The organism is Corynebacterium argentoratense, from assembly GCF_021491455.1.
In the GTDB taxonomy this organism is placed as follows: Bacteria; Actinomycetota; Actinomycetes; order Mycobacteriales; family Mycobacteriaceae; genus Corynebacterium; species Corynebacterium argentoratense_A.
The window spans coordinates 112,832-227,241 of record NZ_JAKETN010000003.1 but is presented as its reverse complement, the minus strand read 5'-3'; the positions used below and the strand labels follow the sequence as shown (position 1 = coordinate 227,241).

The window sequence follows — 114,410 nt, the reverse complement described above, 5'->3', positions numbered from 1 at the left end:
CCTGGCTGTCACAACCAGGGTACGCCTTTCGAAGTCCGCATGAGTACGACAGCCACTTGATCCACTACAGCCACCGAGACAACCACAACCAATCCCCCGCCTGTTTTTAGCAAGCGGATCATAGGAAAGGACCTGCAGGAGAAACAGCCATCGAGGTCGAGGTTAACGCCAGCGACTCCCCTATTTACGACGAAGTCGCAGCAGAGCTATCCTTCACCGCCGATGACTCAACGGCTGAGGATTTGCCCGATACCGCGAGCGACGACGCCTAAACATCCCTCCTCGAATACCAAAAAGGTTGGTCGGGGCCACACAATGAGGTGGCCCCGACCAACCTTTTGCATATTGCTAGAAACAGGCCGTTTTAGGCATGTGTCGCAACAAACACCTGCCCGCTGCCCTCGAGCACAACCTGTGCGTTTCCAGCTGGAATCCACGCGGCCTGACCGGCACGTAGGTCCAGAACCGTCGCGGCGTCATCAGCCTTCACAGTGCCCTCGGTGCACACGATGATCGTCGGGGTACCCGTAGGCACCTCCCAGCGACCATCCAACTCGACACGTGTCAGCGCAAACTCATCAATCGGAACCGGGTAGCGGACGATACGGGCACCCCCCACCACGGACTCTTCACCCGCCAAACGGGCGTCCTCCAAGGTGTCGAAGTTCAGCACCTTCACCAACTCCGGCACATCCACGTGCTTGGACGTCAACCCGCCGCGCAACACGTTGTCCGAATTCGCCATGATCTCCACGCCCAAGCCCCGCACGTACGCATGCAGGTTCCCGGCATCCAAATACAGAGCCTCGCCGGGCTGCAAGGTCAACTTGTTCAGCAGCAACGCACCCAAAACACCCACGTCTCCGGGGTACATCTCGTTGAGCTCAACAATGTTGCTCAAGGCTTCACGCATCCACTGCGGAATTTCACGCGCAGAATCATCCAGCACCGCACGCGCACTAGCCACCACCGCGTTGATCAGCTCGACACGAGCCGCAGGGGGGATGGTGATCCAGGTGGTAAACAACGCCCGAACGTTATCGCTAGAATCCTGCGCTACCGAATCTGTGGGGGTATCCGGCAGCAGGGAACGATAGCGCTCAAGCTCGGGGCACGCCAGCACATCAAACAGTTCGTTAGTCAACGGCACCGGGCGGAACCCTGCCATGGCCTCGAACTCGCTTAGAGCGACGATCAACTCAGGCTTGTGGTTGTCGTCTTTGTAGTTACGGTGCGGTGCGTTGAGGGCAATTCCCGCTTCGTTTTCACGGGCATAGCCCTCTTTCGCCTGCTCCCGGGAGGGGTGTGCCTGCAAAGACAACACCTCATCGGCAGCGAGCAGCTTGAGCAAAAAAGGCAGCCCCTGGCCTTGATCGGCCATGTCCCCCAGGCTATGGGTGGGGTCCTCAGCGATGACGTCGATCAGCGTGCGCTCCCCCACCAATGAGGGAGCAAGGGGATGCGCCCCGAACCACATTTCTGCTTCGGGGTGGTCAGTGGGTTCTGCCCCACGCAAGCGTGCCAAAGCTGTGCGGGAGCCCCACGGGTAGTTGCGGACAATACCAGTGAGCAACTGCATGTGTGTCTTAACCTTTATGGTGTATTTAGGCGCGGATGATGCCCAGAATCTCTTCGACGAGAGCATCAACCTGCTCAGGTGTTTCGCCTTCAACATTGAGGCGCAGCAGCGGCTCGGTGTTGGAGGCACGAATGTTGAACCAAGCGGGAGTGCCCTTGAGGTCCACCGTGACGCCGTCGAGCGTGTCTGTGGACTCGATGCGGTCGGCGAACGCATCAAGCACGGCCTGGGTGCGCTCCACCCCAGCCTCTGCGCTGGCCAGGCGAGAATTAAGCTCGCCGGATGCGACGTAGCGTTCGTAGTCTTTCATCATGACGCTCAGCGGTTGCTCCTGGCTACCCAAGGCAGCCAGGACGTGCAGAGCGGCCAGCATGCCGGAATCCGCGTTGAAGAACTCACTGAAGTAATAGTGGGCGGAGTGCTCGCCGCCAAACACTGCGCCGGTTTCGGCCATCTGCGCCTTGATAAAGGAGTGGCCGACGCGAGTGCGCACAGCGGTGCCGCCCTTTTCGGCGATCAGCTCGGGCACGGCCTTCGAGGTGATCAGATTGTGGATGATGGTGGCACCGGGGTTGTCGGCCAAGTAGCGTTCGGCGACGATGGCGCACACAGCAGAGGGGCTGACGGCCTCGCCGCGTTCATCGACGACGAAGCAACGGTCGGCGTCACCATCGAAGGCGAGGCCGATGTCTGCTTTTTGCTCGACGACAAAGCGCTGAAGATCAACCAGGTTGGAGGGCTCCAACGGGTTGGCCTCGTGGTTGGGGAAGTTGCCGTCGAGTTCAAAGTACAGGTCGACGATCTCGATGGGCAGGCCCTTGAAGACCTCCGGAACAGTTAAGCCCGCCATGCCGTTGCCTGCATCCACGGCGACCTTCAACGGGCGAATGTTGCGCAGATCGACCAGCTCGCGCAGGTATTCAGCGTAGCTGCCGAGCATGTCGCGGTCTTCGATGGTGCCTGGGGTGGACTCGTAGGGCTCCACGCCCTGGACTAGGTCGTCGATGATGGTCTTCAAGCCGCTGTCTTGGCCAACGGGGCGGGCACCTGAGCGGCACATTTTGATGCCGTTGTATTTCGCGGGGTTGTGGCTAGCGGTGAACATGGCGCCGGGGCACTCCAGCACACCGCTGGCGTAGTAGAGCTCGTCGGTGGATGTAAGACCGAGGGCAATAACGTCTAGCCCTTGGCTTGCTACGCCCTCGCCGAAGGCTGCGGACAGCTTGGGCGAGGAATCGCGCATGTCGTGGCCCACCGCTACGACGCGGGCACCTTCGTTTCGCATGAGACGGCCGAAAGCCGCTCCGGTTTCACGCATGAAGTCGGCGTCAAAACCATCTTCGCCGACGACACCACGGACGTCGTAAGCCTTAATGACGGCCTCGACGGATTCGCGAGTGCGCATTATTCTCCTCAAATATGGGACGATTGACCACACTAGCCTAGTAGGTTGTGGCTAGGTTGTTTAATCCTCGTCCGAGGACACCAGGCGAAGATGGCCGCGTTCGCCCTTGCCGGAGCGTGTGCTCGGGTCTTTGGTGGCGTTGCGATCTGTGCTTTGTTTCGCGTTGTGTGCGGGGTGGCTACTGCGGTACTCGGTTGCGGGGCTGTCGGCGACCAAACCACTGGGGTGACGTACAGCTTCGCGCACTGCCTTTGCTAGCGCCGTGAGGTCATCGTCATCGTCGTCGATGGTGATGTCGTCTACTCGGAGGAGCTCCCATCCAAGGGGGGCTGTAATTTTTTCGGCGTGGTGCTCGCAAAGGTCCCAGCTATGGGGTTCACTTGTCGCAGCCAGGGGGCCGACCACTGCTGTGGATTCGGCATAGGCGTAGGTGAGCGTCGCTACGGCGGGTTTGCCGCAGCCGGGGCGGGAACAACGTCGGAATTGACTCACGTCCACCAAGTCTAGACCTGAAGTTGAGAGTCTACATTCGGCGCGCCGAACACTGCCCCGACCGGTTGCCGGTTTAACCTTGAGCCCATGAGAAATCGCCATGGTGTCCGGGGGCCAGTTCTGCCCCAAACCGTGCCGATATATAAAAGCCGAAGCGATCTTTTTGACGCCGCGGTGCTGGAGGCTTACGGCCCGATCGCTCGGAAATTTCCGCAACAGCTGGAATCTATTGACGTCGCGGTGGATATGATCCCCCGCATGCGCTTCATGGAGATCTATCCCGAGGAGGTAATCTCTGATGGCCCTGTGCCATTGGGGCGCGTTATCCCTGCGGGTGTCGACCATCGCGGTAAACCCACGCGTGCGCGTTTGGTTGTCTTCCGGCAGCCCATAGAGCAGCGGTGCACCGACTCAAAAGAGCGAGCCGAGTTGTTAACCTACGTGCTGACGTCCCTCGCAGCGACATATCTTAACGTTGACCCCAGCGTCATCGACCCCGATTTTGAACGCTTCTAGCCCCACCGGGCAGACCCACCCCCTGGTAAAGACATAGAAAAACCCGCAGTGGCTGCGGGTTTAATTTTAGGAAATCTGCTTTTTCAAACGGCGGCGTTCACGCTCAGAGAGTCCGCCCCAGATTCCGAAGCGCTCATCATTAAGTAGTGCGTATTCGAGGCATTCGTCGCGGACCGAGCAGGCTTGGCAAATGCGCTTGGCCTCGCGGGTGGAGCCGCCTTTTTCTGGGAAGAAAGCTTCTGGGTCTGTTTGCGCACAGAGTGCGTATTCCTGCCACTCTTGCTCGACAGCCTGGAACAATGCGTCCATTCTGGCCGCACCTCCAGTAGTGCGTGCACTACGGAGAGATTCGTCGTTTGCAAAGTCTTCCACGAACGCTCCTCGCTCCTAGTCGGGAAACCCAGTCTCTACCGAATCCTTTGATCACATGCCGATCGGGCGGGCGGTCAATATCAGCGATAGGTTTATCAACATCTAGTGGAGCCAGTCTACATATAAACCAGCTCTGTTACACAAATGTGATTACACACCCCCAGGGGGCGACGCGTCAAGGAAAAAAGACAACCTTCCCCAAAACCTGGGGGAATGCCACCGCGTCGAGTTCACAGCAGTCACACAAGCCCCAAGAGAAACTTTTTTGCACTTTCCCTGAAGGGTAGCGTCGCCACCCGGGGGTAAAAGCAGGGGCACTACATATAGTGGTGCCCCTGAATAAAAAATCAAGATACAGATGCTAGCAATTTATCCGATCTTTTAGGGAAGCCATCGGCAAGCCGACAGCATCACGCAAGAAAGACCGCAGGGCGCGACAAGCCAGCACCCAGGTTTAAGCGTCCGTGCTGAAGCGAATACCTGCGTCCGGAATGACAACCCCGGGCCACACGCGCATCCCGTTGCGCAACTCGCAACGCGCACCAATCTGCGCGCCTTCACCGATCACGGCGTCAACAATTCGCGCGTTAGCGCCAATGTGCACGCCAGAAGAAATAATCGAATCCTTGATGTAGGCTCCGGGCTCAACCGTCACGCCGTCAAAAATGACAGAGTCATCAATACGGCAACCCGCACCGATCTCCGTGCCACGGCCAACCGTCGTACCACCCAGAAGCCAAACGCCATCCTTCACACCGGCAGCCGCATCCACAAGGCACTCCCCCGTGCGGCCCTCCAACAGAGGAGACGGCGCAATACCGCGAACCAGATCAGAGCTACCCCGGACGAAATCCTCCGGCGTACCCATGTCACGCCAGTAAGCGTTATCGACATAGCCAAATACGCGGGCGTCTTCTTCCAACAGACGCGGGAACACTTCGCGTTCCACGCTCACCACGCGGCGCGCAGGAATCTGCTCAATGACAGAACGGCGGAACACATAGCAGCCGGCATTAATCTGATCGGTCGGCGGATCCATCGTCTTTTCCAAAAACTCAAGAACACGGCCATCACAATCAGTCGGCACGCAACCAAACGCGCGCGCATCAGGCACCCGGACCAAATGCAAGGTCACATCCGCCTGCTTTTCCTCATGGGTAGCGAGCACCTTCGACAGATCAGTACCCCCAAGCACATCACCGTTAAAGACCATCACATTGTCGTAACGCAAACGGTCATAAACATTACGGATCGCCCCGCCCGTGCCCAGCGCTGTTCCCTCAACGACATACTCGATCTCGAGGCCGAGCTCGGAACCATCGCCAAAGTACTCTTCGAAAACCTCGGCACGATAGGAGGTACCCAGCACAACGTGGGTAATCCCCGCAGCTTTAATGCGGCCAAGCAGGTGCTTGAGAAAAGGTGCGTTAGCGACCGGGAGCATCGGCTTCGGAGTCGACACGGTCAACGGACGCAGCCGCGTGCCCTTCCCGCCGGCCAAAATGACAGCGTCGGTACGCGATGCAATATCCATCTCAATTTCTCCTTAAAGTCCTGCGAAGCCGTGCAGAGGCAACAGCCAAGGTTGCGCGGCACTTCAAACCCAACCACAACGCGGCCCTCAAGGGAAAGTGCCACACGGCTGGGTAGCGGTCCGCCTGAAAACGATACGCGCTCTCATGGTGCGCCGGCAGCATCAACTCCGGATGCTCACCAGCCACATGTCCCTTTGCATGCTCGATAACAGAGGAAGGAACAAACACATTCGACCAGCCCGCGCGGCCGAAACGATCCCCCAAATCGACATCCTCCATGTACATGAAGTAGCGCTCGTCGAAACCACCAATCGCCTCAAAGGCATCCCAGCGCACCAACAAGCAGGAACCCGACAGCCATCCGGCCTCATGCTCCACAGTCATATCCTGGTCGGCCTTGTACGCCCGAGTCCACGGATTCGATGGCCACACCCCAGACAACAACGCATGCCCAATACCATTGCCCAACGTCGGCACCGCGCGCGCCGAAGGATACGCGCTGCCGTCCTCTTCCTTAATATATGGGCCGAAAGACGCGGCGCCCGGGTGCCTCGACGCGGCGTCAATAAGCGCATCAATGCTTCCGGGGGAAAAGAGCACATCCGGGTTTGAAATGAGGAAAAACTCACCGTCAACCTCACCACGCTCGACCCGAGGCTTCAAAGAACGCACCGCACAGTTAATGGCCGCACCGTAACCAATGTTGCTGCCCGTCGGCAGAAACTCAGCCCACTGGTAGCGACGCTCGGCAGCCTCCGGGGAACCATCCACCGAACCATTGTCAGCCATCACGAGCAACACATCCCGCGCGGTCGCCTCGGGAATAGAGGAGGCGAAGGCATCCAGGTACTCACCCGGAGAATAGGTGACGGTCACGACCGCCAAAGGTGCTTTCGAAGGGTTATTCACCCTTCACAGCGTATAGACTCCCGCGGCGATGTTTAAGCTAACCCGGCCTAAACCGGCCTGCACTGTATACTCCATGTGTCAACCGCACCGCCCTAGCCGCGGTAGCAGAACACAGCACGACCTGGAGACTTTCACCGTGAGTGACGACCGCCCCACCTCCCAACGCCGGACACGCGCCATCCAAGCGCCACCGTCCGTCGACGCTGCGGTGCGACAAACCGGCCCGAAAGGCGTGCGCGCTGTCCTCGCATTCCTCGCCGTCGTCGTACTTGCACTATCCGGTTTCGGCTACTCCGTTTTCGGATCGGTCACCAACACCGCCCACGACCTCAGCCTCGGCGGGGGCAAGGGCTCAAAGTTCGGCCACGCAGCAGACGGCGCCTTGGACATCTTGCTCGTCGGCATCGACTCCCGCACCGACGCTCAAGGCAACCCCCTGTCACCGCAAGAAATCGAAATGCTGCGCGCGGGCGACGAGGAAAACGAAAACACCGACACCCTCATGGTCATCCGCGTACCCAACGATGGCTCCTCCGCCACCGCGATCTCCATCCCCCGCGACACCTATATTCACGACGACGAGTTCGGCAACATGAAAATCAACGGTGTCTACGGGGCACACAAGTCGGATAAAAAAGCAGAGCTCTTTGATTCCGGCCTCACCGACGAAACCAAGCTGGAAAACCAATCCAAGCAGGCCGGCCGCCAGGCATTGATCAGCGCAATCAGCGATCTGACGGGCGTCACGGTCGACCGCTATGCCGAAGTTGGTTTGCTGGGGTTCGTGCTACTCACCGATGCTGTTGGCGGCGTTGAAGTCTGTTTGAACGAGGCCGTCAACGACGAATTCTCTGGCGCGAATTTCCCCGCCGGCCGCCAGCGACTCAACGGCCCGGACGCCTTGTCTTTCGTTCGCCAGCGCCACGGCCTTCCGCGCGGTGACCTCGACCGCATCGTCCGCCAGCAGGTCTACATGGCATCGCTGGTCAATTCCGTACTGTCGGCAAACACGCTGTCTAATCCCTCGAAGCTCAACGAGCTTGGTGACGCGGCGCGCCGTTCGCTGACCATCGACTCTGACTGGGACATCATGGGCCTGGCCACCCAATTGTCGAACCTCGCCGGCGGCAATGTTCAGTTCAACACCATCCCGGTGACCAGTATCGATGGTGTTGGCGACTATGGCGAGAGTGTCGTCACCGTGGATTCTGACCAGGTGCACGAGTTCTTCCGCGATCTGCTCGGCCCCAAGGAGGAGGCAGAGCAGACAAACGACAAGAACAACAAGGCAGATAAGGAGGACGCCCCCGCCGACCCGATCCTGGGCTTGGATGTGCACGTCCTTAACGCTTCCACCACCACGGGAATGGCCTCGCGCATCGGCACCGCGCTGCAGAAGAAGGGCTACCAGATCGGGGATATTGGAAACGCCCCCGCTGGGTTGTATACCGAAACACAAGTGCTCACCGCCGACGCGGACGATCCCCTGGTCAAAGACCTCGCCCGCGCGCTGGGTAACGTACCGATCGTCGTCACTGGCTCGCTGGAAAAGGGCGAGGCTGTGGTTGTCGCGGCAGCTGACTACGACGGCCCCATTGCCAACGACCACAAGGTCGCAAGCTCTGAAGAGTTCCAGGCTGTCGACGATTCCGCCACTAATGGCAGCGCCGGTAGCGGGACGGTTGCTGGCATTCCGGGCACAGAGGAAGAGATTGTCTCTCCCACCATCAGCGCTGGTGGCGACGGCCCACGCTGCGTGAACTAGCCCTGCATGTAGTCCGGCGGGGCATGGGGACGCCCCGCAACTAAGCTGTGATGCATGAGTTTCCTCAGCCATCTAGATGACCTCAGTACGCCTCGCCTGACGGTGTATAACGAAGTTGACGGCAGCCGCCTGGATTTTTCCGGCGCCACCCTGGACAACTGGGCCTCCAAAGTGGCGAACATGCTGCGCGACGAATACGACCTCGAACCGGGCGATAGCGTCGGGATGCTGCTGCCCAACAGCTGGGCCTATGCCGTGGTCGCCCTTGGTGCGCTGAAGGCGGGCATGCGCATTGTTGATCAGCCCCAGGCACTGACGTTTATCAGCGCCCAGGAGGTTGACACGTTTTCTAGTGATGACGCCGAGATGGTCGCCGTGGTCAGCGATCATCCGCTGGGCTTAGGGGTCACCGAAACTGGCGGTTCGCTGCCCCAGTGGGCCGAGGATTTCTTCCCCCTCGTGCGTACGTATCCCGACCACTACCCGCATGAGTGCCAACCGTTACCTGATCTTGTCAGGACGACGAGCGACCGCGTTGGGCAGCGCGTGCTGTCCTGTGGATGGTCGGACGCGGCGACATTCCGCGACGTCATTATCCTTCCGATTGCTGCGGGTGGTTCAGCGGTGAGCGTGCTTAGTGATGGTGAGGTCAGCGAGCAACGCCTGCGCCACATCCGCGAAGCTGAAAAGTGTTGATACTCTAAAGCACATGGCTGAAGTGCGCTTCGACAATGTCACCATCCGTTACCCCGGGGCGGACTCCCCCACCGTTGAGGGGCTTAATCTGTCGATACCCGATGGGGAGTTTCTGGTGTTGGTGGGCCCATCCGGCTGCGGAAAGTCCACCTCACTGAGAGCTATCGCGGGTTTGGAAGAAGTGGAATCCGGCGCGATCTACATCGATGGTGAAGACGTCACCGGGTGGGAACCTGCCCAGCGGGACATCGCCATGGTGTTCCAAAACTATGCCTTGTATCCACACATGACTGTGGCTGGAAACATGGCCTTCGCCCTCAAACTCGCGGGTGAAGACAAGGCCGTGATTGAACGCAAGGTCGCGGAAGCCGCAGAGCTCCTGGGCTTGTCCCCCTATCTCGACCGCAGGCCTAAGGATTTGTCCGGTGGGCAGCGGCAGCGTGTCGCCATGGGACGCGCAATCGTGCGTAATCCCAAAGTGTTTTTGATGGACGAGCCCCTGAGTAACTTGGATGCGCAGCTACGCGTGCAGACCCGCACCGAGCTGGCTGCATTGCAGCGCCGCCTGGGCACCACCACCATTTATGTCACCCACGATCAGGTTGAGGCCATGACGATGGGTGATCGTGTGGCTGTGCTCAAGGACGGAGAGCTTCAGCAAGTAGCGCCGCCGCGTGAACTCTACGATCGCCCGGCCAATGCTTTTGTGGCGTCTTTTATTGGCTCGCCGTCGATGTCGTTGATGCCCTCCGAGCATCCCTCTCTTGGCCGCGTCATCATGGGTGTGCGCCCGGAGCATGTGCGCGTGGTGGATCCCAGCGCTGCTGGCGCACCTGCCGCCTCTGCCGGCGACGGGTCTGATGTGGTTTCCCTCGACGTCGTTGTCGATATTGTGGAGGAGCTAGGTTCCGAAAGCTACGTCTATGCCCACCCATCCGGGGGTGCGGACGTCACTATCGTGGCGAAGCTGCATTCTGGCCCCTCACCTGCGCCGGGCACTGAGCTGCAGTTTAAGTTCGATCGTGCACACGCACACTTCTTTAACCCCGAAACCGGTGTCCGGGTCGACGCCTGAAGCTAAGCTTGCTCACAAGCATCCATTTAGCGGCGCCTAGGTCACACGACCATGGTTGCCGCGCGTCGAGTGGGAAGAAGAACCTATGAAGACCAACCGCAAGATGTTCCGCGCCGTCGCAGCCACCACCCTCGTGGGTGGACTGTTCCTCGCTGGTTGCTCCAGCGAGGACAGCAGCTCTGCTCCCGCAACGGACAGCAAGGCATCCGAAGGCACTGCGGACCGCGGCCCCATCACCTTCGCGATGGGTAAGAACGACACTGACAAGATCATCCCGATCATTGAAAAGTGGAACGCAGAACACCCTGACGAAAAGGTTGAGCTCAAGGAGCTCGCCGGCGAGGCTGACGCCCAGCGCGAAACCCTTGTCCAGTCCCTACAGGCTAAGAAGGACGACTACGACGTCATGGCACTCGACGTCGTCTGGACCGCAGAGTTCGCCGCTAACCGGTGGATCGCTCCCCTGACCGGCGACCTCGAGGTAGACACCAGCGATCTGCTGCAGCCGACTGTTGACTCCGCCACCTACAAGGACACCCTCTACGCCCTGCCGCAGAACACCAACGGCCAGTTGCTGTTCCGCAACACTGAGCTAGCCCCCAACGCTCCGGAAAAGTGGCAGGACCTGGTCGATGCTTGTGGCGAGGTTAAGGACAAGGACTGCCTGCTGCTCCAGCTCAAACAGTACGAGGGCCTGACCGTCAACGCCACCGACTTCATGGAAGGCTGGGGCGGCAGCGTCCTCGATGGTGAAGAAATCACCGTCGATTCGCCTGATTCCCAGGCTGGCCTCCAGGCTCTGGTCGATGGCTACAAGGATGGAGTCATCGCCAAGTCCGCCACCGCCACCACCGAGGAAGAAACCAACCTTGCGTTTGTGGCCGGCGATACTGCCTTCGCCATCAACTGGCCCTACATGTACGACAACGCTGTCGAGTCTGAGGCCACCAATGGCAAGTTCGAAGTCCAGCCGCTGGTCGGTAAGGACGGTGTTGGTACCTCCACCCTGGGCGGTTACAACAACGCCATCAACGTCAACTCCAAGCACAAGGCAACCGCTCTGGACTTCATGAAGTTCATCGTGAACAAGGAAAACCAGACTTCCTTCGCCGAGGCTGCTTTCCCGCCGGTGTTGGCAAGCATCTACGACGACAATGCTCTGGTTGAGAAGTTCCCCTACTTGCCTGCCCTGAAGACCTCCCTGGAAAACGCTGCACCGCGCCCGGTGTCTCCGTTCTACCCGGCGATCTCCAAGGCTATTCAGGACAACGCTTACGCCGCTATCACTGGTGACAAGAGCGTTGACGACGCCACCAAGGATATGAAGGCTGCGATCGAGAACGCATCCAAGTAGCGTCTCGCACGCAACCTTAAGCTTTTTAGCCCTGCTCCACTGTTCGGAGCAGGGCTTTTAGCTTGCTATAGAGGGAATGTTGTTACCCGGGTTACGGCTGGCCGCGCGGTAGGGTGGAGGGCATGAAACAGTCGCGTTCAGCTGCGCTGCTCATCGCCCCCACGCTGCTTGTGCTGGCGGTGGTGATTGGCTACCCGATCACCCGGGCCATGTGGTTGTCCTTCCACGATGATAAGGCCCTTGATCCTGTCACTGGGATCTTTACCGAGGGTGGTTTTGCGGGCTTTGATCATTATATTTACTGGTTGACTCAGCGGTGTATGACCGCCAGCGGCGAGGTCGGCACCTGTCCGTCGGGTGTGATCGCTTCTGATTTTTGGCCGGCGGTCCGGATCACTATTTTCTTCGCGGTTGTGACTGTCGCGTTGGAAACGGTGTTGGGTTTTTGGATGGCGACGGTAATGAACAAAGAGTTCCGCGGGCGCGGTTTGTTGAGGGCTGCGGTGTTGGTGCCGTGGGCTATCCCGACTGCTGTGACGGCGAAGCTGTGGCAGTTCATTTTCGCGCCCCGTGGCATCGTGAATGCTCTACTGGGTACGAACATTGGGTGGACGACGGACCCGTGGGCTGCTCGTACTGCTGTGATTGTGGCGGATGTGTGGAAGACCACCCCCTTTATGGCTTTGCTTATTTTGGCTGGTTTGCAGATGATTCCGCGGGGTGTGTACGAAGCAGCTCGGGTCGATGGAGCGTCGACGTGGCAAATGTTCCGGTCGATTACTTTGCCTTTGGTGAAGCCTGCGCTGATGGTGGCTGTGTTGTTCCGCACGTTGGATGCTTTGCGTATGTATGACTTGCCGGTGATTTTGGTGTCGGCTAGTTCGAATGCGCCCACTGCGACTATTAGCCAGTTGGTGGTTGAGGATATGCGCCAGGGGCATTTTAATTCGGCTTCTGCGCTGTCGACGTTGGTGTTTTTGTTCATCTTTGCCGTGGCGTTCGTCATGGTGAAGTTTTTGGGTGCTGACGTCGCGGGGGCTGCGCGCCGCACGTCGACTGCGCGTCCACAGGTGAAGCATTCGTTGCCGTCTGGCCCGAGTGTCGTTGAGCTTAAGGGTTAAAGGTGTTGGGTGATGTCTAAAGTGTCTTCTTCTACTCGGCGGCGTCGTGGGGGGCGTGCGTCGATGGTGCGCACATATGTGGGCGTTGTGGCTATTTTGGTGTGGGGTTTAGCGCCTTTTTATTGGATGTTGGTGACAGCTTTTAGGGATAAGTCGCATACCTTTGATACGACTCCGTGGCCCACGCACGTCACGTTGCAGAATTTTGCTGATGCTCTGTCAACGGATAAGGGTAATGATTTTTTGAGAGCTATCGGCAACTCTTTGTTGGTCGGTGGTGTTACTACCGTTCTTGCGGTATTGGTGGGTGTTTTTGCTGGCTATGCTTTGGCCCGTTTGAACTTTAGGGGCAAGGGTATTGTGACGGGCATTGTGCTCGCGGCGTCAATGTTTCCCGGCATCGCATTGGTTACTCCCCTGTTTCAGTTGTTTAGTGACATTGGGTGGATTGGTTCGTACCAGGCGCTGATTATTCCGAATATTTCTTTTGCACTGCCGCTAACGATTTACACCTTGATTAGCTTTTTTAAGCAGTTGCCGTGGGAGTTGGAAGAGGCCGCCCGTGTGGATGGCGCTAGCCGTTTCCAGGCATTTCGTTTGGTGTTGTTGCCTTTGGCTGCGCCGGCGTTGTTCACTACCGCAATTTTGGCCTTCATCGCTTCGTGGAACGAGTTCATGTTGGCCAAGCAGTTGTCCAGCGATGCAACTGAGCCGGTGACTGTGGCGATTGCGCGCTTCTCGGGCCCGAGTTCTTTCGAGTTCCCCTATGCCGCAACGATGGCGGCGGGTGCGCTGGTCACGGTTCCTTTGGTGATTATGGTGCTGGTGTTCCAGCGCCGGATCGTCGCGGGGCTTACTGCTGGTGGTGTGAAGAGCTAGTCTTGCCCACCGGTGAGTCGACGGCGGAGTGCTTCGTCTTTGCGTAGCACTTCGTCGTTCATTTTTTGTTGGTAGTTTTTCATCTGCTGCAACAGTTCGGGGTTGGCTGCGGCAAGGATTCGTGCTGCCAGGAGGCCTGCGTTTTTCGCTCCGCCGATGGATACTGTGGCGACGGGTACTCCTGCGGGCATTTGGACGATGGACAGCAGGGAGTCCATGCCGTCGAGGTCTTTGAGCGCCCGGGGGATTCCGATGACGGGCAGGGGTGTTGCTGCCGCGACCATGCCGGGCAGGTGTGCTGCTCCGCCCGCGCAAGCGATGATGACTTTGAGCCCGCGGTCGGCTGCTTGTTCTGCGTAGGCGAGCATGCGCGCAGGGGTGCGGTGGGCAGAGATGACCCCTACTTCGAAGGGGATGCCAAATTCTGCGAGGATTTCGGCGGCGGGTTGGACGGTGTCCCAATCGGAGTCGGAGCCCATGATGAGGCCGACGAGGGGGGTGGGATTATTCATGTTTAGTTCCTTCCTTGGGCGTCGTTGATGCCGTTAACGACGATTGCTGCTGCTTCGGTGGCACGCTGGAGGGTGGCGTCGGGGTCGGTGCCGCAGAGGTTGACGTGCCCGACTTTGCGGCCGGGGCGCGCTTGCTTGCCGTACACGTGCACTTTGACGTCTGGGTAAAGCTTCATGACGTCGCGGGCGCCTTGGGTGTCGCCGAGGGTATTTGCCATCACGACTGTGGGGGCGAGGAGTGCTGTGTCGCCCAGTGGCCATCCGAGGACTGCGCGGAGGTGTTGCTCGAATTGGGATGTGACGGATCCGTCTTGGGTCCAGTGGCCAGTGTTGTGGGGCCGCATGGCTAGTTCGTTGACGAGGACTCGTCCGTCTTTTTCTTGGAAGAGTTCTACCGCGAGCACGCCGGTGACGTCCAGGCTGGTGGCGATGTATTCGGCCAGTTCGGTGAGTGCTTCCAGCCCTGTTCCTGCGGGGGCGTCACTGCCCAGGCGTTCGGAGATCCAGGGTTGGGGTAGGGCTGCTGCGGGGGCTTGGGCTGTGTAGCAGACACCGTCTTTTTGGACGGAGTCCGCGACGGGCCATGAGCGTACCTCACCGGTGGCGCTGCGGGCACAGAGTGCGGACAGTTCGCGCGCTAGGTCGACTTTGCGTTCGGCCATCAGTGGGGTACCGGCGTCCAGGAGTTCGCCTACGAGGGCCACGATGTCTGCGCCTTCGGGGAACCACACTCCTTTGCCGTCGTAGCCTCCGCGCCGTGCTTTGAGGCAGACCTGGCCGCCAACCTGGGTGGAAAAGGCTAGGGCATCGTCGATGCTGTTGATTGCGGCGAATTCTGGAACAGGCGCGCCTAGCTCGCGGAGGCGTTCGCGCATAAGCAGTTTGTCTTGGGCGTAGATCAGTGCTTCTGGCCCGGGGTGGACGTTTATCCCCGCGGATTGGAGGGCGCGCAGGTGTTCGGTGGGGACGTGCTCATGGTCGAAGGTGATGGCGTCGGAGCCTTCGGCGGCGCGTTGGAGGTCTTCGAGGCTTGTGTAGTCTCCGGGAATGACCTCCGGGATTACCTGGGCTGCGGATGCGTCTGGGGAACCTGCCAGGACGCGCAGAGTGAGGCCCAGTTCGATGGCTGCCGGTTGCATCATGCGGGCGAGTTGGCCGTCGCCGATCACTGTCACATTAGTCACGTATTGCGACTTTAGCCGGTGTAGATTCCCAGCAGTTCATTGATGCGGCGGACGACGGCGCGGTTTTTGGGCACTTTGTGGATAATGTAGGGCCGTCCGTGGTCGATTCGGTGGAGGATGAGTGCCCCGCGGCCCCGTTCGGCGTGGTCGATGTCGTCGAGGGGGATGTCGAGTTCTTCGGCGAACCATCCTGCGCTGCGGTGGTAAACGCGGTAGTCAGTGACGATGATGCGGCGTCGGCGCGTGGTGATGGCCGGGAGTATGAGGCGCCAGAGGATCACGAGTGCCCAGAGCGCTACGAGTGCGTTGTGCGCGCGTGGGTCGATGTTGTGGGCGTCGATGTAGCCGATCGCCATCCATGCCAACCCCGTGGCTGCGATTACCTCCATTAGGGGGTAGAGCAGGGAGGTCATGGGGCTTGTTAAGTCGACGAAGGTGTTTTCGTCGTCGTAAGGCGCAAACATCTGGTGGTCCGGTTGTTTGCTTTTAGGAGTAGGAACCGTTGCGCAGCCGGACGTGTTCGACGTCGCCTACGGATAATTCATGGATGACGCCGCGCGGGTCTTCGACCAGCAGTTGTCCGCTGTCCGCGATGTCGGTGACGGTGCCGCTGAGGCTGGTGTCTCCTGGTAGCAGGACGCGCACGTCGGCCCCGATGGTGGCGCATGCGTGTCGGTAGTCGCGCAGCAGGGGTTGGATGTCTCCGCGGGCCCAGGCTGACAGCCGGGTGTGAAGTGCGTTGAGCACGCGCGCGGCGATGTCTGTGCGGTTGAGTGTGTCTGCGCGGGAGGGGTCGGCGAGGGCCAAGGAGATGGCGTGGGGTACGGGTAGTTCCTCTTCGGTGAGCGAGATGTTTAAGCCTAGGCCGATGACGAAGGCTGGCTCCTGGCCGAGGGAGACAGCTTCGGCGAGGATGCCGCAGAGTTTGCGGCCGCCCAGTAGGACGTCGTTGGGCCATTTGAGTGCGGCGTCGTATCCGAGTTCTTTGATCGCGTCGATGATGGCGAGTCCGGTGACCAGCGGCATGGTGCCGAGGTTGTCTATAGCGTCGGCGCCCGGGCGGATGAGGACAGAGAGGATGAGCTGGCTGTTTTCGGGCGCTGTCCATGCGCGTCCCCCACGTCCGTGGCCTGCGGTTTGGTAGTCGGTGAGGGTTGCGGTCCAGGCGGGGGCACCGTTGTTGGCGGCTGCAACAAGTTCGGTGTTGGTGGACCCCATGGTGGGTGCGTAGTCGATGCGTGCGTAGTGCGGAAGGCTGCGGCGAAGTGCGTCGATATCTAGGGGTTCCCGGCTTGTCATGAGAGCTAGTATAACCCGCCCAAAATATGAGGGATTGCTCACATTTAGGGCATTTTCGGGGCGTTTTTGTGGCCGGAAACTAATCAAGCTTCTATAGTTCCAAAACATGACAATTTCCTCACCTTTCCGCATTGATGAACTCGGAGACCCCACCACAGCCACCACGGCGTCAAAAATCGCAGACCTGAAAGCTCGGCGCGCCGAGGCCACCTTCCCCATGGGCTTGCGCGCAGTCGACAAAGTTCACGAGGCCGATCGGCTCACCGCCCGCGAACGGCTGGACTACCTACTCGACGAAGGCTCCTTCATCGAAACCGACCAATTAGCGCGCCACCGCACCCACGCCTTCGGGATGTTCTCCAAGCGCCCCACTGGCGACGGCATCGTCACGGGTTGGGGCACCATCGACGGCCGTGAGGTGTGCATCTTCAGCCAAGACGGCACCGTATTCGGTGGCGCACTGGGCGAGGTCTACGGCGAAAAGATGATCAAAATCCAGCAACTCGCTGTCGACACCGGCCGTCCCCTCATCGGCCTCTACGAAGGCGCCGGTGCCCGCATCCAAGATGGCGCTGTCTCCCTCGACCTCATTGCCCAGACCTTTTACCACAACGTCCGCGCATCCGGCGTCGTACCGCAGATCAGCGTGATCATGGGTGCCTGCGCCGGCGGTAACGCCTACTCCCCCGCGCTCACCGATTTTGTGGTCATGGTCGACAAAACATCCAAGATGTTTGTCACCGGCCCCGACGTCATCAAGACGGTCACGGGTGAAGACATCACCCAAGAGGAACTCGGCGGCGCCAGCACACACATGGAACTCGCCGGCAACACCCACTACACCGCCAGCAGCGACGAGGAAGCACTCGACTGGGTACACGATCTTGTCAGCTACCTCCCCAGCAACAACCGCACCCACGCCCCGATCGAAGATTATGACGCCGAGGAAGGTTCCATTGCAGACAACCTCACCGCCGATGATCTAGCCCTCGACGAAATCATCCCGGACTCGCCCAGCGTGCCTTACGATGTCCGCGACGTCATTGAAAAAATCACTGATGATGGCGAATACCTCGAAATTCAGGAAGACCGCGCAGCCAACGTAGTTATCGCTTTAGGCCGCGTCGAAGGACAATCTGTCGGCTTCGTCGCCAACCAGCCCACCCAATACGCGGGCTGCCTAGACATTGACGCCTCCGAAAAGGCAGCGCGTTTCGTGCGTACCTGCGACGCCTTCAACATCCCCATCGTTATGCTCGTGGACGTCCCCGGATTCCTCCCCGGAGCTGGCCAAGAATACGGCGGTATCCTGCGCCGCGGCGCCAAACTGCTCTACGCCTACGGGGAAGCAACCGTTCCGAAAATCACCGTCACCATGCGCAAAGCCTACGGCGGAGCCTACTGCGTGATGGGCTCCAAGGGCCTGGGCGCAGACCTCAACTTGGCTTGGCCCACCGCGCAGATCGCCGTCATGGGCGCAGCCGGAGCCGTCGGCTTCCTCCACCGCAAAGACATCGCCGCAGCCAAAGAACGCGGCCTGAATGCAGCAGAGATCGCCGAACTGGTCGCCAGTTTCGAGCGCGACTACGACGACTACATGCTCACCCCCTACCTCGCTGCGGAACGGGGCTTGATTGACGCCGTGATCCTACCCAGCGAAACACGCGGACAAATCGCCCGAAACCTGCGCCTGCTGCGCGACAAGAATGTGGCTCGCCCGGCGCGCAAGCACGGCAACATTCCGCTCTAAAAACCCTTGCGATCGCGGCCCAGAGCGGCCGCAGACTCAGTGCGCTGCAGCCGCACGTGCAGCATCATGCTTGGCTGCCATGTTGCCCATCACGATCGCCACCCACACGCTAAACAGCAAGGGCAGCATGGTGAGGTTGAGGTTGTCCGGGTTCAACACCCCATCAAAGACCACTTTGATGCCGTCAATCTGGTGAACCTTGTCTGCTGCATGGGTGAGCTCGTTAAACACCAACTGATAGACGCTCAAATAAATGGTTGACCATTGGATGAAATACTCCTCCAACTGCAAGTGCGCGGCGGAGCGCTTCAACCACGGGATCCTGCATGCAAGCTTGCGGTGTCCCCATGCAGCGCTGATGCCCGTCATGCATAAAACAATGAGCACCGGCACCATCAGGTGCTCAGTCGAGACACTAAAAGAGGTATAAATAGCGCTTTCGTCCACAGACGGGCCAAGTGCTGCGATCAGGTACACAAGCGCACTCGCACTCAGGAGAAACAGCACAAACGCGAAGATGCACTCAACTGCGGTGAGCGCCAGTGAACCCATCACCTTGGCGATCAACCACACCCCGTCGCGCCCACGCTCCGGTCGAATAACATGACCGGCGGCGACCACGATCAGCGCAATACCGGCTAGTTGTAAAGCAAGATGCATCGTCGTGCCCTCACTGTCCGGCAAGCGCTCGGCCCGAAGCAAGGAACACGGTGTAGGCGTGGCTTATCGTTGAGTCAGCATGATCGGGTTTCGAACCAACGAACCCATCATCAATAGTGACGTCGGATAACCCTGCTGACTCAAGCGCCTCGACAAAACCATCACGATTGAAACCGTCGATGGGTCTATCCAGGTGCGCGTGGAAAAACTCCTGTCCCTCATCAAGGTCCGCGACGAACAACCAGCCACCCGGACGCAACAGTGCCGCACATGAGGCAAGTGCCCCCGCGACGTCATCAATGTGATGGAAAGCCATGGAGCTGACGATCACATCGACCGGGGCGAACTGCTGGGCGGCTTCGAGGCTATCGACCACAACCAACCCGCGTTCGCTAGCGCGCTCTCGCATCTGGGCGGAAGGGTCGACCCCCACCAGGGTCACGGAACAATCCCCACCGCGCGCGTCGACAAGCCCGCGAGCAAACGACGAGCCGAGGACCCCAGTGCCGCAGCCCAAGTCGACAACGGTGACACCATCAGGCCCGCCAGGCAGAGGTGACATCTGAGAGAGCATCTGTGCGGCGAGGGCGCGGGTGCGCTCCAGGCGAATAGGAGTGTCCCACTGGGGTGCTTCCTCATCGAAGTTCGTCATGCCCGCCAGCTTAGGAGCACAGCACGACAAGCACCCCCTCGACGCAGCAATGAGTATCTCATTACCCCCACATTAGTGGGGCAAGCCACGTTTTCGGGAAATTTTTTTCCGTTCAGCCCCCTAAACGCCACCATGAGCCTCTAAACTAAGTCGCATGACCGCTGCACAGATTAACGACGCTTCCGACAAGCCCGACCTCACGACCACCGCTGGTAAGCTCGCCAACCTGCGTTCTCGAATCGCAGAAGCCCATGCCCCCATGGGTCAGGCAGCCATCGACAAGTCCCACGAGGCCGGCAAGAAGACCGCCCGCGAGCGCATCGAATACCTTCTCGACGAAGGCTCCTTCATTGAGGTCGACGCCCTCGCCCGCCACCGCTCCAAGAACTTCGGCCTCGACGCCAAGCGCCCCATCACCGACGGCGTCGTCACTGGCTACGGCACCATCGACGGCCGCAAGGTCTGCGTGTTCTCTCAGGACGGCGCCGTCTTCGGTGGTGCACTGGGTGAGGTGTACGGCGAGAAGATCGTCAAGATCATGGACCTAGCCATCAAGACTGGTGTCCCGCTCATCGGTATTAACGAAGGCGCCGGCGCCCGCATCCAAGAGGGCGTTGTCTCCCTGGGCCTGTACTCCCAGATCTTCTTCCGCAACACCCAAGCCTCCGGCGTGATCCCACAGATCTCCCTCATCATGGGCGCATGTGCAGGTGGCCACGTCTACTCCCCCGCACTCACCGACTTCATCATCATGGTCGACAAGACCTCCAAGATGTTCATCACCGGCCCCGACGTCATCAAGACCGTCACCGGCGAAGAAGTCACCCAGGAAGAACTCGGTGGTGCCTCCACCCACATGAGCATGTCCGGCACTTCCCACTACACCGCAGCCGACGATGCAGACGCCCTGGACTGGGTGCGCGAACTGTGCAGCTACCTGCCCAGCAACAACCGCGCTGAAACCCCGCGCATGGAGGCCGACATCATGGTTGGCTCCATCCAGGAGAACATCAACGACTCCGACCTCGAGCTCGACACTCTCATCCCGGATTCCCCGAACCAGCCGTACGACATGAAGGACGTCATCACCCGCGTCGCTGACGACGGTGAGTTCTTCGAAATCCAAGAGGGCTACGCCGAGAACATCATCATCGGTTTCGCCCGCGTCGAAGGCCGCTCCGTCGGCATCGTGGCCAACCAGCCGATGCAGTTCGCTGGCTGCCTGGACATCAAGGCCTCCGAAAAGGCCGCCCGCTTCGTCCGCACCTGTGACGCCTTCAACATCCCGATCATCGAGTTCGTCGACGTTCCCGGCTTCCTCCCCGGCACCACACAGGAATACGACGGCATCATCCGCCGCGGCGCCAAGCTGCTGTACGCCTACGCAGAGGCCACCGTCGGCAAGATCACCGTCATCACCCGCAAGTCCTACGGTGGCGCACACTGCGTGATGGGCTCCAAGGACATGGGCGCCGACATTGTGCTGGCATGGCCGACCGCCCAGATCGCCGTCATGGGCGCATCCGGCGCCGTGGGCTTCATCTACCGCAAGGAGCTCAAGGCCGCTGCCGCTGAAGGCAAGGACGTTGCTGCGTTGATGAAGGAATACGAGAAGGAATACGAAGAGACCCTCGTCAACCCCTACATGGCTGCAGAGCGCGGCTTCGTCGACGCAGTCATCCCGCCGTCCGAGACCCGTGGCCAGATCATCGAAGGGCTCCGCCTGCTGGATCGCAAGGTTGTCAGCGTTCCGGCTAAGAAGCACGGTAATATTCCGCTGTAAAGGAGCGTGAAAGTGTCTGAAAACCCCGAAAACACAAGCGATAGCGGCGACAAAGACGCCACCACCGCACCCGCAAAGCCATTCCTGCAAGTCATTAATGGCAACCCGGATGCAACCCAAGTTGCGGCCGTCACCACCTTATTCGCGGTGATGGCAAGCAATGCGGCAGCACAAGATGCCGCGGAGAAAGACCGCAACCGTTGGGGCGATGTGGAAGAGCGCCTGCGCAAGCCAGTGACCTACAACCCCAACGCTTTCAGGAATGTAACCTTCTACTGATCACCAACAAGCACTAGGCTTGCAGTATGAAGATCGTTCTCGCATCAGGCTCCGCTTCCCGGCTCAGCATTCTTCGCAATGCCGGGGTGGAGCCTTTTGTCGACCCACCCAACGTCGACGAACAGGCCATCATCACGTCACTTAATGACGCCGAGCCCGCCGACGTACTCACCAGCCTCGCCGCCGCAAAAGCCGCAGCGATCGCCGGCAAGCACCCCGACGACGTCATCATTGCAGCGGATTCCATGCTGCTGCTCGACGGTGAGCTTCAAGGCAAACCCCACACGGTGGAGGCCACCATTGAGCGTTGGAAAAACCAGCGCGGCAAGACTGCGCACCTCATGACCGGCCACTGCATCATTTCCCCCGGCGGGCGTGCAGTGTACGAGCACGTCGCCTCCACGACGGTGACATTCGGTATCCCCTCTGACTACGACATCGAACGCTACGCGGCGTCTGGCGAGCCACTGCCCTGCGCCGGAGCCTTCACATTGGAAGCCCTCGGCGGGTGGTTCATCGACCGGATCGAGGGGGATCCCTCCAACGTCATCGGTTTGTCCCTGCCGGTCGTTCGGGCGGCCCTGTACAGTTTTGGTCTGCATGTTTCCCAGTTCTGGAAGTAGTATCGACCTATGACTTTTTCTATTCACCGACGTCGCCTAGCCGCCGCAGCGTCCATCGTGTCCATCGTTGCGGCGGCTGCTTCCTTAAGCGCGTGCGGTGATAACGCACCGGGCCACCATTCAGCTTCTGGGGACCTCCGTTGCGATTACAGCACCACTCCGTCCCAGGCCAAGCCCGGTACCACCGTCCCCTCCGGGGATCCGGCGACCGAGGATGTCACGCTGACGCTGGAAACGAACCGTGGCGAAATCCCCATCGAGCTGCATGCCGACAAAGCGCCCTGCACGGTCGCAACAATCAGCCATCTGGCACGGGAGGGCTACTACGACAACACCATCTGCCACCGCCTGACCACCAGCGGTTTGTTCGTCCTGCAGTGTGGTGACCCCACGGGCACCGGCAGTGGCAACCCGGGTTTTAAATTCGCTGATGAGTGGCCGGTGGGCGAAAGCCACAAGGGCAACCTCTACCATGCAGGCAGCGTGGCGATGGCAAACTCTGGCCCTAACACCAACGGTTCGCAATTTTTCATCAACTACGAGGATTCCCCCCTGCAGCCGGACTACACCATCTTTGGTGAGGTCACCGGTAACGGTTTGGACGTAGTGCGGGCTATTGCCGAAAAGGGCACCGTCGACGACGTTCCTTCCGGCCCGCCAGCGGAAAGTGTTGAGATCATCAAGGCGCGGGTGAACTAAGTGGATAAGCTGCTACTCATCATCCTGATCATCGTGGGGCTGGCTGCCCCAACGGTTGCAGGCGTGCCCCCGCAACAGCTTCCCCAACAGTTGCAGTCCGGTATCAATGGTGCCGTTGCTGCTTTCACCCACCACCCACTAGTTCAGCGCCTGCTGCCTGGCATTGAGCAGCGTGTGCCGAATTCCAGCAGCGAAGTCCCCACACCTGAACCTCTGGTCGCACAAACCGGTAGCGATATCTTCGTCAACAACATCTATATTGGTCAGACGTTTTTCGAGGTCCGCAACGCTCACCCGGATTTTCCCGCAGCCGGCGTGATCGAATCCTCCCCCACGGGCGAAAACAATAATGTGATCGATTACAAGGGTGCACGCTACTTCTTTGAACGTAATGCCCTGGTTGGCATTTCGGTACCCCGCACCCCCGAATTGCTGCACACTGGCATGCCGCTGGAAACAGCCCGCATCCGCTACGGAGAGCCCGTCCGCGGCTTCGGCCTAGGCGACGGTAGAACTTTTGCGGTGTTCCCCGCGCTGCCCAACCGCGATCTTGCGTGGGTGATGCAATACAACGACATGACGATCACCCAGATCCATCTGCGGCCGGGTTTAGCTAGTTACATCGCCGACGGCAAGTAGACAACCGCTGGTAGGTTGGGCGGCATGAGATTTTCTGCTGCATCTGCATTGTTAGTCACCCCCCTTGTGCTCTTGGGCGCTGTGACTGCTTGTTCGAACGACACTACCGAGGATTCCCCCGCGGCCACTGATAGTTCCAGCAGCACGGCAGCCGACTCCCCTGCCAAGGCTTCGGACAAGCCAGAGGACTCACAGCACCCGAAACTCAGCGCCACCGGGTTGGGCGACATTGCGCTGGGCGACAAGGCCCGCGACGTCATTAAGAAACATGACCTGAAGGAGCCCAAGCCTGCCAAAAAGCCCGTGTGCGCGGACGAGCTATGCCCACCGGAGGGCACGCTAACGTCCACGACTTTCGGCGGTTTCACGCTGTTTTTCGTTGATGACGCCCTGGTGCGCATCGAGGCAGACAGTGATGACGCCGCGACGGATTCTGGGATCCACATCGGTTCCCCGCTCAGCGAGGTTGACGCGGCGCTACCTGATCCGAGCTGGACGCTGATTTTGGATCAACCGACCCGGTTGTACGCCAACGACAACTCGACGCTGTTGGTGCAGACCAATGAGGATTCGGTAACGGGTATCGCCCTGATCCCGACATTTTTGAAGGCTGAGGGTAACAATAATCCGCCGACGCTCTTCCAGCCGGAGACCCTGGGTGGGGGCTCATACGTGAATGTGTCGGATATGCCGGTCGCTCAGCCGGGTGCTGTGTCCAAGCTTGCGCAGCAGGCTGATGGTCAGGAAGAAGGCCACCGGACGTTTTTCTACACGGTGACACCGTTTAATCGTGCAGGTCAGGTGTCGACGGATTGGTCCCTAACGTCCGCGATGGAGTCCACACCTGTGGTCTGCAGCCGCAATACGGGTATTTCCGGTGTGCCGGCGGACATGTTGGTGTGTGGCCAGAAGAATAACCCGGCGTCCAACATGGCGTGCGTGGATAATGCCCCGAATGCGGTGACATGCATTAAAAACGCTGCGACCGGCGAGCTTCAGCAGCTGCCGTTCAGTGGGGAGTTTATCGATTCCACAGCACCCAACCCCGGCCCCTTTGATCCTTACCAGCTGGCCAGCAAGGTTGATGGCCGCTGGGTCGGGGTCAACTCTGCCTCGGGTGGCAAGCTGAAGTGGTTGGATAGCCGCGGTTACCCGGCGGTCAATAAGGTCGGCGCCACCTGGACGTTGCCCGTCGAAGGTGGCGCCGACTTGCCGATCGACCGCGCAGTGTGGGTTGAGTGGGCGGAGTAGACCGGGTCTAAGTTTTAGGCCTTTGTCTTCGCGGTGAGCGCCTTGCAGACGTCTTCTAGCAGGCGTGGTAGGTCATCGCGTTCCATCATCACTTCGAGCAGCACGAGCTTGTCGCGTGCGGCATCAGCTTTAGCGAGTGCCGCGCGGAATTCCCGCGGGGTGCGCGCACGAAGGCTCAGTGAATTGTCTGGGGTGAGGTTCATGTCGAAGCCTGCGGTGGTGTTGTCGGTGAATTCGACACCGATCAGCACCAGACGGTCCGCTTCCTCCACTACGGCTTTAGGCTCGGGGCGGGATGCGGCACCGGCGTAGACACCGGCGAAGCGATCGGAACGCTCATCGACCAGGGTTTTACCCCAGGTGAGGGTTGCGTAGGGCAGCTCGCAGGAGTCAATGAGTTGCTCGAACTGCTTCCATGCGCCCAGGCGGTGGACGAGCAGGTCGGCCAAGATGGTGGCGCTGTGGCCATCGAGGAACTCCTCAGCGGCCTTCTCGAACGCGCGTACTGCGGCGGAGGAGGTGACGCTGTGCTGGCCTTGTGCGATGGTGTCGTCGGGACGGTAGATCGGTGCACGGGTCACCTATACTTTCAAGCTATGAAGGATTTTCTTGCTCCCCCGCCCGTGAAGTTGCCCGTTGATCCTGCTGCGTCTGTGCTTGATGACGCCGCGCCGGTCGCTGTTGCCCGCACGCACCCGACGTCATCATTGGTGTGGGCGCGTTTGGCGGAGCAGGCTCGTGCTGAGGGCGAGGACATTCAGGCCTATGCTTTTGCTCGTACGGGGTACCACCGGGGGCTGGATGCTTTGCGCGCTAATGGGTGGAAGGGTTTTGGCTCGGTGCCGTGGTCGCATGAGCCTAACCGTGGGGTGTTGTTGGCGATTGCCCAGTTGGCGTTGTGTGCTCAGGCGATTGGTGAGGATTCGGAGTATGACCGTTGCCGGGCGTTGTTGTCGGATTGCGATCCTGCGTGCGTAGAGACGTTGCTGGCGTAGCGCCGGTATTGTGGTCAGCATGGCACTTCCACCTTTAAGTACTGGCAGAGCGGTTGTTACTGGCGCGTCGCAGGGCATTGGCATGGCGATGGCGCGGGATTTGGCCCATTTGGGTTATGACGTCACGTTGGTCGCTCGCCGACGTAACGTGCTGGAGGAGTTCGCGGCTGAACTGCCGGGTTCGCCGGAGGTCTTCCCTTGTGATTTGTCGGATGCGGCCCAGCGTGAGCAGTTCAATGAGTACCTGCGCACTACTGATGTGGCTGTGTTGGTTAATTCTGCTGGTATTGCTAGCTTTGGTCCTTTCATGAAGCAGGACTGGCGGTATGAAACCCAGCAGTTCGAGCTCAATGCTTCGGCGGTGTTTGAGGCTACGCGTGCTGTTCTGCCTCAGATGCTTGAGCGGGGGAAGGGGGCTATCTGCAATGTTGGTTCGGCTGCTGGTGATGTGGTGATTCCAAACAATGCCACCTACATTTTTACGAAGGCCGGTGTGAATGCGTTCACGGAGGCTTTGCACTACGAGCTGCAGGGCACGGGTGTGCATTGCACTTTGCTGGCGCCTGGGCCGGTGCGTGAAGCGCACATTCCAGAGGAGCAGCAGTCGATCGTCGACAAGGTTGTTCCGGACTTTTTGTGGACGACGTATGAGTCTTGTTCACAGGAGACTCTGCGGGCGATGTCTGCCAATAAGCGCCGTGTCGTTCCTGGCCCGCTATCGAAGTTCGGCAGCCTTGTTGGACGTGCGTTACCGACGGCGATCAGTGCGCCGTTGATTGGTTCCTTCTACGCGAAAATGGGTGAATAGCAGCGATGGATAACAACCGTCTTGTGTGGGTTGATCTGGAGATGACCGGGCTGGATACCTCCCGCCATGTGATTGTGGAGGTTGCCGCCATCGTTACCGATGGCGATCTCAACCCCCTGGGGGAAGGCATCGATCTTGTCGTGCACGCTACTGACGAGCAGTTGGCGGAGATGGACGACTTTGTGACCAACATGCACACCTCTAGTGGTTTGGTTGATGAGATCCGCGCGTCCACCACGACGCTCGAGCAAGCAGAGGACGCAGTGTTGGCACTTATTGAGCAGCATTGCTCTGGTGCTGCTCCCTTGGCTGGGAATTCTATTGCTACGGACCGGTCGTTTATCCGCGCCTTTATGCCCCGCTTGGATGAGGCGTTGCATTACCGCATGGTGGATGTCTCCAGCATCAAGGAGTTGGCGCGCCGCTGGTACCCGCAGGTGTACTACTCTCAACCGGCTAAAGGGATGACCCACCGTGCGCTGCAGGATATTCAAGAATCAATTAAAGAGCTTGAGTACTATCGCGCGGCTGTGTTTGTGCCGCAGCCGGGTCCTTCTAAGGAGTATGCGGAGCGCATAGCCAGCGGTTTTGTTAAAAGTGCAGAACCCAACTAGTATGTAAAACCGCTGCTTGAAAAAGCTAGCGATGGTGGCTGTAGTTCAGCTGGTAGAGCACCAGGTTGTGATCCTGGGTGTCGCGGGTTCGAGCCCCGTCAGCCACCCCGATTGAAATGCCCCGTGTTGGTTTTCCAACACGGGGCATTGTTGTGTGTGAACAGAACCCCACCCCACGAAAACGATGCCAAAAACCAGGGCTAAAACTATGATTTTCGACACATACAAAAAATCCCCTAACCGGGAATATTTCCTGGTCAGGGGATAAAAGTGGGCTATCAGGGACTCGAACCCCGAACCCGCTGATTAAGAGTCAGCTGCTCTGCCAATTGAGCTAATAGCCCTCAAGCAATTTCTTGCTTTCAGTCGCTGCCGTGCTGGCAACGAAGAGATATATTACGCACCTTTATCGATCTTGCAAAATCGGCAGGTCAAAACATGTTTTAGCACTCAGTCAAGCCGCACTTATAGCTCCTGCGGCATGCCGTTATGTTTTCGCGATCATTTCGGAACAGCATTGTGTCCAACTACAGGCCTGTTGGGGTCCATGCTTGTAGCAAGTCCGGTGTAGAGTCGAAATCTGATGTTTTTCATTCTCAACAGGGAAGTTCAGCGAGTGAAGTTTTTTAATCGATCACGTCCAGCAATCGCAGCCGCGTTTACGTGCGCGATGCTCGTGTTGGCTGGATGCACCATCGATCGGGGGGCTCAGGAAGAGGCTGCTGCGACCTCTACTGAAAAGAAGCTCCCCCCTGTTGCGTCCGTCGACAATGGTGAAACCAACGTCAATCCGGCAGAGCCTGTCACCGTTAAAGCATTGTCGGGCACGTTGTCGGATGTCACCATGACCAACCAGGATGGCAAGGCCGTTGAGTCGAAGCTGAGTGCGGACAAGAAGAGCTGGACGACGGATGAGCCTTTGGGGTTCTACCGCACGTACACGATCGTCGCGCATGATACTGAGGGCGGCACCTCCACCATCGAGTTTTCCACGACGGAGCCGGCGGCTGTCGCTGATGCCTACCTGTCCCCCCTTGCTGACTCCACGGTGGGCATTGGTCAGGTCATCAGCATTCACTTCACCCAGTCCATTGTTGATCGTAAGGCCGCGCAAGACACAGTCAGCATCACCACCAATCCGCCGGTAGAGGGGGCTTTCTACTGGTTGAACAATCAGGAGCTGCGCTGGCGCCCGAAGGACTTTTGGACTCCCGGTACCACGGTGGATGTTGATGTGAAGGCCTATGGCGCGAACTTGGGCGGCGGCATCTACGGTGACGGCGACAATCACACCAATTTCACGATTGGTGACGCAGTCATCGCAACCGCTGACGACAACACGAAGCAGATTACGGTCACCCGCAACGGTGAAGTCATCAAGACGATGCCCACGTCTATGGGTTCGGCGAAGTTCCCCACCCCCAATGGGACCTATGTTGTTGGCGACCGTAATGCGGATCTGATCATGGACTCCTCCACCTACGGCTTGGCCATCGACGCTCCGGATGGGTACCGCACGGATGTGAAGTTTGCGACCCAGATGTCGTGGTCCGGTATCTACGTCCATGCGGCACCGTGGTCGGTGTGGGCTCAGGGTAGCCAGAACACCTCGCACGGCTGCCTCAATGTGTCTACGGATAATGCGCAGTGGTTCTTCAACAACATGAAGCGTGGTGATCCTGTGATCGTCAAGAACACCATTGGTGGCACCCTGTCTGGCTACGACGGTTTGGGAGATTGGAATATCCCGTGGGCGGAGTGGAGTGCCGGTAACGCCGACGACTAGCAGGCATGTAAAAACCCCTTGGTTGTGAACCAAGGGGTTTTTACGTGGCCGTGTGCAGGGCGTTTTACTTGCGCTCTTCCAGGTACTTCTTGATGGCCTTGAGTTCTTTGTTGCGCTTGCGGCTGCGGGAGACGCTGAATGCGATGCCTGCGACCACAACAGCGGTCAGGCCTGCGACGATGGCCTGAACCTTGGGGTCCTTGAGTTTTTCAGCTGCGGTGGTTTTTGCGTCGTCAACCAGGTTGGCGGGCTTGCCGCGTTCGGCGAGTTGGTCGAGGGTGCTGGCCAGCTGATTGCGGGTGCGTTCGATGTCGCGTTGGATGTCGTTAATGTCGCGTGCCATTGGTGCAGTGCTCCTTTTGTTAACTGTTAACGCACCCATCCTAACAGCCAGGTACAGTAGTGGGCATGTCTGAACGTTTGGCCATTGGTGATGTTGCCCCCGCGTTTACCCTGCCTGCCGATGATGGTTCGCAGGTGAGCCTGTCTGATTTCGGGCGCGTGCTTGTTTATTTCTATCCGAAGGCATCCACTCCTGGGTGCACGAAGGAAGCGTGCGATTTCCGCGACGCGTTGTCTCAGCTTAATGACGCCGCGGTGGATGTTGTCGGCATTTCGCCGGACAAGGTTCCAGCACTTGCGAAGTTCCGCGACAATCAAGAGTTGAATTTCCCGTTGTTGTCGGATGAGGACAAGTCCGTAATGAAGGCCTGGGGCGCTTTCGGGGAGAAGAAGAATTACGGCAAGGTTGTTCAAGGGGTCATTCGTTCCACTTTTTTGGTGGAGGACGGCAAGATCGCTTTGGCGATGTATAACGTGAAGGCCACTGGGCATGTTGCTCGTGTGTTGCGTGAGCTAGACCTGTGATTTTAGTTCCGCGGCGTCGTCCTGCTCAGCAGCGCAGTCGTGAGCGTTTTGACCGTATTTTGACGGCGGCTCGCACTGTGCTTGTTGACGTGGGGTTTGAGTCTTTCACTTTTGATGAGGTGGCGAAGCGTGCTGAGGTTCCCATCGGGACGCTGTATCAGTTTTTCGCGAACAAGTATGTGTTGATTTGCGAGCTTGATCGTCAAGATGCTGCTGGCATTGTCTCTGAGTTGCGTAGTTTTGCTACGCGGGTGCCGGCGTTGCAGTGGCCGGACTTTTTGGACGAGTTCATTGATCACTTGGCTGGTTTGTGGCGTGGTGATCCTTCGCGTCGGGCGGTGTGGCATGCGATTCAGTCGACGCCGGCGACCCGCGCGACTGCTGCGGAGACTGAGCGGGAGATGCTTCAGTTGATCGCTACGGTGATGAAGCCTTTGGCGCCTGCGGCACCGGAGTCGAAGCGGATGGAACTGGCTGGGATTTTGGTGCACACCGTGAGCTCTTTGTTGAATTTCGCTGTGCGTGATGAGGGGGAAGAGGGCGCGGTGTCGGATGCGAGCTTTGATATGACGGTGAAGGAAATCAAGCGGATGCTTGTGGCATATTTGTTTGCGGTGGCCACTGGCTAACTTCACGGCTTCTGGTTGATTGTCATGTCGCCGCAACCGCCCCACCCCCGAAGGGCTATACTGGCAGAACATGACACAGACTTCCACCGGGTTTAACCGCCAAAAGTACATTGACATGCAGTCCGAGCACATTCTCGCTCGGCGGGAGCAGCTCGGGGGCAAGCTCTACTTGGAGATGGGCGGGAAACTCTTCGACGATATGCACGCCTCCCGTGTGCTGCCTGGTTTCACCCCTGACAACAAGATCGCCATGTTGGACAAGCTCAAAGACCAGCTGGAAATCCTGATTTGCATTAACGCTAAAGACCTCGAGCGTCACAAGGTTCGTGCGGACCTGGGCATCCCTTATGAGGAAGATGTGCTGCGGTTGGTGGATGTTTTCCGCGAGCGCGGATTCCTCGTCGAAAACATTGTGATGACTCAGTTGGAGGATTCCAATGCCATCGCTATCGCTTTCAAGGAACGCCTCGAGCGTCTTGGGTTGAAGGTCGCGAAGCACCGCATCATCGACGGTTACCCCTCCGATACTCGCCGCATCGTCAGTGACGAAGGTTTCGGCCTCAACGACTATGTTAAAACGTCCCGCGACCTGGTGGTCGTCACTGCTCCCGGCCCGGGTTCCGGCAAGATGGCGACCTGCTTGAGCCAGGTGTACCACGATCACAAGCGGGGTATTGCTGTCGGTTACGCCAAGTTTGAGACGTTCCCCATCTGGAACCTGCCTCTTGAACACCCGGTGAACTTGGCGTATGAGGCCGCAACGGTCGACCTTGATGACATCAACTTGATCGACCCCTTCCACTTGGCCGCGTACGACAAGAAGGCGTCCAGTTACAACCGTGATGTCGAGACCTTCCCGCTGTTGAAGGTGCTGTTGGAGGAAATCTCGGGTGCGTCGCCTTACCAGTCCCCCACTGACATGGGTGTGAACATGGCGGGTTATGCGATCGAGGATGACGCTGTGTGTCAGGCCGCTGCCCGGCAGGAAATTATCCGCCGTTATTTCAAGGCGCTGGTGGAGGAGCGCACCTTGGAGTTGGATAGCACGCTGAGCAATCGCGTTGCCGTGGTGATGTCGAAGGCTGGCATTAGTGTTGCTGATCGTTTGGTTGTTCAGCCGGCACGCGATGTTGCTGAGGTTACTGGCGCTCCGGGTTCTGCGATCGAGTTGATGGACGGCACGATCATCACTGGTAAGACGTCACCCTTGTTGGGTTGTTCTGCTGCGATGTTGCTCAACGCTTTGAAGCATCTTGCGGGTATTGACGCCGCGGTGGATCTGTTGAGCAAGGAATCGATCGAACCCATCACGGAGTTGAAGCTTGCGCATTTGGGTTCGAAGAATCCTCGTTTGCACACTGATGAGGTTCTGATCGCTTTGTCTGTGTCTGCTGGTAGCGACGCTAATGCTCGTGCTGCTCTTGATCAGTTGAAGAATTTGCGCGGCTGCGATGTGCACACTACCACGATTTTGGGGTCTGTGGATGAGGGTATTTTCCGCAACCTTGGTGTGTTGGTCACCAGTGATCCGGTGTATCAGCGCAGTGGTTTGTACCGCAAGCGCTAAAGCACCATGCGGGGAATTATTGGCTGGTGGGGGCGATAAGGCAGACGGCTGTCGCGTAGTCGCCATCATGGCTTATACTCACGCGCGGCAGCCCCAACCCGCCCTCGGTATAAGCCTGCCCAACGCTGCCGCTTAAGCGGTAGCCCACTCTCCCCCACCTATCAGCCACCACCTCGATATCTGACCACACTACTTGCTCCTGCGACAACGGCGACGGTGTGCCAAACAATGCCTGCTCCCACGCCTTGATGAAGGCCTCTTTCGCGGCCCAACGCCCCGCCAGGTGCTCTGCACGGTTGCGTGCTGACGCCGCACGCCGCAGCTCACCTGCACTGAACACTGCTTCAAAGCGGGATCCGGGTTGCGCTAGCTGCTCCGCAAAAGCCGGGATGTGCACTAGGTCGACGCCCACCGTGCCGCCCACACCACCGCCGCTACTGCAAGAGCCTCCGCCAGACTGCATTACCATGCCCTATCCCTTCGAAAAGCTTCTACTGCTCGAATCGGTAGCCAACGCTTGGCAGGGTGATGAAGTGCCGTGAGTTTTGGGGTCGGCCTCCAGTTTCTGCCGCGGTTGCGGATCAGGTAGTCAACGATCCCCCACTCGTTGGGCGTCAGGTTGACCTCTTGACCTTCCACCCACACCTGCCGGTTCGATAGGTCAAAGCGCAGGCGCCCGTCTGTGGTTTCCACCACGGAGTTGGATTCTGCTGCCCCGACGGTCCGCCGACGTAATGCCACACGCACGCGCGCCAGAAGCTCACTCATGTTGAAGGGTTTGGTGACGTAATCGTCGGCACCCAGATCCAGTGCTTCGATCTTTCCTTGTTGCTCGTGTCGCGCCGACACCACGATGATCGGGGTGTCGGTCCACCCGCAGGTGCCTTGCAGCACGCTCAGGCCACTCATGTCCGGCAGCCCTAAGTCCAGCAGGATCAGATCGGGTGACCATTCGCCAGCAATCCGCAGCGCTAATGACGCCGTGTTGGCCGTGCGCACCTCGTAGCTGCGGGCCTTCAACTTGATGCTGATCGCGTGAGCCAACGCGACGTCATCCTCCACGATGAGGATCTTTTGCGGTGCGTTCACGTCACTCCTGTGGTGTCACGGGCTGGTGTTTGGCTGCTTTCAGTGTTAGCACAAACGTAGCACCTCCGGTGGGTGTTGGTTCATGTTCCAACCGACCGCCCATTTCTTCGACGAAACCCCTTGACGCTTTTTTAACAGCGCCGTTAACGCCCGCCACGTACGCTGCGCAGATCGGCACGCGGCGTCATAAATGCGTTAAAAACGAACCGCCCCGCGAGACCTTTTGAAACGGTCCCACGGGGCGGTTAAACACTAGCGAATAGATGCTCGGCTAGAGCTCGCTACTGGTGCGCAATACGCCGTCTACCAGGCGCGCAGCCGGATCCAGCAGCACTGCGGCTTCGCGCTCCTTCGCGGCATCACCGCTGGCTCCGAGGTTGCGATCCACGGGGCGGGTGTACAGCGGATCGCCACCATACATCGCCGACACAATGCGGGCGTAACCTGCCCGTTCGCGCCTGCCAGCCTGCTCGGCATAGTCCGGGTTGACGCGGCTGGCCAACTGCACGAACAGATCCGGGTGAACAATCGCGATCAGCGCAGACACGTGGCCGAAGCCCAAAGAGGTGACCAAGCCGGCCTTAGCTTGGAAAGCCAAGGGCTGACGCAACCACACCAGGTGCTGGTGCTTAGCCAATACCGGATCGACGCAATCCAGGGAACGGTTCGGCGGGATCACCCCACCACGCAGCACCTGGGTCAGGCCGATGATCTGGAAAGCTGCGGCACCACCCTTGGCGTGGCCCGTCAGAGTCTTCTGCGAGATCACGAACAAGGGGTTGCCCTGGGCGCGGCCCAAGGATGCGGCGATGCGCTCGTGTAGATCGGACTCGTTGGGGTCGTTGGCAGTGGTAGAGGTGTCGTGCTTGGAGATGATCGACACCTCATCGGCGAACACACCATGGTCGCGCAATGCCACAGCCAGGCGGGACTGCGAGCCACCCTGGGCTGCAGACAGTGCACCCAAGCCCGGCGCGGGGATGGATGTGTGTGCTCCGTCGGCGAAGGATTCTGCGAACGCGACGACGCCGTGGACGGGCAGGCCGAGCTGCGCAGCAACGGAACCGCGGGCCAGCAAAATGGTGCCGCCACCTGCGGATTCAACGAACCCTGCGCGGCGTCGGTCGTTGGCGCGGGAGAAGTAGCGCTCCTCGATGCCCTTGGCTGCGAGCTCCCCGGAGGGTGCGGTTGCCGCCATGTCGCCGAAACCGGTGATGCCTTCGATGGATAGGTCGTCGAGACCGCCGGCGACGACGAAGTCTGCCTTGCCCAGTCGAATCTTGTCCATGCCCTCCTCCACGGACACTGCTGCGGTGGCACAGGCGGCGACCGGGTGGATCATCTGCCCGTAGCCGCCGACGTAGGACTGCATGACGTGTGCGGCCACGACGTTGGGCAGGGCTTCCTGCAGGATGTCGTTGGCGCGGGGTTCCGCCAGCAGACGGTCAATGTAGAGGCTGCGCATGGATTCCATGCCGCCCATGCCGGTGCCTTGGGTGGAGGATACGCGGGTGGGGTGGATGGCCCGCATGATCTCTGCGGGGGTAAAACCGCTGGAGAGGAAGGCGTCGACGGTGCAGACGAGGTTCCAGCAGGCGACACGGTCCAAATTGTCGGCCATGTCTGCGGGGATGCCCCACACCTTGGGGTCGAAGCCTTCGGGGATTTGACCGCCGACGAAGCGGCTCATGGCCATGCGGCGGGGCACGCGGACGGCGGAGCCTGCGGGGCGGGTGACGATCCACTCCCCTGTCTCCGGGTCGACGTGTGCGGTGGTGCCGTCCTCGGAGTCGACGAAGGTGCGTGCATCTTCCTTGGATGCGACCTGGAAGCTCAGCGGCTGGTCGAGGTAGATGGTGGTCAGTTCGGGGGCGAGGTTGTCGACCATGCCGAAATCATCGTGGTAGCGGCGCACACCGACGCGTCCCAGGACCTCGTCGTGGAAGCGTGCGTAGATGTCGGCTTCGTCGATTTCTTCGCCACCATCGGTGATGACCCAGCCGTTGTCCCAGTTGATCAGGCCCATGGACCAGGCCAGTTCGATCACGCCGGCAGCCGAAAGGTCGCCGGATAGTTCTGCGTCGAAGCGGGTGCGGGAGGAACCGTAGGGGCCGAGTTCGCCGGCGCCGACGATGACAACCATCTCGTCGAGGCTGCGGGTGGCCTTGGAGAAGTCCAGGCTGGTTGCTGCTGGCGGCGCGTACGGGTTGGGCAGCGCGGTCAGCACCCGGGTGGGCTCTGCATCTTCGGTTGTTGACGCCGCGTCTGCCGCGCGTTGTGCGTCGCGGCCCAGCTGTGCAAGGTCGAGGTCGGCTTCGCCCAAACCACCGGTGAAGTCAACGGTGACGGGGCCGGTAGCGGCCTGTTCGCGCACATCAGCGGTGACTTGTGCGACGAGCTTTTCTGCCATTTCCTCGGTGGAGTAGGTGGTCACGCCTGCGGCTTCGACGGCGTCGACTAGGGGGTCGTTTCCGCCCATCAGGCCGGTTCCGCGTACCCATCCGATGTGTGCGTGGACGAGGCTGGTGCGGTTACCCCACACGGGTTCCGCATACCAGCGGGTGACCAGCGCATCGAGGGCGGCTTTCGCTTCGCCGTAGGCACCGTCGCCACCGAAGCGACCACGGTTGGGCGATCCCGGAAGGACGACGTGCATGCGGCGGCCGACGTGGGTGTCGGCGGCGATCTCGCTCAAGCCGGCGATGAGTTTTTCCACCGACCACAGCAGCAGACGCATTTCGTTTTCGGCGCGGGGGCCGACGTCTGCCAGGGTACCCATGACGCGCGGGGCGGCGAAGGGGAACAGCAGGGTCGGCACGAGTGCCGGCTTGAGCTGCTTCTTCTGCCCGTTGACGGTGGCGGTTTGTTCGTTGCCGATCCATTCGATCAGGGCATCGAGGTCACCGTAGCTGGACAGGTTCGCGGGGGCCACCCACAGTGCCGCGTTGCCGCGGGCGTTGTTGCGGTACAGGTCCTTGTAGTAGCCCAGGCGCGCATGCCCAAGCGAGCTGGTGGTCACAACAACCGTTGCGCCCTGTTGCAGAAGGTTAGCCACCACCGATGCGGCGATGGAGTTCGGTGATGCGCCGGTGACCACCGCGACGTCATCAGCCAAAGGCAGGTTGCGGGTGTCGCGCGCTGCGGCTGCGTGTGCGCTTAAGCCCCAGTAGTCGGCTTGGGCTGCGACGGCTTCGCCTGCTCCGGTGAATGACGCCGCGTCCATCTGTGCAGCATCAACGGCACCGGTTGCCAGGCGGGCGAGGTCTTCACGGGCGGACGCCCAGCGGTCATCCAGCAAAACGGCGCGCTCGGGGGTGAAGGCGCGGCTGACCTGGCGGGGCCAATCGGAGCCCAGTTCGCGGGAGATCAGCTCGAAGATTTTCTCGTCGGCCTCGTCCTCGGAGAGGCCTTCGGTCTGCGGCACGTGGTTGAGGCCCAACTGCGCCAGGATGGTGCGCGCGGTTTCCGCCAACACGCCAGCCTTGCCGGTGACCTGCTCGGCGAACGCGCCCAGCGCGGCGGAATCCACCACGCCACCACCGGCGCCACCTGCGGAAGGCAAGCCCACGGACACGCCATGGTTGGCTGCGACCTGGGCGACCGCGGCGTCAATAAGCGCATCGAGTTCGCCGGCGTTGGAGGGGCTGGCGGGGCTCAAGGTGGCCAGATCCCCGCCGCGCAAGGATGCGCCTTCGCGGGAACCTGTGACCACAGCTGCGACGACGTGATCGGCCCAGCCCTGGCCAAGCTGCCAGGTGCCCGTCACGCGCTCTGCAACATAGGCGGGGCGTTTGCCCGTGGGGCCGGTGATGCGGCGCAGTGCGTCGGCCGTCGCGTCGCTGAGCACGGGGCCGAAGGCGGTGTAGCTCTTGGCCATCTTGGTCACGGTGACCTTCAGGTCGGACAGTTCAGCGTCGGCGGCACCATCGATGGCGCCCAAGCCGAACTCCACGCCCAGGTCGAGTAGCAGCTGGTTGCGGCGCGACGACACGCCCTCTACCAGGGCCTCGATGCTGTCGGCGGGGGCCATCTGGTCGGGGCGGACCTTCGTCCACAGGGCGATCAGAAGTTCGGTCGCATCTGCGGGGGTGAAGGCGATGTCTGCGGGGCGCTCCCCACCGGCAGGGGCCGCGGGTGCCGCCGGGGTTTCGGGGGTTTCGGTTGCGGCCAGCGCCTGGTTGGTGGTGTGGCGGACCTCGGCCATCGGGGCCTCTTGCTGCTGCTCAACAATGACGTCGCGGGTGACCTCATCGCTTGCAAACACAATCGCGCGCTCACGCTCGACGTTGAGCACCTCCACCGACGCAGCCTTCGCCGCATACTGCGGCAAGCGCAACGTCTGGCCCATCATGTTCGCAAGCGTCGGGGCAGAGCCCACACCGACCTCAACAAAACGGTCCACACCGTGTCCGCCCAGGGTGGTCAACGCCAAATCTTGGGTCTCGATCCAGCGCACGGGGGATGCAAACTGCCACGCCAGCAACTCAATCAACATGGTGCGGGCGACACGCTGCACCTCAGGATCATCCTGATCCTCCAAACCGACAACCTGATCCCCGCGTGAGGCGAAGAACTCCGCGGCGTCATCAAGCAAAGGCGAATCCACAACCTCGCGCATGGCGTCGACGAACCCAAGCGACAGCTCGAACGGGCGGGCCACAAGGTTGGGAATGTAACGGCCCAGCAGAACCTCAAGGTCGATGCGATCCGGCAGTAGGTTGGTCAGGTGCTCGCGGAAATCAGCGACACCATCGCGCAGCACACTGGAGTGGAAGGGCACGTCGATGCCGGGGATCATGATCAGCGCGCGCTGGCTTGGGGCCTTCGACTCCGCCGCAGCCCCCAACGCCTTCAGGCCAGCAACCGTGCCGGCCACCGCGTACTGCAGACCGGCCAGGTTGTAGTTGACGATCTCCAAAAACTCGCCGGACTGCTTCGACACCTGGGCGACAAACTCCGCGACGTTATCGGCCGTCAGACCCATCTTGTTCGGGCGCAACGCTGCAAGACCATAGTTAGAATTGCCCTGCTCATCGCGCTCGACAAGGCGGTGCATGGTGAGGCCGCGGCGGTAAACGATCTCCACCACCGACTCCAGCGACAGCACGCCCGCGTAGGCGGCCAAGGCGTTGTATTCGCCCACCGAGTGGCCGGCGAAAAACGCCCTCTGATTCAGGGCAGAGGCCTCGCGCATCTCCGCCACCTGCGCCACACCCAAAGTAGCCATCGCGACCTGGGTGAACTGCGTCAAAAACAGCACGCCCTTTGGGTGGTAGAAACGCTCCCCTTGCACGACAACCTCAACCGGGTTGTTCCGCACGATCTCCAGCACGCTGAAGCCCAACTTGGCGCGGGTGTGCGCATCCGCACGATCCCACACGCCGCGGGCAGCAGCGGAACGACCATAGGCGTCCATACCCATGCCCTGGGATTGGATGCCCTGGCCGGGGAAAGCATAGAAGGTGGTAGGCGCCGCCATCACAGCCGTAGCCTTCAGCACAAGGTTGCCGTCGACCGTCGCGGTGACCTCGCGGACCTCGCCGCAGCCCGGGCGGTTGTCAACACCGGCGCGCTCCACCACAAACTCGATGCGGGCACCGGGCAGGATCGGGGCGAGCATGGTGGCTGTGTATTCCACCACGCGGCTAGCACGGGTTGCGGGGCCTTGCTCGCCGGCGTAAGCACCGGCGGCGATCAGTTCCGCGATGGCAGAGGTCCACATGCCGTGAACGATCACACCCGGCAACCCGGCCAACGCGGCCGCAGTATCGGAGACGTGGATGGGGTTGCGGTCGCCGGTAACGATCGCGAAACTCGTCATATCTTGCGGCGCAGTCACAGATGCCTGCGCGCGGAAGGAACGCGGCGTGTCCACCACGCTCGGCAGAATAGAAGTATTGGTGCGGGCAACAGCCTTGCCGCCGCGACCACGGATGGCGAAACGTTCGCTCAGTGTTGCCACCGGCTGGCCATTCTGGCTCAGTCGGGCGCGGACAACGACGATGCGCCCCATGTCCGTATCGCTTACTTCCTCCGCACGCGCCTCAATATCGACGCTCGTGCCGGCTGCAGGCAGGGTCTCTTCCACCAGCTTCAGGTGGTGCTCCAGGTGCACCAGCGACAGCATGCCTTCAACCACTGAAGCTGCGTCCGTACCCGGGATCACGGCAGCCTTCACAGCCGCGAACACCGCCGGCCACGCCAAGCCCACCAACACATCGGGTGCAGTGCCGCTCGCCCGGATCTCACCCGGCAGGAAGGACTGCGTGACCGTGTTGTACTGGGCGATCAGGTCCTCGGTGATCTGCGCCTGCGCGCGTGCCACCCCACCGTCGACCTCCGCCAGGGTCCCGCCAGCCGCAACGCGGGTGAGCTCGCCCATTGCGGCCTCCGCGTCCTCCTGGGTGACCACCGGCACGACGTGCGGCTGGGAGGGATCAGCCGTCAAACGGATCCGCAACTGAGCACCACCAGTAGTGCCAGCGCCCCCGATCGGCGCAATCAACTCTGCATGCGTCTCATCTAAGGCACGCAGTTGCGCACCCGTGGCCTTGTGCACAGCCACAGCACCCGCGCCGGCGCCGTCCCCCGCGGCGTCATCAGTGATAGTCCACTGGCTGGGCTCGCCAATGCGCGCCACCAACGACCCAGTATTACGACCAGCCCAGAACGTACCCGGCGCATGCAACACATGGGTGACGACGTCGCGCGCCTCAATCCCCGCAGCATCTGCCTGCGGCTCATCCGACTGCGCCGCCAACGCCTGCACACGCTCGGCAGAGACATCACAGAAACGCTGCAACAGATCCGCAACCGGCTCATCCTTCACGGTGATACCAGCGACAGCCTCCGTACCAGGGATCACGCACACCTGATCGGCGTCATAACGCGGATCCTGCGCCTGCCACAAAGAATCCGAACGCCACCAACGACGCACATCCTTATCAATGACCGGCACAAAATTCACCGGCTTACCCGGGGTGCGCGCAAGCTTCACAAACCACGCCACATCCGCCGGATGCAACAACTGCGTCGCCGCCTGCGGGTAGAGCTCCTCCAACCGATTGATGACGCCGCGGGGCTCACCCGCCACATCAACCTGCGCCTCAAACTCGCCCTTATCCTGCGGATTCAGGCGAGCCTCCGCACGGGCAACCATCTGCTCAAAACGACGCTGCCAACTAACATCCACCCAATTCGGGTACTCCTCGGTAGGGCCAGACAGCTCAAGGTAACGGCCCAACCACTCGGCATAAGTCATCGCCTCAAGGTCACCAAAATAGGGCTTCGCAGTCTTGCCGATAGCCTCAATAATCTCCGCGCGTCGGGCGGCAACCGCGGCCTCATCCCCCGCGACGTCATCAAGCAAACGGCCAGCCTTCGCCGCAGAATTATCAATCTCGTGAATATCCGCACCCAACTGCGAACGGCCAGACGCCATGCCATTTTTCGCATGCCCCGCGCCAATCCACTCGTCAACACCCTGAGTGTCAACCAGCAGCTGCTTCACAGAATCGCTCGTCTTGGCCTCTTTACACGCCATCGTCACGGTACCCAGCAAAATGCCATCAACCGGCATCAGCGGACGATCATAGGCACGCGCCCACTCGCCCGTGATGTAATCCGCAGCGCGCTCCGGCGTACCAATACCACCACCCACGCACAACACAACGTTGTCACACGCGCGGATATCAGCATAGGTCGCCAACAGCAGATCATCCAGGTCCTCCCACGAGTGGTGACCACCCGCGCGGCCGCCCTCCACCTGAATAATGATCGGAATATTCGGCACCGCACGAGCAACCGCCAACACATTAGTGATCTGCTTGATCGCGCCGGGCTTGAAGACAACCCACGGGAAGCCCGCAGTGCGCAGCTCGTGGACAAGCACTACGGCCTCGTCATGCTCCGGCATGCCGGCGGTGACCACAACACCGTCGATCGGAGCGCCATTCGCGCGGGCCTTCGCCACCAGGCGCTTGCCGCCGATCTGCATCTTCCACAGATACGGGTCCAAGAACATAGAGTTGAACTGGGCATTCACGCCCGGCTCCAACAATTGCTGCAGCTTCGTCAGGTTGCCCTCGAGGATCTCCGGAGTCACCTGGCCGCCACCAGCAAGCTCCGCCCAGTGGCCAGCATTCGCCGCGGCAGCGACGATCTCTGGGTCAACAGTCGTGGGCGTCATACCCGGAAGCAGCATCGGGGAACGCCCCGTAAGCTCAGTGAACTTGGTGACCACACGAGTACGTCCATCCACCTGCTCCACACGCGGCGCGAAACGCGACCACGCAGTCGGCAACTCCAACGGCTGACCCAAGTCAAACAAACGGGCCTGCCCCTCAGCGGAATCAATCGCGAAAGAACCAACACCCAAACCAGCAACAATTGGGGCGGTGAGCATATCGACACCGCCACCCGGGCCGACATCAAAAATCCACCGGGCCCCGGCATCAACAGCACTATTGACATCAACAACCCAATCCACAGGATTGACCATGACATCCTCGGCGATACTGCGCGCCAGATCGGTATCCAAGCCACACGCCTCGGCTAGCTTGACCACGCGATCCACTGCAGGAATCAACGCAGTGTGGTGGAAACCCACCTGCACATTCAACGGAATAAACGTCGGATTAAACGGAGTGCCCCCCTTGAGCTTGTCCGCAATCGCCTGCGCATCCTTGGCCGCCCACGCCGCCAGCACATCCTGAACCCGCGCGACGTCTTCAGGCGTGCCCACCAACACATAAGCATCGAAACCATTACGCAGACCAATCTGCGGGCGCAGCTCATAGCTTGCATCAAACAGCTGATCAATCGCAGTCTGCAGCTTCTCGCGGCTAATACCCTGGATCAGCAACATCGGCATCGTGCCCTGCTGCTCAACATCACCATTCTGGATCAAACCGACCTTGCGAGCCTGGTGCGTCACGCACACACCAACCAGCTCCGCGATCGCCAAAATAGGCGCCGGATTCAGCAGGTCAGCGAGCAAATACTTGCCCAACACACCCTGCGAATGGCCAATAGCAGCCACCGCATTTTCAATCGGCAACCCCTGCGCCTCCAAGTTGTTCAACACCGCCAACTGGGACACAAAAATGCCCGGCACACTCACCGCAGCCTGCGCGAAATCATACGTAGGCGCACTCTCCTGCTGCATGGCCTTCGCCCAATCCACCGGCGCGAAACCAAAGGGGCGGGAGGCAGCAACCTCAGCGGCAACGGGAGCAAGCAGATCGCCCGCGGCGTCAACAATGTCTTGAACATCACTACCCGCCCCAGCGGCAGTCGCCTGCGCCAAGGTGGACAGCCAATCAAAACCCTGGCCTGCGAAAGCCAAAGCGAAAGGCTGGCTGCCCAGGCGATCCAGTAGTCGGTCAGTTCCAAAAGCGTGCAGATTCGTGGTCACGGTGAAAGTCGTCTCCCATGTGGTTGTTGTTCTTTACTTTTCCGCAGCGTGCGTGTTCGCCGCGGGTTGTCGCAGCGTGCGGGCTGGTTTTAAACCTTTCGACTTCCGAGCGTTGCCGTTGTCTCGCTAGCGCGAGATATAGAACATGACGAATGCCTCAAGTTTTAACTTTTCCACTATTGCATAAAACTTGAGGGAATAGTCATATTTTGTGCAGCTTTCGTTGTTTTCGTGAGTCATCTAACATTGACGCTGCCCGACGGCGCCTGCCACACTTGCCACATGGCGCAGCCCCACACTCCCCCTCCCGCCGCACCGCGCCACACAGTGCGCGGCTGCCCGCACGCGGCGAGTCAACGCAAGCACAAACCCCGCCGGCACAAAAGTACCGGCGGGGTTAAAAGTGCGCCTGGGGAGACTTGAACTCCCACGTCATAAGACACTGGAACCTAAATCCAGCGCGTCTGCCAATTCCGCCACAGGCGCATAACGCACTACATACTAAACCACTAAGTGACTACCGCACGCAAACGGGTATCCTTGGATGTCGTGAATCCCAACAAGACACAGAAGCAATCGCACCCGTGGCGATTGCTCATCGTTGTGCTCGGCGTCATCGCCACACTGGGGTTAGCGTGGTGGCAATGGACTCGGTTCCAATCCGGCTCCGGCTCCTTCCAAAACCTAGGCTATGCCCTCCAGTGGCCAGCCTTCGGCGCATTCTTCATCTACGCCTACAAAAAATTAGGCGAATACGAAGACGAGGTGCGGCTCACCGGCATGTCCCCTGTCGAACGCCAACAGCAACTCGACGCAGAGCGCGGAGTCGTCACCGAGCTTGACGCCTCTGTACTGCCGGAACGTCCCACCATCGATATAGAAACGTTCAACAAGATCAACACACCGACGCGACGCAAACGCGGACACTAGCCCTAAGGATCAATCATGACTAATACCGCTGACTCACAACCCAATAACCTCAATCCCACCCCCGCAACGACAGCTGACGGTGTCCCCATCACGGAGGACCGCCAGCAACGCGTCTCCCAAGCCCTCACCCTCTTTAGCGCCGCTGCTTGGGTGACCGGTATTTGGTTGCTGATCCTCACCGGCCGAATGATCCTTGAATACCTCGTCGGGATCGATATGCCTTCTTGGACGCGCATCATCGGGCAGCTCCACGGCCTGTTCTACATGCTGTACCTCGTCGCCACCCTCAACCTAGGCACGAAGGCACGCTGGCAGCCTGTCCGGTGGATTCTCACCGCCCTTGCCGGCACCATCCCCTTCTTGTCCTTCGTCGTGGAGCACAACCGCCGCAAGGAAGTTCGCGCCCAATTCCACCTGGCCTAAGAGGCCTCACTGCCCCCGCTCCTAGAAAGAGTTCCCCCGAGGAGGACTAGCGAAACGCTAGTCCTCCTCGCTGCCCTTAGCGTTGGTGTCATTGTCTTCGCCTTCCGCTTCCTCGGGGGTTGCGACAGCCAAAGCACCATCATTGTCGGGGGTTGCACCCTCGCCCTTGTGTTCAGCAGCCCGTGCGAGCTCCGCCAGGGCCGGCACCAACGCAGCCAAAGCCTTGCCCCGGTGCGACAGTGCGTCCTTTTCCTCCGCGCTCAACTCGGCGGAGGTACGCGGCTTGTCGTCCGTGCCGGCCACGCGTGCGTCTTCTTCTTCGGGAATGAACAGCGGGTCGTAACCAAAGCCATTGTCGCCTGTTGCTTTGCGGACTAGTCGGCCCTTCCACACGCCCTTTTCCAGGTACTCGTCGCCCTCGGGGGTCACGACGGCACACACGGACACAAACTGGGCAGCACGGCGCTTGTCCGGAACATCAGCCATTTGCGCGAGCAACAGTTCATTGTTGGCCTCGTCGTCGCCGTGCTTGCCGGACCAGCGTGCGGACAATACTCCGGGCATGCCGCCCAGTTCGTCCACGCTCAAACCGGAATCATCCGCCAAGGTGACCAGCCCGGTTTCCTTCGCCCCCACGCGCGCCTTGATGAGCGCATTGTCGGCAAAAGTACGCCCGTCTTCGACGGGTTCCGGGTAGCCCAGCAGATCCTCAGAGGACACCAGCTCAATGCCTTCAACCCCTGCGGCCTCCAAAACCCTGGCGAGTTCTTTAAGCTTCTTGGCGTTGTGTGTTGCGACGTGCAGCAGCATTAGAGCGCCTCCGTCAGAGCCTTGCGCTGCAACTCAATCAATTGCATGCAGCCAGCGGTTGCGCTGTCGAGCATGGCGTCCAACTGTGCGCGATCGAAGGTTCCGGCCTCACCGGTGCCCTGCACTTCGACGAAGTTTCCGGCGGCATTCATCACGACATTCAGGTCGACTTCTGCACGGGAGTCCTCTTCGTAAGGCAGATCCAGGCACACACGTCCGTCGATCACACCAACGCTGACTGCGGCCACGGGGTCAAGCAGCGGGTTGCCAGGTACGACGCCGCGTCGCTTCAGCTCTGCAATAGCGTCCGCGAGCGCCACATAAGCACCGGTGATGGATGCGGTGCGGGTGCCGCCGTCGGCTTGCAGCACATCGCAGTCGATGGCGATGGTGTTTTCGCCCAGCTCGGAGAGATCAACAGCAGCACGCAAGGAACGCCCGACCAGTCGGGAAATCTCGTGTGTGCGGCCTTTGACCTTGCCCTTCATGGATTCGCGGGGCATGCGTTCGTGGGTGGCGGCAGGAAGCATGGAGTATTCGGCAGTCAGCCAGCCTTCACCGGAGCCCAGTTTGAACCGCGGGATGCGTTCTTCCACGGATGCGGTGCACATGACGCGGGTGTTGCCGAACTCCACCAGGACACTGCCGGCGGGGTTGGAGGTGAAGTTGCGGGTGATGCGGACGGGGCGCAGTTCGTCTACTGCGCGTCCGTCTGCGCGTTGAAAATCAGTCATGGCCTCCAGGCTACCGGAGGCACTTTTAATTAACGACGCCGCGGGTGTCGCTGTCTAGCTGCATGCCTGCGGTGCCGATGATGACGGGGCCGTCGAATTCGGTTTCGGCAGAGGCTTTCGCGACGTCAGCATCCGCCCATGGGGGAATGTGAACAAGCACCAGTGTTTTAGCGCCGGCAAGCTTGGCGATGCGGCCAGCTTCCGCACCGGACAGGTGCATGTCGGGGGCTTTGCCTTCGCTGGTGTCCCCCCAGGTTGCTTCGCAGAGGAAGAAGTCGGCGTCACGGGCGCAGTCGATCAGTTCCTCGGTGTAGGCACTGTCGCCGGAGTAAGCCACGATGGCGCCGATTTTGGGGCACTCGATGCGCATCGCGTAGGTCTCCACGGGGTGGATGACCGGGTAGGGGGTGACCTTCAGTCGGTCAACGAAGACGGGTTTGTATGCCTGCCAGGGTTGAAAGTTGAAGGTGTCGGAAAAGTCGTCGATTTCACCGTAGGTGTCGGCGCTGATTCCACCCAGGCGCTCGGTGGTTTCGACGGGACCGAGGCACAGCGTGCGGGCTTTACTGGGGCGCTCGGGGTGGTAGCGACGCCAGACCAGTAGGGAGGGAAAGTCGAGGCAGTGGTCGGCGTGGAGGTGGGAGAACAGCATGTGGACGCTGGAAGGGTCGGCCACTTGTTGAAGTTCTGCGAGTATGCCGGGTCCGCAGTCGATGAGTATGTCTTGTCCCTCTACGTCGTGGATGAGGTACCCGGATGCAGGGTTGTTTGGGCCACCGACGCTGCCCGAACATCCTAGAATCCTCAGTTTCATGTGTCTATCGTTTCATGTTGGGGGCTTTTTAGTGAATTACAAGGGCTCTATCCAACTAATTTCACATACCTTTTAATTGGGACACTTGGGTCACAGCTGGCCCCAAGAATCGGCCTGCGAGCTGGGCGAATATTTCGGGGTCTCCGGTGGATTCGAAGGTTCTGCGGGCCACATGATCGGGGTCTGCGAGCATGTCGGTTTCGCTCAAGATTTTGAACACGTCTTTGGCTGTTTCCTCTGCACTGCTCACCAGGGTGACGCCGTCACCCATGGCTAGTTGGATGACGCCGGACAACAGGGGGTAGTGGGTGCAGCCGAGCACGAGGGTGTCGACGCCGTGTTGCTGCAACGGCTCCACATAGGCTTGGGCGATGCCGAGGATCTGCCGGCCACTGGTGATGCCTTTTTCAACGAAGTCCACGAAGCGGGGGCAGGCCTGGGCATAGCATTCAACGTGGGGGGACGCGTTGAATAGGTCCTGGTAGGCACCGGAATTTACTGTTCCGATGGTTCCGATGACGCCGATTTTCCCATTGCGTGTTGCCGCGACTGCGCGTCGCACGGCGGGGACGATCACTTCCACCACGGGCACGTCGTAGCGTTCCCGAGCATCACGTAAGAAGGCTGCGGAGGCAGTGTTGCAGGCGATGACGATCATTTTGCAGCCGCGCTCTACTAACTCGTCGGCGATGGCCATGGCGTGCTCGCGTGTTTGTTGGATCGGTAGCGGCCCATAGGGTCCGTTTTTGGTGTCGCCGATGTAGATGATGGATTCGCCTGGCAGCTGGTCGACGATGGAGCGGGCGACAGTCAGCCCGCCGACACCGGAATCAAAAATGCCAATCGGCGCATTATTACCGGCGTGATCGGTGTGGCTGGTGCTGTCGGTGTTGTCGGTGCTCACTTGAGGATCTCCTTCAGGCTGGTCTGGTTCTCCCCCGGCTCCGCATTGAAAATGGCCTGGGCAATAGCTTCGGATACGGCATCAGCCGCGCTTGCGCACAACGCGCCAAGTGTCGGGATGTTGACGCCGCGACCGTCACCGGTAGCAAGCGCGAAGAAGGTGTCCCCGTCCAGTGGGGAGTGCGAGGGGCGGACAGCGCGGGCTAGCCCGTCGTGGGCACACATTGCTAGGCGTTTGGCCTGGGCTTTGGTCAATGGTGCGTCCGTTGCGACCACGCCGATGGTGGTGTTGAGTTTGGTTCCCAGCGGCGGCAATGCTTTAAACGCCTCAAGGTCGACGTGTTCGTCAGGCCGGCAGTACACGGCGCCGGTGTTGGGATCGACCACGGAGCCCACCGGGTTGGCAACAACGCAGGCGGCAACGCTGTAGCCCTCGGCGCTGGCGACGATTGCTTGCCCGTAGCCGCCGCGCACAACCCCGGCTGTGGCGCCACGCCCAGCACCCACCGATCCGCACTCGGCCCCCTCGTCAGCAGCGGCTGCGTCAGCACCCTCCTGCTCTAAGACGCTGCATGCCCGGCGCACAGCCTCCGCCCCATCCGCGGGGGTGGGCCTGATGCTGGGATCGCCCACCAGCAGGTCAAAAATCACTGCGGCCGGAACGATAGGCACGATCGGTGAGTCCGCGACGTCATCAAGAACTTTAAAACCGATCCCCTGGCGCTCTAACTCCTGCATGGCACCATCGGCCGCCGCCAAACCATAGGCCGAACCGCCGGCCAACATCACCGCATGCACCTGCTGGACGGTGTTGTGCGCCTCCAGCAGGTCGGTCTCGCGGGTACCTGGACCACCCCCGCGCACATCGACAGCGGCGAAGGCGCCCGCAGGACAGGCGACAGCAGTCACCCCCGTGGCGTCATGAGTGACGTGACCGACCCCAATGCCTGGCAGCAACTCAACGGCCAAGGAGCACCTCCAGCAAGGACTCCTGGCAAAACGCCAACCATTCGATGAAGAATTCCCGGCTGACCATGTCGTCAGAGGGCACGCGAGTGTCGGTCTCCGACAGGTACAGGCGCAGATCATTAAGTGCGCGCAGCCAATTGTGCACCTCATCCGGGTCGACCTCTACGCGCACCGAACCGTCGGGCCCCAGCGCATTAGTGATAGCCATCAGGCCGACGATTTTCTCGCGGCAGATGTCCTGCTCGTGCAGGGAACGCAGGAGGGAATTGTCACCCTCGTACTCTTCGTCACCTTCGCGTTCGAAATCGGGCAACAGGCGCGCCATGCCGGGGTCGGCTGGGGCTTCCTTGTGGCCACTGGGCATGCCGGTGAGCTCCGCAAGCTCATCCTTGGGGGCGGAACGGACGCGTTTGATCAACGTTTCGCACAGGTGGGCTGCGGCGTCGCCCAAAATTTCGCGCTCCATGGGGTCAAACACGGTGACGTAGCGGAGTGGACGGACGCGGCCGCCTTGCGAGGACCAGGCTTCCATAGTGTGTACGCTCTTCCCTTTTTTGTGGTGTGTTTCGTGTTGCTGCGACTGTGTTGTGAACGTGTTGAGGCCCGCTTAGGCTTGCTGCATGGTGGCCCAGAGGCCAGCAGCGTGGAGCTTTTTGACGTCCGATTCCACCTTGTCGCGTTCTCCGGAGCTGACGACGGCTTTGCCTTCGGTGTGAACTTGCATCATTAGTTCGTGCGCTCGCTTGGGGTCGTAGCCGAGGATGGAAATGAATACGTAGGTCACGTAGCTCATGAGGTTGACGGGGTCGTCCCAGACGATACACATCCAGGGAAGGTTTTCGCTGGGGGCTACCTCGACGACTTCTTCGAGCAGCGGGGTCGGGCTTGCTCCGTTGCCTTGGGCTAGGCGTGGGGCCGCGGGGGTCTTCTCTGTAGCGGAAGTCATGCCCTAGATCATATCTATAGTAGAATGATCGGGGTGACTTCCACACAGCGTTCAAGTGCCCTGTTGACTGACAAGTACGAGTTGACGATGCTTCAGGCGTCGCTTGCCGATGGCAGTGCCCATCGCCAGTGCACCTTTGAGGTATTCGCCCGCCGCCTTAATGGCGAGCGCCGATACGGGGTTGTTGCTGGTACAGCCCGCGTTGTCCGCGCTATTGAGGACTTTGTCTTTACCGAGGAGCAGCTGGCCAGCCTCGATTTTCTTGATGACGTCACGTTGGATTATCTGCGCAATTACCGTTTCTCTGGCCAGGTGGACGGCTATGCCGAGGGCGAGCTGTACTTCCCCTATTCCCCGATTTTGACGATCCGTGGCACTTTTGCCGAGTGCGTGATTTTGGAGACTGTGATCTTGTCGATCATGAACTCCGATTCTGCGGTGGCCTCGGCTGCGGCGCGTATGGTGACGGCTGCTGATGGGCGTCCGATCATTGAGATGGGTTCTCGCCGCACCCACGAGTACGCTGCTGTGTCTTCCTCCCGCGCAGCTTATTTGGCGGGGTTTGACGCGACGTCAAACTTGGAGGCGGCGCACCGTTACGGCATTCCGGCTTCTGGCACCGCTGCGCACGCGTGGACGTTGTTGCATGTCAATCCCGATGGCAGCCCCAATGAGGAGGCCGCGTTCCGCTCTCAGGTCGAGTCGCTGGGTAAGGGCACTGTGTTGTTGGTGGACACCTACGACATTGCCAAGGGTGTAGAAACAGCAGTGAAGGTTGCTGGCCCGGAGCTTGGCGGTGTCCGTATCGACTCGGGCAATCTGGGTGTGTTGACCCGACAGGTGCGCCAGCAACTGGACGACCTGGGCAATACCAATACCAAGATTGTTGTCTCTTCTGATTTGGATGAGTTCACGATCGCTGGTTTGCGTGGGGACCCGATCGATGTGTTTGGTGTGGGTACGTCGGTGGTCAATGGTTCGGGTGTGCCGACTGCCGGCATGGTGTACAAGATTGTGGAGGTTGAAGGCAATCCTGTGGCCAAGCGCAGCCGCAATAAGAAGAATGTGGGTGGCGGCAAGCGTGGTTTCCGTATGCACCGTCGCACCGGTACTGCGGTGGAAGAGGTTGTTGTGCCTTTTGACACCGTGGAGCCTCCTGCAGGCAGCCCGAGCGTGACCGCTCGCGAACTGACCCGTCCGTTGATGCGTGATGGCCGCCGGGTGGAGGGTTTGCCGACTCTCGAGCAATCGCGTGAGCATTTGGCTGCTCAGCTGGTCTCTCTTCCGTGGGAAGGATTGGCGTTGTCGCGTGACGAGCCCGCCCTGTCGACTCGTTTCCTAGGCTTCTAAAAGGGTTGTGTCTACCCGCACCTACAATTCGCCCGAGGCGATGCTGTCCCACGTCGTTGAGCACATCAGCGGTGCCCGGCGCGAGGGGCAGGTACGAATGACCAACGCGGTTGCGCGCGCGTTGGCGACCCACCGGCATCTAGCGGTGCAGGCTGGTACGGGTACGGGTAAGTCGATGGCTTATTTGGTGCCGGCTATTGAGCATGCGCAGCGTACGGATTCCACGGTGGTGGTGTCGACTGCGACGATTGCGTTGCAGAACCAGCTGGTGGGCAGGGATTTGCCGCGTTTGGTGGAGGCTCTTGATGGGGTGGTTGATCGCACGCCGTCGTTTGCGATTGTTAAGGGCCGCAGTAATTATGTGTGTCTGCAGCGGGTGGGGCAGGCGGAGGCTGATGACGCCGCGCAACCCAGCCTGGATTCTGGCTCCCCGGTGGAGTTGACGGAGTTGGGTGCGCACATGCAGCGGGTGCGGGATTTTGCCCAGGATTCAGACACGGGCGATCGCGATGACCTCACCCCGGGTGTGCCGGACACTGTGTGGAAGGCGGTGTCTGTGACCGCTAAGGAGTGCATTGGTGCCTCGCGTTGTCCTTTTGGTGCGGATTGTTTCGCAGAGAAGGCCCGTGCGGAGGCCTCTGATGTTGATGTGGTTGTCACCAACCATGCGATGCTGGCGATTGATGCGTTGGCGGAGGCCAATATTTTGCCGGAGCATGACGTCGTGATTGTCGATGAGGCACACGAGCTCGACGCTCGCATTACTGCTGTGGCCACCACGGAGTTGTCGGCGCAGGCGTTGGTGTTGGCTGCTAATCGTGCGGCGAAGCTCGATCCTGCTGCTAAGGCTGCTGATGATCTCAAGGGGCTGGCGGATGAGCTCGCCGACATGCTGCAGCTTGAGCAGCAGGGGCGTTTGTTGGAGCTCACTGAGCATGTTCAGGACACGTTGGTGGGTGTGCGCGATACTCTCATGCGGTTGCGTGAGAAGATCCGCGGTGGTGCTGCCCCGGATGAATCAGAAAACGATCCAGAGCGTGCTGCTGAGCGTCAGAACCTGGCCAACCATTTGTTGGAGCTGCACGAGGGGATCGTGCGGATGTTCGACACGCTGGAGGCGCCACCGGATAAAACGCGTGACGTGTTGTGGCTGAATAACAAGACTCTCAAGGTTGCGCCGCTATCGGTGGCTGGTTTGCTTGCCGATCGCCTGTTTGACTGCAACACAGTGGTGTTGACCAGCGCGACGTTGAGCGTTGGCGGCAATTTCAATGCGTTGGCTGCGGCGTGGGGTTTGCCGAAGGGCACGTGGGATGGGTTGGATGCTGGCACGCCCTTCGATCCTCGCAAGGCGGGCATTTTGTATACGCCCCGCCATATTCCGGAGCCGGGGCGCGATGGTCTTGCACCGGAAACTTTGGACGAAATAGCTGGGTTGATCATGGCGGCCGGTGGGCGCACCTTGGGGCTGTTCGCATCCCGCCGTGCAGCAGAGCAGGCCGCCGCAGAGATGCGCAAGCGCCTGCCTTTCGACATCCTCTGCCAGGGTGACGACACCATCCCCGCGCTGGTCAAGCGCTTTGCCGATAGCGAAAACACGTGTTTGTTTGGCACGCTCACCCTGTGGCAGGGCGTCGACGTGCCGGGCCGGTCGTGCTCTTTGGTCATCATCGATAAAATTCCTTTCCCACGGCCAGACGATCCCCTATTGCAAGCCAGAAAGGAAGCTGCTGACGCCGCGGGCCGCAACGGCTTCATGGAAGTTGCAGCAACCCACGCCTCACTGCTCATGGCGCAGGGGGCCGGGCGTCTATTGCGTTCCGTCGACGACCGCGGCGTCGTCGCTGTGTTGGACAAGCGGCTGGTGGAAAAACGCTACGGCTCGTTTATCCGCTCCTCTATGCCAAGCTTTTGGCCCACGCATGACCCCGACGTTGTCACCCAAGCGTTGAAACGGTTGGTGGCGCAGTGACACGGACGCACACAAGCAGCGCGGCAGAAATACCCCTGGCTGCACGCCTGTGGGATGTCCTCTTCCCTGAGGAAGGGCGCGAGAAGTGGTGGAACACACCAGCACTCGTCGACGCCCATGAGCAACTCACCTACGGGCAGTTCCACGATGAAGTCCTCACCGTCGCCGCGGGCATTATCGATCGGCTTGACGTGGTGCACGGCCAGGCGGAACCCACGAGCAGTCCTGACCGCTTGAGAGGCACAGTTGTCGGCATCGAGTTGCCCAACGGATGTGGGTTCGCAATCGCCTTCCACGCTGTGCTCGCCGCCGGCTGCATCGCCATGCCCGTGCCGCAAGTGCCGGACACCAGCTACTTCTACGAACGCTCTGGGGCGGTACTCGCCATCAACGAAGCAGAACTGGCGCGCCTGCGCCAACACCCGCGGCGTCTTGAGACCCCTGCCCCGCGCAGCGGAACGGATGTTGCCGCCCTGCCTTTTTCCTCCGGCACGACCTCCCTGCCAAAGCCGGTGCGGCTCAGCCACGCCAACCTCGCCGCCAACGTTGCGCAATTCGCAGCTGTCGCCCCCTGGCAGCCAGGCACCACCGTGCTCTCCGTCCTTCCGCTGTCACACATTTATGGACTGACAGTGCTGCTCAACGTGCCACTAGCCATGAAATGCCGCGTGGTCACCAAGCCTTTCTCCCCCAAGGAATTCCTGGACGACCACGCACGCTTCCGCCCCACCGTGTCCTTCATCGCTCCGCCCCTAGCCCGGATGCTTGCCACCGCGCAAGCCGACTTTTCCTCCCTCACGGTGGTGATCTCCGGCGCAGCACCCCTCGACCCCACTATCGCAAAACAAGCCGAAACCAACACCGGTGCAAAGATCTACCAAGGCTATGGCCTCACCGAAGCCTCCCCCGTCACCCACCTCTGCCACCACGACGACCCCCTCGCTTCCATCGGCCATCCCCTGCCACACACCATGCACAGCATCCGCGACCCCCAAGACGGCACCCCACTGCCCAACGGACACACCGGTGAACTCTGGGTCCAAGGTCCGCAGATCATGCTCAGCTACGAAGGCGAACCCGACACCGGCGATTGGCTGCGCACCGGCGACCTGGCTTCCATCGGCGAAGACGGCGAGGTATACATCCACGGCCGCGTCAAAGAACTCATCAAATACAACGGCTTTTCCATCAACCCCTACCGGGTCGAGCATGCCATCACCGCCGCAGGCCTGTGCGATGACTGCGCCGTCTACCCCGCGACGTCATCAAGCGGAGAGGAAATCCCGGCAGCAGCCCTCGTCAGCCCCAAGCCAGCGAACCTCACACTGGAGCAACTCCAGCGGGCACTAGACCCCCACCTGGGACGCTACGAACTACCCCGCGCCCTACGCATCGTCGACGCCATCCCCCGCAGCGCCGCCGGCAAAACCCTACGACGCGAACTCTAACGCCGCCTGGCGGCTAAGCGTCGAGCCCCTAGGCAACAAACTCAAAATCGGCCACGGCGCCTGAGCCTGCGCGCCCTCCACACCCAACGCCGCAGCGGCCTCCGGCTCGATCAGATGCACCCGCCCAGACTCCGTCACCGCATACAACCCTGCCTCCGTCCACACGGCCACGGCACCCGCAATCTGAGCCCTAAACGAATCCGCATGGGCCTTGCCCACCACTGCCGCAGCAGCAGGCTGAGGATCCGAACGCACCGACACAAAAGAGCCCTCTGTCGCACACACCTCCGTCGTATCCGGATCCACCCACTGATACCGCTGCGACGGGAGAACCAAACGGTCCTCCGCATCCGCAATCCGCACACTATCCGGAGCCTGGCCCTGACGAACCTTCGCACCCAACAGCACCAGCACATCCACCTGAGTCTGCGTCAACGCCTGCACACCACTGGGATTATCCAGCCAAAAACTCCCCTGCTCTTCAATAATCTCCCACGGGCCCGGCGGCAACACCACCGGAGGCTTCTCGGGAATCGTCGCAACAAACTCCGGGCTGAGCCGCGCAGGCGTCGCACCCCGCGTATCCAACACGCGCCGAATCGCACGCCCCTCGGTACTATCCAGCGCAGGCAACTCCACCCTGCCATCGGCATCAATTACATACTGAGTCCCATCGGGCACCACACCCAACAACGCCCACCCCTCCGCCATACGCTGCGGCGCGACCCCATATTCAACACCCATCGTGCCATCCGGCGACATGCACGCGCTCCACGCAAGCCCCGCGGCGTCATCACCCGGAAAAATACGCTGAGGGGCATCCGCAATCCCCACCGGCGCGCCCTTCGACGCAGCAGAAATATACTGCGCACTGGCGCGAGCAGGCTCCACCGGCTCGCCCGCAATTAACTGCGCACTCGTCAGATTCACCACCGGATGCACCACCGACTCCACCCGCACATACGTCGTGCCGCCATGGGCAAACACCATCGCATCACCTGGGTCATGCTGAGGCCGGAAGAACGCCAAAGCCACAGCCCCCAAACCCACCACAGCGCACACCACGCTGCCACCAATGACCGCCTTGCGGCGCCGCGCCAAAGGATCATCAATCATGCGGATGTCCCCCAACACAAGGCCGTGCTCCGCCCTGCGCTGCATAAACTTATGCCCACTAACCTGGGCTTTAGTGGTCGAACGAACCATAGGACCCCCGAATCCCCCAAAAAGAACAAGTGCTACGCCCACAGGGTAGCAAAACTTGCTACTTTTCGCGCTCCTTCAACGCATCCAACACAGCCTGCTGGTTTGCCTCGATAGCAGCATTCGTTGCCTCGAACTGGCGAGCGGAATACATATCCGACCAGTCGTAAGGGTATTCCTTCAAGGGGTTATTGTTGGTCTTCCAACGGTGGTAGTAGGGCTTGTTTGCATCCGCCGGGTCCTTCGCGATCCCAAGCTCCCCCATCGTCGGGTGGTGCGGCAAGGGGGTCGGCGAATCACCACTATCGCGCATCGCATTAATCTGCGCGTCGGTGAAGTGCTTGTTGACCGCGAAGATACGCACGTCACCGTCGTGGTAAACCAAGGTCGTGCCCGGGGTGGTCCACAGGCCATACTCCAAGGATTCCATCGGGAATTGGAACCACCAGAACGACGGTGGCGACACCATGATGTAGTTGATGTCCAGATTGTCGACCGCAATGTCTACCGCGTTGGCCTCGTCCGGGTCGTCGAAGTTCCCGCGGCCCAGTTTGTCCGTCGCCCAGTAGGCAGCCAGAGTATCGCTGCCAGGTTTGGCATCCGGCCACACATAGTGACGGAACAGCGCGGGCAGGTTGTTGTAGGCGTACATCCAGCCGCTGCCCTCGGCTGGGTTGGTCAGGATGCGCCCCTCGAACGCCTTGGGTTGCTTGGCCAACCAGTCGAAGGCACGCAGGTCAGCTTCGCTAGTCAGGCGGTTATCGCGGGCGGCGACGATACCGAACACGCTCGCATCCACCGTATCGGCGTAGGCCTTGTTGGCGAGCACAGCGCCACCACCGAGTGCGGCGAGCACCGAAACAATCGCGCACACCCGCTGCCAACGACGGAGCAGAACCCACACGATCAAGCGACCCACGGAGGCGATCGCAATCGCTGCCGACGCCGCAGTCAACATCGCCACAGGCATCACCAAACGGCTGTTGACGTTGTAGTGCATCGACCCATACGCCCACAAAATGTTGTGGATGGTGCCTTCGAAAGGAACGAGCGAGTTCACGGTCGCGCCGACCATCAGCACATACATCAGCGGAGCCCACACATTACGGCGCCACAAAAGGATAATGACGCCGCCCGCTGCCGCAGCCCACAGCAAAGGCTCATTGGCCCCAAAATCACCCGCGTGGCGGGTTTGTAGGGTCAGCACCATCTCCCACGCCTCTTGGCGGGTGATCGCCTCGTAGTTGTTAAAAGCCTGCACTTCTTCGGTCTGGGTGTTTCCCGCGATGATCTGAGGCAACACCAACACCGTGCCCAAACCACCTGCCGCGGCTAAAGCCCCAACGTCGGCCAGTCGACGCAGTAGCCAGGGGGCGCGACCTTCAGTGGACAGCTGGGTCTGTGGTGCGGGCAGCGCCCACAACAGCCACCACAGGGCAACGCCCACAACAACGACGGTGACGGCAGCGGGATGGGTTTGGAAACAACCGGCAAAAGCCACAGCCGCGGCGAGGATCCTGCGAGGAGCTGCAGCACAGGAGGTGAACAACCACAGCGTGGAGCCCACCATGCACAACGCCGCCAGATACGGCCACGCACCGATGAAGATCCCCACCCAGTACATTGCCGGAATGGCCACGACAATAATCGGGGCGAATCCGGCCGCAATCTGAGCCGTGAGACCCCGGCTGGCCATGATCCGCCACGCCAGCACCGCCATACTCATCGGCAGGGCCAACGCCGGAATCAAAATACCCGCCACATTGGTCGCAGCGATAGGGCTCAAGTGCGCTAGGTCGCCAGCAATCCACGCCCCCGCATGCCACCCCGTCGGGTAGTAGGCCATCCCGTGGGTTTCAACATTTTGCAACTCCCCCATGCGCTGAGGCGCAGCCACCCCAGTGTTGGAGATGAAACGCAGCACGCTGGCATGCCAATGCACATCCCAGCCCTGGAAAATGGACTCCACCCCGCGCTGGTCCAGCAGCCACAGCGAACGCCACCCAAGCAGCCCTGCCCCGGCTAGTGTTCCCACCGCCGGCAAGACCCAAAAAGCGCCCTCCCACGTGGGCCTCAACTTAAGCTTCCACTGCTGCTTCCACTCGAGTTCACCCGCACGAAGACTGCGGAGCTTCTTACGATCCACCGCCCAACGCCACAGCCCCGCCACGAGAACAGAAACAGCAAAGAACACCGCAACACTCGCGACGTCATAACGAATATTCATCACGCCATACAGCCACGCTGCCAGCCCATACACACCAAAGGTGACGGGTACAGACGCCGCGGTCGCAGCTGGCAGCTTTAAGCCCGACAACCAGCTGAGCACAAGCCCAGGCAGCATAAACGCCGCGGTTGCGATAAGGACAGCCCAAAGCAAAGACATGCGTAATTACCCAACGGTGGAGACGACAATCGACGGGGAAAGTATATCCTTGGTCATCCTCACCGGCCGGACGGCGCGCTAGTCACGACGGTTACGGGTCTGCTCGGCGCGGGAAGCAAGTTCCTCCGGCGGAGGGTAGTCAACCCCGGTGAGCCTCAAGCCCTTGGCAGCGGCGACCGGAATGGCGCTGCTTCGGGTGTTTTCAGCGAGTAATTCATGCGCGAATTCCGGGCTGCGCGCACCCGAGCCAACAGCCAGGCAGAACCCTACGAGGGAACGAACCATGTTCCAGCAGAAGGCATCTGCGGAGACCTCGGCCTCGTACAGTCGTGGCTCTTCTGGGGTGGAAACGTCGCGAAAGCGGAAGGTCTGCAGGTCACGAATGGTTGTCCCGTTGGGTTTCGCGCGGCAGAAGGCTGCGAAATCGTGGAGACCTAACAAGTGGTGCGCGGCTGCGTTCATTGCATCGACGTCGACTGGTTTGTTGAATGTGGCGGTGTCGCGGGCCCTGGTGGGCAGTGCGCCGCGGGGGTTGGTGGTGATGCGGTAGCGGTAGTGGCGGCGCAGGGCGGAGAAGCGCGCGTCGAACCCTGGGGGCGCGTAGGTGACGTCGTGGACGCGGACGTCTTCGGGCAGGAGTTTCGCGAGGCGCCGGACGAGGCGGCGGGGGTCACCGTCGATGCTGCGGTGTTCGAGGATGTGTCCGGGTACATCGACGTGGGCTACTTGTCCGGTTGCGTGCACGCCTGCGTCGGTGCGGCCTGCAACAGTGAGTGTGACTGGGGTGCGGCTGATGAGGCCCAAGGTCTCTTCGAGGGTTCCTTCGACGGTACGCAGGGGTGGTTGTTTCGCCCAGCCGTGGAAGTCTGTGCCGTCGTAGGCGATGTCGAGGCGCAAGCGCACCATGTTGCCGCCGGTGGTGACACGGGTGGTGTCGACGGGCTCGAGTTTTGCTTGCGTCAGGGTGTTCATGGGTGAAAGTGTACAAAAAAAGCGGGCCACCCGATCGGGTGGCCCGCATTGGTGAAGAAGTTTTTACTTCTCAGCCTCTTCGAGGGTTTCGACAGCTTCAGCTTCTTGCTCAGCTTCTACTTCCGCGACGAATTCTTCAGCCTTCTTCTTGTTGGCTGCGTCTTCTTCAGCCTTCTTGGAGGCAGCTGCGCGGGTAGCGCGGGTTGCCTCGGCTGCGACGGTCTCCTCGAGAACCAGGGAGATCTGGCTCATGGGAGCGTTGTCGCCCTTACGGTTTCCGAGCTTGACGATGCGGGTGTAGCCACCCTCACGGTTCTCGAACTTGGGGGCGAGCTCGTTGAACAGGTAAGCAACAACTTCCTTGTTCGGGACGAGCTTGAGAACGTTGCGGCGATCCGCAACGGTGCCGGACTTTGCCTTGGTGATCAGCTTTTCTGCGTAGGGGCGCAGAAGCTTGGCCTTGGCGTCGGTGGTCTTGATTGCACCGTGCTCGAACAGCTGGGCAGCCAGGTTAGAAAGAATCTTCTTCTGGTGCGAAGCCGAACCGCCGAGACGGGCGCCCTTCTTGGGGGTAGGCATTAGGTACTCCTCGTGTGCTTATGTTTTGTGAGCGCGGCAAGCCGCTACAGACGGCGTTTCTACTCGGTGTCGTCAGCGTCCGGGTCGACAAAGTCACCGGTTGCTGCGTCGTATCCCTCAATGGTGGTGGGATCGAAATCTTCCGGGGCGTCCTTCAGGGTCAGACCCAGGGAGGCAAGTTTGATCTTGACCTCGTTGATGGACTTCTGGCCGAAGTTGCGGATGTCCAGCAGGTCGGACTCGGTGCAGTCAGCGAGTTCTCCGACGGTGTGGATTTCCTGACGCTTGAGGCAGTTGTAGGAACGAACAGAGAAGTTCAGGTCCTCAATCGGCATCCCGTATGCGGCGATGTGCTCGCCCTCAATCGGGGAGGGGCCGATCTCAATGCCTTCAGCGGCGGTGTTCAGCTCGCGAGCGAGGCCGAACAGTTCAACCAGGGTTTTACCCGCAGATGCGAGGGCGTCACGTGCGGTAATGGAGTTCTTGGTCTCGACATCGATGATCAGCTTGTCAAAGTCGGTGCGCTGCTCGACACGAGTAGCTTCGACCTTGTAGGTGACCTTGAGAACCGGGGAGTAAATCTGGTCGACCGGGATACGGCCGATCTCTCCGGTGGAACCGTACATGGTGGCGGGGACGTAGCCGCGGCCGCGCTCCACTACCAGTTCGATATCGAGCTTGCCCTGCTCGTTGAGGGTGGCGATGTGCAGATCCGGGTTGTGGATCTCGACACCTGCCGGCGGCTGAATGTCAGCAGCCGTGACCTCGCCTTCGCCTTCCTTACGCAGGTACATAACGACCGGCTCGTCGGAATCGGAAGACAAAACCAGGCCCTTGATGTTCAGGATGATGTCGGAGACGTCTTCCTTCACACCGGTGATGGTGGTGAACTCATGGAGAACACCGTCGATCTTGACGCTGGTGACCGCTGCTCCAGGGATGGAGGACAGCAGGGTACGGCGCAAAGAGTTGCCGAGGGTGTAGCCGAAACCGGGCTCCAGGGGTTCGATGGTGAACTTGGAACGAGCGGAGTCGATGACTTCCTCGGTCAGCTTGGGACGCTGGGAAATGAGCATGTGGCTAAAACTCTCCTTGGGTGACGCCCGCTATATGACGTCTGTGGGCAAAGGATGATTACTTCGAGTAGAACTCGACGATGAGCTGCTCTTGCAGCGGAACGTCGATCTGAGCGCGCTCGGGCAGCTGGTGCACGAGGATGCGCAGGGTAGACGGCACGACCTGAAGCCAGGCCGGGACGACGGCGTCGACGAGGTTGTCCTGAGCCTCTTCGAACCACAGCATCTTGCGGGACTTCTCGCGAACATCGATGATGTCGTACTGAGAAACCTGGAAGGAAGGAACGTTGACCTTCTTGCCGTTGACCAGGAAGTGGCCGTGGGACACGAGCTGGCGTGCCTGGCGGCGGGTGCGGGCAAGACCTGCACGGTAGATCACGTTGTCGAGACGGGACTCGAGCAGGATGACCAGGTTCTCACCAGTCTTACCGGGCTGACGGTTTGCCTCAGCGTAGTAACGGCGGAACTGCTTCTCCATGACACCGTAGGTGAAGCGAGCCTTCTGCTTCTCCTGCAGCTGGAGCAGGTACTCAGATTCCTTGATGCGAGCGCGGCCAGCCTGTCCCGGGGGGTAGGGGCGACGCTCGAAGGACATGTCGCCGCCGACGAGGTCGACGCGGAGACGACGGGACTTACGGGTTGCGGGGCCGGTATAACGAGCCATTTTTTACTTTTCCTTTCCCTGCTAGACGCGGCGACGCTTCGGCGGACGGCAACCGTTGTGCGGGTGCGGAGTCACGTCGGTGATCGTGCCAACCTCAAGGCCGGCGGCCGAGAGGGAACGGATAGCGGTTTCGCGGCCCGAGCCCGGGCCCTTGACGTAAACGTCAACCTTCTTCATGCCGTGCTCCATTGCCTTGCGGGCAGCGTTTTCAGCAGCCAGCTGTGCAGCGAACGGAGTGGACTTGCGGGAACCCTTGAAGCCGACGTGGCCGGAGGATGCCCAGGAGATCACAGCACCATTGGGGTCCGTGATGGACACGATGGTGTTGTTGAAGGTGGACTTGATGTATGCGGCGCCCTGCGCCACATTCTTCTTCGCTACGCGGCGGCCGGTACGGCGACCACGTGCGCTCTTCGGAGCTGCCATGTTTTACTTCTTCTTTCCGGCGATCGTCTTCTTCGGACCCTTGCGCGTACGAGCGTTGGTCTTGGTGCGCTGACCACGAACGGGCAGGCCACGACGGTGGCGAAGACCCTGGTAGCAACCAATCTCGATCTTGCGGCGGATATCTGCCTGAACCTGGCGGCGGAGGTCACCCTCGACCTTCCAGGTTGCTTCGATAACGTCACGCAGAGCAGCGATCTGCTCGTCGGTGAGGTTGTCGGTGCGTAGGTCGGGAGAGATGCCGGTCTCTTCCAGCAGCTTGGCGGCACGGGCGGGGCCGATGCCGTAAATGTAAGTGAGTGCAACCTCCATGCGCTTATTGCGAGGGAGGTCCACACCAGCTAGACGTGCCATGTGGCATAACCTTTCCGGTTGTTACGGTGGTTTTCTCCACATCCGTCCCCGTCAGACAACACTTTCCCCGGTCGGGGCCGGGCGGTGGGTTGCGATTTCACGAGGCTCCAGCCACCGTGGCCAGAGGTTGAGAAAAACCCTTAAAGCTAAGGATTCTTGGATGTGAAGGCGGAATTGTTTACTTGTAGCGGTAGACGATACGGCCGCGGGTCAAGTCGTAGGGAGAAAGCTCCACAACAACTCGGTCCTCGGGGAGGATACGGATGTAGTGCTGGCGCATCTTGCCACTGATGTGTGCAAGAACTTTATGTCCGTTGTCCAATTCGACACGGAACATTGCGTTGGGGAGAGGTTCGACAATGCGGCCCTCAACCTCGATAGCGCCTTCCTTTTTAGCCATATCTTCCTAACCTGTTTTCCGTGACACCTGGTGCGGTACCTGGAGTATCAATCTGCGTACAGTTAGCATCAGCGCCCACTAGGGGAGCAAACACCAAACTGCAACACTACACGCTCACCGGGAAAAATAAAAATGCCCCAGCTGTAAACGCTGGGGCAACAAACGCTGAAGACGTTTTAGTAAACGTAGACCATGTCTCCAGGCTGCAGATCGTTGAAGTAAGTGATCGCATCCTGGTGATTCAGGTGGATGCAACCGTGGGACCACAGGTTGATGTCACCCGAGTGGAAGGCGATACCGGTGTTGGTAAAGTAGGTCGAGTACGGCATCGGCGCGTTGTTGAACTCGCGGGAGATTTCGTCCTTGACCTTACGCTGCACGTAGAAGGTCCCCTTAGGCGTTGCGGTCTCCGGAGAAGGAGCACCAGCAGACATCGGAACGGCGCCGTAGACAACCTGTCCATTGCGCTGCAACCAGGTGCGCTCGCCGGACAAGTCCACACAAGCGCGAGCCTGCGGAGGGCAGGAACCACGATCGAACTCGGGGGCCGGTGCAGGAGCCGGGGCCTCGGGAGCCGGTGCAGGAGCCGGAGCATTGTGGCTCTCAACCAAACCGGGGAACAGGCCATTCACAGCCTGATCAACACCAGTCTTCACACCAGCAGCAAGCTCCGGGGGCAAGCCGTTAGCCGCATTATGCATAGCGTTACGGGCATCCCAAGCACCCTGACGAACATCAGCCTCGCTAGAACCAACGGTTTGTGCACCAGCAATACCCGGGCTGGCAACGCCAACCACAGCGGCGCAGGCAACGGCAGCCGCAATACGACGAACAGACTTAAAAGACATGACTAGCAGTATAGGCCCAGTTTTCAATAAACATGCAAACCAGCGTTTAAGCACCAGCCGGACGCGGCGTCAAAATACGCGGCCCACCAGCAGTAGCAGCAACCGTATGCTCCCAGTGTGACGCCCAAGAACCATCCAACGTCACCACAGTCCAATCGTCCTCCAACACCGCAGAATCCACGGTGCCCAGGGTCAACATCGGCTCAATGGCCAGCACCGACCCTTCCTGAATAACCGGGCCCCGACCCGGCTTGCCCTCATTGGCAAGATAGGGATCCTCGTGCATGGTGCGGCCAATACCGTGCCCACCATAACCATCTACAATGCCCAGCTGCACACCGAACTTCTGCTCAGCTTTGCGGGTGGCGACCTCCAACGCATGGGAAACGTCAGTCAAACGGTTACCCGGAACCATCGCCTTCAACCCCTCCATCAACACCCACTCGGTGGCTGCGTTCAACGCCTGAACATCATCAGCCAACTCCCCCACCCCAAAACTCCAGGCACTATCCCCCACCCAGCCCTCAAAGGTCGCGCCGCAGTCGATCGACACCAGATCACCTTCGGCAAGCACAGTCTCTTTAGTGGGAATACCGTGCACGATCACATCATTAACGCTGGCACAAATGCTTGCAGGGAAACCCTGGTAGCCCAAAAACGTGGGGACCGCGCCGGCATCGCGGATCGTCTGCTCCGCGACGTCATCAAGATCCTTCAACGTCACCCCGGGAGCAGCTGCGGCCTTAACCGCGACCAGTGCCTTGCCGACGATCTCGCCGGCCGCCTGCATGGCGTCAAGCTCCGCCGGAGTTTTAGCGGGGATGGTTTTGTTCTTTTTGCGGAATCCCATGATGTGTCCTTAATGCGAAATGAAGCCCACGGCCCCAGGGGAGGGACAGTGGGCTTGGGTTCTGGCGTACTCGACGGCTACTTGCCAAGAGCCTTGAGGGTGGCCTCGTTGATCTCCTCAACGCTACCCTCAGCCTTGATGCTGATAACTGCGTCGCCATAGTGGTCAATCAGCGGCGCGGTCTCGTTGCGGTACACCTGGAGGCGGGTGCGGATGGTCTCTTCATTGTCATCAGCACGGCCGCGGCCAAGCATGCGCTCAACCACGGTGTCTTCATCAACCTGGTAGTTGATCACGCCATCAAGTTTGACGCCGTGACGCTCCAGCATCTCAGCCAGCAAATCGGCCTGCTCGACGGTACGGGGGAAACCGTCCAACAGGAAGCCTTCCGCGGCGTCATCCTGCGACAGTCGGTCTTCGACCATACGGGCGGTAACATCCGTGGGGACGAGCTTGCCGGCGTCGATGTATTCCTTGGCTTCCTTGCCCAGCGGGGTGCCTTCGCCAATGTTGGCACGGAACAAATCGCCGGTGGAAATGTGGGGCACGCCGAGCTTCTCGGTCAAGATAGCGGCCTGGGTACCTTTGCCAGCACCGGGAGGGCCGAGCAGAACTAGTCTCATTTGAGGAATCCTTCGTAGTTACTTTGCAAAACTTGGCTTTCGATTTGCTTCACGGTGGTCAAAGCGACGGACACGAGAATCAGGATCGCAGTACCACCAAAGGGGGTGACGTTCGCCGAAGCACCACCGACACCGAGGTCCATCATCAGATTCGGAAGAACCGCAATGAGGCCGAGGTACAGGGCACCAACGAACAACAGCCTGTTCATAACCTTACCCAGGTACTGGGCGGTGGGCCTACCCGGGCGGATACCGGGGATGAAGCCGCCGTACTTCTTCATGTTGTCCGCCTGCTCGTTCGGATCGTACTGAACCGACACATAGAAGTAGGAGAAGAAGATAATCAGGATGAAGTACAAAATAATGTACTGGTAGGAGCCCGGGGACTGCAGATACTGGACGACGTTGCGCTGCCACCAGTTATCCGGCGGAGTGGGGTTAGCCGAGTTGATGATCTGGGTGATCAGCACCGGCACGTAGATCAAGGAGGACGCGAAGATCACGGGGATCACACCAGCCTGGTTGACCTTCAGCGGCAAGTAGGTGGAGGTGCCACCATACTGGCGGCGACCAACCTGACGCTTGGCGTACTGCACCGGGATGCGGCGCTGGCCCTGCTCAATGAAGACCACGCCAACGATGAGGATGAACACAGCGATCAGCACAGCTGCGAAAATGACGCCGCCAGAGGAACGCAAGATGCCCATACCCTGGCTGGGCATACGGGTACAGATACCCGCGAAGATCAGCAAGGACATACCGTTGCCGATGCCACGCTCCGTGATCAACTCGCCGATCCACATGACCAGCACGGCTCCGGCGGTCATCACAAGCACCATCAGAACCAAGTCGAACGGGGTGCGATCAGCCTTGAGGACACTGGTGCCGTTGCCAAGCAGCTGGCCACGATCAGCAAGTGCCACAATGCCGGAGGACTGCAGCAACGCCAACGCCACCGTCAGGTAGCGGGTGTACTGCATCATCTTCGACTGGCCGGACTGCCCTTCCTTCTTCAACTCCTCGAAGTGAGGAATGACCACTGTCAGCAGCTGAACAATAATCGACGCCGTAATGTAAGGCATGATGCCGATGGCAAAGACCGACAGCTGGAGTAGCGCTCCACCCGAGAAGAGGTTAATCAGCGAGTAGACGTTAGTGTCGTCCTGGGTTGCGGCTTTCACAGCCTGCATGATGGACGAATAATCCACGCCAGGCGAGGGGATTTGGGTGCCGACGCGGTACAGCACGATCATCGCAAGGGTAAAAAGCAACTTCTTGCGAAGGTCGGCGTCCTTGACGACCGATACGATGGCGGACACATATCCTCCTGGACAACCGCGGAAAACGCGGAATTTTTTAACTTAGGCTTATGTTATCGCCACGGGCCGTGGGCGCGTGGCGGCAGACTCAACCACTTTAGCAGTATTGACACACAAAGGCACCCCAGGCCAACCTGAAGGTGCCACTGCCCCACCGCTACCCCTGCGGGCAGCGCCAAGTGTTTAGGGAAGGTAATGGCGGATCGCCGCTACGAAACCGTTGAACAAGGCTCGCAGATAGTCCAAAGGCCCAATTTCAATCTCGGAGCAGTCGCGCGTCAGATACATATCCGGCCAGGGCCCTTCACCATGGTCGAGCTTCTCAGCGCAGTTCTCGGCAGCTGCAGCGCCCCGAAGAGGTTGCCGCACGCCGTGGCAAGACCCTCGAAGAGGTCGCACCGGCACGTATGCTGCGCGCACGCGCAGGTCAGGAGGCTTAAACAATGGCCCTGAAGATTACACAGCTCAAGGGCACCGTTGGTGCTACAAAAGCTCCGAGTGAGAGGCCGCCGCCGAGTGCTGCGGCGAACAATTTTGTGGTCTTGATCTTCGAAGGGGTCATGGAGGTGATCCTTTCTGAATCTAGAGGCTTCCACCGTCTGGAGATGTCTTGGAACGGCGTGTGCCCGCCACGCTAGGCGGGTGATTTGAGCATTTCAAGGGTTTTTGGGAACAATTTCCAACTGGTAGATGGGCGTCAGCTTTGCCTGTCGGTGAACAGTTGGGGCTGCCTCATCAGCCGCCTATGCCGCTGTGCCGTGCCAGTTTCCGGACATCACCGTCGTGACGCGCCTGTCCGAGTAGCGCATTCACAAAGTTGGATATAAATTTCCTGGCAATCGGCATCTCAGGACAGCTGGCTAAGCAAGCGAAAGGGTCGCGCGTACAAAAAATCGGCAGATTTATACTGCATGACCGTATTTCCCCAGTTCGCGATTTCGAGTATTCAAAATCTGCCGGAATTCTGTACATGCTTAACAGCCAAGCAGCCACACGAGATCTGGTGGGCATAAAAAAGTGGCTCTCCCACGAATGGGAGAGCCACTTTCTCTGTCTCACTAGCGCCTGCTGAGCAGAGCGCTAGTGGTTAAACCGTTGTTACTTGGCTTCGGTGACGGTGCCGCCGGCGGCCTCGATCTTCTCCTTAGCGGAGGTCGAGAACTTGGTGGCGGTGACGTTCAGCTTGACGCTGATGTCGCCGTTACCGAGGACCTTAACGGGCTGGCGCTTGCGTGCCAGGCCTGCTGCAACGATGTCAGCAACGGTGACGTCGCCACCGTTGGGGAAGGCCTTCTCGAGGTCCGCAACGTTGACTACCTGGTAGGTGATCTTGTTGGGGTTCTTGAAGCCCTTCAGCTTCGGCAGACGCATGTGAAGCGGCATCTGGCCACCCTCGAAAGCAGCGGAAACCTGCTTGCGAGCCTTGGTGCCCTTGGTACCGCGACCAGCAGTCTTACCCTTGGAGGCTTCACCGCGACCAACGCGGGTCTTGGCCTTGTTGGCGCCCTTTGCGGGGCGCAGATCGTGGAGCTTAATCGGTTCGCTCATTGTTTACCTACTCCCCTGCTACTTCTTCAACGACGACCATGTGGCGCACGACGTTGATCATGCCGCGAACCTCGGGGGTATCGGGGCGTACGACCGACTGGCGAATGCGCTTGAGGCCGAGGCTGCGCAGCGAGTCCTTCTGGTTCTGCTTAGCACCAACGGTGCCCTTGAGCTGTGTAATCTTGAGGGCCATGGTTTAAGCCTCCTGACCTGCGCGTGCGCGCAGCATACGTGCCGGTGCGACCTCTTCGAGGGTCTTGCCACGGCGTGCGGCGACCTCTTCGGGGCGCTGCAGCTGCTTGAGACCGTCGACGGTTGCGTGGACAACGTTGATTGCGTTGTCGGAACCGAGGGACTTGCACAGGATGTCCTGAATACCAGCACACTCAAGCACGGGGCGGGCTGCGCCACCAGCGATAACACCGGTACCGGGAGCTGCCGGGCGCATCATAACGATGCCTGCGGCTGCTTCACCCTGAACCGGGTGAGTGATGGTGCCGGCAACCATGGGGACGCGGAAGAAGTTCTTGCGAGCCTCTTCGGCACCCTTCTGGATAGCCGCGGGAACTTCCTTGGCCTTACCGTAGCCGACACCGACCATGCCTTCGCCGTCGCCGACGATAACGAGTGCGGTGAAGCTGAAACGACGGCCACCCTTAACCACCTTGGAAACGCGGTTGATGGTGACTACGCGCTCGATGTACTGCGAGCGCTCGTCCTGCTGCTGGTTGCGACGATCGTCGCGGCGGCCGCGGCGCTCGTTGCGGTTGTCGTTGTTGTTTTCGGCGGAGCGTCCGCCGCCACGCTGTTCACGTCCCGACATTACGCCGTCCTTCCGTTGTTGTTTTTGGTGATCATTAGAACTTCAGACCACCTTCACGTGCGGCGTCAGCCAGAGCGGCAACGCGGCCGTGGTACTTGTAACCCGCACGGTCGAAGACAATGGCTTCGATGCCAGCAGCCTTGGCGCGCTCAGCGATGAGCTGGCCAACCTTAGCTGCCTTTGCCTTCTTGTCACCTTCGAGTGCACGCACGTCTGCTTCGATGGTGGAAGCAGCGGCCAAGGTGTGGCCCTTCAGGTCGTCGATGACCTGGACGTGCATGTGGCGAGAGGTGCGGTGCACGACGAGACGGGGGGTCTCGGCGGTGCCACGCAGGTTCTTGCGGATACGGAAGTGGCGGCGTGCGCGAGCGACGCGGCGTCGGGTGGAAATGTCCTTGCCGATGGGCAGGCGCTTGTTTTCTGCAGTGTTGCTCATTACTTACCCGTCTTTCCGACCTTGCGGCGGATCTGCTCACCCTCGTAGCGGATGCCCTTACCCTTGTAAGGATCATCCTTGCGCAAACGACGGATGATAGCTGCGATCTGGCCGACTTTTTGCTTGTCGATACCCGTGATGGAGAACTTGGTGTTGCCATCAACTGCGAAGCTGATGCCTTCCGGAGCCTCGATCAGGATGGGGTGGCTGTAGCCCAGGGAGAACTCCAGGTTGGAGCCCTTGGCCTGAACACGGTAACCGACACCGAAGATTTCCATCTTGATGGTGTAGCCCTCGGTGACACCAACAACCATGTTGTTGATCAGCGAGCGCGACAGACCGTGGAGTGCACGGTTCTTGCGGTTGTCGTCGGGGCGGGTGACAACGATTTCGTTGTCCTGCTGTGCGACGACGATCGGGGCGGGGATGTCCTGGCTCAAGGTACCCTTGGGGCCCTTGACCTCGACGTGCTGGCCGTCGAGCTTGATTTCAACTCCGCTGGGGATTGCGATGGGGTTCTTACCGATACGCGACATTTATCTCAATCCTCCCTTACCAGACGTAGGCGAGAACTTCTCCGCCTACGCCCTTCTCGGTAGCCTGACGGTCGGTCAGCAGACCCTGGGAGGTGGAAATGATAGCCACGCCCAGGCCGCCGAGAACCTTCGGCAGGTTGGTGGACTTGGCGTACACGCGCAGACCCGGCTTGGAGACGCGGCGTAGGCCAGAGATGGAGCGTTCGCGGTTACGGCCGTACTTCAGCTCGAGAGTCAGGGTCTTGCCGACCTTGGCGTCTTCGACGGTGTAATCAGCGATGTAGCCTTCGGACTTCAAGATGGAGGCGATGTTGACCTTCAGCTTGGAGGAGGGCATGGACACGGTGTCGTGGTACGCATTGTTTGCGTTGCGCACGCGCGACAGCATGTCGGCAATGGGATCAGTCATGGTCATAAGACGACCTTGATGCCTTTCTCGTTGCGGTTCCTTCTCACCCGGCGTTATCGCCTTTTCACGGGCCACTTATCGCTTGAGTCGCTCAGTAGCGGTCAAGCTCGCTGCCAACAAAAGGGGGCGGACGCCGTTGGGCGAGGGGCCTACAACAAAGTAGGAGTTTACGTTTGAATTGGGCATGTGCGCTGGGCACACAAGTCCAACGGGCAATCTTAGGGCATCGGTGCTTGTTGTCGCAAGTGCCTGCGGCGTTTTCGCGCGCGCCGTGGCTTTAATTAATGACGCCGCGGAGGCGCTTTGGGGCACGCTGTTTTTCGCGGGGGTGATGGAGCTACCTGATGAGGTGGGTGTGCATAAATATCGGGTGGGGCGGCCACCTTTTCTTGGCGACCTGGGGAAATAGACGGTGAAGTGCCCACCCACCCGAAATGTGTGCATCTTGAGCCCTCGCAGAAAGACGACCTAGGAAAACGCCCCACCAACCGACCAAGTTGCACACATTTTGACACCCACCACAGCCAACCACCCGACGGCACAAGGAATATTTCGGCGGCGCGTGCGTTGCATGAAAGGTAACAATCCCATGAACCTGGAGGAACCTTTGTCCACCGATGTTTACACCGCCATCAATAATCGCCGCGCTATCCGCGAGTACACGACGGAGCCGATCGCCCAGGAGGTCCTCGACCGCGTGGTGAACGCGGCCCTCGAAGCACCGAGTGCGTTTAACCTGCAGCTTCGTGACGTCGTGGTGGTGCGGGATCCGGAGATTAAGCAGGCGTTGACGGATTCCTCCCAACAGCCCCAGTTTGCGGCGGCGGATACTGTGCTTGTGTTCGTTGCGCGCGTGGAGGCTGTACCTGATGACGCCGCGGAGATCCTGCCTGCGGATTATCTTGCGCGTGTCGAGAAGATCAAGGCTGCTGCTTCACCTGCAGCCTTGCGCGAGAATGCGTTGAAGGATGCAATGCTCGCGGCTGGTTTTGCCCTCGTTGCGGCGAGTGCGGAGGGGTTGGCGACCAGTCCGACGACGGGTTGGGATGAGGAGAAGGTGAAGGAGATCATCGGCCTGGGCGGCCGAGAGGATCGTGCCATTGGTTTGGTTGTAGCGATGGGACACCCGGCAGCAACCGCCAAGCACCCGGGGCGTCAGGCTTCACGTCGTGTGGAGGAGCACTACAGCTAGCCCGCGACCCGGCTAGATCGGCACCCCGGCTAGCCGCGCTCCCCTAATTAGCCAATCACGCGCACAGAACCGTCGGCGTCTACGGCTGCGGTGCCGGTCATGCGGCCGGCGATGACCGGTACCGCCCAGGGGTTTATCCTGCAGAAAGCTATCTCCCCTACCTTCGACGCCGCGGGCTACATTCGCACCGCACAAGAGTGGGCAGACACGATAAGACCTTAGCGGTGCAGCTCGTGTTCTAGAGCCTCTAGCTCGCCACCACCGGCCATCTGCTGGGTGAGCTCCTCGAGGGTGACCTCATCACGGGGCGCGGACAATACCTGGCGCCCAAGCTTCAGGATGCTGAACTGGTCGCCCACCAGATGCGCATGGTGCGGGTTGTGGGTGATCAGCACAACGGCGATGCCCCGCTCGCGCGCCTCCCCCACGAACTTCAGCACCATCCCGGACTGCTTCACACCGAGCGCGGCGGTCGGCTCGTCTAGAATGACGACGCGGGCGCCGAAGTAGATCGCGCGCGAAATCGCCACAACCTGCCGCTGTCCGCCGGACAGGTGGCGGATCTGCACGTCGATGTCAGGGATGTCGATGCCTAGACCACCGAGCTGCGCGCGGCAGATCTGTCGCATTTCATTGATCTTCAGTCGACCGAATGGTTGGCTGACCAGTTCTTGTCCGAGGAAGAAGTTGCGCCACACAGGCATGGTGGGAACCACGGCGAGATCCTGATACACGGTCGCGATGCCGGCTTTCAAAGCATCCGCGGGGTTTTTGAAGATCTGTTCTTTGCCATCGACCAGCACGTCTCCGCGTGTAGCGCGGTGCAGGCCGGACAAAATCTTAATGAGAGTTGATTTGCCCGCACCGTTGTCGCCCAGGATGCAGGTGACGGTGCCGGGGTAAATCTCCAAGTTGATATCGCTGAGGGCGTCGAAGTGGCCGTAGGATTTGTCGACGCCGCGCAGGCACACGATCGGCTGTTCGTCGCTTACAGCATTAGTTGTGGTGTTGGGTGTGCTCATTAGCGTTTCTCCGTCACTGCGGACACAGCGTTGTTGGTGAGGACTGCGAACAGCAGCATGGCGCCAAGGAAGAACTTGAACCAGTCGGGGTTCCAACCGGCGTAGACGATACCTTGGTTGGTCATGCCAAAAATCAGGGCGCCGATAGCGGTACCCACTGCGGTGCCTTTACCACCGGTCAGCGCGCAACCGCCGATGACTGCGGCAATGATGTAGAGGAACTCATTGCCCACACCCTGGCCTGCCTGGATGGAGTCGAAGGCGAAGAGGTTGTGCATACCGACAAACCACGCAGCAAACCCGACGAACATGAACAGGTAAATCTTCACGCGGTTGACGGGCACACCGACGGCGTGCGCGGCGTTTTTGTCGCCACCGACGGCGAACACCCAGTTACCAAAGCGGGTCTTGTACAGAACAAAACTCGCGATGGCGACAAACAGGACCCACCACAAGATGGTGACCTTGATCGACACCGACCCGATGTGGAAGGAAGATGCGAACACCTTGTGCGCGGTATCAAAACCGGCCATGTCGGCGATGGTGGGGGTCGCGACAGTACCTGCGACCATCTTGGTGATAGCCAAGTTCAGACCCTGCAGTGATAGGAACGCAGACAGGGTAATCAGGAAGCTAGGGATACCCGTCCGGGTCACGAGGAAGCCATTGAAGGCACCGATACCCAGGGCAAAAAAGAGGGACAGCACCACGCCAACCCACGAGTTGAAGTGGCCGTTGTAGTTAATCATTGAAGCCGCCAACGCCGTGGAGGTCACCGCCACGCCGCTGGACAGGTCGAACTCGTCACCGATCATCAGCATGCCCACTGCCAGAGCCATGATGCCCATGGTGGAGGATGCGTACAGCACGGTGGCCATAGCGTCCAAGCTCCTGAACGGCGGGGCAACCACCATGAACAGAGCGAAGATCAGTACCGCGCCGAGAAAGGACGCGAGTTCGGGGCGCCGGATGATGCGGCCCCACAGGGTGCGTTCTTTCGCCCGTCCGTCTTTGGTCACGGGTGCAACCGGGGCGGATTCGGGCGCGGGGTGACGCTGCGCTTTGTAGCGTCGGAGTGCTTCGCTCATCGCAGTCCAGCCTTCGCGGCTTCTTCGATCTTGTCCACGTTGCCCTTATCGACGAATGCCGGACCAGTGTAGACCGGACGTCCACCGCCGATCGTAGAGCCGTTGCGCATCGCCAGCCACAAGGAATCGACAGCCATGTAGCCCTGGACGTAGGGCTGCTGGTCGACAGCGAAGCGGATGCGCCCGTCCTTGATGGCCTCTACGAGTTCAGCGTTGGTGTCGAAGGTAGCGACCTTGGCTTGGGAGCCTGCGTCCTTCACGGAGTTCACCGCAGCCAGACCGACGGGGGCGACCAAGCTCATGACGTAATCCACGCTGGGATCCTGTGCCAGCTTCGCTTGGATTGTTGACGTCACGCTGGTCAAGTCTTGACCGTTAACGTAAAGGTTTTCAACATTCGCGCCGGCACCGTCTTTAACACCCTGACAGCGCGCTTCTTGGGAGGAGTTGCCTTGTTCGTGAATGACGCAGAGTACTTTTTTGGCGCCTTCTTCTTTGAGGCGTTCGCCTGCGAGCGTGCCGGCAACTTTTTCGTCTTGCCCGAAGAACCCGGTGAGACCATAGTCTTGGTAGTCATTCATGCCAGCGTTAAGCCCGACGACAGGGATGCCCGCATCAACTGCGGCTTTTGCTGCAGGCCCAATAGCTTGGGCGTTAGGCAGGGTGACCGCGATGCCGTCGACACCGGAGTCAATAGCCGACTGCACCAGGTTGGCTTGGTTGGGCGCCTGAGGGTCAGACGAGTAGCGCAGTTCGATGTTGTCTTTCTTGGCTGCGTCCTCGGCCCCCTTGCGCACGAGGTCCCAGAAGGTGTCACCGGGCGCGCCATGGCTGACCATGGCGACCACTGCGCGGTCGGTGTCCACACCCCCTCCTGCCCCACCAGAGGCGGCTCCACCTACGGGAGCACCACCGGTGGGTGAGCATACTGAACAGCCAGCGGTCACTAGTGCCACTGCCCCAAGTGCAGTGGCAAGCTTTGCGGTGAGCTTCGTGCGGGAAAAAGTAGTCACGGTTATCGATTCAACGCAACCCAGTGGGAAAGGTCAAGGCCTCTACCCCCCTTTGTGAGGTGCTGGCCTACTCGTGGCGCAGCGCATCGATGGGGTTGAGCTTGGCGGCTTTGTTTGCCGGATAGAAGCCAAAGAACACACCAATGAGCAGCGAAATCAACAAGGATGCGATAATGCCCCACACGGGTGGCAGGACGAACTCCTTCATCACCATCGCGCCGCCAACACCAAACACCGTGCCGATGATGATGCCGATGATCCCACCCATGAGGCAGATAATCATGGCTTCGACCACAAATTGGACACGAATGTCGCGGGTGGTTGCACCAACGGCCTTGCGGATACCGATCTCGCTCGTGCGCTCGGTAACTGTCACGAGCATGATGTTCATGATGCCAATGCCGCCCACCAACAGTGAGATACCTGCAATGGAAGAAATCACCACGCTGATCATGGTCAGGATTTTCTGCAACGTTTGCAGTTCCGATTTGCTGTCGCGAACCTTTACCTGCGCCGCGGCGTCATCCTCATACATGGCATCGAAGAAGCGCTGCAGCTTCTTGCCAAATTCCTCCGAATCGACACCCGGTGCTGGGCGAACACCAATGTAGGGCCAAGCGTTGGCCTCATTTTTGTACTTATTCACCACCGTGTAAGGGGCGAAAAGCTCGTCGAAGTCGAAGCTGAACATGCCGCCGGACGAGCCCGCGGTCACGCCAACAACGGTGAACAATTCGGTGCCGAAGGGGCCATCGAATTGAATGCTGGAGCCCAGTGCACGCTGCGGGTCGCTGTCATACATCTTCGTGAAAACCTCATGAGAGATGACGGTGACGTTCGCCTCTGCGTCGATGTCTTCCTGCGTGATTTCGCGACCAAATTCGACATGCTTGTCGTTCATCTTGAAGTAATCGGGACCAACGCCTGTCACCGACAGGTCGATCGGGTCGGCCGACAATGCATCAAATGCGTTGGGATCGACCGCCTGGCCACTGAGACCACCGAATCCAGCGACGGTGACGCCGTAGAGGTCATCGCCGAAACGCAGCCGCAGCTTGTCCACCATCTCGGGCGTGATGCGGCTGCTATCGGGAATAGTGGCCGAATCCATGTAGAAGTTAGTGTTCGGGTTACCCTCGTTATTGCCCTGGCCTTCTTTGGGCCGCGCCTCCACAGTCACTTGGAAGTCACTGCCGCCAATGCTGTTGATGGAGTTAATCATTTTCTGGCTTGCCGCAGCACCCAGGGTGAGGATGGTGATCACTGCCGCAATACCGATAATGACGCCGAGGAGCGTCAGCAAGGATCGCAGCCCGTTGCGTTTCAGGCTGCCGAGGGCCATCAAAAATGCTTCGCCGAGTTTCATTGCGCCCCCAGGAGTGTGGCGTTGTCGACGCGACCGTCGATCATCGTGATGACTCGTTCGGTTTCGGCCGCGAGTTCGGGGTTGTGGGTAATGAAGACGATGGTTTTACCGTGCGTCTGGTTGAGATCGTGGAACAGGTCCATCACCAGACGGCCGGTGGAGGAGTCGAGTGCACCGGTGGGCTCGTCCGCCAGTAACAAGTCTGGGTTGTTGGCGAGCGCCCGGGCGATGGCAACGCGCTGCTTCTGCCCACCCGACAATTGGTTGGGCTGGTGTCCAAGCCTGTTACCCATGCCGACCATGTCAAGCAGTTCGCGGGCACGGTCGGCGCGTTCTTTACGCCCCATGCCTGCGTACATCATGGGCAGCTCGACATTCTTTTGTGCGCTGATGCGGCCGATCAGGCTGAAGTTCTGGAAGACGAATCCAATGTTTTCACTGCGGTAATGGGCAAGCTCATTGTCGTGCAGTTCCAGCATGTTGACGCCGTTAAACCAGTATCCGCCGGTGGTTGGCTTGTCCAACAGGCCGATGATGTTCATCAGTGTTGACTTTCCGCAACCGGAGGCACCCACGACGGACACGAATTCTCCGCGCGCGACATCCATATCGAGCCCGGGGATCACCGTCAGTTCGCTCGGGGTTCCCGGGTTGAATTTTTTCGTCACCCCGCGCAGCGCTAGCAGCAGGTCGACGTCGTTATTCATGGTCTTCCTTGAGGGTGACGGTCTCGCCTACTTTGTCGCGGTAGCTACCGGGATCAGTGAGGACCTTGTCGCCGTCCTTCAGACCTGAGGAAATAACGACGTCAAAATCCATCTTCTTGGAAACCTTCACGTCGCGCTTTTCGATGGTGTATTCGTCGCTGCCCTCGCCCTTAGGGACGGCAACCAGGACGGAGCGCTGCTCTTTTTCGTCTCCATCAAAAATGACGTCGCGGGGAACGGAGATGACTCCGGTTTCCTTCTGCGCCACGATCTGCATCTTGGCGTTTCCGCCGATTAGCAGGCCGTCCTTTTTGCCGGTGACTTCGATGACGACGGGGAAGTCCGGTTTGGAGTCACCAGGGTTGGGTTGAGCGACCGGCGTGTGGTTGTCGCCTGTGGTTTGAACGGCTGCTTGGGCGACGCTGGAGACGCTCTTGACCTTGCCGGTGTAGCGCTCGTAGCCGGTGGCGGGGGTGGTAAAGGTGACTTCCTGCCCGGGCTTGATCTTCGGGATGTCCGCTTCTTTGAGGACCGCGCGGATCAGTAGCTTGGAGTCGTCGACCACGGTGAGCAGCGCACCCGCGGCAGGCTTGCCCTGCTCTGCCTCGACGGTGGTCACGAGACCGCTGAAGGGTGCGTAGACATCCTTGTCGTTGATGTCGAGCTCGAGGGCTTCGGTTCCGTTGCCTTGAATGGTGCGCGTGGCGTTAGCTTGGCGCTCAGCTTGGTTGAGGGCGCGCTGCTTGTCTTTAAGGGTCTTGTTGACGTTGAAGCGTGCGACCTCAAGGTTGGTGTTGGCTTCGCGTTTCACCTCGAAGGCTTCCGCGACAGCTTTCTGCTGCTTGTAAAGGTCCAGGTTCACCCGGGCGAGGGCGTCATTATAGGCCTGCTGCTGCTCGTTGAGTGCGCGCTGGGCGTCATTCCAGCTATTGACTTGGTCGAGTGCGCCGATGATGCCGTTGGCTGCCTGGGCTGCCTCATCAGAGATCGACTGGTCGGGGGTCTCGCCGATCGGGGCGTTGTTGGAGAGGTTCACGCCAGTACGGGCCAGGCCAAGGGAAGCACTAAACAATCCGGAGCGGGCGGACTCGATGGCTTGCTCGCGGGCAACGAGGTCGGGGTTGCGGCCAGCATCCGTGCGGCTACGCACCAGATCGAATTCACGCTGAGCAACGTCATAAGCATTGTCGGCGCTGCGCGCGGCTGCCTGTGCGCTCGTGAGTTCAGGCGACATCCCCTGATCCAGCAATTGGGCGTAGTCGTTGTAGTCCTCTTGGGCATTTTCGACGGCCGTCATCGCCTCAATTAGCGCGTTGGCTTCCTGCGCCTTTTGGGTGCGAAGTTCACGTTCCTGTTGGCTAACGTCCAGCACCGCGAGCAGTTGGCCTTCGTTGACGCGCTGTCCGGCTTCAACATTGACCTGCTGGACCGGGCCGGTGATCTTCGTGTAGACCTTTACGGATTTCGCGGCGTCAATTGTGCCGCTAACCGGGATGGTGTTTTCGATATCCTGCGTGGTGACGGTCAAGACCTTCGGAGCATCCGCCTTGCTGTTGGACTTGTTGATCATGAAATATGCTGCAGCGCCCGTCGCCCCAAGCAGTAATAGCACCACCGTCGCGATAATTGCGATGACCTTTTTGCTGCTCGAACCGGATTCGGTTGCATACTCTTCACTCACGAAAGTCTCCCCTAATTGGCAGTGTGGCTGCGGCCCAGTATAGACCACTCCACCCAACCTCCCCCGGAATGCAAAAAACCCGCCGAAGCGGGTTTTTTGAAACTCAAGTATTTAAAACTTAAGAGTTTGCCTTCTTGAAGGGGAAGCCCAGCTCGCGGAGAAGCGCGCGGCCTTCATCATCATTGGTGGCAGTGGTGACGACGGTGATGTCCATACCGCGGGGGCGGTCGATCTTGTCAACGTCGATTTCGTAGAACATGGTCTGCTCGGTCAGGCCGAAGGTGTAGTTACCGTGGCCATCGAACTGCTGGTCGGACAGACCGCGGAAGTCACGAATACGGGGAAGAGCGACAGTCAGAAGACGGTCAAGGAATTCCCACATGCGGTCGCCACGCAGGGTGACGCGTGCGCCGATCGGCATGCCTTCGCGGAGCTTGAAGTTAGCGATGGACTTCTTAGCGCGACGGAGCTCAGGCTTCTGACCGGTGATCAGGGTGAGGTCTTCGAGTGCGCCGTTGATCAGCTTGGAGTCACGAGCAGCCTCGCCGACACCCATGTTGACGACAACCTTGGTGACGCCGGGGATCTGCATGACGTTGTCGTAGCCGAACTCTTCGCCGAGCTTGGTGCGGATATCAGCACGGTAGCGTGCCTTCAGACGCGGAGTGTAGTTCTCGCTCATGATTAGATATCCTTCCCGTTCTTGCGGGAGATGCGAACGCGCTTGCCGTTCTCATCTACGCGGTAGCCAACGCGGGTGGGGTTGCCGTCGGAGTCAAGAACCATCACGTTAGAGACGTGAATGGGAGCTTCCTGGGTAACGATGCCACCGGACTCTGCGCCACGCTCGGGTGCGGAGTTAGCAACGTGCTTCTTGATGCGGTTAACGCCTTCGACGAGGACCTTCTCGGTCTTCGGAAAAGCCTGGATGACCTTGCCCTTGACGCCCTTATCGGGGCCGGAGATGACGAGGACGTTGTCGCCCTTGTGGATCTTCATTAGATTACCTCCGGTGCCAGGGAAACGATCTTCATGAACTTCTTGTCGCGAAGCTCACGAGCAACGGGGCCGAAGATGCGGGTGCCCTTGGGCTCGTTGTCGTTCTTGATGATGACGGCTGCGTTCTCGTCGAAGCGGATGTAGGAGCCGTCGGGACGACGGGTTTCCTTGGTGGCGCGGACGATAACGGCCTTCACGATTTCGCCAGCCTTGACGTTGCCGCCGGGGGTGGCTTCCTTCACGGTGGCGACGATGACGTCACCGATACCAGCGAAGCGTCGGGTGGAGCCGCCGAGGACGCGGATGCACAGGATTTCTCGTGCACCGGTGTTATCGGCAACCCGCAGACGCGATTCTTGCTGAATCACTATGGGTCTCCTGACCTGGTGTCATGCGCGGCAGATTTCCGAACTGACGCGCGCGGTCTATGTTTGTCGTTGAGCTTGTTCACGCCCGGAAAAGCGCGCAACTACAAGCAACCCGAAAATTTAAGCACATAGCCGGGGATTGATTCAACTTCTCTACCGCCCTCAGCAGCCGATAGTGATGGAGTAAACATTCGGGGGCGAAGACGGTGCCCTCAACTAGCCCTTTTAGAGATATGTCAATTAAATTGGGGTCATGACTAAAAACGAGAACAACATCGACCGCATCGTCCGTGGAGTAGTCGCCGTCGCCGCCGCAATCGGCGCTGTGCTGACCTCCGGCGTACTGTCCATCGTCCTGTGGGTTGTTGCAGCGATCATGGCAGTGACCGCCGTTGCTGGCTTCTGCCCCCTCTACACACTGTTCGGCATCAACACCTGCAAGCGCTAGCCGCTTTAGCCAAATACCGCTTGGAGGGCTAGTACGCCCACCGAACCAACCAAGGCCGCCGCCGGCACTGTGATCACCCACGCCAATGCGATGGGCTTCACCAGTGACCAGTTGGCGGCTTTGTTGACGATTCCCACGCCCAAGATCGTGCCGATCAGGATGTGTGTGGACGACACCGGCAGGCCCAGCGGCAAACATGAGCTCGCCAGGAACCGCTGCTTTCGCGTTGATTTCTCCAGTGCTCAGCACATCCAGGATTGCGGCGAAGAAGTTCGCGACGTCATTTCCTCCAATATTGAAGGCCATGAACAAGCCAAAAATAATCGTCACGGCCAACATCGCGTAGTGGGCTGATTGCCCCACATAGCCGGTCGCCCACAGACCAAAAGTCACCACAGTGACCGCAAGCAGCGCACCAAACGCAAGCTGCCACGGCCAGTCGTTTCCCCGTTGTACGGAAGTCATCGATTGTGTCTTTCTGTGTCTATTCAAACCAACGTGCTCGAACAAGAGGGCCGGGAAAGGTCACGGCCCACCGGCTATTGTCGAAGCCCAAGGTGAACAGACGATGAACGCACGGGGGCATTGAGGTGCACGTTCAATGATTTTTGGGTTGCGCAAAAGCACAGCTGCAGGGTTAACTAAGCAAGTCACTAAATTTAAGAAGATTTAAGGTGCATAATGAGCTCTTCACACACTGAGGCGCAGCAGCTACGCCGCTCCCTCAAAGCCCGGCACATGTATATGATCGCCATCGGCGGTTCCATCGGCACGGGCCTCTTCGTCGCCTCCGGCGCCACCGTCGCCAACGCAGGCCCCGGCGGAGCACTACTTGCCTACGGCCTCATCGGGTTCATGGTCTTCCTGCTGATGCAATCCCTCGGCGAAATGGCCACCTACATTCCGTTGGCCGGCAGCTTCGGGGAATACGCCCGACGCTTCGTCTCCCCCAGCTTCGGCTTCGCCATCGGCTGGAATTACTGGTACAACTGGGCGATTACAGTCGCCGCCGAACTCGCGGCCGCCGCGCTGGTCATGAAGTACTGGGCGCCCAACACCCCCGGTTGGATATGGTCCGCGATCTTCCTCGCCATCCTCTTCGGACTCAATGCCCTGTCCGCCCGCGCCTACGGCGAAGGCGAATTTTGGTTTGCCCTCATCAAAGTCGCGGTCGTTATTTTCTTCCTTGTCCTTGGCGTCCTGATGATCTTCGGCATCCTCGGCGGCCCCTCCCCCGGCTTCAGCAACTGGACCCTGTCCAACGGTGAGCAATCTGCCCCCTTCGTCAATGGCGGCGCGGGCATCCTTGGCGTCTTCATGATCGCGGGCTTTTCCTTCCAAGGTACCGAGCTCGTCGCCGTCGCCGCAGGTGAAGCAGAGGATCCCGACCGCAATGTCCCCAAGGCCATCCGCACGGTCTTCTTCCGCATCTTGTTGTTCTACATCGGCGCCATCGCCGTCATCGGCTTCCTTATCCCCTTCACCGACCCCCGACTGCTGGACTCGGCGGAAGACAACATCGCCGTGGCCCCCTTCACCCTCGTGTTCGACAACGCTGGTGTGCTCGCAGCCGCAGCCATCATGAATGCTGTCATCCTGACATCCATTCTGTCTGCGGGTAACTCCGGCCTGTACGCGTCGACCCGCATGCTCTACGCACTGGCGGAAAGCGGCCAGGCGCCTAAGCTTTTCGCCAAGCTGAACTCCCGCGGCGTCCCCATCCCGGCACTCATCGCCACCACCGCGATCGGCGCGCTGTGCTTTATCTCTTCCCTCATCGGCGACGGCGCCGCCTACACCTGGCTGGTCAACGCCTCCGGTCTCGCCGGTTTTATCACCTGGATGGGCATCGCATGGTGCCACTACAAGTTCCGCCGCGCATTCCTGGCGCAAGGACACAGCGTCGACGAGCTGCCGTTTAAAGCCGTGTTCTTCCCCCTCGGCCCGATCGTTGCCCTGTTGATGTGCGCCTTTGTTGTTGCCGGCCAAAACCTAGAGGTCTACACCGGCAACATCGACCTCGGAACGCTCATCTCGGCTTACGTCGGTTTGCCCTTGTTCCTCGCACTGTGGTGGGGGCACAGGCTTGTTACCAAGGCCCCCAAGGTCGATCCGATGGAAGCCGACCTCAGCCGCCTGTAAAAACACAGCACTCCACACAAAAACAGTGGGTGCCCCTGATGTTCTCAGGGGCACCCACTGTTTATTTTTGTGCTCTTAGTCGAGTTTAAGAACCTCATCGACGGTAATCATCTTGTCGCTGGGCAGACCACGGGTTAGGGTTTGCCCGCGGAAGAAGGCTGGGTTCTTCCACCACGTCAACGCCATGGAAATAGTACCCAAAGCGAACAGCGTCACGCCGAGCATGAACACCAGGCCCACTCCGAAAATCTCGGAACCGGAACCATAGCTTGGGTCCATCGCGTCATACGACGTCTGAAAGAAGAAGGTCAGCAGCAACGCTCCACCAACCAGCGGGGAGAGGAACTTCGCGAAGAAGCTCCCAACGCTGGAGAACCATTCTTTACGGAAGTACCACACGCAGGCGAAAGCAGTCATGCCGTAGTAGAAGCACACCATCATGCCCAGTGCGGTAATGGTGTCCCACAGGACTGCCTCACTGATCACACGCATCACCGCATAGAACGCGAAGGCCACCACCGCAGCCACGAAGGTCGCGAAACCAGGGGTCTGGAACTTCGGCGAAATGTTGGCGAACTTCTTCGGCAGGGCCCCATAGAAGCCCATCGCCAGCATGGTGCGTGCAGGACCAATGAAGGTGGACTGCAATGACGCCGCGGACGACCCCAGGACTGCAAGGGACATCAGGATCGCAAGGCCACCCATGATCGGGGTGGCGAGCTCACCGAAGATGTTTTCCTGAATAGCCTGATTGCCCAGGCCATACTGCCCGTCGCCCACACCGGCGTAACTCAGTGTTGCGACAGCAATCAACTGGTAGAGCACCACAATGATCAAAATGGTCAGCGTGGCAGCCTTGCCAGGGGTGGAGCTGGAACCTTCGGTTTCCTCACTCATGGTGAGGACAACGTCCCAACCCCAATAGATGAACACCGACAGGGCGACACCCGCGGCGAAAGCCGAGAAGCTACCGACGCCCAGGGGGTTGAACCATTCCCAGCTGAACTCCATTGCATCCCACGCTTGGCCATTGTGGGCCTTCCACAAGGCCATGCAGCTGAACAGAATGAGCACAGCGAATTGGAAGCCCACTAGGGCGTACTGCACGGACTTGGTGGTGTCCAACCCGCGGTAGGAAATCAGTGCGGCGATCACCACGAACACAAAACAGGTGGCGACGTTAATCGGCACATTGCGCGTAAGCTCCGCGATTTCTGGCTTGTGCATAATCTGCGACAGCATCAGGTAGAAGAAGTCCACCGCGATACCTGCCAAGTTCGACAGCACCAGAATGGTCGCCGCGAGCAAGCCCCAACCACCGAGCCAACCGAGCACCGGGCCGAACGCGCGCGTAGCCCATGTAAAGGTTGTGCCGGAGTCCGGCATCGACGCGTTGAGCTCCTTGTACCCGATAGCCACAAGAAGCATCGGCACGAAACCCACCAGCAGGATCGCCGGCAGGTGGTCGCCTACCGCACTGGCGGTCGGGCCGAGCGCACCGGACAGGGTGTAGGCCGGGGCGATACAGCTGATGCCGATGATCGCCGCGGAGAACATCCCCACTTTGCCTTCGGAGAGGCCTTTGCTTGCAATTTCTACATCACTCACTTCAGCCACCTCTTTCGTGCATCGTATCCACGCGGAACCACCACAAGCGGCACCGTCAGGAAGCGCAAGATACGCATCGCGACGCTGCCCGCAAACACACTGGACTTCTGCTCAATGCGGGAGGAACCAACGAACAAAATATCTCCGTCGTCCCAACCGACATTTTCAATTGCATGGTTGACGTCGGTCGACTTGCCGATTGCAATGTCGACTTCTACTTGTTGACGTCGCGCTTCTGCGGCATCCATGTCGCTTGCGGCAGCAGCCTCCGCGACGTCATTAAGCCCGGCGCGAGCCTCATCCAGCACGCTCTGGGTGCGGGCCAGGGCATCCCCGTTGTCCTCTTCGCCAACCAGTGCCACTAGGCGCAGGGGAAGCTCCGCAGCCCCGGCGACAAGCAGGCCTTCGCTGACCAGAGAACCGGAACCGGGGCGGGTACCCACAGCACAGTTGATGCGGGTGACCGGGTGCGGGGCGTAACCGCGAGGGGCCAAAGCAACCGGCACTGGGCAACCGAACAACAGGTCGTGCGCAACCGTGCCCAGCTTGTGCCGCTTGAGCGGCGAAGACGACGCACCGCCAACCACGATGATGCGGGCGCCTAGCTCCTCGCGGGCACGCAGCAAACCATCGGCCGTGCTGCTGCCAGAGAAGACATGACCACGCGCGTTAATACCCTCCGGTACGCGAGCAAGTGCGCCTTCCAACCACTTGAAAGCTTGGCTGACGAGGATGTCCGCCACCCCACCGGTCGGGGGGTATTCGGCACTGAAGACGTCGTGCCGGCGCAACACCAGCACGATCTCTAGGTCGTAGCCGAAGGTCTTGGCCATCTCGATACCAAGGTTGAGGGAATCAAGCCCCTGGGGGGTTGCCTCGTAGCCGACGATGCACCTCATGGCCTATCCTCCCAGACGCTCAATGAGCTCGCCGGAGACCTTGTGGCCCATGCGCACCGCACCGTCAACGTGCTGGTAGCCTTCGCCCGCAATGTCGGAGCATGCGAAGTGGATCGGGCCGACCGGGACGGTGTTGTACTTGCCCCAACGAGCCAGGCCACCCAAGTCGTAGGAGCACGCGTAGGCGCCGCGAGTCCACTCTTCTGCACCCCAGTCGGACAGGTAGAAGGACTCGGGGTTGAGGGTCTCCTCGCCCAGCATCTTGGCCATAGCCTCAAGGATGGTGCGCTTGCGCTCCCCCTCCGGCAGGGCGAACATTTCCTCAGCCTTCTCATCGACAACGAAGCCGACGAGGGTGCCGCGCTCGTCACCATGGTTGGTGTTGTCGTAAATCTCCTGAACCAGGTGGTTGGAGGAGAAGCAGGTGCCGGACAGGCCCTTGTCGCGCCAGAAGGGGGTGGCGTAGGTTGCGTGGACCTTGATCACCAGGCCCATGGACTGGTGCTGGTGCATGATGTGCTGGGTGCGGGGCAGCTCCGGCACGTAAGAAATGCGGTTGTAGAGGTTCGGCGGAACCGCAAGGATGCAGTACTGCGCGCGCACCACGACGTCATTATCCGCGTGAACAGTGACACCTTCGTCGGTGTACTCGAGGGTGCGGACCGGGGAGGACAGGATGATGTTGTCTTCGCCGATTTCCTCAGCCATCTTCAGCGATACCGATTGCATGCCGCCGACGACGCGGGCGTCCAGGATGAAGTCCTCGTCCACCAGGTTGGTGAAGCTGCCAGCAGATGCGGCCATGTGGAAGGCCTGCAGCGCGGAGAATGCGTGATCGGGCTTAGTGAGCATGCCGCCGGCGATGAACAGGCCAATGTTCTTGCGGGCCTCTTCGTCGTCGCTCTGCTCCTTCAGCCACTGCTTAAAGCTGATGGAATCCCATTCCTTAGCGCGGGGGTGCTCCCACGGTGCGGCCGGGTCGAGCTCCGCGACAATGCCGTCCATGACCTCGATGAGTCGCTCCATCTCGGCCTGCGTCTCGGGCGCGCAGGGGAAGATCTCGCCGGTGTAGCGCTTCACCTCTCCGTCCATGCCGAGGTAGATGGAGTCGCCCTCGCGGTAGCGCTGGAAGGTCTCCAGGCCCAGTTCCTTGATCAGGGCAATCAGCTCGGTCTGGTCCGGGGAGACCCACTGGCCACCGATCTCGTACCAAGCACCATCCATGACGTCGGAGCGGGTACGGCCACCGACGCGGTCTCGGGCCTCAACGACCACGATGGACTTACCAGCGGCCTTCAACTTGCGGGCGGCGGACAAGCCACACGGGCCAGCACCAATAATGGCGACATCTACAGTGCGTTCAACAGACATGTTTTTCTCCTTCAAACTGTTTGGTGGGGGTGTGGCTTAGTGGGCGCTCATGACGTGCTTGATGCGGGTGTACTCTTCGAAGCCGAACATCGACAGGTCCTTGCCGTAGCCGGAGTCCTTGAAGCCACCGTGCGGCATCTCGCCAACCAGCGGGATGTGGCAGTTGATCCAGACGCAGCCGAACTCGAGCTCGCGGCTGAAGCGCTCCGCAATCTTGTGGTTGTTTGTCCACACGCTGGAGGCCAAGCCGTAAGAAACATCGTTGGAGTACTCGAGGGCCTGATCTGCATCAGCGAAAGGCTGCACAGTCAGGATCGGGCCGAAGGATTCCTCCTGGATGGGGCGGTCGGACTGCTTCAGACCAGTGATGATGGTCGGGGTAAGGAAGAAGCCCTTGTCGCCAACGCGCTTGCCACCGGTGGCGATCGTCGCGTAATCAGGGAGGTTTTCGAGGATTTCGGTGACCTTCGCGAAGTGACGGGCGTTGTTCAGCGCGCCGTAGAAGGCATCCTCGTCATCCGGTGCGCCTGGGCGCAGCTTCTCGGCTTCTGCCACGAGCAGCTTGGTGAACTCCTCCTGCACAGAATCCTGCACGAGCACGCGAGTAGCTGCGGTGCAGTCCTGGCCACCATTGAAGAAGCCCGCCGCAGCAATACCCTCGGCAGCAGCCTGCAGGTCAGCGTCTTCAAACACAACCACGGGTGCCTTACCGCCCAGTTCCAGGTGGGAGCGCTTCAAGTTTTCGCCAGCAGACTTGCCGACCGCACGACCAGCCGGAACGGAACCGGTGATCGCAACCATCGCGACGTCAGGATGTGCAACCAACGTCGCACCAGTGGACGCATCGCCCAGGACAACATTGACGACGCCCTTGGGGAAGATCTCGCCGATAAGCTCGACGAACTTCAGGGTGGAGCTGGGGGTGGTGTCGGAAGGCTTGATCACGACCGTGTTGCCAGCGGCCAGTGCGGGGCCGAGCTTCCAGATGGCCATCATCAGCGGGTAGTTCCACGGGGTGACCTGGCCGATCACGCCGATGGGCTCGCGGCGGATGGAGGAGGTGTGGCCCTCCATGTACTCACCCTGGGACAGGCCGTTGAGGACACGAGCCGCACCGGCGAAGAAACGCAGCTGATCAGCGCCAACACCGCATTCTTCGGATTCGACCATGGCGATCAGCTGGCCGGTCTCGCGGGACTGGATCTCTGCGATCTCACGGCCGTGCTCTTCGAGTGCGTCAGCGAGCTTCAGCAAGCAGGCTTGGCGCTCGGAGGGGGTGGTGCGGCGCCATGTCTTGAATGCTCCCTTGGCTGCGGCGACCGCCGCATTGACATCTGCCTCGTTGGAAATCGGGGAGATCGCGATGATCTCTTCGGTGACAGGGCTCTGGAGCTCGAGGGTTCCTTCGCCCTGGGCAGCAACGTATTCGTTATTGATGTAGTTCTTCAGCGTTTGTGTGCCAGACGCCATGAGGGCCTCCTTGTTGTGGGGATCACGTAAGTTCAGCCTTCATTATTGACGCCACGCACAACAGCATCACACCGCCACATCGGCGATCTGCGCACAATGCTTTTCACCCACATGTACAAAGACCCCCGGATGGGTGCAGCCCTTCTACACTGGTGGCATGACCACACTCCAAGGAAAAACAGCACTCGTAACCGGCGGAACCCTAGGAATTGGCGCAGGTATCGCGTGCACCCTCGCCGCCCATGGCGCCGACGTCATCGTAACCGGGCTCACCCAAGAAGAATGTGACGCAGCCGAATTCCCCGCCCACGTTCTAGACGTCCGCGACCGCGACGCCTGCCAGAAACTTATCGACTCCCTCGACACGCTTGACATCCTGGCGAGCAACGCAGGCATCTACCCCCAAGCCACAATCGCCGACATGACAGACGAAGACATCGACCTCATCTTCGACGTCAATGTCAAAGGCACCATCCACATGGTCCAAGCAGCCGCACCCTTGCTGGAAGCCTCCGGCTCCGGCCGCGTCATCGTGACCTCTTCCATCACCGGCAATTACACCGGCTACCCGCAATGGTCACACTATGGAGCCACCAAAGCAGCACAGATGGGCTTCGTTCGCAGCGCAGCCATCGAACTGGCATCCAAGGGGATCACCGTCAACGCCGTACTGCCGGGCAACGTGCTCACACCAGGTCTTGAAGCCATGGGCAAAGACTATCTAGACGCAATGACGTCGTCCGTACCCCTCGGATTCCTGGGCACCCCTGAGGACATCGGTGAGGCGGTCGCATTCCTCGCCAGCGACGGCGCCCGCTACATCACCGGCCAGGGAATCGTCATCGACGGCGGCCAGATCCTGCCCGAATCCCAGGACTTCTGACACTTAAGGCCCTGGGCGTTCCAACTGCAGCAAGGTCTTTCCCCAGCCGACCGGGGTGGATGACTCCACACGCCACCCCGCATCAGCAACCACGCGCGCTAGGCCACGCTGCGTCGGAACACTACCGCCGCATTCAATCAACCTCAGCAGGTCTTCTTCAACAGCGTGCTCATCAGCGCCTGCCTCCGGCAACAACTCCGTGACGATCGCGCAGCGATCCACACGAAGCCCCCGCAAACGCTGCACCAACTGCTCATCCGAGCTGGCAATGCAAGGATCAATCAACAGCACCACACCCGCGTCTTCGCCTGCAGCACCCTCCCCCACTGAGACCTGCGCCCGGCGCGCCGGATGCACATCCTCCACCCCGGCCCCTTCGGGCATAACCACCTGTGGAGCACCTTTACGCACAAGCTCATCCGCGTAGATCGAGCAACCGGGGCCATCCACGGCAATCACACAGTCATACAACCGCACCAAGGCAGACGCGACCGCCGGGGCAGTCCAACCAGCCGCCGGATCCTCCAACCGCGCCGCACGCCCAAGCGAGTTACCCTCCATTGCCTGGTCGATATGCGCCCACGCCAACGCACGCGGCGTCAACAATCGGGCACCCAAGCCCTCTGGATCTGCAAGATCCACGCCCATGCGTGACAAGCGAAACAGCCCGACCTCCGGCTGCTCCACCAAACCAATGGCCTCCAAATAGCGCAGAAGGCGCACCGTAACCGCCGGATCCAAACGCCCCACCTGCGCTGGGGCAACGGGAGCATCAGCCTCAAACAAGTCACTCAACACCCCAGCAGCATGCGCGGCGCGCACAGCGTACGCCGGGCCGACCTCCAGCATGTCGTGCAACTGCTCGAACGCCGCCAAACGAGAATTAATTGGTACACCATCGTCGCCGAGGACAACATCCTGCTGGCGCCAATAGCCCGTAAACTCCACGTTTTCACGCGGCACATCGAGGCGCTTAGCCAACGCGCGCACGGCCTTCAGCTGGCCGGCCTCCCCCGCCGCCCACACATAGCCCTCACCGGCGGGCGCACAATCAAATAAACGCTGCACAACCTGGCTAAAACGCCCACCCTCTGCCGCCACCACCCAATGCACATCAGCATCAGCACGGGTCTCAATATCCAGCACATCCGCACGGTCGGCAACCTCAATGACCGCTGTGACCTTCTGACCTGCAGGCAACTCCTCCAAACAACGCGCAATCGCCGGCAACGCAGTGTGATCCCCACACAACAACAACCAATCCGCATGCGCCGGAAGCTCACCGCACATCTTCGGCCCAGCGATATACACCCGGTCCCCCACCGTCACACGCTGACAAAAATCCTCCGCCAACCCCGCGCCATGCCGCGCGAAATCAATGACAACCTCGCCCGACGCGGCGTCATACTTACGCACAGTGTAGGCACGGAAGAGGTTCTTGATCTCCTCCGTCCACTCCAGATTCCCATTACCCAACGGCCGCGGAAAAGGCCGCTCGCCAGTAGTGGGATGCGGGAAGATAATGCGCACGTCATCATCGAAACCAGTGCTGACAAACTCCGGGCTATCCACACCACGGCGCGTGCCCGCCCGCAGCTCCTCACCACCGAGGGTAATGCGGCGCAAATTCGGGGTAACGTCCTCCACCCGCACAACCTCCACGTCACGGAGGGTAATTGGGTAAATTTCACGATAGCGGCTGTTTCGAGACATGTGGTGAAGTCCTGTAGATCGGTGCGGGCGAAAACGGTCGTGGGGTACACGCAGTTGATAAAAGCAACACCAGTATAGATGAAGCCTAAACAAACTAAAGTTTGATCTGGTTTTGCAGGGAGCACGCACGCATTGACGACGATCCCGCCAGGACTTTACCGTGGCAACGATAGGCTGCGGGCGCGTCAATCGCCTACGCCCAGTGCACAGGCCTCGCGCAGGCGTTGGAGCTGCACAGAATACAAAAAATCAGCAGATTTGCCCCACCCGGCCTCATAAGCCCAGGTCGCTTGAGTGAAATCTGCAAATCTGCCGATTTTTTGTACTCTCCGACGCGGCGCCTAGCCCCAGCTGATCTCCTCGAGGTCGAGCCCGGCCTTTTCCGCCTCGCCTTCGATCAGACGCAGCAAATAGGGCGCAGCCCCGCGATAACTGGCAGAAAAACGCTCGTCTACTGCGCGGACCATCCGCTGCAGGTGAGCTGCTTCTTTCAGCAGTTTTTGTCGCTGCTGTTTCAGTACATGAGGGGCCATCGCGGCGTCATCAAGTATGTCCTTGATGCTGGCCAGCGGCACCCCGGCGCTGCGGTAGACAAGGACCTTCAGCGCCCGGCGGATGTCGGCTTCCGTGTAGATGCGGTAGTCGCTATACGTGCGCCACTGCGGGCTGAGCAGGCCGATGCTGTCCCAATACCGCAGCGTCCGCGTGGTGACGCCAAGTTTGGCGGCTGCTTCACTGATGGAATATTCGCTCACAGTTTCCACTTTCTGCGTTGACGTAGCGTCAAGGTCAAGTCCGGTTTTCACGATAACGTGATGACGCCGCGTACATGTCCGCCCCATGTGCCGATGACGTGTCGAAGAAATCACGAAAAGTGTACACGTCGTTTAAATATGTCGATGCGGTGTACACGTGAAAGGATCCGCCATGGCATTCGACCCAAACCGCCCCTAAAAGAAGGCAACTGCATATACGGGAGGCGAACAACGCCGACTTTGCGTGCACCGAAATCGGCAAATTCTGCATCTGGGTGGGCATTGGCCCAGGTCGTGCTCCACGCGAACAACAATTTGCCCATTTCGGTGCACAGATGCCGCACATTAAGTGTGGGCATGAAAAAACCGGCCTCCACCGCAGGGTGGGGCCGGTCATTTTGGGTTTGCCGCTTTAGGGTTTAGCGTGCCTTCTCGACGATTTCGACGAGACGGAAGTGCTTGTCCTTGGACAGCGGGCGGGTCTCTTCGATGCGGACGAGGTCGCCGACGCCGGCGATCTCGTTCTCGTCGTGGACCTTCACCTTGGAGTTGGTGCGGATGGTCTTGCCGTACAGGCCGTGGCGCTTACGGTCTTCCAGTTCAACGACGCAGGTCTTCTGCATCTTGGTGGAAACGACGTAGCCGGTGCGGACCTTACGTGCGCCCTTTTCCTTCTTGTTCACGTTTGCCTCACTCATGTTTAAGCCTCAGCTCCCGGAACAACGGACAGGCCCAGCTCACGCTCGCGAATAACGGTGTAGATGCGGGCGATGTCGCGCTTGACCGTGCGCAGGCGACGGTTGTTGGTCAACTGGCCGGTTGCCATCTGGAAGCGAAGGTTGAACAGTTCTTCCTTGCAGTCCTTCAGGCGGGTGACCAGTTCTTCTTCGGAGAGCTCGCGGAGCTCAAATGCGGGGGTACCGGTAGCCATTAGAACTGGTCCTCCTTCTTAACGATACGGACCTTGCAGGGCAGCTTCTGAGCTGCGCGACGAAGTGCCTCGAGGGCAACTTCTTCGTTCGGGTAGCTCATCTCGAAGAGGATGCGACCAGGCTTGACGTTGGCGACCCACTTCTCGACGGGGCCCTTACCGGAACCCATACGCACGCCGAGCGGCTTCTGGGTCAGGGGGCGGTCCGGGAAGATGTTGATCCACACCTTGCCACCACGCTTGACGTGGCGGTTGATGGCAATACGAGCGGATTCGATCTGACGGTTGGTGATGTAGGTCGGCTCGAGAGCCTGGATGCCGTAGTCACCGTGGGTGATGCGGTTACCGCCCTTGGACACACCGGTACGGGTGGGACGGTGCTGGCGACGGTACTTAACGCGCTTGGGGATAAGCATTCTTAGCCCTCCTGCTTCTGCTCTGCACGCTGACGACGCTGGCCACCGCGGCGCGGACGCTCGCGACGGTCACCGCGGCCACGACGTGCGTCGGGTGCGTAGAGGTCGCTTTCGCGCTTGCCGCCGACGACGTCACCCTTGTAGATCCACACCTTGACGCCAATGCGGCCGAAAGTGGTGTGTGCTTCGTAGGTGCCGTAGTCGATCTCGGCGCGGAGGGTGTGCAGCGGCACGCGGCCCTCGTGGTAGCGCTCGGTGCGGGACATCTCGGCACCGCCGAGACGACCCGAGCACACGACCTTGATGCCCTTGACCTGCGGCTGGCGCATCGCGGACTGGATGGCCTTACGCATTGCGCGGCGGAATGCCACGCGGTTGGTCAGCTGCTCTGCGATGGACTGTGCCACCAGCTGAGCGTTGGCGTCAATGTTCTTGACTTCGAGGATGTTGAGGGCAACCTGCTTGCCGGTGAGCTTTTCGAGCTCGCCGCGGATGCGGTCAGCCTCGGAACCACGACGGCCGATCACGATGCCCGGGCGGGCGGTGTGGATGTCGACGCGGACGCGGTCACGGGTGCGCTCGATAACAACGTCGGCGACACCAGCGCGATCCAGGTTCTTGGACAGGAATTCGCGGATCTTGATGTCTTCGGCGAGGTAATCGGCGTAGGACTTATCGGCGTACCAGTGGGACTTCCAATCGGAAGTAATGCCCAGCCGGAGGCCGTGGGGGTGGATTTTCTGGCCCACTACTGAGCACTTCCCTTCTGGCTCTCGACAACCACGGTGATGTGGCTGGTGCGCTTACGGACGTGGAATGCACGACCCTGTGCGCGCGGGCGGAAACGACGCATCGTGGGGCCCTCGTCGGCGTATGCCTCGGAGATGACCAGGGTGCGCGGGTCCAGACCGAAGTTGTTCTCGGCGTTGGCGGCTGCGGATGCAACTACCTTGGCGACCGGCTCGGAAGCAGCCTGGGGGGCGTACTTCAGGATAGCCATTGCCTCGGATACGGACTTGCCGCGAACGAGGTCGATGACGCGGCGTGCCTTCATCGGGGTAACGCGGACGAAACGCGCGGTGGCGCGTGCGGACGTGATTGCTTCACTCATCGCTTATCGACGTCCCTTCTTGTCGTCCTTGATGTGACCCTTGAAGGTCTTGGTCGGGGCGAACTCGCCCAGCTTGTGGCCGACCATGGAATCATCCACGAACACGGGCACGTGCTTGCGACCGTCGTGGACGGCGAAGGTGTGGCCGATGAAATCGGGGAGAATGGTGGAGCGGCGGGACCAGGTCTTGATGACCTGCTTGGTGCCCTTTTCGTTTTGTGCATCAACCTTAGCGAGGAGGTGCTCGTCTACGAACGGGCCTTTCTTTAGGCTACGTGGCATTGTCTACCTCCTCTTAGCGCTTCTTGTTTTTGTTGCTGCGACGACGACGCATGATCAGCTTGTCGCTCGGGCGGTTGGGCTTGCGGGTACGACCCTCGGGCTTGCCCCACGGGGAAACCGGGTGGCGACCACCGGAGGTCTTACCTTCACCACCACCGTGTGGGTGGTCGACCGGGTTCATAACGACACCACGGACGGTCGGGCGAACGCCCTTCCAGCGCATACGGCCGGCCTTACCCCAGCGGATGTTGATCTGGTCAGCGTTGCCGACCTCACCAACAGTTGCGCGGCAACGGATGTCGACGCGGCGGATTTCGGAGGAGGGCATACGCAGGATTGCGTAACGGCCTTCCTTACCGAGCAGCTGGATGGAGGTACCTGCGGAGCGAGCCATCTTGGCGCCGCCGCCGGGCTTCAGCTCGACGCAGTGCACGGTGGCACCGGCCGGGATGTTGCGCAGCGGGAGGTTGTTGCCGGGCTTGATGTCGGCGTTGGGGCCGGACTCAACGATGGTGCCCTGCTTGAGACCCTTGGGGGCGATGATGTAGCGCTTTTCGCCATCTGCGTAGTGCAGGAGGGCGATGTTAGCGGTACGGTTCGGGTCGTACTCGATGTGAGCGACCTTAGCGGTGATGCCGTCTTTGTCGTTACGACGGAAGTCGATCAGACGGTAACGGCGCTTGTGGCCGCCACCCTTGTGACGGGTGGTGATGTGGCCGTGTACGTTGCGGCCGCCGGTCTTGTGCAGCGGGCGCAGCAGGCTCTTTTCCGGAGTCGAGCGAGTGATCTCCTCGAATTCGGAAACGGAGCTCTGGCGGCGACCCGGGGTTGTCGGCTTGTACTTACGAATAGCCATAGTTGTCCTTACCTTTCAATCGGCGCCTTAAGCGGCGGAGCCGCCGAAGATGTCGATTGCGTCGCTGCCTTCACGGAGGGTGACGATCGCACGCTTCGTGTTCTTGCGCTTACCAAAACCGGTGCGGGTGCGCTTGCGCTTGCCCTCGCGGTTGATGGTGTTGACGGATTCGACCTTGACACCGAAGATCTGCTCAATAGCGATCTTGATCTGGGTCTTGTTTGCCTCAGGTGCAACAAAGAAGGTGTACTGCTGCTGCTCCATGAGACCGTATGCCTTCTCGGACACTACCGGTGCGAGAATGATGTCGCGGGGATCTGCGATGGTGGCCATTACTTTTCCTCTCCAGCGCCGACAACGCGGTTAACGAAGCTGTTGAGTGCCTCCACGGAGAACACAACGTCGTCAGAGTTGAGGACGTCGTAGGTGTTCAGCTGATCCTGGTGCAGGATGTGAACGCCGGGGAGGTTGTTAGCGGACTTGATGGAGACTACGTCTTCACGGCCGACAACAAACAGTACGTTCTTGCGCTCGGTCAGGCGCTCGATGAATGCGCGGGCTGCCTTGGTGGACGGGGTCTGGCCGGTGACGAGTTCTTCAACGACGTGAATACGGTCGTGGCGAACGCGGTCGGTCAGTGCACCGAACAGTGCGGCTGCCTTCATCTTCTTCGGGGTGCGCTGGGTGTAGTCACGCGGCTGAGGGCCGTGGGAGATGCCACCACCGGTGAAGTGCGGTGCGCGGATCGAACCCTGGCGGGCGCGACCGGTACCCTTCTGGCGGAACGGCTTCTTGCCACCACCGGAGACCATAGAACGGGTCTTGGTGGCGTGGGTGCCCTGGCGCTTTGCGGCGAGCTGGGCATTGACGACCTGGTGCATCAGTGCAACAGATGCTTCGCGGTCGAAGATCTCTGCAGGCAGCTCGACCTGGCCGTTGGTTTTACCGTCAGCGGTGTGGACGTCCAACTTCAGATTGCTCATGCGTGTGCACCGCCCTTCACTGCGGTCTTGACGGTTACGACGCCGCCGCGAACACCGGGGATTGCACCCTTGATGAGCAGCAGGTTAGCGTCGGCGTCAACCTTCTGAACCTTGAGGTTCTGGGTGGTGACGCGCTCATTACCCATGCGGCCTGCCATGCGGGTGCCCTTAAAGACACGACCCGGGGTAGCGCAGGCGCCGATGCCGCCGACGCGGCGGTGTGCGGCCTGGTTACCGTGGGATGCGCCCTGGCCCGCGAAGCCGTGGCGCTTCATGGCGCCAGCGTAGCCCTTACCCTTGGAGGTACCGGTGACGTCAACGAAGGATACGCCTTCGAAGATGTCGACGGTGATGTCCTGTCCAACCTCGTAGCCAGAGACATCGTCCATGCGAATCTCGGTAACGTGGCGGCGGGGGGTAACGCCAGCTTTGTTGAAGTGGCCTGCCTGAGGCTTCTTGACCTTACGGGGATCAATTTCACCGTAGGCGATTTGGATGGCGTTGTAGCCATCGTTGTCAATGGTACGAATCTGGGTGACTACGCACGGACCAGCTCCGACGACGGTGACGGGGATAACCCGGTTGTCCTCGTCGAAGATCTGGGTCATGCCGAGCTTGGTGCCCAGAATTCCCTTGATCTCAGTTTCACTCATTATTTATTCTCCGATGCCAATACTTACGTCGATCACTGAATATTCACGTCGACGCTGGCCGGAAGGTCGATGCGCATAAGAGCGTCGACAGTCTTGGGCGTCGGGTCGAGGATATCGATCAGGCGCTTGTGAGTGCGCATCTCGAAGTGCTCGCGAGAGTCCTTGTACTTGTGCGGAGAACGAATAACGGCGTAAACGTTCTTCTCGGTCGGCAGCGGCACCGGGCCAACGACGCGTGCACCCGTGCGGGTGACGGTTTCAACGATCTTGCGCGCAGAGGCGTCGATCGCTTCGTGGTCGTAGGCCTTGAGCCTAATGCGGATTTTTTGTCCCGCCACGCTTGTCCTCTTCCTTTGGTCCCACATCTACATTCGCGCACGAAGGAGCGGTGGGAATTGCTTTTAGTATCTCTATAACGTTGTCCGGATGTGCCGGGCGCAACGCCAGTTTTGTGTTTCACGAACCGGATCTACGCAGATGGGAATAAACGTCTGCTAGCCGGTTACATCCCCCAAATATGCGTGGGGTTGTTGCCTACTGCCGCTGTTTATTTGCCATGCCACATTGTCCGGGCCCTTACGGGCTCCACGTGCGTCTTAACAACGCGTTGTGGTTCATGTTTGCTAAGCCACGGGAGTGAAGAAAGCACACCTATGTCAAAGCAACCCTTGTATTTAAGCACGTCACCCACCCCGCTTGCAACCCTCATAGCCAACTGTGAGCAAAAACATATTCGCGCTGTTTGCGCTTGTAGACCCCACCAAACAACAAAGCCAGCGGACACCATGAATGGTGCCCGCTGACATCTTATTGATGTCCGGTCAGACTGCTAGTCCCGGGTGTAGAGACGAAGGTTATCGATCGTCGCAGAGCCCTCGTAGTAGTTGAGGTGCGGGAGACCAATGATGAAGTTGTCCAGGTAGTTGGTTCCCTCGGGCCACATATCCTTTTCGAAGGAGCCGTCAGGGCCCTCGATGGTCAGCTTTTGGTTGTGCTGCCCGTGGTAGCCGTCTGCGTCAGACTGGTTGTAGTGCCAAATCGAGTGGCCATCATTGGTTTCGAACTTGCGCTCATTGCGAATGGTGGTGTACCCAACGTTCTTGAAGTTACCGGTCATCTCGGTGACGTAGGAGTCCTTCATACGCTCGATAGCGAAAGTGTAGGTTGTGGCATGGGAAAACCCCAACTACCTCGAGGGGTAGTTGGGGTTTTAAGCCAGCAAGTAAAAGTTATTACTTGATGATCTTGGTGACGCGGCCAGCGCCGACGGTGCGGCCACCTTCGCGGATAGCGAAGCGGAGGCCCTCGTCCATAGCGACCGGCTGGATCAGGGTGACGGACATGTCGACGTTGTCGCCAGGCATGACCATCTCGGTGCCCTCAGGAAGCTTCACAACACCGGTAACGTCGGTGGTGCGGAAGTAGAACTGGGGACGGTAGTTGTCGAAGAACGGGGTGTGGCGGCCGCCCTCATCCTTGGAAAGGATGTAGACGGAGCCCTCGAACTCGGTGTGGGGGGTGTATGCGCCGGGAGCAGCAACGATCTGGCCGCGCTCGACGTCCTCACGCTTGATACCACGGAGCAGCAGACCACAGTTGTCGCCAGCCTCGGTGTAGTCGAGGAGCTTGCGGAACATCTCGATACCGGTAACGGTGGTCTTGATCGACTTCTCGCGGATACCGAGAATCTCGACCTCGTCGTTGACGTTCAGCTTGCCGCGCTCAACACGACCGGTAACGACGGTGCCGCGACCGGTAATGGTGAAGATGTCCTCGATGGGCATGAGGAAGGGCTTGTCGGTCTCGCGCTCCGGATCCGGAATCTTCTCGTCGCAAGCCTTCATGAGCTCAACGATCTTAGCGGTCCACTCGGGGTCACCCTCGAGAGCCTTCAGTGCGGAAACCTGAACGATGGGAGCGTCCTCGTCGTACTCCTGCTCAGCAAGCATTTCGCGAACTTCCATCTCGACGAGCTCGATCATCTCGTCGTCAACATCCGGGGAGTCGCACTTGTTCAGAGCAACGAGGATGTAGGGAACGCCAACCTGGCGAGCAAGAAGAACGTGCTCACGGGTCTGAGGCATCGGGCCGTCGGTAGCGGCAACCACGAGGATCGCGCCGTCCATCTGAGCAGCACCGGTGATCATGTTCTTGATGTAGTCAGCGTGGCCGGGGGCATCCACGTGAGCGTAGTGGCGCTTCTCGGTCTGGTACTCGACGTGGGAGATGTTAATCGTGATACCACGCTCCTTCTCTTCCGGCGCCTTGTCAATAGCGTCGAAAGCGAAAGCCTGGTTCAGCTCCGGGTACTCGTCAGCCAGAACCTTGGTGATGGCTGCGGTCAGGGTGGTCTTACCGTGGTCGACGTGACCAATGGTACCGATGTTGACGTGCGGCTTTGTACGCTCGAACTTCGCCTTTGCCACTGTATGTCCTCCTGGACTTCATGGTGGCTACGACTCTCGCAGCCACATTGGTGGTTGTTTACTACTTGGCACCAGCCCACCAGGGCTAACGCTTTAAAAGTAGCGATTTGATTTGTGCCAGTTACGTAATCCTAGGTGTTCATCGTGCAAAACTCAAACCTGGGCGCTCAGTTGCTGCTTGGCAGGTCTGAGCTACGTGCGCTAACACTACGCTTCCGCACTCTACCAGCTACCAAACCACCGCACCACCTGCCGATTAACCCCCTGGGTTTAATTCACATTGTTTGTTGCGTGGCAATTAGATCACCCGTATTATCTTCCTCGTGCAGTCGTGCACCGGGGTCAGTGAAAGTCTGAACCGGCGGTTACAGTCCGCGACCCTCCCCACCCGGGGAGGTTGAGCTGGTGGAATTCCAGCGCCGACGGTTAAAGTCCGGATGGTAGGAGCACGATCGAGTACGCGGCATCTAGCCACCCCTCACGCATGCCGACCGTGGCATGCGCGGGTAGCCAGCTGTAACGCTGCGCCCTTGTGGGGTTGTGTGTTTCGCGTACCCACATCCCGGTGCCAAAGAAAGTGTTGGAGTCAATGCTAAGCACCGGCATCAACCGGGTTTCCCGCAGAAGTGATCCCGCCCGCGCCTTCGCGGTGGTCGGCGGCGTCACTGTCTTGCTTGTCGCCTGGTTTCTCACAGCCGCAGCCTTGCATAATCCAGCGTTGCTGCCCTCCCCCGTATCAGTGGCCGCGCGGCTTGTTCGAGACAGTCATAATCCTCTGTTTTGGCACGCGTTTGGCCGCACTGTTACTGAAGCATCCTTGGGGTGTTTGCTGGGGGTTGTTGCGGCTCTTCCTTTGGCATATGTGATCTACAAATCATGGGTTCTCGACGCAGCATTCGGCCCCATCATTGCCGTTTCTCAAGCGATTCCCTCCGTGGCTGTTGCACCGTTGCTTGTCATTTGGATCGGTTATGGCACTTTCGCCATTGCCGTTTTGTGTTCCCTCATTGTTTTCTTCCCCATCTTGGTTACTGCGGTGTTGGGTTTGAAGTCCCTGCCCCGCGATGTTGTCGAGGCTGCCCGGCTTGATGGCGCTCATGGCGTGAGTTTGCTGCGGCATATCGAGGCCCCTTTGGCGCTGCCTGCTTTGCTAGCTGGTTTGCGCACGGGGGTGACGTTGTCTGTTATCGGCGCTGTGGTGGGTGAGTTTGTGATGGGTGGTTCCGGCCTTGGTTCCAGGCTGTCTTTGCAGTCGGCTGCGGCTGATATGACTGGTTTGTTTGCGACGGTCACGGTGTTGTGCCTCATGGCTGCACTTGCTTTTCAAACAATCGCACTCGTCGAGCGCACTAATCCGATCATGCGTGCGCTCGCCCAAGGAAAGTAGATAATCATGCACTTTTTTAATATACGCCGCGGTGTTGCGGCGGTCGCACTTGTTGCCCTGGCTGGTTCTGTTGTTGCTTGCAGCAGTGATGACGCCGCGTCTTCCGGATCCCCCGCGACGTCATCAGGTGAGCAGGTGGCTGCCACTATCGGTTTGACATACATCCCGAATGTTCAGTTCGCGCCGGCTTATGTGGCGGACGCCGATGGGACTTTGGGTGATGGGGTGTCGCTGCGGCACCACGGGCAGAATGAGGGCCTGTTTACGGCGCTGTTGTCTGGCCGGGAGCAGTTTGTTGTCGCTGGTGCGGATGAGGTTGCGACGGCCGCCAGCGATGAGTTGTTGGTGGTGTCGCCGTACTACCAGACCTTCCCGGTGACTGTGTCGGTGAAGGCGGATTCAGATATTCATTCGATGGCTGATCTCAAGGGCAAGAAGGTTGGTATTGCCGGCCATTATGGCGAGGGCTGGTACGGGCTGTTGGTGGGCCTGCACAATGCGGGGTTGACTCCCGAAGATATTGATGTGCAGGAAATTGGCTACACACAGCAGGCTGCTCTGGCCGGTGACAAGGTGGATGCGGTAGTCGGCTTTATCAATAATGATGCCGTGCAGATGGAGCTGCGCGGGATGGATGTGCGCAATCTGGATGTTAATGCTGATGATTCTTTGCGTAGCGCCAGTGTGATCACCACTAAGAAGTTTGCTTCTGAGCACCCGGAGACAGTCAAGCAGGTTGTTGCTGGTTTCTATGGTGCGTATGCGAAGTTGAAGGCAGATCCTTCTGCTGGTGTTGAGGCTGCGAAGAAGTTGATTCCGGAGCTGAGTGAGCCAGAGCAGTTGAAGGCGGCTGAGGCGACGATGGATGCGACTGCGAAGCTTCTGCCGGGGCCTGATACGTGTGGTGAGTTGACTGAAGAGTCTGCGCGCAAGATGGTTGAGGTTTTGAAGGAAGTTGGTATTGAGGGTATTCAGGTCGATGGTAGTGACTTGTACAGCACCCAATACTGCCCTTAAGCGGCTTTTATAGCTGGTGTAGCTAAAGGGTTGGCCCCCTTCTGAGATGTCTCAGGAGGGGGCCAACCCTTTTTGGTTCGCTTAAAAGCGTGTGCTTTTAGGCGGTGGTGCCGTTGCGCTCAGCAATGATGTCGGCTGCTACGTTGGTGGGAACCTCAGCGTAGGAGTCGAAGATCATGGAGTAGTTAGCGCGGCCCTGCGTCTTGGAGCGCAGGTCGCCGACGTAACCGAACATCTGAGACAGCGGAACCTTTGCCTTGACCAGCTTGGCGCCGGCACGGTCTTCCATTGCCTGGACCTGGCCACGGCGGGAGTTGACGTCACCAATCACTTCACCCATGTATTCCTCAGGGGTGGTGATTTCGACGGCCATCACGGGCTCAAGCAGGGTGGGCTTTGCCTTTGCGACGGCTTCCTTCAGGGCCATGGAACCAGCGAGCTTGAAGGCCATTTCGGAGGAGTCAACTTCGTGGTAAGCACCGTCAAGGACGGTTGCCTTGATGTTGACCAGCGGGAAGCCAGCGAGGTAGCCGTACTGCATTGCGTCCTGAATACCGGCGTCGACGGAGGGGATGTATTCCTTGGGGATACGGCCACCGGTGACGGCGTTTTCGAACTTGTAGATGGCGGATTCGCCTTCTTCGAGGGTCTCTGCCTCGGGAGCGTAGGGCTCGAGGGCGATGATGACCTTCGCGAACTGACCGGAACCACCGGTCTGCTTCTTGTGGGTGTATTCGAGCTTCTCGACGGGCTTCTTGATGGTCTCGCGGTATGCAACCTGCGGTGCACCAACGTTTGCCTCGACCTTGAATTCGCGCTTCATGCGGTCAACAAGGACGTCGAGGTGAAGCTCACCCATGCCGCCGATGACGGTCTGACCGGTCTCATCGTCGAGCTTGACAGTGAAGGTCGGGTCCTCTTCGGCGAGCTTCTGGATAGCTACGGAGAGCTTCTCCTGGTCAGCCTTGGTCTTAGGCTCGATGGCAACCTCGATAACCGGATCCGGGAAGTCCATGGACTCGAGGATGATCGGGTTAGCGATGTCACAGAGGGTGTCGCCGGTGGTGGTGTCCTTGAGGCCGATGCATGCGTAGATGTTACCTGCGCGTGCTTCGTCAACAGGGTTCTCCTTGTTGGCGTGCATCTGGAACAGCTTGCCGATGCGCTCCTTCTTACCCTTGGTGGAGTTAGCCACCTGGGCGCCCGGCTCAACGATGCCGGAGTAAACGCGAATGAAGGTCAGCTTGCCGAAGAACGGGTGAGCTGCGATCTTGAACGCGAGAGCGGAGAAGGGCTCGTCGACGGAGGGCTTGCGCACCATGTCGACAGCTTCATCGCCGACCTTGTGGCCGTGAACCTCGCCGATGTCCAGCGGGGAGGGCAGGTAGTCGATGACTGCGTCGAGCAGGGGCTGGATTCCCTTGTTCTTGTATGCGGAGCCACAGAGCACTGGGTAGATTTCGGAGGCGACGGTCATCTTGCGGATGGCGGTCTTGATCTCCTCTTCGGTGAGCTCTTCGCCACCGAAGTACTTTTCCATGAGCTCTTCGTCGGACTCTGCGACGGTTTCGAGGAGCTTCTCGCGGTATTCTGCAGCCTTGTCGGCGAGATCGGCGGGGATCTCTTCGATGGTGGCTTCAGCGCCAACCTCAACCTTGCCGCGCCAGGTGATGGCCTTCATCTGGATGAGGTCGACGACACCGTCGAAGTCATCTTCAGCGCCGATGGGCAGCTGCATGACCAACGGCTTTGCGCCGAGGCGGTCGATGATGGTCTGGACGGTGAAGTAGAAGTCCGCGCCCATCTTGTCCATCTTGTTGACGAAGCAGATGCGGGGGACGTCGTACTTGGCAGCCTGGCGCCAGACCTGCTCGGACTGGGGCTCAACACCTTCTTTACCGTCGAACACTGCGACGGCGCCGTCGAGGACGCGCAGGGAGCGCTCAACCTCGACGGTGAAGTCGACGTGGCCGGGGGTGTCGATGATGTTGATCTGGTTACCGTTCCAGAAACAGGTCACAGCGGCGGAGGTAATGGTGATACCGCGCTCTTTTTCCTGCTCCATCCAGTCGGTGGTCGAAGCACCGTCGTGGGTTTCGCCAACCTTGCGGTTGATACCGGTGTAGAACAGAATACGCTCTGTTGCAGTGGTCTTACCAGCATCGATGTGTGCCATGATGCCGATGTTGCGGACCTTATTGAGGTCCTTAAGCACTTCTTGTGCCACGTTATTCCCTAACTCTTGTTGCTGAAAGTTTTAACTACCAGCGGTAGTGAGCGAAGGCGCGGTTGGCCTCAGCCATCTTGTGGGTGTCTTCGCGACGCTTGACGGAAGCACCGAGACCGTTTGCTGCGTCAAGAATCTCGTTGGCGAGACGCTCGGTCATGGTGTTCTCACGACGCTGGCGAGTAAAGGTCACGAGCCAACGGAGAGCAAGGGTGTTTGCACGGCCGGGGCGAACCTCGACGGGCACCTGGTAGGTGGCGCCACCGACACGACGGGAACGAACCTCAAGGTCGGGCTTAATGTTGCCCAGGGCCTTCTCCAGGGTTCCGACCGGATCGGTGCCGGTCTTCTCGCGGCAGATTTCCAGCGCGTTGTACACAATGCGCTCTGCGGTGGACTTCTTGCCGTCCAGGAGAACCTTGTTCACCAGCTGGCTGACAACTTCGGAACCGTAAACCGGATCCTTAACTACGGGACGCTTGGGAGCTGCACCTTTACGCATTGTTTACTTCTCCTTCTTTGCGCCGTAGCGGGAACGAGCCTGCTTGCGGTCCTTGACACCCTGGGTATCGAGGGTGCCGCGGATGATCTTGTAGCGAACACCGGGGAGGTCCTTCACACGACCGCCGCGAACGAGCACCATGGAGTGCTCCTGGAGGTTGTGGCCCTCACCGGGGATGTATGCAGAAACCTCGATGCCGGAGGAAAGGCGCACACGGGCGACCTTACGCAGCGCGGAGTTCGGCTTCTTGGGGGTGGTGGTGTACACGCGGGTGCACACGCCACGGCGCTGAGGGGAACCCTTCAGAGCTGCGGTCTTCACCTTGGCAGTCTTATCGTGGCGGCCCTTGCGGACCAGCTGCTGAATAGTAGGCAATGAACCATCTTTCTTGTATGACCGGCCCCCGCAGGCAGCTACCTGGGTACCTTCGAGGCTATGGTGCTGGAGCTACGACGAGTGCCTGGCGCAGCATCATTGATTTAATGACGTCGCGTTGATTACTGTGTCCGACACCTCACTGTTTCCTGAGGTTTCAGGGGTGGGGTGGCGTCTATAACCGGTCTGAAATTTTCAATTGAGTAATGTAGACATAGGTGACCGAGTCAGCCGCTTTCGCTGGCCTACCTGGGTAAATGTCTACTGCCCGCCTTATATACATATAGGGCTTGTATCAGTGTAGTCGTTGCCACCAGCTGGGACAACCGCGATGATTCACTCGCACCATCCACGGACCTTATCAACAAATGCCTGGTAGTCGTTGGCTCCGCTACCGACGATGGTGTCATAGAGATCATCTGGATCCGGCAAGAAGTTTTCCCCATGGGCCGTCAGGATGGCACCAAGAACACCAAGCCCTGTGCGCTTGTTCCCGTCATTGAAGGGATGCCTCATAATGATTTCGAAGCTAACTTTGGCTGCTTTATCCTGAATCGTCGGGTACAGCTCGTGCCCACCAAACGTTCGGAACGCGCCCCCCAAGCGCGCTTAGTAATCCAGGCCTATCAGCTAGGCCTGGCATTCCCCCGTCTCGAGCAAGAGCGCTGTCATGCAGCTGTTCGACTTCTTCAAGACTGATCAGAAATTGTTCATCCGCACTATGCATAACTCACTCCGATGTTCAAGCTATGCGAGCCGCTTGAAAACGTCCTTATAGCGCTCGTACACCTCATCAAAAGCGTCTAAATACGGCATTTCACGCTCGGTACCTTGTTTGACTACTTCGAGCGGCGTGCGCAGAGCCTGGTCGAGGTCGCTGTCATGTGCCCTGGCTGCATTACCCATGAGCCCTGTCCTTTCTACTAGTTCACACAAAAGTACCCGCTGCATCTGTGCAGCGCTAGGGCACTACCTTGATCGCGCCTTCCCTGCGTGGGTCTACACCTGCCAGCCAGCCGCCGTCGTCTGTGCGTTGCAGAATCGCCAGGCCGCTGGCCAGTGGATAGTCGGCAACAATGTGCCCGCGCTGCTCGAGTTCGCGCGCCAGTTGCGCCCGGCGCGTCTCCATCTCCTCCATTAATGACGCCGCGTTCGACGCAGGGTGGATCGTGTCTTTCCCGAGCCATGTCTGGCCGTTATTGAACGCACCGAAGTTGCCCATGTTGCAGGCCTGCTGGGGGCTTAAGCCCCACTCGAATAGCGCTAGCAGTGCCTTGACCATGTATTGAATGATCACTCCCCCACCTGGCGAGCCGAGGACAGCCACGGGGCGTTTGTGCTCCCCGAAAACCATCATCGGCGCCATCGAGGAGCGCGGCCGACGCCCCGCCGCCGGATAGTTAGGGTGCGCCTCGGCGATGTCGGTGGCCAACTCCACGTTCTGCGCATCTACAGCATCCTGCAGCCGCTTGCGCAGCTCCGGGGCGAGCGCGCGGGTGAAGTCACTGAGCTGGTTGTTCAGGAAGAAGCCGCCCACCATGTGGAAGTTTCCGAACGCCGCCTCCACGCTGGAGGTCACTGCGACGGCGCGGCCCGCGGCGTCAACAATCTGAAAGTGCGTCGTTCCGTGCTCGTCCTGGTGGGGCGTGACCTGCGCAGCCCTCGTTCCGAGCGGATCACCTGGGAGTGCGAGTTCGGCGGGGCGATCCGAAATAAGCTGGCGGCGGCGCGCGATGTAGCCACTGTCGAACAGCTGCTCCTGCTCGGACAACCACAGCCAGCCGCCCATGATGGCGTCGCGATCGGCGTAAGCCAGGCGCTCGGCCTCCGCGATGAGGTGCACCCCGTCCGCGTCAATCGGCAGCGACGGAACATGCCCACGTAGAGTTTCAAGCGTCGCAAAAATTGTTGACGCGCCCGCGGCAGAACAGCCCGGGGACAGCATCCGGTAAGTCGCACCGTCCGCACCTCCCGATTGGTACTCGTATGCCAGTGCCTCGCCCGCAGTTGCCCGGTAGCTTTGCAGCGACGCCAAACTGATATGCCCGCCGGTTGCCATAGCGATCTTGCAGGCCAAGCGGCCACTATAGAACGTCCGAACCGCATTCATCGATTCCAGCCCAGCGAGCTCGCGCAAAGTCTGGGCATACTCCGGGTTGCGCAGTTCATCCCCCTCTGCCACCGGCATCCCACCTGGAAACAGATAGGCGAACGCGGCGTCATTACTTTTAAGCCCATCGGCGAAGTGCGCGACCGAGCGGGCGAGGCGATCGCTGACCTTAAAGCCCTCCTCCGCCAGGCGGATTGGCTCCTCAAACAGGACGTGCCACGCCAGCACACCCTCGCGCGCGTGAAGCAATGCCAACGCCGAAACCACCCCGGGTACGCCGGCGGACACCATGCGGCCGCGCGGATCGCCAGTACACAAGTCCAGCATGACGGCGGGATCATTCAGGGCAAGCGGTCCGACCTCGCGGCCATCGATCGCATAATTCAACACCGTCGGGCCAGTGGAATTGTGGACGGTGGCGTACAGCCCGCCACCCAAGCCGGAGGACTGCGGCTCCACCAGACCAAGCACCAGTTGCGCGGTGATCGCAGCATCGGCCGCAGAGCCGCCCAACTCCAGGATGCGGGCGGCGGCGTCGGTGGCGTACTGATTCGCCGTCATCACCATGCCATTGCCCCGGGGCACCTGGACATCCTGCAAACCTACCCGGTAGCCGGTGTAAATCTCGGGGCTGGTGTGCAAGTCGAGGTGCGGCTGATTCATGCCCTCTAGGTTACTGGCGAGGGCCCGATTCGCCACGCATCAATCTCCGGTCTTCTTGCGTGACCGTTTAAAAGTCGGCACCATTTCACGGGGCGCGCCGCGAGGATCCCGCACGGATAGATATTCGTCGTACCAGCCCCAAGCAAACTCGTTATTGGGATGCCGATCCACAGCAGCAAATGCACACCAGGCCACGAGATCTACGATCTGAAAAAACTGAGAGCTAGCCGACACTTTCCGCGCTAAAGGAGCCACCGAGGAAGAGATCGCACTGTTTATTAGCGACGAAATGCTGCCATGGTCGGTTGGGGTACAAAAAACCGGCAGATTTGCCTTTTCCACTTGGGTTTCCGCAGGTCGCGGTTTCTGTGGTGGCAAATCTGCGGGTTTTTTGTACTTTGCCTGACCCAGGACAGAGACGAAAACGCCCTCACGAAAATTCGTGAGGGCGCTTCGCTTATCCGATCATCGACCGGACAATGCTACTGCCTAGCTGAAGTCATCCAGCGGAACGGCAGCGCCGGTGAAGTCACCGAAGGTGTCGTCGCCGTAGATGCTGTCACCGTAGGTCGGGATCGAGTACGCAGCATTGCGTGCGGCCTCGGTCGGCTTGACCTGGATGTTGCGGTAGCGGGCGATACCGGTACCAGCCGGGATCAGCTTACCGATGATCACGTTTTCCTTCAGGCCGATCAGCTTGTCGGAGCGCTTGTTGATGGCAGCGTCGGTGAGGACACGGGTGGTCTCCTGGAAGGAGGCCGCCGACAGCCAGGACTCGGTTGCAAGCGAGGCCTTGGTGATACCCATGATCTCGGAGCGCAGCTCTGCGGGCTGGCCGCCGGACTGCACTGCTTCCTTGTTTGCCATCTTCGCTTCGGACAGGTCCACGAGGGTGCCGGGGAGGAATTCGGTGGAGCCGGATTCGATGACGGTTCCGCGACGCAGCATCTGTCGAATGATGATTTCGATGTGCTTGTCGTGGATGGCCACACCCTGTGCACGGTAGACGGCCTGCACTTCGTCAATGAGGTGCTGTTCGACGCCGCGACGGCCCAGGATTTCAAGGACGTCGTGCGGGTCGGCGGGGCCACGGAGCAGACGCTCGCCGACGGTGACGTGGTCGCCGTCTTGGAGGGTGCGCTCGATGAAGGCTCCGGGGTTGGACTCCATCGGGACCTTGATCATGGCTAGGCCTTGACGCTTGGACAGCTTCTCGTAGACCACATCGTCGCCGTCGTCGTCCGGGGTGATGGTGAGGGTGTAGAAGTTGCCTTCGTCTTCCAGCTTGATGGTGCCGGCGACGGAAGCGATCGGGGCCTTGTTCTTGGGAACGCGGGCTTCGAACAGTTCCTGGACACGCGGCAGACCACCGGTAATGTCGCCACCGACACCACCTTGGTGGAAGGTACGCATTGTCAGCTGGGTACCGGGCTCACCAATGGACTGTGCAGCGACGATACCGACGGCTTCGCCGATGTCGACCTGCTTGCCGGAGGCCATGGACTTGCCGTAGCACTTGGCGCAGACACCGGTGGGTGTCTGGCAGGTGAGTACGGAGCGCAGCTTGGCTTCCTCGACGCCGCCCTTGACGAGTGCGTCGACATCCAGTTCGCCAAGCTCGGTGCCTGCGGGCAGAACAACCTCGCCGTTTGCGCCGATGGCGTCGGCTGCGAGGACGCGGCCGAGGACGGAGGTTTCAACCAGGCTGTGGCGGTGGAAGGTGCCGTCACCGTTGGCAACAGCGACGGGCAGTTTGATGCCCTGGCGGGTCGCGCAGTCTTCTTCGCGGACGATGACGTCCTGTGCGACGTCGACGAGACGACGGGTGAGGTAGCCGGAGTCTGCGGTACGCAGAGCGGTGTCGGCCAGGCCCTTACGGGAACCGTGGGAGTTGTTGAAGTACTCGAGCACGGTGAGGCCTTCACGGAAGGAGGTCTTGATCGGTCGGGTGATGTATTCACCCTTGGAGTTCACGACCATGCCCTTCATGCCGGCCAGGGTCCAGATCTGACGCATGTTACCTGCGGCACCGGACTTCACGATCATGGGGATCGGGTTGTCGTCGGGGTACAGGTCTTCGACTGCCTTACCGACGGTGTCGGTAGCGTCCTTCCACAGTTCGACGAGGCGGTCGTAGCGCTCGCGCGGGGTGAGTGCACCCTGCTGCCAGTACTTACGCTCGATCTCGCGGGCTTCGGCTTCGTAGCGGTCGAGGATTTCGTCCTTGTTCGGCAAAACGAGCACGTCAGACATGGTGATGGTGACGCCGGAACGGGTTGCCCAGTAGAAGCCGGCGTCCTTCATCTTGTCCATGGTCTGTGCCACGGTGATCATCGGGTAGCGTGCAGCGAGATGGTTAATGACGTCGCCGAGCATGATCTTGTCGGTGCCGCCGCCCTTGCGGACCATGACGCCCTCAAGGTAGGGGTAGTTCCACGGAAGGAGCTCGTTGAACTTCACGCGACCCAGGGTGGTGTTTGCCAACCAGGTGTCGCCCTTGTTCCAGCCGTCGGGGAACTGCTCTGCTTCGATGTCTGCCGGGGGACGCAGGTGCGAGATACGCACCTTGATCGGGGCTTGAAGGCCCAGTACACCGCGGTCGTAAGCCATGATGGCTTCGGCGACGGAGGAGTACACACCGGTAGCTGGAGCGTCTTCGGTAGCGGGGGTGTATGCACCTTGGCCACCGAATTCGTCGCGTCCCTTTTCGAGGGTGAGGAAGTACAGGCCGGTCACCATGTCCAGGCGCGGCATTGCCAGTGGCTTACCGGAGGCCGGGGACAGGATGTTGTTGGAGGCGAGCATGAGGATGCGGGCCTCTGCCTGGGCTTCGGCGCTCAGAGGCAGGTGGACTGCCATCTGGTCACCGTCGAAGTCGGCGTTGAACGCTTCACAGGCCAGGGGGTGCAGCTGGATGGCTTTTCCTTCGACGAGCACGGGCTCGAAGGCCTGGATACCAAGGCGGTGCAGGGTGGGCGCACGGTTCAGCATCACGGGGTGCTGGGAGATGGCCTCTTCGAGGACGTCCCACACCTCGGGGCGCTGGCGTTCCACCATGCGCTTTGCGGACTTGATGTTCTGTGCGTATTCGTGCTCGACGAGGCGCTTCATGACGAAGGGCTTGAAGAGCTCGAGAGCCATCAGCTTCGGCAGACCACATTCGTGGAGGCGCAGCTGGGGGCCGACGATAATAACGGAACGACCGGAGTAGTCGACGCGCTTACCGAGTAGGTTCTGGCGGAAGCGGCCCTGCTTACCCTTGAGCAGGTCGCTCAGGGACTTCAGCGGACGGTTACCGGGGCCTGTGACGGGGCGACCGCGACGGCCGTTGTCGAACAGGGCGTCAACGGATTCCTGCAGCATGCGCTTTTCGTTGTTCACGATGATCTCGGGGGCACCGAGGTCGATCATGCGCTTCAAGCGGTTGTTGCGGTTGATGACGCGACGGTAGAGGTCGTTGAGGTCAGAGGTTGCGAAGCGGCCACCGTCGAGCTGCACCATGGGGCGAAGCTCCGGGGGGATGACCGGAATGCAGTCGAGCACCATGCCTGCAGGGTCATTGCCGGAGCGCTGGAACGCTGCGACGACCTTGAGGCGCTTGAGTGCGCGCATCTTCTTCTGGCCTTTGCCCTCGTTGATGATGGTGCGCAGTTCTTCGGCCTCTGCGTCGAGGTCGAAGTTGCGGATGAGGGTTTGGATGGCTTCTGCACCCATGCCGCCGGTGAAGTAATCCTCGTAGCGGTCAACGAGTTCGGTGTAGATGGACTCGTCGACGATCATCTGCTTGGGGGCAAGCTTGACGAAGGTCTGCCAGATTTCTTCGAGTCGGGCGACTTCACGTTCCGCGCGTTCGCGGATGTGGGTCATTTCCTTCTCTGCGGCGTTTTGCACCTTGCGACGTGCGTCGGCCTTTGCGCCGGCTGCTTCGAGCTCTGCCAGGTCGGCTTCGAGCTTTGCTGCGCGGTCGGCGATGTCGGATTCTGCGTCGGCTTCAACGTCCTTCTTCTCGAGGAGCATTTCTGCTTCGAGGGTGGACAGGTCGTTGTGGCGTGCTTCATCGTCAACGCTGGTGATGATGTTCGCAGCGAAGTAGATGATGCGCTCGAGTTCCTTGGGAGCAAGGTCGAGCAGGTAGCCGAGGCGTGAGGGAACACCCTTGAAGTACCAGATGTGGGTCACGGGAGCAGCAAGCTCAATGTGGCCCATGCGCTCACGGCGCACCTTGGACTTGGTGACTTCTACACCACAGCGTTCACAGATGATGCCCTTGTAGCGAACGCGCTTGTATTTGCCACAGGCACATTCCCAGTCGCGGGTGGGGCCGAAGATGCGCTCACAGAAGAGGCCGTCCTTCTCCGGCTTGAGGGTTCGGTAGTTGATGGTCTCCGGCTTCTTGACCTCGCCCTTGGACCAACGACGGATGTCGTCGGCTGTTGCGAGCCCAATGCGGAGCTCGTCGAAGTAGTTGACGTCGAGCACGTAACTCCCTTTCCTCCCGGGCTGATTCCCGGGGGTTCATTTTGTTACTTAAGAACTTGTGGGTCGCAAACGTTTAGGCGGAGTCTGCATCCGAGCGTTCGTCGCGAGAGAGGTTGATGCCGAGGGTTGCACCTGCGGCGTCGTACTCGTCGTCGTCAGAACCACCGAGTTCCATGGGGGTGCCATCTGCTGCGAGGACCTCAACATTGAGGCAGAGCGACTGCAGCTCCTTGAGCAACACCTTGAAGGATTCCGGGATGCCCGGATCCGGGATGTTTTCGCCCTTGACGATGGCTTCGTAGACCTTCACGCGGCCGACGACGTCGTCGGACTTGATGGTCAACAGTTCCTGCAGGGTGTAGGCAGCACCGTATGCCTGCATTGCCCACACCTCCATTTCGCCGAAGCGCTGGCCACCGAACTGTGCCTTACCACCGAGCGGCTGCTGGGTGATCATGGAGTAGGGGCCGGTGGAGCGGGCGTGGATCTTCTCGTCGACCAGGTGGTGCAGCTTCAGCATGTACATGTAGCCGACAGACACTGGGTACGGGAAGGGTTCGCCGGAGCGGCCGTCGATCAGCTGGGCCTTGCCATCGCCATCGACCATGACGTCGCCGTCGCGGTTGGGGCGGGAGTTTGCCAGCAGGCCGGCGAGCTCTGCGTTGGATGCGCCGTCGAACACGGGGGTCGCGGTGAGCGAGCCAGCGGGAACGTCGTAGAGCTCCTCGGGGAGCATCTCCATGAGTTCCTTGTTCTCCGGGTTGTTGATGTCGATGTTCCAGCCGGCGGCTGCGAGCCAACCGAGGTGAACTTCGAGGACCTGGCCGATGTTCATACGACGGGGCACACCGTGGGTGTTGAGGATGATGTCAACGGGGGTGCCGTCGGGTAGGAAGGGCATGTCTTCGGCGGGAAGGATCTTGCCGACGACGCCCTTGTTGCCGTGGCGTCCAGCGAGCTTGTCGCCGTCCTGGATCTTGCGCTTCTGGGCGACGTAGACGCGGATCATTTCGTTGACGCCGGGGGCGAGATCGTCGTCTTCTTCGCGGGAGAAGCGGCGGACGGAGATGACCTTACCGGTTTCGCCGTGGGGCACCTTCATGGAGGTGTCGCGCACTTCGCGTGCCTTTTCGCCGAAGATGGCGCGCAGGAGGCGCTCTTCGGGGGTCAGCTCGGTTTCACCCTTCGGGGTGACCTTACCGACGAGGATGTCGCCGTCGCGGACGTCGGCGCCGATGCGGACGATGCCGCGCTCGTCGAGGTCCTTGAGGACGTCTTCGCTCACGTTGGGGATTTCACGGGTGATTTCCTCGGCACCGAGCTTGGTGTCGCGGGCGTCAATTTCGTGTTCCTCAATGTGGATGGAGGTGAGGATGTCTTCTTCAACCAGACGCTGGTTCAAGATGATGGCGTCCTCGTAGTTGTGGCCTTCCCAGGGCATGAATGCCACGAGGAGGTTACGGCCGAGGGCCATTTCACCGTTGTCGGTGCCGGGGCCGTCGGCGATGACCTGGCCGGCTTCGACGCGCTGACCCATGTCAACGAGGGGCTTCTGGTTGTAGCAGGTGCCCTGGTTGGTGCGCTGGAATTTGCGCAGCATGTAGGTGTCGCGGGTGCCGTCATCAGCCATGACGGTGATGTAGTCGGCGCAGACGTTTTCGACAACGCCACCCTTGGCGTTGATGATTGTGTCGCCGGCGTCGTAGGCTGCGCGGAGCTCCATGCCGGTACCAACCAGAGGGGCTTCGGAGCGGACGAGCGGCACGGCCTGACGCTGCATGTTGGCACCCATGAGGGCACGGTTTGCATCGTCGTGCTCGAGGAAGGGAATCATCGCGGTTGCGACGGAGACCATCTGGCGCGGGGAGACGTCCATGTATTCGATGGCTTCGGGGCCAACGACCTCGATGTTTCCGCCCTTGGTGCGGACGACGACGCGTTCTTCGGTGATCTTGCCGTCTTTGTCGTGCGGGGTGTTAGCCTGCGCGACGACGTAGCGGTCTTCTTCATCAGCGGTGAGGTAGTGAACCTCGTCGGTGATGTGACCGTCAACGATCTTGCGGTAAGGGGTTTCGATGAAACCGAAGGAGTTAACGCGGGCGTAGCACGACAGGGAGCCGATCAGGCCGATGTTGGGGCCTTCGGGGGTCTCAATGGGGCACATGCGGCCGTAGTGAGACGGGTGGACGTCGCGGACCTCGATGCCCGCACGTTCGCGGGAGAGGCCGCCGGGGCCGAGGGCAGACAAACGACGCTTGTTGGTCAGGCCAGACAGAGAGTTGTTCTGGTCCATGAACTGGGACATCTGGGAGGTTCCGAAGAACTCGCGGATGGCCGCAGACACGGGGCGCACGTTGATCAAGGAGGTAGGCGTGATCGATTCGGCGTCCTGGGTGGTCATGCGTTCGCGGACGACACGCTCCATGCGGGACAGGCCGACGCGGACCTGGTTCTGGATGAGTTCGCCGACGGTGCGCAGACGACGGTTGCCGAAGTGGTCAATGTCGTCGGTTTCCACGGGGATGACGGTGCCGTTGGGCGAGGTCATCTGGGTTTCACCAGCGTGCAGGCGCACGAGGTATTCCAGGGTGGTGGCGATGTCTTCTTCGGTGAGGGTCATGAGGCCCTCGTGGTCGCCGCCGAGGCCGAGCTTGCGGTTGACCTTGTAGCGGCCCACCTTGGCGAGGTCGTAGCGCTTGGTGCGGAAGAAGCTGTTGTCCAGGAGGGACTGTGCAAGGTCGCGGGTGGGCTGTTCGCCCGGGCGCTGCTTGCGGTAGATCTCGAGGAGGGCTTCGTCAGTGTTGGCCACGCCGTCGTTTTCGAGGGTGGTCATCATGATTTCGGAGAAGCCGAAGCGCTCGGTGATCTGCTCGGCGGTCCATCCAAGGGCCTTGAGCAGGACGGTGACGGGCTGGCGGCGTTTGCGGTCGATGCGGACACCGACGGTGTCGCGCTTGTCGACGTCAAATTCGAGCCATGCGCCGCGGGAGGGGATGACCTTCACGGAGTGCAGGGGGCGTTCGGTGGACTTGTCGATCGTCTGATCGAAGTAGACACCGGGGGAACGCACCAGCTGGGAGACGACGACACGTTCGGTGCCGTTGACGATGAAGGTGCCCTTGTCGGTCATCATCGGGAAGTCGCCGATGAAGACGGTCTGGGACTTGATCTCCTGGGTTTCGTTGTTGATGAACTCTGCGGTCACGTAGAGCGGCGCGGAGTAGTTGATGTCTTTGTCTTTGCACTCGTCGATGGAGTTTTTGACTTCTTCGAAGCGAGGCTCGGACAGGGACAGGGACATGGTCCCGGAGTAGTCCTGGATTGGGGAGAGTTCTTCGAGGATGTCCTCGAGGCCGCTGGTTACGCGGTTGCCCTCTCCGATTTCGGCCTGGGTGCGCTCGCGCCACTCGGGCGTGCCGACGAGCCAGGCAAATGAGTCGAGTTGCAGGTCGAGTAGACCTGGGACCTCGATTGGTTCGGTGATCTTCGCGAACGAGTAACGTTCGGGAGCCCCGGGAATTTCGGCCATTGACGTGTCTGTCTTGGTCTGGCGGGAGACTGCCAAGATGCGTCCTTCCAGCACCTCACGCGGCCGATGGTCCGCCATATGACCACCGCATCCGCTGAATTGGTTATAGATATATCTGTCTGCTTAGTGGGTTTAGTTGCGGGCAGTTATAAGGTGTTGACGTCGGGGTG

112 protein-coding genes, 3 tRNA genes, 3 pseudogenes and 1 riboswitch are annotated in these 114,410 nt (G+C 60.0%); of the genes and pseudogenes, 35 read left to right on the top strand and 83 right to left on the bottom strand.

Going from position 1 to position 114,410, the window contains the following annotated elements; translation table 11 throughout:
* Positions 1-364 precede the first annotated feature (364 nt).
* The 3 genes from manA to L1C91_RS05480 are packed head-to-tail and all read right to left on the bottom strand — an operon-like array spanning position 365 to position 3,476.
* Positions 365-1,579, bottom strand: coding sequence for a mannose-6-phosphate isomerase, class I (gene manA / locus L1C91_RS05490; RefSeq protein ID WP_234858363.1), 1,215 nt, complete (start codon positions 1,577-1,579; stop codon positions 365-367).
* A 25-nt stretch (positions 1,580-1,604) separates the two neighbouring features.
* On the bottom strand, positions 1,605-2,984 hold the full coding sequence (locus tag L1C91_RS05485) for a phosphomannomutase/phosphoglucomutase (protein WP_234858362.1): 1,380 nt from the start codon (positions 2,982-2,984) through the stop codon (positions 1,605-1,607).
* Positions 2,985-3,044: 60 nt separating this feature from the next.
* Positions 3,045-3,476, bottom strand: a complete 432-nt coding sequence (locus tag L1C91_RS05480) for a DUF3499 domain-containing protein (RefSeq protein WP_328219587.1) — start codon at positions 3,474-3,476, stop codon at positions 3,045-3,047.
* Positions 3,477-3,563: 87 nt separating this feature from the next.
* On the opposite strand from L1C91_RS05480, the gene L1C91_RS05475 reads away from it, so the two are divergent.
* A complete protein-coding gene (locus L1C91_RS05475; RefSeq protein ID WP_234858360.1) occupies positions 3,564-3,992 on the top strand; it encodes a metallopeptidase family protein in 429 nt (142 codons plus the stop codon).
* Positions 3,993-4,058: 66 nt separating this feature from the next.
* Here the strand turns inward: L1C91_RS05475 and L1C91_RS05470 are convergent, their stop codons facing one another.
* The 3 genes from L1C91_RS05470 to L1C91_RS05460 all read right to left on the bottom strand — a co-directional run bounded on the left by L1C91_RS05470 (position 4,059) and on the right by L1C91_RS05460 (position 6,808).
* Positions 4,059-4,364, bottom strand: coding sequence for a WhiB family transcriptional regulator (locus L1C91_RS05470; RefSeq protein ID WP_328219586.1), 306 nt, complete (start codon positions 4,362-4,364; stop codon positions 4,059-4,061).
* Between the two features lie 454 nt (positions 4,365-4,818).
* Positions 4,819-5,898: a nucleotidyltransferase family protein gene (locus L1C91_RS05465; protein ID WP_234858359.1), complete on the bottom strand. Its 1,080-nt coding sequence runs from the start codon at positions 5,896-5,898 to the stop codon at positions 4,819-4,821.
* 1 nt (position 5,899) lies between these two features.
* On the bottom strand, positions 5,900-6,808 hold the full coding sequence (locus L1C91_RS05460; RefSeq protein ID WP_234858358.1) for a glycosyltransferase family 2 protein: 909 nt from the start codon (positions 6,806-6,808) through the stop codon (positions 5,900-5,902).
* Between the two features lie 73 nt (positions 6,809-6,881).
* On the opposite strand from L1C91_RS05460, the gene L1C91_RS05455 reads away from it, so the two are divergent.
* From L1C91_RS05455 to L1C91_RS05430, 6 genes are all read left to right on the top strand, one after another.
* Positions 6,882-8,573: an LCP family protein gene (locus L1C91_RS05455; protein ID WP_419178711.1), complete on the top strand. Its 1,692-nt coding sequence runs from the start codon at positions 6,882-6,884 to the stop codon at positions 8,571-8,573.
* 54 nt (positions 8,574-8,627) lie between these two features.
* Entirely contained in the window at positions 8,628-9,269 is a 642-nt protein-coding gene (locus L1C91_RS05450; protein WP_234858357.1) for a TIGR03089 family protein, read from the top strand.
* Between the two features lie 13 nt (positions 9,270-9,282).
* Complete coding sequence (locus L1C91_RS05445; RefSeq protein ID WP_234858356.1) at positions 9,283-10,344, top strand: ABC transporter ATP-binding protein; 1,062 nt, start codon at positions 9,283-9,285, stop codon at positions 10,342-10,344.
* 85 nt (positions 10,345-10,429) lie between these two features.
* The gene (locus tag L1C91_RS05440) at positions 10,430-11,698 is read left to right on the top strand and encodes an ABC transporter substrate-binding protein (protein WP_234858355.1); all 1,269 of its coding nucleotides are present in this window, start codon (positions 10,430-10,432) and stop codon (positions 11,696-11,698) included.
* A gap of 122 nt (positions 11,699-11,820) precedes the next feature.
* Entirely contained in the window at positions 11,821-12,819 is a 999-nt protein-coding gene (locus L1C91_RS05435; RefSeq protein ID WP_234858354.1) for a carbohydrate ABC transporter permease, read from the top strand.
* A 63-nt stretch (positions 12,820-12,882) separates the two neighbouring features.
* Positions 12,883-13,698: a carbohydrate ABC transporter permease gene (locus L1C91_RS05430; RefSeq protein ID WP_041747262.1), complete on the top strand. Its 816-nt coding sequence runs from the start codon at positions 12,883-12,885 to the stop codon at positions 13,696-13,698.
* Here the strand turns inward: L1C91_RS05430 and purE are convergent.
* The 4 genes from purE to L1C91_RS05410 are packed head-to-tail and all read right to left on the bottom strand — an operon-like array spanning position 13,695 to position 16,693.
* Positions 13,695-14,210: a 5-(carboxyamino)imidazole ribonucleotide mutase gene (gene purE / locus L1C91_RS05425; protein ID WP_234858353.1), complete on the bottom strand. Its 516-nt coding sequence runs from the start codon at positions 14,208-14,210 to the stop codon at positions 13,695-13,697. The two genes, L1C91_RS05430 and purE, sit on opposite strands and share 4 nt — an antisense overlap.
* Before the next feature lie 2 nt (positions 14,211-14,212).
* A complete protein-coding gene (locus L1C91_RS05420) occupies positions 14,213-15,394 on the bottom strand; it encodes a 5-(carboxyamino)imidazole ribonucleotide synthase (protein WP_234858352.1) in 1,182 nt (393 codons plus the stop codon).
* Between the two features lie 11 nt (positions 15,395-15,405).
* Positions 15,406-15,858, bottom strand: a complete 453-nt coding sequence (locus L1C91_RS05415) for a hypothetical protein (RefSeq protein ID WP_234858351.1) — start codon at positions 15,856-15,858, stop codon at positions 15,406-15,408.
* Between the two features lie 22 nt (positions 15,859-15,880).
* Positions 15,881-16,693, bottom strand: a complete 813-nt coding sequence (locus L1C91_RS05410; protein WP_234858350.1) for a biotin--[acetyl-CoA-carboxylase] ligase — start codon at positions 16,691-16,693, stop codon at positions 15,881-15,883.
* A 106-nt stretch (positions 16,694-16,799) separates the two neighbouring features.
* On the opposite strand from L1C91_RS05410, the gene L1C91_RS05405 reads away from it, so the two are divergent.
* Entirely contained in the window at positions 16,800-18,443 is a 1,644-nt protein-coding gene (locus L1C91_RS05405; protein WP_234858349.1) for an acyl-CoA carboxylase subunit beta, read from the top strand.
* 36 nt (positions 18,444-18,479) lie between these two features.
* Here L1C91_RS05405 and L1C91_RS05400 read toward each other — a convergent pair whose 3' ends face one another.
* Both L1C91_RS05400 and L1C91_RS05395 read right to left on the bottom strand, forming a co-directional pair.
* The gene (locus L1C91_RS05400) at positions 18,480-19,145 is read right to left on the bottom strand and encodes an SA1002 family membrane protein (protein WP_234858348.1); all 666 of its coding nucleotides are present in this window, start codon (positions 19,143-19,145) and stop codon (positions 18,480-18,482) included.
* A complete protein-coding gene (locus L1C91_RS05395) occupies positions 19,114-19,755 on the bottom strand; it encodes a class I SAM-dependent DNA methyltransferase (protein WP_234858347.1) in 642 nt (213 codons plus the stop codon). The genes L1C91_RS05400 and L1C91_RS05395 overlap by 32 nt, the downstream gene beginning before the upstream one ends.
* 154 nt (positions 19,756-19,909) lie before the next feature.
* On the opposite strand from L1C91_RS05395, the gene L1C91_RS05390 reads away from it, so the two are divergent.
* From L1C91_RS05390 to L1C91_RS05365, 6 genes are read left to right on the top strand one after another with little or no spacing between them, the layout of a single operon-like run.
* Positions 19,910-21,538 (top strand): acyl-CoA carboxylase subunit beta, encoded by a 1,629-nt coding sequence (locus tag L1C91_RS05390; RefSeq protein WP_234858346.1) that lies wholly within the window; start codon positions 19,910-19,912, stop codon positions 21,536-21,538.
* A gap of 12 nt (positions 21,539-21,550) precedes the next feature.
* Complete coding sequence (locus tag L1C91_RS05385; RefSeq protein ID WP_419178710.1) at positions 21,551-21,817, top strand: acyl-CoA carboxylase subunit epsilon; 267 nt, start codon at positions 21,551-21,553, stop codon at positions 21,815-21,817.
* A 26-nt stretch (positions 21,818-21,843) separates the two neighbouring features.
* Positions 21,844-22,440: a Maf family protein gene (locus L1C91_RS05380; RefSeq protein WP_234858345.1), complete on the top strand. Its 597-nt coding sequence runs from the start codon at positions 21,844-21,846 to the stop codon at positions 22,438-22,440.
* Positions 22,441-22,449: 9 nt separating this feature from the next.
* Positions 22,450-23,139 (top strand): peptidylprolyl isomerase, encoded by a 690-nt coding sequence (locus L1C91_RS05375; RefSeq protein ID WP_234858344.1) that lies wholly within the window; start codon positions 22,450-22,452, stop codon positions 23,137-23,139.
* Entirely contained in the window at positions 23,140-23,778 is a 639-nt protein-coding gene (locus L1C91_RS05370; protein WP_234858343.1) for a hypothetical protein, read from the top strand. It abuts the gene before it with no gap.
* A gap of 24 nt (positions 23,779-23,802) precedes the next feature.
* Positions 23,803-25,029, top strand: a complete 1,227-nt coding sequence (locus L1C91_RS05365) for a hypothetical protein (RefSeq protein ID WP_234858342.1) — start codon at positions 23,803-23,805, stop codon at positions 25,027-25,029.
* Between the two features lie 14 nt (positions 25,030-25,043).
* On the opposite strand, the gene L1C91_RS05360 is transcribed toward L1C91_RS05365, so the two are convergent.
* The gene (locus L1C91_RS05360) at positions 25,044-25,610 is read right to left on the bottom strand and encodes a hypothetical protein (RefSeq protein WP_234858341.1); all 567 of its coding nucleotides are present in this window, start codon (positions 25,608-25,610) and stop codon (positions 25,044-25,046) included.
* A 15-nt stretch (positions 25,611-25,625) separates the two neighbouring features.
* Here L1C91_RS05360 and L1C91_RS05355 point away from each other — a divergent pair, with 15 nt between their 5' ends.
* The 4 genes from L1C91_RS05355 (at position 25,626) to L1C91_RS05340 (ending at position 27,553) form a co-directional block, all read left to right on the top strand.
* Positions 25,626-26,024: a DUF3151 domain-containing protein gene (locus L1C91_RS05355; RefSeq protein WP_234858340.1), complete on the top strand. Its 399-nt coding sequence runs from the start codon at positions 25,626-25,628 to the stop codon at positions 26,022-26,024.
* Between the two features lie 19 nt (positions 26,025-26,043).
* Positions 26,044-26,832: a mycolate reductase gene (gene cmrA, locus L1C91_RS05350; RefSeq protein ID WP_234858339.1), complete on the top strand. Its 789-nt coding sequence runs from the start codon at positions 26,044-26,046 to the stop codon at positions 26,830-26,832.
* Positions 26,833-26,837: 5 nt separating this feature from the next.
* Entirely contained in the window at positions 26,838-27,446 is a 609-nt protein-coding gene (gene orn, locus L1C91_RS05345; RefSeq protein ID WP_234858338.1) for an oligoribonuclease, read from the top strand.
* Positions 27,447-27,480: 34 nt separating this feature from the next.
* A tRNA-His gene (locus L1C91_RS05340) sits at positions 27,481-27,553 on the top strand.
* Between the two features lie 164 nt (positions 27,554-27,717).
* Here the strand turns inward: L1C91_RS05340 and L1C91_RS05335 are convergent.
* A tRNA-Lys gene (locus L1C91_RS05335) sits at positions 27,718-27,790 on the bottom strand.
* Between the two features lie 326 nt (positions 27,791-28,116).
* Here L1C91_RS05335 and L1C91_RS05330 point away from each other — a divergent pair.
* Positions 28,117-29,232 carry a L,D-transpeptidase gene (locus tag L1C91_RS05330; protein WP_234858440.1) on the top strand — a complete coding sequence of 372 codons (1,116 nt, stop codon included), beginning with the start codon at positions 28,117-28,119 and terminating at the stop codon, positions 29,230-29,232.
* Between the two features lie 64 nt (positions 29,233-29,296).
* Here L1C91_RS05330 and L1C91_RS05325 read toward each other — a convergent pair whose 3' ends face one another.
* Positions 29,297-29,575 carry a DUF3618 domain-containing protein gene (locus L1C91_RS05325; protein ID WP_234858337.1) on the bottom strand — a complete coding sequence of 93 codons (279 nt, stop codon included), beginning with the start codon at positions 29,573-29,575 and terminating at the stop codon, positions 29,297-29,299.
* Positions 29,576-29,640: 65 nt separating this feature from the next.
* Here L1C91_RS05325 and bcp point away from each other — a divergent pair, with 65 nt between their 5' ends.
* The 3 genes from bcp to L1C91_RS05310 all read left to right on the top strand — a co-directional run bounded on the left by bcp (position 29,641) and on the right by L1C91_RS05310 (position 32,295).
* Entirely contained in the window at positions 29,641-30,099 is a 459-nt protein-coding gene (gene bcp, locus L1C91_RS05320; protein ID WP_234858336.1) for a thioredoxin-dependent thiol peroxidase, read from the top strand.
* Positions 30,096-30,728, top strand: a complete 633-nt coding sequence (locus L1C91_RS05315; RefSeq protein WP_234858335.1) for a TetR family transcriptional regulator — start codon at positions 30,096-30,098, stop codon at positions 30,726-30,728. The genes bcp and L1C91_RS05315 overlap by 4 nt, the downstream gene beginning before the upstream one ends.
* Positions 30,729-30,798: 70 nt before the next feature.
* Entirely contained in the window at positions 30,799-32,295 is a 1,497-nt protein-coding gene (locus L1C91_RS05310) for a DUF1846 domain-containing protein (RefSeq protein ID WP_234858334.1), read from the top strand.
* A 16-nt stretch (positions 32,296-32,311) separates the two neighbouring features.
* Here L1C91_RS05310 and acpS read toward each other — a convergent pair whose 3' ends face one another.
* The 4 genes from acpS to L1C91_RS05290 all read right to left on the bottom strand — a co-directional run bounded on the left by acpS (position 32,312) and on the right by L1C91_RS05290 (position 43,285).
* Positions 32,312-32,758, bottom strand: coding sequence for a holo-ACP synthase AcpS (acpS, locus tag L1C91_RS05305; RefSeq protein WP_234858439.1), 447 nt, complete (start codon positions 32,756-32,758; stop codon positions 32,312-32,314).
* On the bottom strand, positions 32,758-33,384 hold the full coding sequence (locus tag L1C91_RS05300) for a response regulator transcription factor (RefSeq protein WP_234858333.1): 627 nt from the start codon (positions 33,382-33,384) through the stop codon (positions 32,758-32,760). The genes acpS and L1C91_RS05300 overlap by 1 nt, the downstream gene beginning before the upstream one ends.
* Before the next feature lie 271 nt (positions 33,385-33,655).
* Positions 33,656-42,799, bottom strand: a complete 9,144-nt coding sequence (locus tag L1C91_RS05295) for a type I polyketide synthase (protein ID WP_234858332.1) — start codon at positions 42,797-42,799, stop codon at positions 33,656-33,658.
* 404 nt (positions 42,800-43,203) lie between these two features.
* Positions 43,204-43,285: transfer RNA gene (locus L1C91_RS05290), tRNA-Leu, on the bottom strand.
* Positions 43,286-43,348: 63 nt separating this feature from the next.
* Here L1C91_RS05290 and L1C91_RS05285 point away from each other — a divergent pair.
* Together L1C91_RS05285 and L1C91_RS05280 are read left to right on the top strand one after the other, a co-directional pair.
* Positions 43,349-43,729 (top strand): hypothetical protein, encoded by a 381-nt coding sequence (locus L1C91_RS05285; protein WP_234858331.1) that lies wholly within the window; start codon positions 43,349-43,351, stop codon positions 43,727-43,729.
* Positions 43,730-43,744: 15 nt separating this feature from the next.
* Positions 43,745-44,152: a DUF3817 domain-containing protein gene (locus L1C91_RS05280; protein WP_234858330.1), complete on the top strand. Its 408-nt coding sequence runs from the start codon at positions 43,745-43,747 to the stop codon at positions 44,150-44,152.
* Positions 44,153-44,338: 186 nt separating this feature from the next.
* On the opposite strand, the pseudogene rdgB reads toward L1C91_RS05280, so the two are convergent.
* The 7 genes and pseudogenes from rdgB to clpS form a co-directional block, all read right to left on the bottom strand.
* A pseudogene (gene rdgB, locus L1C91_RS05275) lies at positions 44,339-44,962 on the bottom strand (RdgB/HAM1 family non-canonical purine NTP pyrophosphatase); the annotation flags it as partial.
* Positions 44,962-45,696 (bottom strand): ribonuclease PH, encoded by a 735-nt coding sequence (gene rph, locus L1C91_RS05270; RefSeq protein ID WP_234858329.1) that lies wholly within the window; start codon positions 45,694-45,696, stop codon positions 44,962-44,964. The pseudogene rdgB and the gene rph, both read right to left, overlap by 1 nt.
* Before the next feature lie 25 nt (positions 45,697-45,721).
* A complete protein-coding gene (locus L1C91_RS05265) occupies positions 45,722-46,510 on the bottom strand; it encodes an MBL fold metallo-hydrolase (protein WP_234858328.1) in 789 nt (262 codons plus the stop codon).
* 61 nt (positions 46,511-46,571) lie between these two features.
* Positions 46,572-47,414, bottom strand: a complete 843-nt coding sequence (murI, locus tag L1C91_RS05260) for a glutamate racemase (RefSeq protein WP_234858327.1) — start codon at positions 47,412-47,414, stop codon at positions 46,572-46,574.
* Complete coding sequence (locus tag L1C91_RS05255; protein WP_234858326.1) at positions 47,411-48,382, bottom strand: P1 family peptidase; 972 nt, start codon at positions 48,380-48,382, stop codon at positions 47,411-47,413. The genes murI and L1C91_RS05255 overlap by 4 nt, the downstream gene beginning before the upstream one ends.
* On the bottom strand, positions 48,372-48,914 hold the full coding sequence (locus tag L1C91_RS05250) for a DUF2017 domain-containing protein (protein WP_020975621.1): 543 nt from the start codon (positions 48,912-48,914) through the stop codon (positions 48,372-48,374). Before L1C91_RS05250 ends, L1C91_RS05255 begins: the two co-directional genes overlap by 11 nt.
* A gap of 75 nt (positions 48,915-48,989) precedes the next feature.
* Entirely contained in the window at positions 48,990-49,328 is a 339-nt protein-coding gene (clpS, locus tag L1C91_RS05245; RefSeq protein WP_020975620.1) for an ATP-dependent Clp protease adapter ClpS, read from the bottom strand.
* A 33-nt stretch (positions 49,329-49,361) separates the two neighbouring features.
* Between clpS and L1C91_RS05240 the strand changes: the two genes are divergently transcribed.
* The 3 genes from L1C91_RS05240 to L1C91_RS05230 are packed head-to-tail and all read left to right on the top strand — an operon-like array spanning position 49,362 to position 54,098.
* Entirely contained in the window at positions 49,362-50,678 is a 1,317-nt protein-coding gene (locus L1C91_RS05240) for a nicotinate phosphoribosyltransferase (RefSeq protein ID WP_419178708.1), read from the top strand.
* A 40-nt stretch (positions 50,679-50,718) separates the two neighbouring features.
* A complete protein-coding gene (locus L1C91_RS05235) occupies positions 50,719-52,650 on the top strand; it encodes an ATP-dependent DNA helicase (protein WP_234858438.1) in 1,932 nt (643 codons plus the stop codon).
* Positions 52,647-54,098, top strand: coding sequence for a class I adenylate-forming enzyme family protein (locus L1C91_RS05230; RefSeq protein WP_234858324.1), 1,452 nt, complete (start codon positions 52,647-52,649; stop codon positions 54,096-54,098). The genes L1C91_RS05235 and L1C91_RS05230 overlap by 4 nt, the downstream gene beginning before the upstream one ends.
* Here L1C91_RS05230 and eccB read toward each other — a convergent pair.
* The 14 genes from eccB to L1C91_RS05160 all read right to left on the bottom strand — a co-directional run bounded on the left by eccB (position 54,081) and on the right by L1C91_RS05160 (position 66,185).
* On the bottom strand, positions 54,081-55,304 hold the full coding sequence (gene eccB / locus L1C91_RS05225; RefSeq protein WP_234858323.1) for a type VII secretion protein EccB: 1,224 nt from the start codon (positions 55,302-55,304) through the stop codon (positions 54,081-54,083). The genes L1C91_RS05230 and eccB overlap by 18 nt on opposite strands.
* A 58-nt stretch (positions 55,305-55,362) precedes the next feature.
* On the bottom strand, positions 55,363-57,687 hold the full coding sequence (locus L1C91_RS05220; protein WP_234858322.1) for a DUF6541 family protein: 2,325 nt from the start codon (positions 57,685-57,687) through the stop codon (positions 55,363-55,365).
* A gap of 78 nt (positions 57,688-57,765) precedes the next feature.
* The gene (gene truA, locus L1C91_RS05215; RefSeq protein WP_234858437.1) at positions 57,766-58,593 is read right to left on the bottom strand and encodes a tRNA pseudouridine(38-40) synthase TruA; all 828 of its coding nucleotides are present in this window, start codon (positions 58,591-58,593) and stop codon (positions 57,766-57,768) included.
* Between the two features lie 129 nt (positions 58,594-58,722).
* On the bottom strand, positions 58,723-59,238 hold the full coding sequence (gene rplQ, locus L1C91_RS05210) for a 50S ribosomal protein L17 (RefSeq protein ID WP_234858321.1): 516 nt from the start codon (positions 59,236-59,238) through the stop codon (positions 58,723-58,725).
* Positions 59,239-59,297: 59 nt separating this feature from the next.
* Positions 59,298-60,314 (bottom strand): DNA-directed RNA polymerase subunit alpha, encoded by a 1,017-nt coding sequence (locus L1C91_RS05205; RefSeq protein ID WP_234858320.1) that lies wholly within the window; start codon positions 60,312-60,314, stop codon positions 59,298-59,300.
* 58 nt (positions 60,315-60,372) lie between these two features.
* Positions 60,373-60,978, bottom strand: coding sequence for a 30S ribosomal protein S4 (gene rpsD / locus L1C91_RS05200; protein ID WP_020975611.1), 606 nt, complete (start codon positions 60,976-60,978; stop codon positions 60,373-60,375).
* A gap of 21 nt (positions 60,979-60,999) precedes the next feature.
* Entirely contained in the window at positions 61,000-61,404 is a 405-nt protein-coding gene (gene rpsK / locus L1C91_RS05195; RefSeq protein WP_020975610.1) for a 30S ribosomal protein S11, read from the bottom strand.
* Positions 61,405-61,407: 3 nt separating this feature from the next.
* Positions 61,408-61,776, bottom strand: a complete 369-nt coding sequence (gene rpsM / locus L1C91_RS05190; RefSeq protein ID WP_020975609.1) for a 30S ribosomal protein S13 — start codon at positions 61,774-61,776, stop codon at positions 61,408-61,410.
* Positions 61,777-61,954: 178 nt separating this feature from the next.
* Positions 61,955-62,176, bottom strand: a complete 222-nt coding sequence (gene infA, locus L1C91_RS05185; protein ID WP_005519800.1) for a translation initiation factor IF-1 — start codon at positions 62,174-62,176, stop codon at positions 61,955-61,957.
* Between the two features lie 176 nt (positions 62,177-62,352).
* Positions 62,353-63,024 (bottom strand): L,D-transpeptidase, encoded by a 672-nt coding sequence (locus L1C91_RS05180; RefSeq protein ID WP_234858319.1) that lies wholly within the window; start codon positions 63,022-63,024, stop codon positions 62,353-62,355.
* Positions 63,025-63,070: 46 nt separating this feature from the next.
* Positions 63,071-63,874: a type I methionyl aminopeptidase gene (gene map, locus L1C91_RS05175; protein ID WP_046204665.1), complete on the bottom strand. Its 804-nt coding sequence runs from the start codon at positions 63,872-63,874 to the stop codon at positions 63,071-63,073.
* Between the two features lie 77 nt (positions 63,875-63,951).
* Positions 63,952-64,497 carry an adenylate kinase gene (locus L1C91_RS05170; RefSeq protein ID WP_020975606.1) on the bottom strand — a complete coding sequence of 182 codons (546 nt, stop codon included), beginning with the start codon at positions 64,495-64,497 and terminating at the stop codon, positions 63,952-63,954.
* On the bottom strand, positions 64,494-65,816 hold the full coding sequence (gene secY, locus L1C91_RS05165) for a preprotein translocase subunit SecY (RefSeq protein ID WP_234858318.1): 1,323 nt from the start codon (positions 65,814-65,816) through the stop codon (positions 64,494-64,496). Before secY ends, L1C91_RS05170 begins: the two co-directional genes overlap by 4 nt.
* 183 nt (positions 65,817-65,999) lie before the next feature.
* Positions 66,000-66,185 (bottom strand): hypothetical protein, encoded by a 186-nt coding sequence (locus tag L1C91_RS05160; protein WP_234858317.1) that lies wholly within the window; start codon positions 66,183-66,185, stop codon positions 66,000-66,002.
* On the opposite strand from L1C91_RS05160, the pseudogene L1C91_RS05155 reads away from it, so the two are divergent.
* Both L1C91_RS05155 and L1C91_RS05150 read left to right on the top strand, forming a co-directional pair.
* Positions 66,155-66,256 (top strand): annotated as a pseudogene (locus L1C91_RS05155) (30S ribosomal protein S5); the annotation flags it as partial. The gene L1C91_RS05160 and the pseudogene L1C91_RS05155 sit on opposite strands and share 31 nt — an antisense overlap.
* A gap of 3 nt (positions 66,257-66,259) precedes the next feature.
* Positions 66,260-66,454, top strand: a complete 195-nt coding sequence (locus L1C91_RS05150) for a hypothetical protein (protein WP_234858316.1) — start codon at positions 66,260-66,262, stop codon at positions 66,452-66,454.
* Between the two features lie 460 nt (positions 66,455-66,914).
* Here the strand turns inward: L1C91_RS05150 and rplO are convergent, their stop codons facing one another.
* The 6 genes from rplO to rpsH are packed head-to-tail and all read right to left on the bottom strand — an operon-like array spanning position 66,915 to position 69,574.
* Positions 66,915-67,364 carry a 50S ribosomal protein L15 gene (gene rplO / locus L1C91_RS05145; RefSeq protein WP_046204668.1) on the bottom strand — a complete coding sequence of 150 codons (450 nt, stop codon included), beginning with the start codon at positions 67,362-67,364 and terminating at the stop codon, positions 66,915-66,917.
* A gap of 7 nt (positions 67,365-67,371) precedes the next feature.
* Positions 67,372-67,557, bottom strand: a complete 186-nt coding sequence (gene rpmD / locus L1C91_RS05140; RefSeq protein ID WP_020975601.1) for a 50S ribosomal protein L30 — start codon at positions 67,555-67,557, stop codon at positions 67,372-67,374.
* A gap of 3 nt (positions 67,558-67,560) precedes the next feature.
* On the bottom strand, positions 67,561-68,187 hold the full coding sequence (gene rpsE, locus L1C91_RS05135) for a 30S ribosomal protein S5 (protein WP_020975600.1): 627 nt from the start codon (positions 68,185-68,187) through the stop codon (positions 67,561-67,563).
* A 34-nt stretch (positions 68,188-68,221) separates the two neighbouring features.
* Complete coding sequence (gene rplR / locus L1C91_RS05130) at positions 68,222-68,623, bottom strand: 50S ribosomal protein L18 (protein ID WP_020975599.1); 402 nt, start codon at positions 68,621-68,623, stop codon at positions 68,222-68,224.
* The gene (rplF, locus tag L1C91_RS05125) at positions 68,623-69,159 is read right to left on the bottom strand and encodes a 50S ribosomal protein L6 (RefSeq protein WP_020975598.1); all 537 of its coding nucleotides are present in this window, start codon (positions 69,157-69,159) and stop codon (positions 68,623-68,625) included. Before rplF ends, rplR begins: the two co-directional genes overlap by 1 nt.
* Positions 69,160-69,175: 16 nt before the next feature.
* Positions 69,176-69,574 (bottom strand): 30S ribosomal protein S8, encoded by a 399-nt coding sequence (rpsH, locus tag L1C91_RS05120; RefSeq protein ID WP_020975597.1) that lies wholly within the window; start codon positions 69,572-69,574, stop codon positions 69,176-69,178.
* 601 nt (positions 69,575-70,175) lie between these two features.
* Between rpsH and L1C91_RS05115 the strand changes: the two genes are divergently transcribed.
* Positions 70,176-70,760: a nitroreductase family protein gene (locus tag L1C91_RS05115; protein ID WP_419178716.1), complete on the top strand. Its 585-nt coding sequence runs from the start codon at positions 70,176-70,178 to the stop codon at positions 70,758-70,760.
* 218 nt (positions 70,761-70,978) lie between these two features.
* Here L1C91_RS05115 and L1C91_RS05110 read toward each other — a convergent pair whose 3' ends face one another.
* The 9 genes from L1C91_RS05110 to rplN form a co-directional block, all read right to left on the bottom strand.
* Positions 70,979-71,782 carry an ATP-binding cassette domain-containing protein gene (locus tag L1C91_RS05110; protein WP_234858314.1) on the bottom strand — a complete coding sequence of 268 codons (804 nt, stop codon included), beginning with the start codon at positions 71,780-71,782 and terminating at the stop codon, positions 70,979-70,981.
* The gene (locus L1C91_RS05105) at positions 71,782-72,870 is read right to left on the bottom strand and encodes an ABC transporter permease (RefSeq protein ID WP_020975594.1); all 1,089 of its coding nucleotides are present in this window, start codon (positions 72,868-72,870) and stop codon (positions 71,782-71,784) included. Before L1C91_RS05105 ends, L1C91_RS05110 begins: the two co-directional genes overlap by 1 nt.
* A complete protein-coding gene (locus L1C91_RS05100) occupies positions 72,867-73,883 on the bottom strand; it encodes a sugar ABC transporter substrate-binding protein (protein WP_081761582.1) in 1,017 nt (338 codons plus the stop codon). Before L1C91_RS05100 ends, L1C91_RS05105 begins: the two co-directional genes overlap by 4 nt.
* Before the next feature lie 67 nt (positions 73,884-73,950).
* Positions 73,951-75,249, bottom strand: a complete 1,299-nt coding sequence (locus tag L1C91_RS05095; RefSeq protein WP_234858313.1) for an ABC transporter permease — start codon at positions 75,247-75,249, stop codon at positions 73,951-73,953.
* A complete protein-coding gene (locus L1C91_RS05090) occupies positions 75,246-75,956 on the bottom strand; it encodes an ABC transporter ATP-binding protein (RefSeq protein WP_234858312.1) in 711 nt (236 codons plus the stop codon). The genes L1C91_RS05095 and L1C91_RS05090 overlap by 4 nt, the downstream gene beginning before the upstream one ends.
* Entirely contained in the window at positions 75,949-77,637 is a 1,689-nt protein-coding gene (locus L1C91_RS05085; RefSeq protein WP_234858311.1) for an HlyD family efflux transporter periplasmic adaptor subunit, read from the bottom strand. Before L1C91_RS05085 ends, L1C91_RS05090 begins: the two co-directional genes overlap by 8 nt.
* 118 nt (positions 77,638-77,755) lie before the next feature.
* Complete coding sequence (gene rplE / locus L1C91_RS05080) at positions 77,756-78,319, bottom strand: 50S ribosomal protein L5 (protein ID WP_020975589.1); 564 nt, start codon at positions 78,317-78,319, stop codon at positions 77,756-77,758.
* A 2-nt stretch (positions 78,320-78,321) separates the two neighbouring features.
* Positions 78,322-78,636, bottom strand: coding sequence for a 50S ribosomal protein L24 (gene rplX, locus L1C91_RS05075; protein ID WP_020975588.1), 315 nt, complete (start codon positions 78,634-78,636; stop codon positions 78,322-78,324).
* Positions 78,636-79,004 (bottom strand): 50S ribosomal protein L14, encoded by a 369-nt coding sequence (gene rplN / locus L1C91_RS05070; RefSeq protein ID WP_020975587.1) that lies wholly within the window; start codon positions 79,002-79,004, stop codon positions 78,636-78,638. The genes rplX and rplN overlap by 1 nt, the downstream gene beginning before the upstream one ends.
* 253 nt (positions 79,005-79,257) lie before the next feature.
* Here rplN and L1C91_RS05065 point away from each other — a divergent pair, with 253 nt between their 5' ends.
* The gene (locus tag L1C91_RS05065) at positions 79,258-79,452 is read left to right on the top strand and encodes a YgaP family membrane protein (RefSeq protein WP_234858310.1); all 195 of its coding nucleotides are present in this window, start codon (positions 79,258-79,260) and stop codon (positions 79,450-79,452) included.
* Positions 79,453-79,457: 5 nt separating this feature from the next.
* Here L1C91_RS05065 and L1C91_RS05060 read toward each other — a convergent pair.
* Positions 79,458-79,755: pseudogene (locus tag L1C91_RS05060) on the bottom strand (inorganic phosphate transporter); the annotation flags it as partial.
* Between the two features lie 378 nt (positions 79,756-80,133).
* On the opposite strand from L1C91_RS05060, the gene L1C91_RS05055 reads away from it, so the two are divergent.
* Complete coding sequence (locus L1C91_RS05055) at positions 80,134-81,594, top strand: amino acid permease (RefSeq protein WP_234858309.1); 1,461 nt, start codon at positions 80,134-80,136, stop codon at positions 81,592-81,594.
* Positions 81,595-81,669: 75 nt separating this feature from the next.
* On the opposite strand, the gene L1C91_RS05050 is transcribed toward L1C91_RS05055, so the two are convergent.
* Genes L1C91_RS05050 through L1C91_RS05035 form a run of 4 tightly spaced genes read right to left on the bottom strand, consistent with a single transcriptional unit; the run spans position 81,670 to position 86,942 of the window.
* Positions 81,670-83,202 carry an APC family permease gene (locus L1C91_RS05050; RefSeq protein ID WP_328219585.1) on the bottom strand — a complete coding sequence of 511 codons (1,533 nt, stop codon included), beginning with the start codon at positions 83,200-83,202 and terminating at the stop codon, positions 81,670-81,672.
* Complete coding sequence (locus tag L1C91_RS05045) at positions 83,199-84,101, bottom strand: universal stress protein (protein WP_234858308.1); 903 nt, start codon at positions 84,099-84,101, stop codon at positions 83,199-83,201. The genes L1C91_RS05050 and L1C91_RS05045 overlap by 4 nt, the downstream gene beginning before the upstream one ends.
* 3 nt (positions 84,102-84,104) lie before the next feature.
* Complete coding sequence (locus tag L1C91_RS05040) at positions 84,105-85,472, bottom strand: flavin monoamine oxidase family protein (RefSeq protein ID WP_234858307.1); 1,368 nt, start codon at positions 85,470-85,472, stop codon at positions 84,105-84,107.
* 36 nt (positions 85,473-85,508) lie between these two features.
* Entirely contained in the window at positions 85,509-86,942 is a 1,434-nt protein-coding gene (locus L1C91_RS05035) for an aminobutyraldehyde dehydrogenase (protein WP_234858306.1), read from the bottom strand.
* 157 nt (positions 86,943-87,099) lie between these two features.
* Between L1C91_RS05035 and fabG the strand changes: the two genes are divergently transcribed.
* Positions 87,100-87,825 (top strand): 3-oxoacyl-ACP reductase FabG, encoded by a 726-nt coding sequence (gene fabG, locus L1C91_RS05030; protein ID WP_234858305.1) that lies wholly within the window; start codon positions 87,100-87,102, stop codon positions 87,823-87,825.
* Between the two features lie 3 nt (positions 87,826-87,828).
* On the opposite strand, the gene L1C91_RS05025 is transcribed toward fabG, so the two are convergent.
* The 15 genes from L1C91_RS05025 to tuf all read right to left on the bottom strand — a co-directional run bounded on the left by L1C91_RS05025 (position 87,829) and on the right by tuf (position 97,951).
* On the bottom strand, positions 87,829-89,538 hold the full coding sequence (locus L1C91_RS05025) for a siderophore-interacting protein (RefSeq protein WP_234858304.1): 1,710 nt from the start codon (positions 89,536-89,538) through the stop codon (positions 87,829-87,831).
* 341 nt (positions 89,539-89,879) lie between these two features.
* A complete protein-coding gene (locus L1C91_RS05020) occupies positions 89,880-90,344 on the bottom strand; it encodes a MerR family transcriptional regulator (RefSeq protein WP_234858303.1) in 465 nt (154 codons plus the stop codon).
* Positions 90,345-90,712: 368 nt separating this feature from the next.
* Positions 90,713-90,991, bottom strand: a complete 279-nt coding sequence (gene rpsQ, locus L1C91_RS05015) for a 30S ribosomal protein S17 (RefSeq protein WP_234858302.1) — start codon at positions 90,989-90,991, stop codon at positions 90,713-90,715.
* 2 nt (positions 90,992-90,993) lie between these two features.
* Complete coding sequence (gene rpmC, locus L1C91_RS05010; protein ID WP_020975575.1) at positions 90,994-91,224, bottom strand: 50S ribosomal protein L29; 231 nt, start codon at positions 91,222-91,224, stop codon at positions 90,994-90,996.
* Positions 91,224-91,640 (bottom strand): 50S ribosomal protein L16, encoded by a 417-nt coding sequence (gene rplP, locus L1C91_RS05005; protein ID WP_234858301.1) that lies wholly within the window; start codon positions 91,638-91,640, stop codon positions 91,224-91,226. The genes rpmC and rplP overlap by 1 nt, the downstream gene beginning before the upstream one ends.
* Positions 91,641-91,642: 2 nt before the next feature.
* Entirely contained in the window at positions 91,643-92,389 is a 747-nt protein-coding gene (gene rpsC / locus L1C91_RS05000) for a 30S ribosomal protein S3 (protein WP_020975573.1), read from the bottom strand.
* The gene (gene rplV / locus L1C91_RS04995) at positions 92,389-92,751 is read right to left on the bottom strand and encodes a 50S ribosomal protein L22 (RefSeq protein WP_020975572.1); all 363 of its coding nucleotides are present in this window, start codon (positions 92,749-92,751) and stop codon (positions 92,389-92,391) included. The genes rpsC and rplV overlap by 1 nt, the downstream gene beginning before the upstream one ends.
* Before the next feature lie 3 nt (positions 92,752-92,754).
* Positions 92,755-93,033, bottom strand: coding sequence for a 30S ribosomal protein S19 (rpsS, locus tag L1C91_RS04990; protein WP_013241207.1), 279 nt, complete (start codon positions 93,031-93,033; stop codon positions 92,755-92,757).
* A 13-nt stretch (positions 93,034-93,046) separates the two neighbouring features.
* Entirely contained in the window at positions 93,047-93,889 is an 843-nt protein-coding gene (rplB, locus tag L1C91_RS04985; protein WP_234652624.1) for a 50S ribosomal protein L2, read from the bottom strand.
* 27 nt (positions 93,890-93,916) lie between these two features.
* Positions 93,917-94,222, bottom strand: a complete 306-nt coding sequence (rplW, locus tag L1C91_RS04980) for a 50S ribosomal protein L23 (RefSeq protein WP_020975570.1) — start codon at positions 94,220-94,222, stop codon at positions 93,917-93,919.
* Positions 94,222-94,872 (bottom strand): 50S ribosomal protein L4, encoded by a 651-nt coding sequence (gene rplD / locus L1C91_RS04975; protein ID WP_234858300.1) that lies wholly within the window; start codon positions 94,870-94,872, stop codon positions 94,222-94,224. Before rplD ends, rplW begins: the two co-directional genes overlap by 1 nt.
* Complete coding sequence (gene rplC, locus L1C91_RS04970) at positions 94,869-95,525, bottom strand: 50S ribosomal protein L3 (protein WP_234858299.1); 657 nt, start codon at positions 95,523-95,525, stop codon at positions 94,869-94,871. The genes rplD and rplC overlap by 4 nt, the downstream gene beginning before the upstream one ends.
* Positions 95,526-95,557: 32 nt before the next feature.
* Entirely contained in the window at positions 95,558-95,863 is a 306-nt protein-coding gene (gene rpsJ / locus L1C91_RS04965; protein WP_003854291.1) for a 30S ribosomal protein S10, read from the bottom strand.
* 491 nt (positions 95,864-96,354) lie between these two features.
* Complete coding sequence (locus tag L1C91_RS04960) at positions 96,355-96,666, bottom strand: hypothetical protein (RefSeq protein WP_234858298.1); 312 nt, start codon at positions 96,664-96,666, stop codon at positions 96,355-96,357.
* Between the two features lie 91 nt (positions 96,667-96,757).
* On the bottom strand, positions 96,758-97,951 hold the full coding sequence (gene tuf, locus L1C91_RS04955; protein ID WP_234858297.1) for an elongation factor Tu: 1,194 nt from the start codon (positions 97,949-97,951) through the stop codon (positions 96,758-96,760).
* A gap of 328 nt (positions 97,952-98,279) precedes the next feature.
* A riboswitch (FMN riboswitch) is annotated at positions 98,280-98,404 on the top strand.
* Positions 98,405-98,540: 136 nt separating this feature from the next.
* Between tuf and L1C91_RS04950 the strand changes: the two genes are divergently transcribed.
* The gene (locus L1C91_RS04950) at positions 98,541-99,338 is read left to right on the top strand and encodes an ABC transporter permease (RefSeq protein ID WP_234858296.1); all 798 of its coding nucleotides are present in this window, start codon (positions 98,541-98,543) and stop codon (positions 99,336-99,338) included.
* Between the two features lie 6 nt (positions 99,339-99,344).
* Positions 99,345-100,355, top strand: coding sequence for an ABC transporter substrate-binding protein (locus tag L1C91_RS04945; RefSeq protein ID WP_234858295.1), 1,011 nt, complete (start codon positions 99,345-99,347; stop codon positions 100,353-100,355).
* Positions 100,356-100,452: 97 nt separating this feature from the next.
* On the opposite strand, the gene fusA is transcribed toward L1C91_RS04945, so the two are convergent.
* From fusA to rpoB, 8 genes are all read right to left on the bottom strand, one after another.
* Positions 100,453-102,582 (bottom strand): elongation factor G, encoded by a 2,130-nt coding sequence (gene fusA / locus L1C91_RS04940; RefSeq protein WP_234858294.1) that lies wholly within the window; start codon positions 102,580-102,582, stop codon positions 100,453-100,455.
* Between the two features lie 34 nt (positions 102,583-102,616).
* The gene (gene rpsG, locus L1C91_RS04935; RefSeq protein WP_020975561.1) at positions 102,617-103,084 is read right to left on the bottom strand and encodes a 30S ribosomal protein S7; all 468 of its coding nucleotides are present in this window, start codon (positions 103,082-103,084) and stop codon (positions 102,617-102,619) included.
* A gap of 3 nt (positions 103,085-103,087) precedes the next feature.
* On the bottom strand, positions 103,088-103,459 hold the full coding sequence (rpsL, locus tag L1C91_RS04930) for a 30S ribosomal protein S12 (RefSeq protein ID WP_020975560.1): 372 nt from the start codon (positions 103,457-103,459) through the stop codon (positions 103,088-103,090).
* Between the two features lie 336 nt (positions 103,460-103,795).
* Complete coding sequence (locus L1C91_RS04925; RefSeq protein ID WP_268836433.1) at positions 103,796-104,062, bottom strand: Fic family protein; 267 nt, start codon at positions 104,060-104,062, stop codon at positions 103,796-103,798.
* Between the two features lie 144 nt (positions 104,063-104,206).
* Positions 104,207-104,365 carry a hypothetical protein gene (locus L1C91_RS04920; protein WP_234858292.1) on the bottom strand — a complete coding sequence of 53 codons (159 nt, stop codon included), beginning with the start codon at positions 104,363-104,365 and terminating at the stop codon, positions 104,207-104,209.
* Positions 104,366-104,420: 55 nt separating this feature from the next.
* Positions 104,421-106,232 (bottom strand): gamma-glutamyltransferase family protein, encoded by a 1,812-nt coding sequence (locus L1C91_RS04915; protein WP_234858291.1) that lies wholly within the window; start codon positions 106,230-106,232, stop codon positions 104,421-104,423.
* Between the two features lie 489 nt (positions 106,233-106,721).
* Positions 106,722-110,711 carry a DNA-directed RNA polymerase subunit beta' gene (locus L1C91_RS04910; protein WP_234858290.1) on the bottom strand — a complete coding sequence of 1,330 codons (3,990 nt, stop codon included), beginning with the start codon at positions 110,709-110,711 and terminating at the stop codon, positions 106,722-106,724.
* A 73-nt stretch (positions 110,712-110,784) separates the two neighbouring features.
* On the bottom strand, positions 110,785-114,294 hold the full coding sequence (gene rpoB, locus L1C91_RS04905) for a DNA-directed RNA polymerase subunit beta (protein WP_234858435.1): 3,510 nt from the start codon (positions 114,292-114,294) through the stop codon (positions 110,785-110,787).
* Positions 114,295-114,410 lie beyond the last annotated feature (116 nt).

Bases quoted from the DNA above. Each gene is read 5' to 3' on its own strand.
- L1C91_RS05355 (WP_234858340.1), top strand. From the start codon at position 25,626: ATGAAGGATTTTCTTGCTCCCCCGCCCGTGAAGTTGCCCGTTGATCCT.
- rpsM (WP_020975609.1), bottom strand. From the start codon at position 61,776: ATGGCACGTCTAGCTGGTGTGGACCTCCCTCGCAATAAGCGCATGGAG.
- rplX (WP_020975588.1), bottom strand. From the start codon at position 78,636: ATGAAGATCCACAAGGGCGACAACGTCCTCGTCATCTCCGGCCCCGAT.
- L1C91_RS05035 (WP_234858306.1), bottom strand. From the start codon at position 86,942: ATGGCGTCTGGCACACAAACGCTGAAGAACTACATCAATAACGAATAC.
- L1C91_RS04915 (WP_234858291.1), bottom strand. From the start codon at position 106,232: ATGAATCAGCCGCACCTCGACTTGCACACCAGCCCCGAGATTTACACC.
- L1C91_RS05485 (WP_234858362.1), bottom strand. From the start codon at position 2,984: ATGCGCACTCGCGAATCCGTCGAGGCCGTCATTAAGGCTTACGACGTC.
- L1C91_RS05025 (WP_234858304.1), bottom strand. From the start codon at position 89,538: ATGTCTCGAAACAGCCGCTATCGTGAAATTTACCCAATTACCCTCCGT.
- rpsH (WP_020975597.1), bottom strand. From the start codon at position 69,574: ATGACCATGACTGATCCCATTGCCGACATGCTGTCGCGCGTGCGCAAC.
- map (WP_046204665.1), bottom strand. From the start codon at position 63,874: ATGGGATTCCGCAAAAAGAACAAAACCATCCCCGCTAAAACTCCGGCG.
- rpsK (WP_020975610.1), bottom strand. From the start codon at position 61,404: ATGGCAGCTCCGAAGAGCGCACGTGGTCGCCGTACCGGCCGCCGCGTA.
- L1C91_RS05325 (WP_234858337.1), bottom strand. From the start codon at position 29,575: ATGGCACGCGACATTAACGACATCCAACGCGACATCGAACGCACCCGC.
- orn (WP_234858338.1), top strand. From the start codon at position 26,838: ATGGATAACAACCGTCTTGTGTGGGTTGATCTGGAGATGACCGGGCTG.
- infA (WP_005519800.1), bottom strand. From the start codon at position 62,176: ATGGCTAAAAAGGAAGGCGCTATCGAGGTTGAGGGCCGCATTGTCGAA.
- L1C91_RS05330 (WP_234858440.1), top strand. From the start codon at position 28,117: ATGCTCGTGTTGGCTGGATGCACCATCGATCGGGGGGCTCAGGAAGAG.
- L1C91_RS05415 (WP_234858351.1), bottom strand. From the start codon at position 15,858: ATGTTTGCGCCTTACGACGACGAAAACACCTTCGTCGACTTAACAAGC.
- rplR (WP_020975599.1), bottom strand. From the start codon at position 68,623: ATGAGCAACACTGCAGAAAACAAGCGCCTGCCCATCGGCAAGGACATT.
- L1C91_RS05310 (WP_234858334.1), top strand. From the start codon at position 30,799: ATGACACAGACTTCCACCGGGTTTAACCGCCAAAAGTACATTGACATG.
- acpS (WP_234858439.1), bottom strand. From the start codon at position 32,758: ATGCAGTCTGGCGGAGGCTCTTGCAGTAGCGGCGGTGGTGTGGGCGGC.
- clpS (WP_020975620.1), bottom strand. From the start codon at position 49,328: ATGACTTCCGCTACAGAGAAGACCCCCGCGGCCCCACGCCTAGCCCAA.
- L1C91_RS05395 (WP_234858347.1), bottom strand. From the start codon at position 19,755: ATGACGAACTTCGATGAGGAAGCACCCCAGTGGGACACTCCTATTCGC.
- purE (WP_234858353.1), bottom strand. From the start codon at position 14,210: ATGAATAATCCCACCCCCCTCGTCGGCCTCATCATGGGCTCCGACTCC.
- rplP (WP_234858301.1), bottom strand. From the start codon at position 91,640: ATGCTTATCCCCAAGCGCGTTAAGTACCGTCGCCAGCACCGTCCCACC.
- L1C91_RS05265 (WP_234858328.1), bottom strand. From the start codon at position 46,510: ATGAAACTGAGGATTCTAGGATGTTCGGGCAGCGTCGGTGGCCCAAAC.
- L1C91_RS05040 (WP_234858307.1), bottom strand. From the start codon at position 85,472: ATGTCTGTTGAACGCACTGTAGATGTCGCCATTATTGGTGCTGGCCCG.
- L1C91_RS05095 (WP_234858313.1), bottom strand. From the start codon at position 75,249: ATGAAACTCGGCGAAGCATTTTTGATGGCCCTCGGCAGCCTGAAACGC.
- fabG (WP_234858305.1), top strand. From the start codon at position 87,100: ATGACCACACTCCAAGGAAAAACAGCACTCGTAACCGGCGGAACCCTA.
- rplO (WP_046204668.1), bottom strand. From the start codon at position 67,364: ATGAGCGAACCGATTAAGCTCCACGATCTGCGCCCCGCAAAGGGCGCC.
- L1C91_RS05065 (WP_234858310.1), top strand. From the start codon at position 79,258: ATGACTAAAAACGAGAACAACATCGACCGCATCGTCCGTGGAGTAGTC.
- truA (WP_234858437.1), bottom strand. From the start codon at position 58,593: ATGGTGCGCTTGCGCCTCGACATCGCCTACGACGGCACAGACTTCCAC.
- rpsS (WP_013241207.1), bottom strand. From the start codon at position 93,033: ATGCCACGTAGCCTAAAGAAAGGCCCGTTCGTAGACGAGCACCTCCTC.
- L1C91_RS05055 (WP_234858309.1), top strand. From the start codon at position 80,134: ATGAGCTCTTCACACACTGAGGCGCAGCAGCTACGCCGCTCCCTCAAA.
- rph (WP_234858329.1), bottom strand. From the start codon at position 45,696: ATGACTGATTTTCAACGCGCAGACGGACGCGCAGTAGACGAACTGCGC.
- rplQ (WP_234858321.1), bottom strand. From the start codon at position 59,238: ATGCCTACCCCCAAGAAGGGCGCCCGTCTCGGCGGTTCGGCTTCGCAC.
- rpsQ (WP_234858302.1), bottom strand. From the start codon at position 90,991: ATGAGTGAGGCAAACGTGAACAAGAAGGAAAAGGGCGCACGTAAGGTC.
- L1C91_RS05090 (WP_234858312.1), bottom strand. From the start codon at position 75,956: ATGAATAACGACGTCGACCTGCTGCTAGCGCTGCGCGGGGTGACGAAA.
- rplF (WP_020975598.1), bottom strand. From the start codon at position 69,159: ATGTCGCGTATCGGTAAGAACCCCATCGCAATCCCCAGCGGAGTTGAA.
- L1C91_RS05170 (WP_020975606.1), bottom strand. From the start codon at position 64,497: ATGAGACTAGTTCTGCTCGGCCCTCCCGGTGCTGGCAAAGGTACCCAG.
- cmrA (WP_234858339.1), top strand. From the start codon at position 26,044: ATGGCACTTCCACCTTTAAGTACTGGCAGAGCGGTTGTTACTGGCGCG.
- L1C91_RS05205 (WP_234858320.1), bottom strand. From the start codon at position 60,314: ATGCTCATTTCCCAGCGTCCCAAGCTGACCGAGGAAGTCATCGACTCC.
- rpmC (WP_020975575.1), bottom strand. From the start codon at position 91,224: ATGGCTACCGGTACCCCCGCATTTGAGCTCCGCGAGCTCTCCGAAGAA.
- L1C91_RS05440 (WP_234858355.1), top strand. From the start codon at position 10,430: ATGAAGACCAACCGCAAGATGTTCCGCGCCGTCGCAGCCACCACCCTC.
- L1C91_RS04945 (WP_234858295.1), top strand. From the start codon at position 99,345: ATGCACTTTTTTAATATACGCCGCGGTGTTGCGGCGGTCGCACTTGTT.
- L1C91_RS05365 (WP_234858342.1), top strand. From the start codon at position 23,803: ATGAGATTTTCTGCTGCATCTGCATTGTTAGTCACCCCCCTTGTGCTC.
- rpsG (WP_020975561.1), bottom strand. From the start codon at position 103,084: ATGCGTAAAGGTGCAGCTCCCAAGCGTCCCGTAGTTAAGGATCCGGTT.
- L1C91_RS04920 (WP_234858292.1), bottom strand. From the start codon at position 104,365: ATGGGTAATGCAGCCAGGGCACATGACAGCGACCTCGACCAGGCTCTG.
- rplV (WP_020975572.1), bottom strand. From the start codon at position 92,751: ATGAGTGAAGCAATCACGTCCGCACGCGCCACCGCGCGTTTCGTCCGC.
- L1C91_RS05430 (WP_041747262.1), top strand. From the start codon at position 12,883: ATGGTGCGCACATATGTGGGCGTTGTGGCTATTTTGGTGTGGGGTTTA.
- L1C91_RS05150 (WP_234858316.1), top strand. From the start codon at position 66,260: ATGGCCCTGAAGATTACACAGCTCAAGGGCACCGTTGGTGCTACAAAA.
- L1C91_RS05405 (WP_234858349.1), top strand. From the start codon at position 16,800: ATGACAATTTCCTCACCTTTCCGCATTGATGAACTCGGAGACCCCACC.
- L1C91_RS05445 (WP_234858356.1), top strand. From the start codon at position 9,283: ATGGCTGAAGTGCGCTTCGACAATGTCACCATCCGTTACCCCGGGGCG.
- L1C91_RS05110 (WP_234858314.1), bottom strand. From the start codon at position 71,782: ATGAGCACACCCAACACCACAACTAATGCTGTAAGCGACGAACAGCCG.
- L1C91_RS05220 (WP_234858322.1), bottom strand. From the start codon at position 57,687: ATGTCTTTGCTTTGGGCTGTCCTTATCGCAACCGCGGCGTTTATGCTG.
- rplW (WP_020975570.1), bottom strand. From the start codon at position 94,222: ATGGCCACCATCGCAGATCCCCGCGACATCATTCTCGCACCGGTAGTG.
- bcp (WP_234858336.1), top strand. From the start codon at position 29,641: ATGTCTGAACGTTTGGCCATTGGTGATGTTGCCCCCGCGTTTACCCTG.
- rpmD (WP_020975601.1), bottom strand. From the start codon at position 67,557: ATGGCCCTCAAGATTACACAGCTCAAGGGCACCGTTGGTGCTAAGCAG.
- rpsE (WP_020975600.1), bottom strand. From the start codon at position 68,187: ATGTCGGGACGTGAACAGCGTGGCGGCGGACGCTCCGCCGAAAACAAC.
- L1C91_RS05375 (WP_234858344.1), top strand. From the start codon at position 22,450: ATGACTTTTTCTATTCACCGACGTCGCCTAGCCGCCGCAGCGTCCATC.
- rplC (WP_234858299.1), bottom strand. From the start codon at position 95,525: ATGAGTGAAACTGAGATCAAGGGAATTCTGGGCACCAAGCTCGGCATG.
- L1C91_RS04960 (WP_234858298.1), bottom strand. From the start codon at position 96,666: ATGAAGGACTCCTACGTCACCGAGATGACCGGTAACTTCAAGAACGTT.
- rplB (WP_234652624.1), bottom strand. From the start codon at position 93,889: ATGGCTATTCGTAAGTACAAGCCGACAACCCCGGGTCGCCGCCAGAGC.
- L1C91_RS04950 (WP_234858296.1), top strand. From the start codon at position 98,541: ATGCTAAGCACCGGCATCAACCGGGTTTCCCGCAGAAGTGATCCCGCC.
- L1C91_RS05280 (WP_234858330.1), top strand. From the start codon at position 43,745: ATGACTAATACCGCTGACTCACAACCCAATAACCTCAATCCCACCCCC.
- rpsD (WP_020975611.1), bottom strand. From the start codon at position 60,978: ATGGCTCGTTATACCGGCCCCGCAACCCGTAAGTCCCGTCGTCTCCGC.
- L1C91_RS05105 (WP_020975594.1), bottom strand. From the start codon at position 72,870: ATGAGCGAAGCACTCCGACGCTACAAAGCGCAGCGTCACCCCGCGCCC.
- L1C91_RS05250 (WP_020975621.1), bottom strand. From the start codon at position 48,914: ATGGAAGCCTGGTCCTCGCAAGGCGGCCGCGTCCGTCCACTCCGCTAC.
- L1C91_RS05465 (WP_234858359.1), bottom strand. From the start codon at position 5,898: ATGGATATTGCATCGCGTACCGACGCTGTCATTTTGGCCGGCGGGAAG.
- L1C91_RS05390 (WP_234858346.1), top strand. From the start codon at position 19,910: ATGACCGCTGCACAGATTAACGACGCTTCCGACAAGCCCGACCTCACG.
- L1C91_RS05455 (WP_419178711.1), top strand. From the start codon at position 6,882: ATGTGTCAACCGCACCGCCCTAGCCGCGGTAGCAGAACACAGCACGAC.
- rplD (WP_234858300.1), bottom strand. From the start codon at position 94,872: ATGAGCAATCTGAAGTTGGACGTCCACACCGCTGACGGTAAAACCAAC.
- L1C91_RS05450 (WP_234858357.1), top strand. From the start codon at position 8,628: ATGAGTTTCCTCAGCCATCTAGATGACCTCAGTACGCCTCGCCTGACG.
- manA (WP_234858363.1), bottom strand. From the start codon at position 1,579: ATGCAGTTGCTCACTGGTATTGTCCGCAACTACCCGTGGGGCTCCCGC.
- rplE (WP_020975589.1), bottom strand. From the start codon at position 78,319: ATGAGCGAGAACTACACTCCGCGTCTGAAGGCACGCTACCGTGCTGAT.
- L1C91_RS05435 (WP_234858354.1), top strand. From the start codon at position 11,821: ATGAAACAGTCGCGTTCAGCTGCGCTGCTCATCGCCCCCACGCTGCTT.
- L1C91_RS05180 (WP_234858319.1), bottom strand. From the start codon at position 63,024: ATGTCTTTTAAGTCTGTTCGTCGTATTGCGGCTGCCGTTGCCTGCGCC.
- L1C91_RS05380 (WP_234858345.1), top strand. From the start codon at position 21,844: ATGAAGATCGTTCTCGCATCAGGCTCCGCTTCCCGGCTCAGCATTCTT.
- eccB (WP_234858323.1), bottom strand. From the start codon at position 55,304: ATGGTTCGTTCGACCACTAAAGCCCAGGTTAGTGGGCATAAGTTTATG.
- L1C91_RS05475 (WP_234858360.1), top strand. From the start codon at position 3,564: ATGAGAAATCGCCATGGTGTCCGGGGGCCAGTTCTGCCCCAAACCGTG.
- L1C91_RS05410 (WP_234858350.1), bottom strand. From the start codon at position 16,693: ATGACAAGCCGGGAACCCCTAGATATCGACGCACTTCGCCGCAGCCTT.
- L1C91_RS05235 (WP_234858438.1), top strand. From the start codon at position 50,719: ATGCTGTCCCACGTCGTTGAGCACATCAGCGGTGCCCGGCGCGAGGGG.
- L1C91_RS05045 (WP_234858308.1), bottom strand. From the start codon at position 84,101: ATGAGGTGCATCGTCGGCTACGAGGCAACCCCCCAGGGGCTTGATTCC.